The 81608-nt window shown below is 71.1% G+C and carries 59 protein-coding genes and 1 pseudogene (1 of these 60 running past the window's edge); 38 read left to right on the forward strand and 22 right to left on the reverse strand.

Going from position 1 to position 81608, the window contains the following annotated elements; genetic code table 11:
- On the reverse strand, positions 1–411 hold the start of the coding sequence (locus tag ACIBQ1_RS35095; protein ID WP_397283605.1) for a LysR family transcriptional regulator. It extends 528 nt beyond the left edge of the window; 411 of the gene's 939 nt are visible here — the first part of the coding sequence; the start codon lies at positions 409–411; its stop codon lies beyond the left edge, outside the window.
- Between the two features lie 96 nt (positions 412–507).
- On the opposite strand from ACIBQ1_RS35095, the gene ACIBQ1_RS35100 reads away from it, so the two are divergent.
- The 3 genes from ACIBQ1_RS35100 to ACIBQ1_RS35110 are packed head-to-tail and all read left to right on the forward strand — an operon-like array spanning position 508 to position 2823.
- On the forward strand, positions 508–1029 hold the full coding sequence (locus ACIBQ1_RS35100) for a hypothetical protein (RefSeq protein ID WP_397283606.1): 522 nt from the start codon (positions 508–510) through the stop codon (positions 1027–1029).
- The gene (locus ACIBQ1_RS35105; protein ID WP_397283607.1) at positions 1026–1607 is read left to right on the forward strand and encodes a thiamine pyrophosphate-dependent enzyme; all 582 of its coding nucleotides are present in this window, start codon (positions 1026–1028) and stop codon (positions 1605–1607) included. The genes ACIBQ1_RS35100 and ACIBQ1_RS35105 overlap by 4 nt, the downstream gene beginning before the upstream one ends.
- A gap of 31 nt (positions 1608–1638) precedes the next feature.
- Positions 1639–2823, forward strand: coding sequence for an acyl-CoA dehydrogenase family protein (locus ACIBQ1_RS35110; protein WP_397283608.1), 1185 nt, complete (start codon positions 1639–1641; stop codon positions 2821–2823).
- On the opposite strand, the gene ACIBQ1_RS35115 is transcribed toward ACIBQ1_RS35110, so the two are convergent.
- The gene (locus ACIBQ1_RS35115; protein WP_397283668.1) at positions 2801–3034 is read right to left on the reverse strand and encodes a DUF6010 family protein; all 234 of its coding nucleotides are present in this window, start codon (positions 3032–3034) and stop codon (positions 2801–2803) included. The two genes, ACIBQ1_RS35110 and ACIBQ1_RS35115, sit on opposite strands and share 23 nt — an antisense overlap.
- Positions 3035–3156: 122 nt before the next feature.
- Here ACIBQ1_RS35115 and ACIBQ1_RS35120 point away from each other — a divergent pair, with 122 nt between their 5' ends.
- Positions 3157–3375: a helix-turn-helix domain-containing protein gene (locus ACIBQ1_RS35120; protein WP_397283609.1), complete on the forward strand. Its 219-nt coding sequence runs from the start codon at positions 3157–3159 to the stop codon at positions 3373–3375.
- 77 nt (positions 3376–3452) lie between these two features.
- Here the strand turns inward: ACIBQ1_RS35120 and ACIBQ1_RS35125 are convergent, their stop codons facing one another.
- Entirely contained in the window at positions 3453–3938 is a 486-nt protein-coding gene (locus tag ACIBQ1_RS35125) for a MarR family winged helix-turn-helix transcriptional regulator (RefSeq protein ID WP_397283610.1), read from the reverse strand.
- Between the two features lie 192 nt (positions 3939–4130).
- Here ACIBQ1_RS35125 and ACIBQ1_RS35130 point away from each other — a divergent pair, with 192 nt between their 5' ends.
- Together ACIBQ1_RS35130 and rpsO are read left to right on the forward strand one after the other, a co-directional pair.
- Positions 4131–5198, forward strand: coding sequence for an alkene reductase (locus ACIBQ1_RS35130; protein WP_397283611.1), 1068 nt, complete (start codon positions 4131–4133; stop codon positions 5196–5198).
- A 373-nt stretch (positions 5199–5571) separates the two neighbouring features.
- Complete coding sequence (gene rpsO / locus ACIBQ1_RS35135) at positions 5572–5841, forward strand: 30S ribosomal protein S15 (protein ID WP_397283612.1); 270 nt, start codon at positions 5572–5574, stop codon at positions 5839–5841.
- A 44-nt stretch (positions 5842–5885) separates the two neighbouring features.
- On the opposite strand, the gene ACIBQ1_RS35140 is transcribed toward rpsO, so the two are convergent.
- Both ACIBQ1_RS35140 and ACIBQ1_RS35145 read right to left on the reverse strand, forming a co-directional pair.
- Entirely contained in the window at positions 5886–6500 is a 615-nt protein-coding gene (locus ACIBQ1_RS35140; protein WP_397283613.1) for a DUF6069 family protein, read from the reverse strand.
- A 186-nt stretch (positions 6501–6686) separates the two neighbouring features.
- Positions 6687–8195, reverse strand: a complete 1509-nt coding sequence (locus tag ACIBQ1_RS35145; RefSeq protein ID WP_397283614.1) for a helicase HerA-like domain-containing protein — start codon at positions 8193–8195, stop codon at positions 6687–6689.
- Between the two features lie 233 nt (positions 8196–8428).
- On the opposite strand from ACIBQ1_RS35145, the gene ACIBQ1_RS35150 reads away from it, so the two are divergent.
- Positions 8429–8605, forward strand: a complete 177-nt coding sequence (locus tag ACIBQ1_RS35150; RefSeq protein WP_397283615.1) for a hypothetical protein — start codon at positions 8429–8431, stop codon at positions 8603–8605.
- Entirely contained in the window at positions 8599–9540 is a 942-nt protein-coding gene (locus tag ACIBQ1_RS35155; protein ID WP_397283616.1) for a hypothetical protein, read from the forward strand. The genes ACIBQ1_RS35150 and ACIBQ1_RS35155 overlap by 7 nt, the downstream gene beginning before the upstream one ends.
- A 3-nt stretch (positions 9541–9543) precedes the next feature.
- Here ACIBQ1_RS35155 and ACIBQ1_RS35160 read toward each other — a convergent pair whose 3' ends face one another.
- From ACIBQ1_RS35160 to ACIBQ1_RS35170, 3 genes are read right to left on the reverse strand one after another with little or no spacing between them, the layout of a single operon-like run.
- Positions 9544–9792, reverse strand: coding sequence for a hypothetical protein (locus tag ACIBQ1_RS35160; protein WP_397283617.1), 249 nt, complete (start codon positions 9790–9792; stop codon positions 9544–9546).
- On the reverse strand, positions 9789–10496 hold the full coding sequence (locus tag ACIBQ1_RS35165) for an RDD family protein (protein ID WP_397283618.1): 708 nt from the start codon (positions 10494–10496) through the stop codon (positions 9789–9791). The genes ACIBQ1_RS35160 and ACIBQ1_RS35165 overlap by 4 nt, the downstream gene beginning before the upstream one ends.
- Positions 10493–10879, reverse strand: coding sequence for a PadR family transcriptional regulator (locus ACIBQ1_RS35170; protein WP_397283619.1), 387 nt, complete (start codon positions 10877–10879; stop codon positions 10493–10495). The genes ACIBQ1_RS35165 and ACIBQ1_RS35170 overlap by 4 nt, the downstream gene beginning before the upstream one ends.
- Positions 10880–11068: 189 nt before the next feature.
- Between ACIBQ1_RS35170 and hutH the strand changes: the two genes are divergently transcribed.
- Both hutH and ACIBQ1_RS35180 read left to right on the forward strand, forming a co-directional pair.
- On the forward strand, positions 11069–12775 hold the full coding sequence (gene hutH / locus ACIBQ1_RS35175; protein ID WP_397283620.1) for a histidine ammonia-lyase: 1707 nt from the start codon (positions 11069–11071) through the stop codon (positions 12773–12775).
- A 128-nt stretch (positions 12776–12903) separates the two neighbouring features.
- Positions 12904–13368: a hypothetical protein gene (locus tag ACIBQ1_RS35180; protein WP_397283621.1), complete on the forward strand. Its 465-nt coding sequence runs from the start codon at positions 12904–12906 to the stop codon at positions 13366–13368.
- A gap of 124 nt (positions 13369–13492) precedes the next feature.
- Here the strand turns inward: ACIBQ1_RS35180 and ACIBQ1_RS35185 are convergent, their stop codons facing one another.
- On the reverse strand, positions 13493–13807 hold the full coding sequence (locus ACIBQ1_RS35185) for a hypothetical protein (protein ID WP_397283622.1): 315 nt from the start codon (positions 13805–13807) through the stop codon (positions 13493–13495).
- Positions 13808–14159: 352 nt separating this feature from the next.
- On the opposite strand from ACIBQ1_RS35185, the gene ACIBQ1_RS35190 reads away from it, so the two are divergent.
- The 3 genes from ACIBQ1_RS35190 to ACIBQ1_RS35200 are packed head-to-tail and all read left to right on the forward strand — an operon-like array spanning position 14160 to position 17244.
- The gene (locus ACIBQ1_RS35190) at positions 14160–14789 is read left to right on the forward strand and encodes a TetR/AcrR family transcriptional regulator (protein ID WP_397283623.1); all 630 of its coding nucleotides are present in this window, start codon (positions 14160–14162) and stop codon (positions 14787–14789) included.
- Complete coding sequence (locus ACIBQ1_RS35195) at positions 14786–15676, forward strand: ATP-binding cassette domain-containing protein (protein WP_397283624.1); 891 nt, start codon at positions 14786–14788, stop codon at positions 15674–15676. Before ACIBQ1_RS35190 ends, ACIBQ1_RS35195 begins: the two co-directional genes overlap by 4 nt.
- Positions 15673–17244 (forward strand): ABC transporter permease, encoded by a 1572-nt coding sequence (locus ACIBQ1_RS35200; RefSeq protein WP_397283625.1) that lies wholly within the window; start codon positions 15673–15675, stop codon positions 17242–17244. The genes ACIBQ1_RS35195 and ACIBQ1_RS35200 overlap by 4 nt, the downstream gene beginning before the upstream one ends.
- 97 nt (positions 17245–17341) lie before the next feature.
- On the opposite strand, the gene ACIBQ1_RS35205 is transcribed toward ACIBQ1_RS35200, so the two are convergent.
- The gene (locus ACIBQ1_RS35205; RefSeq protein ID WP_397283626.1) at positions 17342–17731 is read right to left on the reverse strand and encodes a nuclear transport factor 2 family protein; all 390 of its coding nucleotides are present in this window, start codon (positions 17729–17731) and stop codon (positions 17342–17344) included.
- Positions 17732–17809: 78 nt separating this feature from the next.
- Between ACIBQ1_RS35205 and ACIBQ1_RS35210 the strand changes: the two genes are divergently transcribed.
- Positions 17810–18709, forward strand: a complete 900-nt coding sequence (locus ACIBQ1_RS35210) for a helix-turn-helix domain-containing protein (protein WP_397283627.1) — start codon at positions 17810–17812, stop codon at positions 18707–18709.
- Between the two features lie 261 nt (positions 18710–18970).
- Here the strand turns inward: ACIBQ1_RS35210 and ACIBQ1_RS35215 are convergent.
- Positions 18971–19990 (reverse strand): annotated as a pseudogene (locus ACIBQ1_RS35215) (aldehyde dehydrogenase family protein); the annotation flags it as partial.
- 146 nt (positions 19991–20136) lie between these two features.
- On the opposite strand from ACIBQ1_RS35215, the gene ACIBQ1_RS35220 reads away from it, so the two are divergent.
- Positions 20137–20958 (forward strand): lipase family protein, encoded by an 822-nt coding sequence (locus ACIBQ1_RS35220; protein ID WP_397283628.1) that lies wholly within the window; start codon positions 20137–20139, stop codon positions 20956–20958.
- Positions 20959–20997: 39 nt separating this feature from the next.
- Here ACIBQ1_RS35220 and ACIBQ1_RS35225 read toward each other — a convergent pair whose 3' ends face one another.
- Together ACIBQ1_RS35225 and ACIBQ1_RS35230 are read right to left on the reverse strand one after the other, a co-directional pair.
- Positions 20998–22371 carry an MFS transporter gene (locus tag ACIBQ1_RS35225; RefSeq protein WP_397283629.1) on the reverse strand — a complete coding sequence of 458 codons (1374 nt, stop codon included), beginning with the start codon at positions 22369–22371 and terminating at the stop codon, positions 20998–21000.
- A gap of 119 nt (positions 22372–22490) precedes the next feature.
- Positions 22491–23201 carry a GntR family transcriptional regulator gene (locus ACIBQ1_RS35230; protein ID WP_397283630.1) on the reverse strand — a complete coding sequence of 237 codons (711 nt, stop codon included), beginning with the start codon at positions 23199–23201 and terminating at the stop codon, positions 22491–22493.
- 239 nt (positions 23202–23440) lie between these two features.
- On the opposite strand from ACIBQ1_RS35230, the gene ACIBQ1_RS35235 reads away from it, so the two are divergent.
- The 10 genes from ACIBQ1_RS35235 to acnA are packed head-to-tail and all read left to right on the forward strand — an operon-like array spanning position 23441 to position 34752.
- Positions 23441–24598, forward strand: a complete 1158-nt coding sequence (locus ACIBQ1_RS35235; RefSeq protein ID WP_397283631.1) for an ABC transporter substrate-binding protein — start codon at positions 23441–23443, stop codon at positions 24596–24598.
- Positions 24599–24633: 35 nt separating this feature from the next.
- The gene (locus ACIBQ1_RS35240) at positions 24634–26382 is read left to right on the forward strand and encodes an ABC transporter permease (protein ID WP_397283632.1); all 1749 of its coding nucleotides are present in this window, start codon (positions 24634–24636) and stop codon (positions 26380–26382) included.
- On the forward strand, positions 26375–27472 hold the full coding sequence (locus tag ACIBQ1_RS35245) for an ABC transporter ATP-binding protein (RefSeq protein WP_397283633.1): 1098 nt from the start codon (positions 26375–26377) through the stop codon (positions 27470–27472). The genes ACIBQ1_RS35240 and ACIBQ1_RS35245 overlap by 8 nt, the downstream gene beginning before the upstream one ends.
- Positions 27473–27477: 5 nt before the next feature.
- Positions 27478–28548 carry an isocitrate/isopropylmalate dehydrogenase family protein gene (locus tag ACIBQ1_RS35250; protein WP_397283634.1) on the forward strand — a complete coding sequence of 357 codons (1071 nt, stop codon included), beginning with the start codon at positions 27478–27480 and terminating at the stop codon, positions 28546–28548.
- Entirely contained in the window at positions 28545–29192 is a 648-nt protein-coding gene (locus ACIBQ1_RS35255) for an aspartate/glutamate racemase family protein (protein ID WP_397283635.1), read from the forward strand. Before ACIBQ1_RS35250 ends, ACIBQ1_RS35255 begins: the two co-directional genes overlap by 4 nt.
- Entirely contained in the window at positions 29189–30412 is a 1224-nt protein-coding gene (gene otnK, locus ACIBQ1_RS35260) for a 3-oxo-tetronate kinase (protein ID WP_397283636.1), read from the forward strand. The genes ACIBQ1_RS35255 and otnK overlap by 4 nt, the downstream gene beginning before the upstream one ends.
- The gene (gene otnC, locus ACIBQ1_RS35265) at positions 30409–31020 is read left to right on the forward strand and encodes a 3-oxo-tetronate 4-phosphate decarboxylase (RefSeq protein WP_397283637.1); all 612 of its coding nucleotides are present in this window, start codon (positions 30409–30411) and stop codon (positions 31018–31020) included. The genes otnK and otnC overlap by 4 nt, the downstream gene beginning before the upstream one ends.
- The gene (locus ACIBQ1_RS35270; protein ID WP_397283638.1) at positions 31017–32072 is read left to right on the forward strand and encodes an Ldh family oxidoreductase; all 1056 of its coding nucleotides are present in this window, start codon (positions 31017–31019) and stop codon (positions 32070–32072) included. The genes otnC and ACIBQ1_RS35270 overlap by 4 nt, the downstream gene beginning before the upstream one ends.
- Positions 32060–32188 (forward strand): hypothetical protein, encoded by a 129-nt coding sequence (locus ACIBQ1_RS35275; protein WP_397283639.1) that lies wholly within the window; start codon positions 32060–32062, stop codon positions 32186–32188. Before ACIBQ1_RS35270 ends, ACIBQ1_RS35275 begins: the two co-directional genes overlap by 13 nt.
- The gene (acnA, locus tag ACIBQ1_RS35280; RefSeq protein WP_397283640.1) at positions 32185–34752 is read left to right on the forward strand and encodes an aconitate hydratase AcnA; all 2568 of its coding nucleotides are present in this window, start codon (positions 32185–32187) and stop codon (positions 34750–34752) included. Before ACIBQ1_RS35275 ends, acnA begins: the two co-directional genes overlap by 4 nt.
- Before the next feature lie 6 nt (positions 34753–34758).
- On the opposite strand, the gene ACIBQ1_RS35285 is transcribed toward acnA, so the two are convergent.
- Positions 34759–35367, reverse strand: a complete 609-nt coding sequence (locus tag ACIBQ1_RS35285) for a DinB family protein (protein WP_397283641.1) — start codon at positions 35365–35367, stop codon at positions 34759–34761.
- A gap of 53 nt (positions 35368–35420) precedes the next feature.
- Between ACIBQ1_RS35285 and ACIBQ1_RS35290 the strand changes: the two genes are divergently transcribed.
- On the forward strand, positions 35421–36419 hold the full coding sequence (locus ACIBQ1_RS35290) for a helix-turn-helix transcriptional regulator (RefSeq protein WP_397283642.1): 999 nt from the start codon (positions 35421–35423) through the stop codon (positions 36417–36419).
- On the opposite strand, the gene ACIBQ1_RS35295 is transcribed toward ACIBQ1_RS35290, so the two are convergent.
- The gene (locus ACIBQ1_RS35295) at positions 36420–37163 is read right to left on the reverse strand and encodes a TetR/AcrR family transcriptional regulator (RefSeq protein WP_397283643.1); all 744 of its coding nucleotides are present in this window, start codon (positions 37161–37163) and stop codon (positions 36420–36422) included.
- 88 nt (positions 37164–37251) lie between these two features.
- Between ACIBQ1_RS35295 and ACIBQ1_RS35300 the strand changes: the two genes are divergently transcribed.
- The gene (locus tag ACIBQ1_RS35300; RefSeq protein ID WP_397283644.1) at positions 37252–37839 is read left to right on the forward strand and encodes an NADPH-dependent FMN reductase; all 588 of its coding nucleotides are present in this window, start codon (positions 37252–37254) and stop codon (positions 37837–37839) included.
- 19 nt (positions 37840–37858) lie between these two features.
- The gene (locus ACIBQ1_RS35305) at positions 37859–38608 is read left to right on the forward strand and encodes an SDR family NAD(P)-dependent oxidoreductase (RefSeq protein ID WP_397283645.1); all 750 of its coding nucleotides are present in this window, start codon (positions 37859–37861) and stop codon (positions 38606–38608) included.
- Between the two features lie 64 nt (positions 38609–38672).
- Here the strand turns inward: ACIBQ1_RS35305 and ACIBQ1_RS35310 are convergent, their stop codons facing one another.
- From ACIBQ1_RS35310 to ACIBQ1_RS35330, 5 genes are read right to left on the reverse strand one after another with little or no spacing between them, the layout of a single operon-like run.
- A complete protein-coding gene (locus tag ACIBQ1_RS35310; RefSeq protein ID WP_397283646.1) occupies positions 38673–39329 on the reverse strand; it encodes a DUF6182 family protein in 657 nt (218 codons plus the stop codon).
- Positions 39330–39352: 23 nt separating this feature from the next.
- The gene (locus ACIBQ1_RS35315) at positions 39353–40174 is read right to left on the reverse strand and encodes a hypothetical protein (protein ID WP_397283647.1); all 822 of its coding nucleotides are present in this window, start codon (positions 40172–40174) and stop codon (positions 39353–39355) included.
- The gene (locus tag ACIBQ1_RS35320; protein ID WP_397283648.1) at positions 40164–42572 is read right to left on the reverse strand and encodes a phosphotransferase; all 2409 of its coding nucleotides are present in this window, start codon (positions 42570–42572) and stop codon (positions 40164–40166) included. Before ACIBQ1_RS35320 ends, ACIBQ1_RS35315 begins: the two co-directional genes overlap by 11 nt.
- Entirely contained in the window at positions 42565–44352 is a 1788-nt protein-coding gene (locus ACIBQ1_RS35325) for a GH3 auxin-responsive promoter family protein (RefSeq protein WP_397283649.1), read from the reverse strand. The genes ACIBQ1_RS35320 and ACIBQ1_RS35325 overlap by 8 nt, the downstream gene beginning before the upstream one ends.
- A 25-nt stretch (positions 44353–44377) precedes the next feature.
- Entirely contained in the window at positions 44378–45490 is a 1113-nt protein-coding gene (locus tag ACIBQ1_RS35330; RefSeq protein ID WP_397283650.1) for a hypothetical protein, read from the reverse strand.
- Positions 45491–45842: 352 nt separating this feature from the next.
- Between ACIBQ1_RS35330 and ACIBQ1_RS35335 the strand changes: the two genes are divergently transcribed.
- The 3 genes from ACIBQ1_RS35335 to ACIBQ1_RS35345 all read left to right on the forward strand — a co-directional run bounded on the left by ACIBQ1_RS35335 (position 45843) and on the right by ACIBQ1_RS35345 (position 50939).
- Entirely contained in the window at positions 45843–47426 is a 1584-nt protein-coding gene (locus tag ACIBQ1_RS35335) for an MBL fold metallo-hydrolase (protein ID WP_397283651.1), read from the forward strand.
- Positions 47427–47490: 64 nt separating this feature from the next.
- Positions 47491–48513: a 4-hydroxyphenylpyruvate dioxygenase gene (gene hppD, locus ACIBQ1_RS35340; protein WP_397283652.1), complete on the forward strand. Its 1023-nt coding sequence runs from the start codon at positions 47491–47493 to the stop codon at positions 48511–48513.
- Positions 48510–50939, forward strand: coding sequence for an aminotransferase class I/II-fold pyridoxal phosphate-dependent enzyme (locus ACIBQ1_RS35345; protein ID WP_397283653.1), 2430 nt, complete (start codon positions 48510–48512; stop codon positions 50937–50939). Before hppD ends, ACIBQ1_RS35345 begins: the two co-directional genes overlap by 4 nt.
- Here ACIBQ1_RS35345 and ACIBQ1_RS35350 read toward each other — a convergent pair whose 3' ends face one another.
- Positions 50940–51743, reverse strand: a complete 804-nt coding sequence (locus ACIBQ1_RS35350) for an alpha/beta fold hydrolase (RefSeq protein ID WP_397283654.1) — start codon at positions 51741–51743, stop codon at positions 50940–50942.
- Positions 51744–51912: 169 nt separating this feature from the next.
- On the opposite strand from ACIBQ1_RS35350, the gene ACIBQ1_RS35355 reads away from it, so the two are divergent.
- Positions 51913–52854, forward strand: a complete 942-nt coding sequence (locus ACIBQ1_RS35355) for a TauD/TfdA family dioxygenase (protein ID WP_397283655.1) — start codon at positions 51913–51915, stop codon at positions 52852–52854.
- On the opposite strand, the gene ACIBQ1_RS35360 is transcribed toward ACIBQ1_RS35355, so the two are convergent.
- Positions 52851–54053, reverse strand: a complete 1203-nt coding sequence (locus tag ACIBQ1_RS35360) for a cytochrome P450 (RefSeq protein WP_397283656.1) — start codon at positions 54051–54053, stop codon at positions 52851–52853. The genes ACIBQ1_RS35355 and ACIBQ1_RS35360 overlap by 4 nt on opposite strands.
- A gap of 388 nt (positions 54054–54441) precedes the next feature.
- On the opposite strand from ACIBQ1_RS35360, the gene ACIBQ1_RS35365 reads away from it, so the two are divergent.
- The 6 genes from ACIBQ1_RS35365 to ACIBQ1_RS35390 form a co-directional block, all read left to right on the forward strand.
- On the forward strand, positions 54442–57741 hold the full coding sequence (locus tag ACIBQ1_RS35365; protein ID WP_397283657.1) for an amino acid adenylation domain-containing protein: 3300 nt from the start codon (positions 54442–54444) through the stop codon (positions 57739–57741).
- 4 nt (positions 57742–57745) lie between these two features.
- Entirely contained in the window at positions 57746–57970 is a 225-nt protein-coding gene (locus ACIBQ1_RS35370) for a hypothetical protein (RefSeq protein WP_397283658.1), read from the forward strand.
- Position 57971: 1 nt separating this feature from the next.
- Positions 57972–59243: a Zn-dependent hydrolase gene (locus ACIBQ1_RS35375; protein WP_397283659.1), complete on the forward strand. Its 1272-nt coding sequence runs from the start codon at positions 57972–57974 to the stop codon at positions 59241–59243.
- Between the two features lie 156 nt (positions 59244–59399).
- Positions 59400–60050, forward strand: coding sequence for a TIGR00730 family Rossman fold protein (locus ACIBQ1_RS35380; RefSeq protein WP_397283660.1), 651 nt, complete (start codon positions 59400–59402; stop codon positions 60048–60050).
- Between the two features lie 561 nt (positions 60051–60611).
- Positions 60612–73400, forward strand: a complete 12789-nt coding sequence (locus ACIBQ1_RS35385) for an amino acid adenylation domain-containing protein (protein ID WP_397283661.1) — start codon at positions 60612–60614, stop codon at positions 73398–73400.
- Positions 73400–81608 (forward strand): amino acid adenylation domain-containing protein (locus tag ACIBQ1_RS35390; RefSeq protein ID WP_397283662.1); only part of this gene is annotated, 8209 nt, incomplete at its 3' end. The genes ACIBQ1_RS35385 and ACIBQ1_RS35390, both read left to right, overlap by 1 nt.

Consider the following 81608-nt stretch of genomic DNA (forward strand, 5'->3'; position numbering starts at 1 on the left):
GTCGATCCACTGCGCGAGGTGGCCCGCGTAGCCGACCGACAGCCGTAGCCGCACCGCCGGGTGCTCGCCGCCGATGCGGCGGACCAGGGCCTCGGACAGCGGGTCGGCGAGGCTGGGCAGCAGGCCGACGGCGACCAGGCCGTGCAGCTCGCCGGAGGCCGGCCGGATCTGTTCGCGGGCCCGTTCGAGCTCGCGCAGGGCGCGCCGGGCGTGCTCGACGAGGATCTCGCCGTCCGCGGTCGGACGCATGCCGCGGGTGCTGCGTTCGAACAGCGGCGTGCCCAGCTCGGCCTCCAGCAGCTGGATCTGGCGGGAGACCGCGGGCTGGACCAGGTGCAGCACGTCGGCGGCCCGGGTGACGCTGCCGCTGTCGGCGACGGTGACCAGCGCCGTGAGCTGTTTGAGGTCCATGCCGGTGCTCCTGTCGCGGGGGCATGACGTACGGACATGGGGCCATGCCGAATTTCTATTAACCATACTCATCCATCACGTTTCATCATGGATCCCATGATGGAGGTATGGCAGAAAGAGGTCTTCGATGTCCTCAAACAGGGAGGTGTACGGCAGATCGCCTACGTGCCCGACGCCGGTCACGCGTACGCGATCCGGCAGGCCGGCAGCGACCCCGACATCCAGGACGTCGTGCTCACGACCGAGGAGGAGGGTGTCGGCGTGGTGTGCGGGGCCTGGCTGGGCGGGCAGCGGGCGGTGCTGCTGATGCAGAGCAGCGGCGTGGGCAACTGCGTGAACATGTTCTCGCTGCTGGAGAGCTGCCGTTTCCCGTTCCTGGCGCTGGTCACGATGCGCGGCGAGTACGCGGAGTTCAACCCGTGGCAGAGCCCGATGGGCCGGCGTGCCCATGCCGCTCTGGAGCTGATGGGCATCCGCGTGCACCGGGCGGACCGGCCCGAGGAGGCCGGCGAGGTCGTCGGCGCGGCGTTCGACTCGGCGTTCCTCGCGGGGGAGCAGGTCGCCGTGCTGCTGGGACAGCGCCTGATCGGCCGCAAGAAGTGGGAGCGGGACCGATGAGCGGCGCGGTCGACCGCCGGGCCTTCGTGGCCGCGCTGGTGGCGGGCATCCCGGACGCGTTGATCGTGTCCGGGCTGGGATCGGCGTCCTATGACCTGTTCGCCGCCGGTGACCGCGACGCCAACTTCTACCTGTGGGGCGCGATGGGCGCGGCCGTCCCGGTCGGCCTGGGCCTCGCGCTCGCCCGGCCGGACCGGCCGGTGGTGGTGATCACCGGCGACGGCGAGCAGTTGATGGGCATCGGCGGCCTCGCCACCGTCGCGGCCCGCCGGCCGGCCAACCTCACGGTGGTGGTGCTGGACAACGGGCACTTCGGCGAGACCGGGATGCAGCCCAGCCACACCGGCCTGGGCACGGACCTCCTGGCGGTCGCGCGCGGCTGCGGGATCGCGAACGCCCTCCGCGTCACGGCGCACCCGCAGGTGGACGACCTGGTCCGCCTGGTACGGGTCCGGTCGGCGCCGGCCTTCGCCCAGGTCCTGATCACCACGGACGAGCCGCCGCGTGCACTTCCGCCCCGCGACGGCGTGTTCGTCAAGAACCGCTTCCGCGCGGCACTGGGCCTGCCGCCCTTCTAAGCTCCACAAGATCAGCACAGGAGGCAGGACCATGCACACCACTGGGCGCACCACTGGGCACACCACTGGGCTAACCACTGAGGAACAAGCCGTCGTCGACACGGTCCGCGAATTCGTCGAGCGTGAGGTCCGGCCCGTCGCCCGCGACCTGGAACACGCCGACACCTACCCCGCCGAGCTCATCGACCAGATGAAGGAGCTGGGCATCTTCGGCCTGGCCATCCCCGAGCCCTGGGGCGAGGCGCCGGTGTCCATGCCGTGCTACGCCCTGGTCACCGCCGAGCTCGCCCGCGGCTGGATGAGCCTGGCCGGCGCCATGGGCGGGCACACCGTGGTGGCCAAGCTCATCCTCGCCTTCGGCACGCGGGAGCAGAAGGACCACTATCTGCCCAGGATGGCGACCGGCGAGATCCGCGCGACCATGGCGCTCACCGAACCGGGCGGCGGCTCCGACCTGCAGGCCATGACCACCACTGCGCGCGGGGACGGCGACGGGTACGTGGTCGACGGCGCCAAGACCTGGATCACCAACGCCCGCCGCTCCCAGCTGATCGCCCTGATGTGCAAGACCGACCCCGCCGCGCGCCCCCGCCACAAAGGCATCTCCATCCTGCTCGTCGAGCACGGGCCGGGCCTGACGCTCTCGCGCGACCTGCCCAAGCTCGGCTACAAGGGCGTCGAGAGCTGCGAGTTGGTCTTCGACGGCTTCCGGGCACCGCGCACCGCCCTGCTCGGCGCCGAGGAAGGCCGCGGTTTCGCGCAGATGATGAAGGGCCTGGAGGTCGGCCGCATCCAGGTCGCCGCCCGCGCGCTGGGGGTGGGGCGGGCGGCGTTCGACGACTCCCTGCGCTACGCGCAGGAGCGGGAGAGCTTCGGCAGGCCCATCTGGAAGCACCAGGCCGTCGGCAACCACCTCGCCGACATGGCCACCGAGCTCACCGCCGCCCGCCAGCTCATCCTGCACGCCGCCGAACGGTACGAGAGCGGCGGGCGCTGCGACATGGAGGCCGGCATGGCCAAGCTGTTCGCCTCGGAGGCCGCCATGAAAGCCGCGCTCAACGCCGTACGCATCCACGGCGGCTACGGCTACTCCACCGAGTTCGACGTGGAACGCTACTTCCGCGACGCGCCGCTGATGATCGTCGGCGAGGGCACCAACGAGATCCAGCGCAACGTCATCGCCGCCCAGCTGGTCAAACGCGGCGGTCTGGACTGACCTCGGCTACGTCTGCGGCCGGTCCGCCGCGGGCTTCGCGGGCGCGTACCCACCTGAAGACCGACGGCCCGCCCGCGAAGCACCACAGCGCCACCACCGGGTCGCAGATGGCGCAGCCGAAGGAGGAGAGCGCGGCGAAGGGCAGGATCGGGTTCCCCTGGAGGTGGTGCAGGACGTCCCAGGCGGTGTGGAGCAGCCAGCCGGCGCCGATCCAGGTCCAGCGGCGCCTTCCTGACCTCGGCCGGGGCCGCCGTCGGCCTGGACCTGTGCCTGCACATCATCCGGCGGGACTTCGGCTCCGCGGTCGCCGCCGACTCGGCCCGGCTGTCGGTGATGCCCCTGGAACGGGAGGGCGGGCAGGCGCAGTTCATCCGCCACGCCCAGCCGCCGGTGCCCCAGGGGTCGCTGCTGGAGACCACCGACCATGGCGTCGAGCGCATCGCCGCGCAGGCCGGGTTCGGCTCGGCAACCGCGTTCCGGGAGCGGTTCAAACGCGTCGTTGGCGTCACTCCGCAGTCCTACCGCTCCTCCTTCCGGACGAGCGCCTCCTGATCTTCCCCGGAGACCGGCGGCGCCCGGCCATCGTGCGCGAGCGGCGAGCCAGACCCTGATGGTCCGGGCGCGGGGCCTTACGCGCCCTGCGTGGCGGCGCGGACGAGACCGGCCTCGATCTGCCCGAGCACTTCGAGGGCCTCGGCCTGCTGGTCGGGGGTCAGGTCGCCGGTGACGCTGCGTTCGAGCTCGGCCCAGATGCCTTCGACCTCGCGGCGCAGGGCCTGGCTGGCGGGGGTGGGCTCGATGATCGTGGCGCGTTTGTCGGTGGCGCTGGGGCGGCGGCGGACGAAGCCAGCGTGCTCCAGGCGCTGGACGGTGCGGGTCATGGTGGCGGCGTCGGAGCCGAGCATCCGCACCAGGTCGGTCTGACGCTGGGGGCCCAGGTCCCACAGCTGCATCATGACCAGCTCCTGGCTGGGGTGGAGGCCGACGCGGCGCAGCAGTTGCGCGGCGAGCATGCGGTGCAGGCGCGCGACCCGGAGGATCGCGTGGTTGAGCGGGCCTGCCTGGACGGAGGGCGGCAGCGGTGTACCGGCCGTCGTGGCGGGCTCTGTTCCCATCGGCCTCTCCTCGACCAAGTAGCTGCTCGGACAAACGGTCATCCTAGCGTGCCTGCTGGAACGGCTTCTAGCCGCAGGTAACGCAGCTCACAGAGTCGCCGGGAATGGATCCTCGAACTTATTTGCTCGAACAGGTAACTCTGGGTGGTGCCGAACCTGTGGCACCGCATTATCGGAACAAGGAACGTGATCATGCCAACGGCATTCGACTCTTTCGAGCTGGGCGGCAAGCGCCTGGCCAACCGCATCGTCATGGCCCCGATGACCCGAAGCCGCGCCTACGGTCCCGGCGCCGGCGCGACCGACCTGATGGCCACCTACTACGCGCAGCGGGCCGGCGCCGGCCTGATCGTCACCGAGGGCACCCAGCCGTCGGCGGTCGGCCAGGGCTACCCCGACACTCCCGGGCTGCACTCCGCCGAACAGGTCGCGGCCTGGCGGCAGGTGACCGACGCCGTCCACCGCGCGGGCGGTGTGATCTTCGCGCAGCTCATGCACACCGGCCGGATCGGCCACCCCAGCCTCCTGCCCGACGGCCTGCACCCGGTCGCCCCCTCCGCCGTGCCGGCCAAGGGACAGATCTACACCCACCAGGGCCCCAAGGACTTCGTCACCCCCAAAGAGCTGACCGAGGCCGAGATCGGCCGGACCGTCGACGACTTCGCCGCCGCGGCACGCAACGCCGTGGCCGCCGGGTTCGACGGAGTGGAACTCCACGGCGCCAACGGCTACCTGATCCAGCAGTTCCTCGCCCCCAACGCCAACCGCCGGACCGACGCCTGGGGTGGGACGGTCGAGGGCCGCATCCGCTTCGCCGTCGCGGTGGCCACTGCCGTGGCCGAGGCCGTCGGCGGGCAACGGGTGGGCCTTCGACTCTCCCCGGGCAACCCCTACAACGACATCGCCGAGGACGACCTGGAAGAGACCTACGGCGCCCTGGTGACCCGGCTGGCCCCGCTCGGCCTGGCCTACCTGCACCTGGTGGAGAGCCCGGACCGCGACCTGACCCGGCGCCTGCGCAAGAACTGGCCCGGCGCGCTCATCCTCAACCCGTACACCCACCCCGCGGCCACCGGACCCGACGCCCTGCAGCTGGTGGAGGACGGCACCGCCGACATGGTCGCCTTCGGCGCGCTGTTCCTGGCCAACCCCGACCTCCCCGCCCGCCTCGCCGCCGGTGGCCCGTACAACACCCCCGACCCCGCCGCCTTCTTCGGCGGCGACCACCGCGGCTACACCGACTACCCCGCCCTCGGCTGACCTCGACCTCAGGGGGTGATCAACCCGGCGCCCGGCCGGACATCCGGCCGGGCGCCGTCGTGCCTGCGGCAGGGCCACTCCCGGGCCGACGAGCCGGTCGCCCCGCCCGCCCTCGACCGTGAACGGATAAATCAGTTGCGTTTCGCGCATCGACCGGCCAAGGATCGGCACGGCGGGTGAAACCGCCGGTCGCCTTTCTGGATCGTGTCGCGGAACGGGAGGAGCCCAGCATGTCTACCGACTCTGATCAACGCAGCAGGAAAAACCCTGGTCAGCGCAAACATGCCCACCAGGCCCCGCGGCCCTGACCCTTCCGGCCCTCGCCGCGGCGGCCTGACTGCGCGCTGACCGACCTCCAGAGATCAGGGAGATCATGGCGCTCGAAGACGCGCAGAAGAAGGCGATCATCGCGCAGTACGCGACCTTCGAAGGTGACACCGGTTCACCCGAAGTGCAGATCGCGCTGTTGACCCATCGGATCGCCGACATCACCGCGCATCTGCGCACCCACCAGCTGGATCATCACAGCCGTCGCGGGTTGCAGCTGCTCAACGGCCGTCGGCGGCGACTGCTGAAGTATCTACGCAGGATCGACATCGAACGCTACCGACGCCTCATCCAGCGGCTCGGCCTGCGTCGATGACACCCGTGCCGGGGGAACGACCGCAACCCCGCTTCCCCCGGCTCCTAGTCGTACGGGTTGTGCTCCCGGCGCTCGTAGCCGCGCTGTTCATAGCCGCGCTGCTCGTGGTCACGTGATCGCTCGTACCGGGGCTGCTCGTACCTGGGCTGCTCGTAGCCCCGCGGCTGCTCGTACGGGTACGGCCCCGGATCCGGCGCCTCCTCGATGGCCGTACGCCCGATCGACGCCAGCAGCGAGAGGATCGCGACGCAGATGACCAGATTGATGACGGACGTGGCGATCTGCTCGATGAGGTCCGCGGAGTTCATGAACGGCAGGATCGTGAGGATGACGCTGCCGAGCCCGGCGATCCACCCGAAGAACCTGGTCGGCTCCGGGGTGGACAGCATGAGGATGTAGAGCAGCAGCGTGGCGATGAGCGCCACCGCGGCGGCCGAGATCGCGTACCCCGTGGTCGCCGCGCTGCCGTAGGCGGGCGCCCCGTCGGGGGTGAGCACGCGGATGCCGAGCAGGTTCTTGCTGATCATGACGCCGACCACCACGATCAGTGCGGCCACCACGGCGGCCGCCACGCCGCCTCCCCACACTCGCGCGGGATTCACTCTCGGCCGGGTCGAGGCCGGGCGGCGATCGTAGCCATCGTGGGAGGGGTATGACATGCGAATCACCCTTGTCGCGGATGCTGATCAGGCACTTCGAGCACCTTACACGCGCAGTCAAGAGGGCAGAGCGGCCTTCCGGGCCGGCAGGGCGTTCGCCGCCATACCCTCGCCCGCATGTCGCGCGGCTTCAGCTGCCGGTCCGCGTCCCCCGCCCGGTCCGGGAGCACGGGAGTCTTCGACGGTTCAGCGTCGTCCGCGGCGGGCGGTGCCGAAGATGGATCTGGTGATCTCCCGGCCGAGGGCGGAGGCCGCCGAGCGGGCCATGGAACGGAACTCCTTCGACTCCAGCACGCTCTCCAGCATGGACGGCCTCCGCTCCGGTTCCCTGGGCCTTTCCGGCTCGCGGGCGGCTTCGGGGGCCTCGGCCTGTTGCTGCTCGGCCAGCTTCGCGGACAGGATCTCGTAGGCCGACTGGCGGTCGACCGCCGCGCCGTACTTCTGCTGCAGCGGCGAGGCCGCGATGACGCCCTCGACCACGTCCGGGCTCGACGGCGCCATGAGCGTCTGCGGGGCGCGCAGCCGCGTCCAGGCCACGGGGGTCGGCGCGCCCGTCTCCGACAGGACCGTGACGACGGCCTCGCCGATGCCGAGCTCGGTGAGCAGCCGTTCCAGGTCGTACGAGGACGCGGGGAAGGTCGAGACGGTGGCCTTGAGTGCCTTGGCGTCCTGGGGGGTGAAGGCGCGCAGGGCGTGCTGCACGCGCGCGCCGAGCTGGGCCAGCACGTCGGACGGCACGTCGTTCGGCGTCTGGGTGACGAAGAACACGCCCACGCCCTTCGACCGGATCAGCCGCACGGTCTGGGTGATCGACTGCAGGAACGCCTTGGACGCGTCGTTGAACAGCAGGTGCGCCTCGTCGAAGAAGAACACGAGCTTCGGCTTGTCGACGTCGCCCACCTCGGGGAGCACCTGGAAGAGATCGGCGAGCAGCCACATCAGGAAGGTGGAGAAGAGCTGCGGCCGGTCCTGCACGGCGGGCAGTTCGAGAACGGAGACCATCCCCTTGCCGTCGCCCGTCACGCGCAGCAGGTCGCGCACGTCGAACTCCGGCTCGCCGAAGAACGCCTCCGCCCCCTGCGCCTCGAAGTTGGTCAGCGCCCGCAGGATGACCCCGGCCGTCGCCGCCGACAGCCCGCCGATCCCGCTCAGGGCCTCCGGGGTGTCGGTCAGGTATCGGATGACCGCGATCAGGTCCTTGAGGTCGAGCAGGGGCAGCCCGTGCTTGTCGGCGAAGTAGAAGATCAGTCCGAGCGAGGACTCCTGCGTCTCGTTGAGCCCGAGGACCTTGGCGAGCAGCGTCGGCCCGAAGGCGGTCATGGTGGCGCGGATCGGCACCCCGGTCCCCAGACCGCCCAGGGAGAAGAACTCCACCGGACAGGCCACGGACTGCCACGTCTGCCCCACCTCGGCGGCCCGCTGGGTGACACGGTCGGACGTCGTGCCCGGTGAGGCGAGCCCCGACAGGTCACCCTTGATGTCGGCGAGGAAGACCGGGACGCCTTGGGCCGCGAGCTGCTCGGCCATGAGCTGGAGGGTCTTGGTCTTGCCCGTTCCGGTGGCGCCGGCCACGAGCCCGTGCCGGTTCAGCATGCTCAGGGAGATCCGGATCTGCTCCGAGGGGTCGGCGGTGCCGTCCTCACGCACCAGGGCCCCGAGTTCCAGTGCTGGTCCCTCGACGTCGTACCCCTTCATCAGATCTCCCCGTTCGGCTGCTCACCTGCGAAATCGCCGGGCGTCCCCGAACTGGTGTTTACCCATCGTTACGTATATGTCACGAAAAAGAGTGTAAAAGGGCATCCCTGGGCGCCCAGGGTGGAACTCCTCAAGGTGCCCGGCGGCAGCGGCCACAGCCCCGTACGCGGGCACTCCGCCCGCAGCCGGATTGGCGACGCCACCGTCCCTCCATCCATGAGAAGATCAACACGATGATGATTGGTCTGACTGCCGGCTGCGGCGGCGATGTCTTCACGACGGCCGCGGCAGCGATCGCCATGGCCGCGTCGCCGACCCGCGGCCAGGCGGTTCTGCCGTGCGCCGCCGGCGTGCGCGTCGGCGGGGGAGACCCCCGCGCCGCCGAGCTCCCACCGGCGCGCGCGTGGTGAACATGTCGTACGCGCCCGCAGGAGGAGCGAACGCGCCGGCGGCCGGGACCCGGGCCGCGCGCCGGCGCCCCCAGTCCGGCGTCGGGCAGATCGCCGGACTGCGCCCCCGCGCCGATGTCGAGCTCATCGACTCCCTGGACCGGCACACGCGGCGGACGGTGGCCGCCTGGCTGAGTGACCGGCCCAGCGCGACCACGCGGCAGTCATGCCTGCAGACCCTGGCCGCGTTCCTGCGCTGGCTGCAGGCCGCCGAGCCGGGCCTGGGGCTGCTCGCCGCCACCGGAGCGCACCTGGACGCCTACTGCGAGCAGGCCCGGAGCGGCACCCTCACCGTCGGCGTACGCAACCCCGGCAAGGCCCTCTCCGGCGCGACCGTGACGAAGAAGCATCGCGCCTTGTCCTCCTTCTACTGGTTCGCCTGGTCGATCGGCGCGATCCGGCAGGGTGCCGCCGTCGCCCGGCCCGCGAGCGAGCCCCAGGGCGTCGACCACCCGCCGACGATCACCAGCCAGGAACGGCGGCTGCTGCGCCACGGCGCCTCCCGGCTGGCCGCGGACGGCCGCGTGGCGGAGGCGGTGGCCGTCGCCCTGATCGAGGCCACCGGCGCCGGAGCGGCCACGCTCGCCTGCCTGACCAGCGAGGACCTGCACGCCGTGGGTCACGGGTCGGGCAACGCGCTGGTGCTCGTCACCATGCGCGACGATCGAGGGGACATCGTCAGCTTCCCGGTCCCCGCCTGGGTGCATCCCTGGCTGAGGGTGCTGAGCTCCACCCGGTCCGCCGGCGATCCGCTCATCAAGCAGGACGACGGCCGGCCCGTGAGCACGGAGTGGCTCACCGCCGCCCTTCAGGAGGCGGGGTCCGCCGGCGGCATCCCGGAGCCGCGGACCAAGCTGCTGCACCCGTGGAAGCTGCGCGCCGTCAACCGCGCCTGAGGTTCAGGAGGCGGCGTCGGCCAGGATGAGCAGGTTGGTGACGGCGTGCGCGCCCACGCACAACGACAGGTTGCGGCGCACCCGGTAGAGGCCGACGAAGAGCACCGATCCGACGGCGACCATGGTCAGCGTGGTGGCCCAGCCCGAGCCGGGCACATGGGACGCGCGCTGCGCCCCGGTGGGGACGAACCACAGCGCCACCCCGACGGCCGGCGCCACGAGGGGCGGGACGCGCGGGCCGGCGGGGTTCACCGGGTCTCCCCGGCCACGACCTTGGTCCCGACCAGGCGATCGAGCACGCGTCGCCGGTCGCCCCACACCACGGGCACCCAGTCCAGCCAGGCGAACGGCCCCAGCAGCAGGCTGAGCCGGCGCACGATGCCGGTGACCGGGTGGATGCGCAGCCCGGCCTCGGTCACCACGCGGAGTCTCATGGCGCGCTTGCCCGGCGTCGTGCCGGTCCACGCCTCCAGCAGGCCCAGCCCGACGATCGACCAGGCCAGCGCGAGCGGGACGCCCAGGGTGTAGAGCGGCCCGGCGGAGTCGTAGGCGCCGGTGTCGCACCCCAGGGGTAAGAGGGACACGCAGACGTCGCCGACCCTGACGTACACAAAGGGCGGGAACGCCAGCGTGAACCCGCCCCCCTGCCCGACCGTCCGGGCCAGCCCCTGGACGAGCAGCGCGATCGTGACGCCGGCGAGCGGCAGGTTGTCGATCAGCACGGCGACGAACCTGGCCTCCACGCGGGCGAGTGGCGCGGCCGGGAGCTCGGCGAACGTGGCCGCCGCCTCTTCCGGGGCGCCGAGCCGGCTCAGGGCCTCGGTCAGCTCGCCGGCCTCCGCCGCGTCGGACAGGTGTTCGCCCAGCTCCGCCTTCGCCCTGTCCCGGGCCGGGCCGGTCAGGTGGCGTCCGGCCCTGTCCACGTAGTCGTCGATGATCCGCCGGTCGTCGCTCATTCCTGCACCTCGCCAAGGGTGTCGAGTAGTTGTCGCATCCCGTCCACCAGGCCGCTCCACTCGGCCCGCAGCAGGGCGAGGTAGGTGCGACCGTCCGGGGTGATGACGTAGTACTTGCGCGGCCTGGCCCGCCCTTCCGCCTCCCAGGTCGCCTGGATGTGGCCGGCGTCCTCCAGCCGGTGCAGCAGCGGGTAGAGCGTGCCCTCCTTGACCTCCAGAACCCCCTCGCCCGCCTGCCGCAGCAGTTTCAGCAGCTCGTAGCCGTACCGGCGGCGGACGTCGAGGACGGACAGCACGGCCAGCTCGGTCGTGCCCCGCGCGAGCTCGCGGCGGAGACGGGCGACGGTGGCCGATCCCGGCGGCGCCTCGGTGTCCTCGGGCATATGAGCAATGTACGACACCATACTTTGCGCGACAAGGTATGCGGGTGTCCTTGGCATGAAGGAGGTCATCGGTCCGGTCGAGGCTGGGTCAGCATTTGTCCCGCCATTGCCGAGCCGTCTTCTGTGTCCCCTCATTCCGTGCCTAAAAGGGAGCGTTGCTGATCTACGTCAGGAAGACCGGGGGACACGTTGACGACCAAGGTTGGACGAATTGCCGCCGGTGTGGCTCTGCTCGCCGTCGTGTGCGTACCGGGCCAGGCCACCGCCACCCCCGAACGACGCCCGTCCACGGTGACGGCGCCCGCGCAGCCGCCGCAGGCGCCGCAGGCGCTGAGCCTGGTGCTGGACGGCGGCTCCTTCTCCTTGCGGGACGCCTTCGCGATCCTCGCGGGCCGTCCCGTCACCGCACAGCTCGCGGCGACCGTGCCGGCGGCCATGAACCGTACGCGCCAGGGGGCGCTCGCCGCCCTGGCCACCCAGCGCGTGTACGGCTGGAACCAGGCGCTCGGGCCGCTCAAGGACCGCCCGCTCTCGCCCGAACAGGCCGAGCAGTTCCAGCGCAACGTCCTGCGCTCCCACGCCGCGGGCGTCGGCGAGCCGCTGCCCGACAACGTGGCCAGGCTGGCCCTGATCCTCAAAGCGAACCAGATGGCCAGGGGAACGTACGGGGTGCGGCCCGAGGTGCCCCAGCGCCTGCTGTCCATGGTCAACGCCGGAGTCATCCCGCGGATGCCGCAGATCGGGTCGCTGGGCACCGGAGACCTGCAACCGCAGGCCGCCGCGGGGCTGGCGGCGCTCGGCGAGGAAGCGCCCGTGCGCTACATGGGCAGGGAGGGGCCCGCCTCCGAGATCCTGCCGCAGGCCGGGCTGCCCAGGGAGTTCGTCTTCCAGGCAGGGGAGGCGCTGCCCATCGTCAGCGGCAGCACCGTCGTGGCCGCCATGCTGATGGACGCCGTGTACCGGGCCACCGCGCTCGCCGACCAGGCGGAGGGCGCCTTCGCCCTGTTCATGGAGGCGACGAGGGCCGAGCAGGGATCGCTCGACGCGCGTACCCACAAGGAACGCCACATTCCCGAGGAGGACGCGGTGGCCGCGCGGCTGCGTACGATGATCTCGGGCTCGGGCTGGATGACGGAGGAGGGCCGCAGGCGCCTTGACCCGGCGAACTACGAGCCGCGCATCCAGGACGCGGTGTCCGTGCGCGCGGCGCCGCACATCATGGCCGGGCTGCGGCACGTGCTGGCCGACCTGCGCCGCGCCCTGGTGCGGGAGGCCAACTCCTCGACCTCCAACCCGCTGGTCTTCCAGCGCGCGGACGGGCGCGGGTACGAGTTCGTGATGGGCGGCAACTGGGACGCCTCCGTCATGGGACACCTGGCCGACAGCCTGAACGCGGAGATCACCGACGTCGGGGTGCTGTCGCAGGAGCTGACCGGGCGGCTGCTGTCGCCCAGGTGGAGCTACGGCCTGCCCGCGAACCTCGCCGGCGGGACCGTCGGCCTCAACTCCGGCATGGTGCAGGTCCAGACGGTGGCCGCCGCGCTGATCCCGGAGATGCAGGCCAGAGCCACGCCGGCGGGAACGCTGTCCCGGCCGGTCAAGGACGGGCAGGAGGACCACAACACGATGGCGATGGCCTCGGTCAGGCACCTCCAGGACAACCTGGACCGCCTCGCGGTCATCCTGGCCGTCGAGTACCTGATGGCGGCGCAGGGCATCGACCTCATCGCGCAGAAGATGGCGGGCCTGCCGCTCGGCGCCGTCACGCGGGCCCTGCACGCGGAGTTCAGGCGGTACGTCACGCCCCTGGGCGACGACCGCTACATGACCCCTGACCTGGAGCGCGCCATCTGGCTCGTCCGAGACCGGCGCCTCATACCGTCCGCGGCCCGCTGACGCACGCCGGCGCCCCTGGAGCGCACGGTCAACGGGTGGCCTGCGCGGCGCCTGGGCGGCGTCCATCTTGATCGTGGCAAGTGCCGGGCTTGATCGGCTGTTGGCCCCGCGGCCCGTAAGGTCCGGACATGCTTGCAGACACCGCTGGGGCGGACGCGGCCGGACCGTGGGGCGCTGCGGGGATATCGTCGATCGGCATCGTGATGCTGCTGGGAGCCTGCGCGGCACTGATCCGGTGGAGGATCCGGCGCCGCGCCGCCCGCAGGGAACGGGCTCGCCGGGCCGTCCTGGCGCTGGCCACCGCGGTCGAGGACGTCCGTACGGGCATGCGCGACGCCACGACGCGGCAGGAGCGCGGCGTCGCCTTGGCGCGGTGGCGATCTCGATGGATGTACGCCGCCGCCATGATCGCCCTCGTCGATCCCGTCGTCGCGAAGGACGTACGAGCCCAAGGACGACGCCTGTACGCGGACCTCATGGCTGTGGAGGTGCTCGGCGCCGCATGGCCGGTCGGCGGTATGCGGCGCGAGTCGAGCCAGCTCCTTCACGCCAGTGCCCGCGACCTCTATGCCCGCTGCTGCAGCCGAAGCTGACGAACCTGGGCGTCCGCACACCGCGTCGCCCGGCACCGCTTCTCCGCGGCGATGGCCGGTCGCCGCGGCCCGAAGCAGCAGGTCGAGGGCCTGAACCGTGAGCAGCGGTCCAGGCCCGGGCGACTCAGCAGCCGTCGGTCACGTAGCAGCCCTTCACGTACCACTTGCCGCTGTAGTAGGCGCCGCTGGTGGCCTTGCTCGTGCTGCCCACGTAGACCAGGCTGCCCGGCAGGTAGGAGCAGGACGAGGTGGAGCAGAAGTAGCCGTAGACCCGGAAGTAGGTCTCGAGCCCGCTGGTGCACTTGACGCTCACGGAGTGGTCGGTGCTCGCAGTCTTGGAGCAGCTGCTCACGGCGGCCGCGGGGGCAGCGGTGCCGCCGATGAGGGTGGCGGCCCCGAGAGCGATGCCGGCGATGCTGGAAAGGATCTTTTTCGTCACGGGCGTTCATGATCGCCTGTCGATGCCGATCTTGGCAAGTGTGAGCGTGATCTCTTCGCGAACCTCACGTTTCGGGTGGAGTGGACGTGGCTGGTGTGAGTTCTGGTGTTCGAGGGAATCTAGACGGAGGCGCCGCCTCTGCTCACGCACTGAAAAGGGGCGGCGCCTGATCATCCCCCCGGCGACGTCGCGCTCGGCGATGGCCGAGGAGCCCGCGGGGGAGCGCACGGTCGCCGTGACGGCGAGCCGGTGGTTCGGGCCGGTCGATCCCCAGCATCTTCCTGAGGACCCCCGCATGCGAGTCCGTTGAACGCTTGCATGGCAACCAATACATCTGTATAGAATCTTGGACGTGCGACCAATATCTGAAGAGGACCTGACGACGCGGGCCCGCATCCGGGACGCCGCGATGGCGTTGTTCGCCGAGCAGGGGGTCAAGGCCACCACGATCCGCGGGATCGCCGAGGCGGCCAAGGTCTCGCCCGGCCTGGTGCAGCACCACTTCGGCACCAAGGAGGCGCTGAGGGAGGCTTGCGACGAGTACGTCCTCAGCTACATACGTGAGCAGGTCAACGCGGGCGTCAGCAACCACAACCTGGAGAAGCCCGAATTCATCGAGCACGTCCACCGCACCGCGCCGCCCCTGATGAAGTACCTCGGCCGCGCGCTCGTGGAGGGCTCCCCGGCGGCCGCGACCATGTTCGACGACCTCGTGAGCGTGACCGAGGAGCATCTCGCCGACGACGACCAGCACTCCGAGGCCGACCATCGCGCCCGCGCGACCGTCCTGACGGCGATGAAGCTCGGCATCACGGTGCTGCACGAGCACGTCTCCCGCGCGCTCGGCACGGACCTCTACGCCCCGCAGGGCGCGCTGCGCGTCGGCAAGGCCCAGCTTGACCTGATCAGACCGGAATTCCTCGGCCGCGAGCTGTTCGAACAGGCGCGGACGGGGCTGGAGAAGTTCGAGGGACAACAATGAACGCCGCGGTACACGTCGACGGCCTGGTCAAGACCTTCGGCCAGGCCAGAGCCCTGGACGGGCTCGACCTCACCGTCAGGACGGGGGAGGTGCACGGCTTCCTCGGCCCCAACGGCGCGGGCAAGACCACCACGATCCGCGTCCTGCTGGGCCAGATGCGCGCCGACGGCGGCCGGGTCGAACTGCTCGGCGGCGACCCCTGGCACGACGCCACCGAGCTGCACCGAAGGCTCGCCTACGTGCCCGGCGATGTCACCCTGTGGCCCTCGCTCACCGGCGGCGAGGTCATCGACCTCCTGGGCCGGGTACGCGGCGGCCTCGACCCCGCGCGGCGTGCCGAACTCCTCGATCGGTTCGAGCTCGACCCGCGCAAGAAATGCCGCACCTACTCCAAGGGCAACCGGCAGAAGGTGGCGCTGGTGGCCGCCTTCGCCTCCGACGTGGAGCTGCTGGTGCTGGACGAGCCGACCTCCGGCCTGGACCCGCTGATGGAGGCGGTCTTCAACGACTGCGTCCTGCACGAGAAGCGCAACGGCCGCACCGTGCTGCTGTCCAGCCACATCCTCTCCGAGGTCGAGACGCTGTGCGACCGGGTCAGCATCATCCGCGCCGGCCGTACCGTCGAGTCCGGCAGTCTGGCCGACCTGCGCCATCTCACCCGCACCTCGGTGACGGCCGAGCTGATCGGGGCCGCGCCCGGCCTGGCCGCGCTGCCCGGCGTACACGATCTGACCGTGGACGGCGCCCGGCTGCGCTGCCAGGTGGACGGCGAGGCGCTCACCGCGGTGCTCGCCGAGCTGGCCAGGGCGGGCGTGCGCACGTTGACCACGCAGCCGCCGACGCTGGAGGAGCTGTTCCTGCGCCACTACGAGGGAGCCGCCGCATGACCGGCACCTGGGTGCTGATCCGGCTCATCCTGCGCAGGGACCGCGTGCTGCTGCCGGTGTGGATCGCGATCACCGCGCTGCTGCCGGCGAGCATCGCCTCCGCCACCACCGACCTGTACGCCGACCAGGCCGCCCGCGACGCCTTCGCGGCGGCCTCGGTGAGCAACCCCGCGCAGCTGGCCTTACGCGGGCACATCTACGACGCGAGCGTCGGCGGGCTGACCGCCTGGACGCTCGGTTCGTCCCTCGCGCTGATCGGCGGGCTGATCAGCATCCTGCTGATGACCAGGCACACCCGGGTCGAGGAGGAGACCGGCCGGCGCGAGCTGCTGTCGTCGGGCGTCATCGGCCGCCACGCCCCGCTGGCCGCCGCGCTCGCGGTCGTGCTGGCCGCCAACCTGCTGCTGGGCCTGCTGTCGGTGCTCACCCTGGTCGGCAACGGCCTGCCCGCGGGTTCCTCGCTGCTGTTCGGGCTGTCCACCGCCGGGGGCGGCTGGGCGTTCGCGGCCGTGGCCGCCGTCACCGCGCAGCTCACCTCGTCATCCGGTGCGGCGCGCGGCATCGCGATCGCCGTCGGCGGAGTGCTGTTCGCGGTGCGTTCGCTGGCTGACAGCGGCGGCATCGGCTGGCTCGCGTGGCTGACGCCGTTCGGCTGGGTCCGGCTGACCAAGCCCTACGCCGGTGACCAGTGGTGGGTGCTGGGGCTGATCGCGTTGTTCGTCGCCGCCGTGGTGACGGCCGCCTTCGTGCTGTCCACCCGGCGTGACGTGGCCGGGGGCCTGGTGCCCACCCGCCAGGGGCCCGCCACCGGAGCGCTGCCGGGCGCGTTCGGCCTGGCCGGGCGGCTGCACCGGGGCACGCTCGCGGGCTTCGCGATCGGGTTCGGGCTGCTGGGCGCCATGCTCGGCGTGTCGGCGCGTGGGCTGGACAGCCAGCTGGACACGCCGCAGTTCCAGCAGCTGGCCGCGACCATCGGCGGCACCGGTGCCCGCATCTCGGACGTGTTCTTCACGTTCGTGATGTACGTGCTCAGCCAGCTCGTCACGGGAGCGGCCCTGGTGTCGGCGCTGCGCGCCCGTGGCGAGGAGGCGGCCGGCCGGGCCGAACTGCTGCTGTCCACCCCCGTCGGCCGGTTGCGCTGGGCGCTCAGCCACCTGGTGTTCGCCGTCGCGAGCCCGGCGCTGCTGCTGGCCGTGCTGGGCGCGGCGGCGGGGCTCACCTACGACGGCGACGTGGTCCGCGTGGCCGGGGCGACGCTGGCGTACCTGCCCGCGGTCTGGACCGTGGTCGGGATCGCGACGCTGGTGTTCGGCCTGCTGCCACGGCTGGCGGCGGCCATGAGCTGGACCGCGCTCGGCCTCTTCCTGGTCGTGGACCTGCTGGCGGAGTTCAAGCTGGCCACGGGGGTCGTCCTGAACCTTTCGCCGTTCGTGCACGTGCCGGCGATCCTGCTGGGCGACGCCTCGTCGTCGGTGGCGCCGCTGCTGGGGCTGACCGCGGTGGCCGCCGCGCTGGCCGCGGCGGGGCTGGCGTTCCTGCGCCGCCGCAACCTGGTGCCGTCCGCCTGAACGCATGCGCGGCACTGTGCCGCCGTCGCCCGCTCAGGCGCCCGCCGCGCCCTGGCCGCCCCGGGCAGGGGCGGCCAGGTGCGGCTCCTGGCCGGGGTCAGTGATCGGCGGGTGCCCACCACGTCAGGTTGGCGGCCGCCTGGGCCACCGGCTCGATGATCTCCCACGCCTCGGTGATCAGCCCGTCGTCGAGGCGCCAGATGTCGACGACCACGATCTCGGGTCCGGCCCCGGGAAGCCGGCGCCGGGAGTACATCACGACGTGATCGCCGTCGGCCAGCACGTGCTGGATCTCGACCTGCATGCCGGCGAGCGGGACGAGCGCGGCGCGCACGGCGGCGAGCCATTCGGCCTTGGTCGACGAGGTCGAGTCCGGCCTGTGATGGATGAAGTCAGCGCTCAGCAACGATCCCAGCGCGTCGACGTCGCCGGTCTCGACCAGTCCTGCCAGGGCCCGCTGGACGATGCTCTTGTTGTCAGTGGTCATGGCAGCAGTGTTCCGGCCGTCGCGACGGGTGTCGATGAAGTCCCATTTCATGGCGCATCGGGAGTAACATCGGCGGTCATGCACACGGTCGGAGAGCTGCTGCGGCAGTGGCGGCACCGCCGGCGTCTCAGCCAGCTCGATCTCGCCATCGCCGCCGACGTCTCAGCGCGTCACGTCAGCCTGGTGGAGACCGGCAAGTCCAACCCGAGCGCCGACATGGTCCTCCGGCTCGCGGATCAGCTCGATGTGCCGCTGCGTGAGCGCAACCGGCTGTTGCTCGCCGCCGGCTTCGCACCCCGGTACGCCGAGCGGCCGCCCGGCGGGGAGGCGCTGTCGACGGCCTGGGGCGCGGTCGAGAGGGTGCTCCGCGCGCACGAGCCGTACCCGGCGCTGGTCCACGATCGCCGGTGGAACATCGTGATGAGCAACCGCGCTCTCGACCCGTTCCTCGCGGACGTGGCCCCCGACCTGCTGCGACCGCCGATCAACCTGGTGCGGTTGGGGCTGGACCCGCGTGGGCTCGCTCCGCGGATCGTCAATCTCGCCGAGGTGCGTGCGGTGCTCCGCGTCCGGATCGGACGTCAGCTCGCCGCCGCTCCCGACCCCGAGCTCGCCGCGCTCTACGAGGAACTGCTGGCGCCCGGCCCCGGGGACGTGAGCCGGCCGGTCGAGTCCGAGGTCGTGATCTCGATGATCTTTCGCTTCGGCGCACGGGAACTGCGGCTGTTCTCGACCACCACCACGTTCGGCACCCCGATGGACATCACGCTGGACGAGATCGCGATCGAGTCGTACTACCCGGTGGACGCGGAGAGCGCCGCCTACTTCACGAAGGCCGGGGCCCAGGCCGGCCGGTCAGGGGTCGAGGCGGTCGCTCGGCACGACCACGTACTGCCGCACGTACAGGTCGCGGAAGCTCACCGGCCCCCGCGGGCCGGGCACCCGGTCGATGTTGATGCCGGTCTCCGGCAGCCGTAGCAGCTTGAACCCGTCCAGCAGCCGCGTGGTGGAGTTCCAGAAGACCCCGGAGCCGGTGTAGGCGTCGATGAACTGCGCGGCGGCGGCCGGGTCCTCGGACGCGACGGCGGCGGCCAGCCCGGAGGTCTCCTCGTTGGCGATCCGGGCCGCGTGGAGCGGGCCGTCGGCGACGTCGACGGTCACGGTGGCCGCGCGGTCCGGGTCGAGCGACCACTCGTATCCACGGGGGTGGGCGTGCGGGGGGAGGGACGCGGTGATGTCCAGCCGGTCCAGGAGTTCGAGGATACGGGGCAGCCGCTCGTCGTAGCCGGACCGGTCGATGAGCAGCAGGTTGAGCCGGTTGCACACGCCCAGCCGGTCGAGGCTGTCGGTGATGAGCCGCTCGACGGTGTCGTCGGCGGCGGTCGGGTGCACGTACAGGACGCCGCCGCCGTCGGCGTGGGCGAGGGTGCGCACGCCGTGCCGGGCGGCCTCGCGGCCGAGGTCGCGGGTGCTGTCGCCGCTGCCGCGCAGGATGACCAGCGGGATGAGCTCGGGCAGGGCCACCAGCGCGTACGCCGCCGCGCGGTCCTCGCTGGGGACCAGCTGGACGGCCTCCGGGTCGAGCCCGGCTTCGCCGAGGGCCGGCGCGACGACGTGGTCGACGATGGCCTGGGACGAGCGCAGCGCGGCGGAGCCCGTGCGCAGGACGCCCGCGTTGCGTGATTTGAGGAGCTGGGAGGCGATGTCGAGGGTGACGTTGGGGCGGGCTTCGAAGTTGGCGCCGATGACGCCGACGGGGCGGCGGCGCTCCAGCAGGGTGAGGTGGTCCGGGCGCCTTTCGAGGACCTTGTCGCGGGGTTCGTACGGCACGTCGGCCAGGGTGCGCAGTTCCGCGGCCATGGCGTCGAGCCGTGCGGGGGTCAGGCGCAGGCGGTCCTGGAGGGCCGGGGACATTCCGGCGGAGGTGGCCGCGGCAAGGTCCTGCTCGTTGGCGGGGAGGAGGGTGTGCCGGGCGGTCCGGAGCCGTTCGGCCATGCCGCGCAGCGCCGTGTCGATGCCGGCGTCCGTCGCGCGTTCGAGGGAGGGACAGCTCTGCTTGGCCTTGGTCGCGCAGGCGCGCACGGTGTCTTCGACGGAGCCGTAACTGGTCAAAGGTGTCCCTGTTCGCTGGTGGGCCGCGGAATGTGGTCGATCGTAGCATTGTTCAACAATCCTCCTGCTGAACGGGCCCAGTCGGTGCCCAGTTCGCTTTCGAGTTCCTTGATGAAACGGGATTTGCCGCGCCGGCTGAGCGCCCATGAGTGGCCGGGGCGAAGAAGTCGCCCCGGCCGGGGACAGGCGGCGTATCGGGCCAACGCGGGCGTGGCACCACAAGCCCGTCCGATCCCGCGTGATAGATGTGAGCCGTACGCCGGATCAGCAGCTCCCCCCACCGAGGGGGACACATGACCACGATCAGCTTCGATCACGCGGCCACCGGCTACAGCCTCGCGCACGCGCGCTGCCTGGCCTACGCCGCCGAGCTGGCCTACAAGGACGAGCAGCGGGTCAAGGCCGTGGCGAACAGCTGGGGTTTCGACCGCGTGACCTCCTTCCGCGTGCCGCACGTCCCGCCGTTCCCGCTGGTGGACACGCAGGCCTACATCGCGGCCAACGATCGCATGATCATCGTGGCGTTCCGCGGCACCCAGCCGGAGGAGCTGCGTGACTGGCTGTCGGACGCCAACACGCTGCTGGCGCCGTACGCCGCGGGGACCGGCATGATCCACTCCGGCTTCTACCGCGCCCTGGACGTGGTGCATCCGGCCATGCTGGACATGCTGGAGAACTGGCGCACCGGCGGGCAGTCACTGTGGTTCACCGGGCACAGCCTGGGCGGCGCCCTGGCCATGCTGGCGGCGACGCGTACGTACTTCGAGGACCCGAGCCTGCTGGCCGACGGGGTCTACACCTTCGGCCAGCCCCGCACCTGCTGCCCGGTGCTGGCCGCCGCCTACGACAAGGCGTTCCGGGGGCGGATGTTCCGCTTCGTCAACAACAACGACGTCGTCGCCCAGCTCCCGCCGCCGCCGCTGTTCCAGCATGTGGCCGAGGAACGTTACTTCGACGCCAAGGGCAAGCTGCGGGAGAAGAAGACGCCGCTCATGGCGGGCCTGGCCGACCGGCTCAACGGCCGCGCCGCCGACGTGCTGGCGCCCGGCGCCGACGGGGTGCGCGACCACTTCATCAACGCCTACCTGGCGAACTTCGACGCCAACCTCCGCTGAGCCGCCACGCCGGGCGCGCTCAACGGGGCGGCGCCGTGCCTAGGCGCGGCCGGTCACCACGTCGCCGGCGGTGCGGGGGAGAAGCAGCGCGGGGATCGCCAGGAGCGCCAGGAAGATCGAGAGCAGGACGAAAGCCACGCGGTACGGCCCGGCGGCGCCCGCCCCCACGGGGACCGACTCGCCCAGCCGGACGAGCAGCGCGCCGACGGCCACGCCGAGGCCCGCGCCCAGCTCCTGCAGCGTCGACAGCAGCGTGTTGGCGTGGTTCATCCGGTCCTGGTCGACGTCGGCGAAGGCCACGCTGTTGTACGCGGTGAACCCCGTCGATCGTACGATCCCGCTCACCAGCAGCAGCGCGAGGATCACCGGCAGCGGGGTCGTGGCCTGGAGGAACGCCATCCCGAACAGGCACGCGGCGCCGATCGCGATCGACCAGAGCAGGACGGCGCGGATCCCGAGCCGGCGCATCAGCGGCGTGGTGGCGGGCTTGATCCCGACGTTCCCCACGAACAGCGCGATCACCACCAGCCCTGCCTGCGCCGCCGACCAGCCGAACCCCACCTGGAAGAGCAGCGGCAGCACGAAGGGGATCGCTATGATCACGCCGCGGTAGACCGATCCGCTCGCGGCCGTGGCCCGGTACGTCGTCACCCGCAGGATCCGCAGGTCGACGAGCGGGCGCGGAGCCCGCAACAGGTGCCGCACCGCCAGTCCGAGGCCCGCGCAGGCGACCGCCAGCGCCACCGCCGTCGCCGGGCCGAACCCCGAGCCGAGCCCCTCCAGCGCCACGATCAGCCCGGCGACACCCACCGCGATGAGGACGAACCCGGGGCGGTCCAGCGGGTCCGGGGCATCGGGGCGCAGGTCGGGCACGATCCGCAGCGCCACGAACAGGGCCACGAGCCCGAGCGGCACGTTGATCACGAAGATCCATCGCCAGGACGCGTAGTCGGCCAGCAACCCGCCGACGACCGGGGCCAGCACCGGCGCGAACAGGCCCGGCCACGTCAGGTACGCGATCGCCCGGACCAGATCGGACTTCGCCGTCGTCCGCAGCACCACGAGTCGCCCGACCGGCACCATCATCGCCCCGCCCGCCCCCTGCACCACCCGCGCGATCGTGAGCACGGGCAGGTTCGGGGCCAGCGCGCAGGCGATCGAGGCCAGCACGAACAGCGCGATCGCCGCCGTGAACACCCGTCGCGGGCCGAACCGGTCGGCCAGCCAGCCGCTGATCGGTATCAGCACGCCGATGGTGAGCACGTACGCGGTGATCGCGACGTTGACGTCGATCGGCGCGATCCCGAGCTCCGCGGCGATGTGCGGCGCGGCGGGGGTGATCACCGTGCCGTCGAGTATCTCCATGAAGAACGCGCCGGCGACCAGTAAGGCCAGACCTCTCTGGAATTCCACGTCGGCAAGGGTATAGACAGTACAAAACCGGCAATTCGGCGACCTCCCCACCTCGTGAGGTCGCGCAACCCTCCGTGAGCGCGGTTGCTCGCCGGCAGTGAGATGGCGCCGGCGGCTGTTCAGGGCCGGTCGGGCGAAGCTTCCGCACCAGGGGTGGCGTCGTGCTTGCGCAGCCGCCAGGCGGCCTGGGCGCCGAGGCTGGTGTCGATGTGCTCGCGCATGACGGCCGCCGCCGACTCCGCGTCGCCGGCGATCACGTACTCCAGCAGCGCCTCGTGCTCGGCGGCCTTGCGGTCGCGGGCCGCCTGGCCGCGCTCGACCTCCAGGGCGAGGCGGCGGTAGCGGTCGGACTTGTCCCACAGCCCGTCGAGCGTCTGGATGAGCAGGTCGTTGTGCGAGGCGGTGTAGAGGGCGGCGTGGAACCTGCGGTGGGCGACCAACTGCTCGTAGGCGGGGTTGCCTGGCAGGGGCTTGAGGCCCTCGTGGGCGGCGCGTATCGCGGCGATGTCGGCCTTGGTGCGGCGTTCGGCCGCCAGCGCGATCGCCAGGGGGTCGAGGGAGCGGCGGAGTTCGAGCAGGTCGCGGGCCTCCTCGGCGGCCAGGGCCGCGACTCGGGCGTCGCGGTGGGCGTCGAGCTCGACCAGCCCCTCGCTCTTGAGCCGGCGCAGCGCCTCGCGCAGAGGCGTGGTGCTGATGCCGATGTCGCGGGCCAGCTGCGCCTGCGCGATGACGGAGCCCGGGAGCAGCTTCCCGGACAGGATCAGCTCCTTGACGCGCAGGTAGGCGTAGTCCGCCTTCGTCGTGTAGAGCTCGGCCGCTGATTCGCTCATCGCTGTCCTGTCTCGTCGGTGACCGTTATAACCTACACCGCCATCCGGCCCTGTCGGCAAGACGAGGGACTCTCTTCCGGCAAGCAGCTGCTCTGTAGCGTGGCCGATATAAGACGTCCAGAAGGCTTGTCGCGTTACATTCCGGAAACGAAGGCTTGACGTCATAGGTTATAACGAAGCAGAGTGTGCGGCATCGCAGGCGACGGCTGGTCGGTCTCGCCTGGTCAAGGAGGAAGCACATGACCACCTTCCACCCCACCTTCCGCGCCCTCGGCGGCGCCGTACTCGCGCTCGGCCTCCTCACGGCCTGCGGCGGCGGTGGCAGTGATGGCGACGCGGCGGCGAAGCAGCCGCCGCCGAACACGATCGCGACGGGACAGGCCCCGTCCTACTACCCGGGCGATTACGCCCAGCTCATCGAGGCGTCCAAGAAGGAGGGCGGCACCCTCACCATCTACTCCAACACCGACCAGGAGAACTGGGCGCCGATCTTCCGGGACTTCGAGAAGAAGTACCCCTGGGTCACGAAGATCGCGGCCAACAACCTGGACAGCGACGAGGTGTTCCAGCGGGTGCTCAGCGAGCAGGCCACCGGCAACTCGCCGGCCGACCTGGTCGTGTCGAACGCCGCCCAGGCGTGGGCCGACTTCGCCGCCCGGCCGGGGACCCTGATGGAGTACGCCTCACCGGAGAAGGGCAAGCTCCCGGACTTCGGCGAGCCGCTGCCCAACGTCTACGCCATGTCGACGGATCCGCTGTCGATCGCGTACAACACCTCGCTGCTGCCCGAGAAGCCGACCGGTCTGAAGAGCCTGGCGGCGATCCTGGCCAAGGACCCCGCCCAGTACAAGAGCAAGATCACCACGCGGGACGTGAGCGGCGCGTTCGGCTTCACCGTCTCGCACGCCTTCACCACGGCCCGCCCCGACTCCTGGACCTCGCTGCAGTCGGTGCTGCCGCTGGCCAGGCCGGAGACCTCGTCCGGCACCCAGCTGGAGAAGATCACCTCCGGCGAGTACGTGGCCGGCTTCTTCGTCAGCGCCGCCCCGGCGTACCCGGTGGTGGCCAAGAGCGGCGGCCTGCTGGCGATCTCCTTCCTGGACGACGGCACGGTCGTGCTGCCGCGCGGCATCGGCATCGCCGCCAAGGCGCCGCACCCGGCGACCTCGAAGCTGTTCGTGGACTTCGTCCTGTCCCAGGAGGGCCAGCGGGCGGTGGCCGAGGGCGGGCTCACCTCCTACCGCGACGACGTCGCGACCGGCGACGGCCTGCACACCTACCAGGAGCTGGTGCGGTCCGTGGGCCAGGCCAACGTGATCCTCGCCAAGTACGAGAAGGTTCCCGACGCCGAGGTCAAGTCCTTCACCGGCAAGTGGAACGGCCTGCTCGGCCGCTGAGGGGAACGCCGAGTGGAAACGCTGAGAGGAATACGATGACCACCCTGTCCCCGCCGCGTCCGCCGGTCCATCCGCCGCCGCGCTACCGCAGGCCGCTGGGGCTGGCCCGGGAGAGCTGGCTGCAGTACTCCGTGCTGGTGCTGCTGGCGGTCCTGGTGCTGGCGCCGGTCGTCCCGACGCTGTACCAGTCCTTCCTCGACCGCCCCCTGTACGAGGCGGGCGGCGTGCTGGGCGCCGGCAACTACGCGCGGCTGTTCACCGAGGCGGGATTCGGCCGCGTCGTGCTCAACACGGCGCTGTTCGCGGGGCTGACCACCCTGCTCAGCCTGATCATCGCGGTGCCGATGGCCGTGGTCGTGGTGCGGACGAAGCTGCCCGGCGGCCGCGTGTTCGCCGCCGCCATGCAGTGGCCGTTCTTCATCTCCTCGCTGATCCTCGGCTTCGGCTGGATCACCATGTACGGCCCGGCCGGGTTCGTCAGCGTGGAGGTGCGCCGCCTGCTGGGCTTCCTGCCGTGGAACCTGTACTCCATCCCCGGCATGGCGCTGACCGAGGCCGTGGCGCTGGCCCCGATCGTCTACACCTTCTGCGCAAGCGCGCTGCGGCAGAGCGACGCCTCGCTGGAGGCCGCCGCCCAGGTGTGCGGGGCCGGGCCGCTGCGCATCCTGCGCTCGGTGATCCTGCCGCTGCTGCGCCCGCCGGTCGTCTACAGCTCGATCCTGGTGGTCAGCATGTCGGTGGAGACGCTGAGCGTGCCGCTGCTGTTCGGCCAGCCGGTCGGCATCGACGTCTTTTCCACGTTCCTGTATCGCAACGGCCTGCAGTCCATCAACCCGGACTACGGGGTGCTGGGCGCGGCGTCGGCGATCATCCTGCTGGTCACCGTCAGCCTGGTCGCGCTGCAGGCCAAGCTGCTCAAGAACGCCCAGCGGTTCGTCTCGGTGCGGGGGAAGGCCACCCGGCCGCGGCCCCTGGACCTGGGGTGGCTGAAGTGGGTGAGCGTGGCCGCCATCGCCTTCTACGTGGTGATGGGCGCCCTGGTGCCGATCGGCGGGCTGGTCTTCCGCTCCTTCACGCAGGTGTTCACGCCGCTGCAGTCGCCGTTCAGGACTCTCACCGGGGACAACTACGAGCGGATCTTCACCTACCCGGTGTACGTGCAGTCCATCGTCAACAGCCTGCTGGTCGCCGCGATCGGCGCGGTCCTGGTCAGCGCGCTGTCCCTGCTGGCGGTCATGGTGGCCAGGCGCTCGACCTTCCGCTTCGCCCGCGCGGTGGAGTATCTGGCGCTCGCCCCGCAGGCGATGCCCGGCATCATCGTCGGCATCGGCCTGTTCTGGGCGCTGGCCTTCGCCCCGTTCGGGCTGGGCAGCCTGATCCAGGGCACGCTGTGGGCGCTGATCATCGGTTTCGGGCTGCGCGCGCTGCCCAGCGGGTTCGGCTCCATCTCGCCGTCGATCATGCAGATCGGCCGGGAGCTCGACAACGCCGCCCGGGTGTCCGGCGCCGACTGGGTGCGTACGTTCACCCGCATCCTGGCCGCGCTGCTGCGGCCGGCCTTCGCCGGGGCGCTGATCCTGACGTTCGTGACGCTGCTCAAGGAGTACTCACCCGCGGTGTTCCTGGGCTCGGCGGACTCCAACATCATCGGCACGACCATGCTCGAACTGTGGGTGCAGGGCAACACCGGCTCCGTGGCCGCGCTGGCCGGCCTGCAGATCGCCATCACGGCGACCTTCGTCGGGCTGGCCGGACTACTTCTCAAGGGGCGCAACGATGCCTGAGGTCAAGGTCGCCAACCTGTCCAAGCGGTTCGGCGACAACGCCGTCCTGAACGACATCACGTTCACCATCGCCGACGGCGAGTTCTTCACCCTGCTCGGCCCCAGCGGCTGCGGCAAGTCCACCACCCTGGCGTGCATCGCCGGTCTGGAACGGCCCACCGGCGGCAGCATCGCGGTCGGCCCGGCGACCTTCGTCGACGCCGGCACGTTCGTGCCGCCCGAGGGGCGCAACCTCGGGATGGTGTTCCAGTCGTACGCGCTGTGGCCGCACATGACCGTCGCCCAGAACCTGGCCATGCCGCTCAAGATCCGCAAGGTCGACTGGCGCGAGCAGGACAAGCTCATCACCGAGGCGCTCGGCAAGGTGGGCCTGGCCGAGCTGAGGGACCGCTACCCGCACCAGCTGTCCGGCGGCCAGCAGCAGCGCGTCGCCCTCGCCCGCGCCCTGGTCTACTCGCCCGGCGTGCTGCTGCTGGACGAGCCGCTGTCCAACCTCGACGCCAAGCTCCGCGACCAGGCCCGCGCCTGGCTCAAACGGCTGCAGACCGAGCTCGGCATCACCACCGTGTACGTCACCCACGATCAGGACGAGGCCCTGGCCCTGAGCGACCGCATCGCGGTGATGTCCAAGGGCGACATGCTCCAGATCGGCACCCCGACCGAGATCTACGAGACCCCGGCGACCGCCGAGGTGGCCGCCTTCGTCGGCCGCTGCAACTTTCTCACCGGCACGATGACCGGCCCGGCCGAGGTGCGGCTGGACTGCACCGGCCAGACCGTCGCCGTGCCCGCGCAAGCGGTCGAAGGACGGGTCACCGTGGCCGTCCGCCCCGAACGGTTGAAGATCCTCCCGCCCGGCGAGACCGGCGAGACCGGCGAGAACGTGCTCACCGCCCGGGTGCTCACCAGCTCCTACGTCGGCTCCCGCTACGAGTACGACCTGCGCCTGGGTGACCACGTCATCCAGGCCGAGACCAACCGTTCCGGGCTGAGCGGCGAGGTCACGCTCGTCGTCGAGCCCGCCGCCTGCCTGCTCTACCCGACCACCGGCGTGCCGTCCGAGGACGCCGAAGCACTCGTAAGGACGTAAATTTCGTGACTTCTTACCGTCTTGGCGTACTCGAAGGCGACGGCATCGGCCCCGAGATCGTCCCCGCGTCCGTCCTGGTCGTGGACGCCGCGCTGGCCGCCGCGGGCGCCGCCCCGGTCGAGTGGGCCGAGCTGCCGCTCGGCGCCGCCGCCATCGACACCCACGGCGACGCCACGCCGGAGACGACGCTGGCCGCGCTCGCCGAGCTGGACGCCTGGCTGCTCGGCCCGCACGACAGCGCCGCCTATCCCGAGCCGCACCGCTCCAAGCTCAACCCCAGCGGCACCATCCGCAAGCGCTTCGACCTGTTCGCCAACATCCGCCCGGCCAGGTCGTTCGACGGCGCCGACGCCGTCGTCCCCGGCACCGACCTGGTCATCGTCCGGGAGAACACCCAGGGCTTCTACGCCGACCGCAGCACCTACAAGGGAACCGGCGAGTTCATGCCCAGCCCGGACGTGGCCATCGCCATGGGCATCATCACCCGGCCCGCCGTCGAGCGGATCGCCGTCGAGGCGTTCGAGCTGGCCACCCGCAGGCGCGGCAAGCTCACCATCGTCCACAAGGCCAACGTCCTCAAGCTGACCACCGGCATGTTCCGCGACGTCTGCCGGGAGGTCGCCGCCCGCTACCCCGGCGTGGCCGTGGACGACTTCCACATCGACGCGATGACCGTGCACCTGGTGCGGCGGGCGGACGAGTTCGACGTGATCGTCACCGAGAACATGTTCGGCGACATCCTGTCCGACCTGACCGGCGAGATCGCCGGATCGCTCGGCATCGCCCCGTCCATCAACGCCTCCCACGAGCGCGCCATGGCCCAGGCCGCGCACGGCTCCGCCCCCGACATCGCCGGCCAGGACGTCGCCAACCCCATCGCGATGATCCTGTCCAGCGCCATGCTGCTCGACTGGCTCGGCGCCCGCCACCAGGACCCGGCCCTTGCCCGGGCCGCCGCCCTGATCGAGACGGCGGTCGCCGACACCGTCCGGGCCGGCACCCGTACCCGCGACATGGGCGGCACGGCGGGCACCCGGGCCTTCGCCGAGGCCGTCGCCGCCGCGGTGAAGCGATGAGCCCGACGGTCGCCGTCGTCAACGCCACCCCCGCCTCCGCCCAGCCCGCCGCCGACGGGCTCGCCGAAGGGTTTCCCGAGGCCGCGCCCTGGCACCTCATGGACGACCGGCTCGTCACCGAGGCCGACGCGGCCGGCGGCCTGACACCCGCGCTGGCACGCCGCATGCTCGCCCTCGTCGACTACGCGGTCCGCGGCGGCGCCGACGCGGTGCTGCTGTCCTGCTCGATGTACGGGCCGGCGGCGGCGCTCGCGCGGCGGCTGCACGAGGTGCCGGTGACAGGCTCGGACGAAGCCGTGTTCGCCGAGGTCGCCGGGCGGCGGCCCGGTGCCGTGCTCGTGCTCGGCTCGCTCGACTCCGCGGCGGCGGACTCGGCGCGGCGGCTCAAGGAGGTGGCGGACGGCGTCGAGGTGCGGGCGATCACGGCGCAGGGAGCCGCCGCGGCCGCCGCCGCCCGCGACTGGCCGGACCTGACGGACGTGCTCGCGCGGGCCGCCGCGCCCGCCCTCGACGGCGTCGAGCTGGTCCTGCTCGGGCAGTACTCGATCAGCCCGGTGCACGCCGAGCTGGCCGACCGGCTCGGCCTGCCCGTGCTGAGCCCGCCGCTCGCGGCGGCCCGGGCGCTGCGCGAGGCGCTGGCATGAGCCCGCTGCTGGGCTGCGTGGCCGACGACTACACCGGCGGCACCGACGTCGCCGCCGCCCTGCGGCGCTCGGGTCTGCGTACGGTGCTGATCTTCGGCACCCCCGGGCCCGCGACGGTGCTCCCGGACACCGACGCCGTCGTCGTCGCGCTCAAGACCCGCTCGATCCCGGCGGGGGACGCGGTCGCCGCCTCGCTCGCCGTTCAGCGGTGGCTGCACGGGCAAGGGGCCCGGCGCCTGTACTTCAAGTACTGCTCCACCTTCGACTCCACCGACGAGGGCAACATCGGCCCGGTCGCCGACGCGCTGACCCGGGCGAGCGGGGCCCTGCTGACCGTGGTGTGCCCGGCCGCCCCCGAGCACGGCCGCACCGTCTACCAGGGGCATCTGTTCGTCGGGGACCGGCTGCTGTCGGAGTCGCCGATGCGCCACCACCCGCTCACCCCGATGAGCGACCCCGACCTGGTCCGCGTCCTGGGCCGCCAGACCCCGCACCGCGTCGCGCTGGTCGCGCACGGGACGGTCCGGCGCGGCGCCCACGCGGTACGCGCGGCGCTCGACACGCTGCGCGCCCAGGACGTCCGGTACGCGGTCACCGACGCCCTCGACGACCGCGACCTCGACGTCATCGCCCGCGCCACCGCGGACCTGCCCGTCATCACCGGCGCGGCGGGGCTGGCCGGGGCGGCGGGCGCCCTGACGGCCGCCGGGCGGGAACCGGGCGGCCCGGCCGTGCCCGCCCTCCCCCAGGGGCCGGGGGTGGTGCTCGCGGGCAGCTGCTCGGCCGCCACGCTGGAGCAGGTGGCCCTGGCCCGCGGGCGCATGCCCTCCTACCGGCTGCGCCCCGAGCGGGACGGGCTGGTCGAGGAGGCCCTCGGCTGGCTGGAGGACCGCCTCGCGGCGGAGGAGCGCGTCATGGTCTACTCCTCCGCGCCTCCCGAGGAGCGCTCGCCCGGCTCGGCCGAGCTGCTGGAGCAGGCGTTGGCGGCCGTCGCCGCCCGCGCCGCCCAGCTCGGCGCCCGGCGCATCGTCGTCGCCGGCGGCGAGACCTCCGGCGCCGTGGTCAACGCCCTCGGGGTGACCGGGGCGGTCGTGGGCGCCGAAGCCGCCCGGGGAGTCCCCTGGCTGCTCACCACCGGCCACCCGAGCCTGGCCCTGCTGCTCAAATCCGGCAACTTCGGCCGGCCCGACCTGCTCGTCACAGCTCTGGAAGCATCATGACCGACATCTCCACGCGGATCGCCGAGCTGGGCGCGTCCCTGTTCCACCGGCGGCTGACGCACGGCCGCACCGGCAACATCAGCGCGCGCACCGGCGACGCCTTCCTCATCACCCCGACCGGCGGCTCGCTCGGCGACGTCTCACCCGATGACCTGTCGCTGGTCAGCCTGGCGGGCGAGCACCTGGACGGGCCGCGCCCGTCGAAGGAGGCGTTCCTGCACGCCGCGCTCTACCGTGCCCGCCCGGGCGACGGCGCGGTCGTCCACCTGCACAGCACGTACTCCGTCGCCGTGTCCTGCCACGACGGCCTCGACCCGGACGACGCGCTGCCGCCGCTGACCGCGTACTACGTGATGCGCGTCGGGCGGCTGCCGCTGCTGCCCTACCACGCGCCCGGCGACCCGGCGCTGGGGCCGATCGCCGAACGGGCCGCCCGCACCGCGCACGCCCTGCTGCTGGCCAACCACGGCCCCATCGCCGCCGGCGCCGACCTCGCCGCCGCCGCGGACGTCATCGAGGAACTGGAGGAGACGGCGCGGCTGTGGCTGCTGCTGCGCGACCGCCCCACCCGGCCTCTCACCCCCGACCAGGTCAGGAGCCTGTCGTGATCCCTGCCTCCGAGCTGATCTCCTTCGGGATCGAGGTCCTGACCTCGCTCGGCGTCCCCGAGCCGGACGCGCGGCTGGTGGCCGACAGCCTGGTCACGGCCGATGCGTGGGGGCATCCCTCGCACGGCATGCTGCGCCTGGAGTGGTACGCCGACCGCCTGCGCTCCGGAGTCATGCGCGCGGTCACCGACGTGGCCACCGTGCTCGACGGCGGCGCCGTCGCCGTCCTCGACGGCCGCGCCGGCATCGGCCAGGTGGTCACCGCGCACGCGGCCCGCGAGGCCGTACGCCGCGCCGGCGAGCACGGCGTCGGCCTGGTCGCGGTGCGCGACAGCAACCATTTCGGCACCGCCGCCTACTTCACCCGGATGATCGCGGCCGAGGGCTGCGTCGCCCTGCTGACCACCAACGGCAGCCCCGCCATGGCCCCTTGGGGCGGGCGGGACAAGAGCGTGGGCGCCAACCCGTGGTCCATCGCGGTGCCCGGCGGCCGGCGCGGCCCGGTCGTGCTCGACATCGCCAACACCACGGTCGCCCGCGGCAAGATCTACGCCGCCCTGGAGCGCGGACAGGCCATCCCCGAAGGCTGGGCGCAGACGGCCGGCGGCGTCCCCACCACCGACCCCGTCCAGGCCATCGACGGGCTCATCCTGCCCATGGCCGGGCACAAGGGGTTCGGCATCTCGTTCATGATGGACGTGCTGTCGGGCGTGCTGACCGGCAGCTCCTACGCCACCGACGTGGCCGGCCCCTACGTCCCCGACCACCGCAGCGGCTGCGGCCACCTGCTGCTCGCGCTGCGCGTCGACGCCGTGGCCGACCCCGCCGACTACGCCCGCCGCCTCGACGACCTCATCGACCGCACCAAGGCCGTGCCGCTCGCGCCCGGCTTCGACGAGATCTTCTACCCCGGCGAGATCGAGGACCGCAACGGCGCCGAGGCCGCCCTGACCGGCGTGCGCCTGCCCGACCGGACGCTGAGCGGCCTGCGCGGGCTCGCCAAGGCGTGCGCGATCCCGCAACCTGCCTGGACGAGCGCATGTTCGTCGTGATCGTCCGGGTGCGGCCCGGCCACCTGGACGCCTGGCGCCGGGTGGCCGAGGCGCGCGTGATCGAGCACCGCAACACCTTCTGCCATCCCGTCTCGCTCCAAGGGCAGGCCACGTGACCGACTACCTGGCGGTGGGCACTTGCCGCCACCGCATCCACCCCGTCGACGCGCCCGCGCGCCTGCCCTACAGCCTGCGCATCATGCTGGAGAACCTGCTCCGGCACGCCGCGCCCGACGAGCAGGTGCGGGCGCTGACCGGATGGCGGCCACGCGCCGACCGGACCGTCGCCGTGGACCTGCATCCCGCCCGGGTGTTCCTGCACGACACCAACGGCGTGCCCGTGCTGGCCGACCTGGCCTCCATGCGGGACGCCATGGCGGCACTCGGCGGCGACCCCGACCGGGTCAACCCGGCCATCCCCGCCGAGCTGGTCGTCGACCACTCCATCATCGCCGACGTCTTCGGCCGCCCCGACGCGCTGGCCCGCAACGCCGACCGGGAGTACGAGCGCAACGCCGAGCGCTACCGCTTCCTGCGCTGGGGCCAGGCGTCGCTGCGGGAGTTCACCGTGGTACCGCCGGGCAAGGGCATCATGCACCAGATCAACGTGGAATACCTGGCCCGGGTGGTCATGACCCGCGGCGATGAGGCGTACCCGGACCTGTGCCTGGGCACCGACTCCCACACCACCATGGTCAACGGGCTCGGCACGCTCGGCTGGGGCATCGGCGGCATCGAGGCCGAGGCGGCCATGCTGGGCCAGTCGGTGTCCATCCTCGTGCCCGACGTGGTGGGCGTGCGCCTGCACGGCGAGCTGCCGGTCGCCGCCACCGCGACCGACCTCGTGCTGACCCTCACCGAGCTGCTGCGCGGGCACGGCGTGGTCGGCAAGATCGTCGAGTTCCACGGGCCGGGCGTCACCGCGCTGCCGGTGACCGACCGGGTGACGATCTCCAACATGAGCCCCGAGTTCGGCTCCACCGCCGCGCTGTTCCCCATCGACGCCGAGACCGTCCGCTACCTGCGCTTCACCGGCCGCGACAGCGACCACGCCGACCTCGTCGAGGCGTACGCCAAGGCGCAGGGCCTGTGGCACGACCCCGGCGCGCCGCCCGCCTACACCGCCGACCTCGACCTCGACCTGGCCAGCGTCGTGCCGTCCGTCGCCGGCCCGCGCCGCCCCCAGGACCGCATTCCCCTGGAGGGGGTGAAGTCCGCCTTCCGCGCCCAGGAACGGCCGCCCGTCGCGGCGGACCGGGAGATCACGCACGGGACCGTCGCCATCGCCGCGATCACCTCCTGCACCAACACCTCCAACCCCTCGGTCATGGTGGCCGCCGGGCTGCTGGCCAAGAAGGCCGCCGAGCGCGGGCTGCGCGCCAAGCCGTGGGTGAAGACCACCCTGTCGCCCGGCTCGCGCGTCGTCATGGACTACTACGGCGAGGCGGGCCTGACCCCGTACCTGGAGCGGCTCGGCTTCACGCTGGCCGGGTTCGGCTGCATGACCTGCATCGGCGCCTCCGGCCCGCTCGTCGAGGAGGTGTCCGAGGCCGTGGCCGAGCACGACCTCGACGTCGCCGCGGTCCTGTCCGGCAACCGCAACTTCGAGGGCCGCATCCAGCCCGAGGTCCGCTCCAACTACCTCGCCTCGCCGCCGCTCGTCGTCGCCTACGCCATCGCCGGCACCATGGACCTCGACCTCACCACCGAGCCTCTCGGCACCGACCCCGACGGCCGTCCCGTCCACCTGCGTGACCTGTGGCCCGCCCCGGAGGAGGTGGGCGAGGTCATCGAGCGGGTGATCAGGCCGGAGATGTTCGCCCGCGCCTACGCCGACGTCCTCGACGGCGACCGGCGCTGGCAGGCCCTGGACGTCTCCCGCTCCGCCACCTACCCCTGGGACCCCGCCTCCACCTACGTGCGCCGCGCCCCCTACCTCGACGGCATGTCGCCCGAGCCGCCGCCCGTCGCCGACCTCACCGGCGCCCGCGTCCTGGCCAAGCTGGGCGACTTCATCACGACCGACCACATCTCGCCGGCCGGGGCCATCCTCCCGTCCAGCCCCGCCGGCCGCTATCTCGCCGGCCTCGGCGTGCCGCGCCACCAGCTCAACACCTACGCCTCCCGCCGCGGCAACCACGAGGTCATGATGCGCGGCGCCTTCGCCAACGTGCGCCTGCGCAACCAGCTCGCCCCGGGCACCGAGGGCGGCTTCACCCGCGACTTCCTGGACGGCGCCACGATCACCACCGTGTACGAGGCCGCCCGCGCCTACCAGGAGGCCGGGGTGCCGGCCGTGGTGCTGGCGGGGGAGGGGTACGGCGCCGGGTCCTCCCGCGACTGGGCCGCCAAAGGACCCGCGCTGCTGGGCGTGCGGGCCGTCATCGCCAGGTCGTTCGAACGCATCCACCGCTCGAACCTGGTCGGCATGGGCATCCTGCCGCTGCAGTTCCTCCCCGGCCAGGGCCCGGACGAGCTCGGACTCACCGGCCGGGAGGTCATCGGCGTCACCGGCCTCACCGCGCTCGACGGACCGGACCTCCCGCCGACCCTGACCGTCACCGCCGACGCCATCACCTTCCAGGTCCGGCTCCGCCTCGACACACCGCGCGAGGTCGACTACTACCGGCACGGCGGGATCATGCCCTATGTCCTGCGCGACCTGCTCGCGAGCCGGTAACGCCGCTCAGCTGGATCTCTGCCCGTCGAGCGTCTCGCGCAGGATGTCGGCGTGGCCGGCGTGCTGGGCGGTCTCGGCGATGACGTGCATCAGCACCGCGCGCACGCTGAGCACGCCTCCCGGCTCGTGCCAGGGCGCCGTCGGCAGCGGGTGCGTCGCCGACAGGTCGGGGACGGCGGCGACGATCTCCGCGCTGCGGGCGGCGACCTGCTCGTAACGCGCGAGGATCCCGGCCGACGTGTCGCCGGGCAGCATGCGGAACTCGTTCTCGTGGTCGATCATCCACTGCGGGAACTCGCGTGCGGTACCGGCCATGACGTCGGCCCAGGTGACACCGTCGGGCAGGTCGTGGCGCATCGCCGACGGGCCCTCCAGCGCGAAGCGCAGCCACCCTTCCTCCATGGACGCGACGTGCTTGATCAGCCCGCCCAGGCACAGCGCGCCGGCCGTCGGGCGCTCGCCGAGCTGCTCGTCGCTGAGCCCTTCGACGGTCCTGGTCAGGGCGGATCGCGCGGTCGCGATCGAGGCGAGCAGGTCGGCCCGCTCGGCGTCGAGGGTTGCGGGGGAGGCGGTCATGGCGTTCGGGCCCTTCTTGTCGTCGTCGTTGACTGGCATGTGGCAACGGTCGCAGGGGAAGCGGCCAGGGAATGGCCGCTTCTCAGGGCATCATGGGAATCGTGCCGAAGACCTCAGCGCGGCTGCTGGCGCTGCTCTCCATGCTCCAGGCGCGCCGCGACTGGCCGGGGGCGCTGCTGGCCGAACGGCTGGACGTCAGCCCGCGCACCGTACGCCGTGACGTCGACCGCCTGCGCGAGCTGGGCTATCCCATCGTGGCCTTCAAAGGGCCCGACGGCGGATACCGGCTCGAAGCCGGCACGGAGCTGCCCCCGCTGCTGTTCGACGACGAGCAGGCCGTCGCGCTGGCCATCGCGCTCCAGCTCGCCGAAACCGCCGGCGCCGGCATCGAGGAGGCGGCGGCCCGCGCGCTGAACACCGTCCGGCAGGTCATGCCCGCACGGCTGCGCCGCCGCATCGACACCCTCCAGGTCACCGCCGTCCGGCGGCCGGTGTCCCGGCCGGGCCCGCACGTCGACGCCGGCGTGCTCATGGCGCTCAGCGCCGCCGTCCACGCCCGCGAGGTGCTGCGCTTCGACTATCCGCCGGGTCCGGGTGACGACGGCGTGCCGGCCCCGCCACGCCGGGCGGAGCCTCATCACCTCGTCACCTGGGGCGGGCGCTGGTACCTCATCGCCTGGGACCTCGACCGCGAGGACTGGCGTATCTTCCGCGCCGACCGGATCACCCCGCGCACCCCCGCGGGGCCCCGCTTCACCCCGCGCGAGCTGCCCGGAGGTGACGTGGCCGCCTTCGTGATCAGCAAGTTCCGGGGCTCCGACGGGACCGGCGACTGGTCCTGCCGCGGCGAGGTGATCATCGACCTGCCCGCCGCCGCCGTGTCCCGCTACACCCGCGACGGAGTCGTCGAGGCACTCGACCCGAACCGCTGCCGGCTCATCCTGGGGTCGTGGTCATGGCCCGGCCTGGCCGCCGCCATCGGCGTGTTCGACGCCGACATCGAGGTCGTCGGCCCGGACGAGCTCAAGGAGGTCTTCGCGCGCCTGGCCCGGCGCTACGCCCGCGCCGCGACCGCCACCCCGCAGCTGTGATCATCGGGGGAGGTCTGACGTGATCTGCGCGCCGATTCCGTTGAGCACGCGGTCCAGCCCGTGCCCGAAGCGCTCGGCGGGGGCCAGGTGGGCGGTCCTGGATTCCCGTACGGACCGGCTGAACAGGGGATAGGCGCCCGACTCGACGATCTGCCGCACGTACGGCCCGGCGTAGTCGCGTTTCCAGCGCTCCGGGTCCATGCCGGTACGGCGGGCCTCCTCCAGCCAGGCGATCTCGCGGCGGATCGCGCTGTGGACGTAGTCGTTCACCATGCTGACGAAGCCGGTCATCTCGTCGATGTCGAGGCCGAGCCCGTCGAGCGCGCCCAGGGCGAACTCGTGCACGCGCAGCAGGTTCGGGCCCAGGGTCGGGCGGCTGTTGAGCAGCGGGGTCAGCCAGGGGTGGCGCAGCCCGGCCGCCCGGGTCCGGTGGGCGACCAGGGAGAGGTCGCCGCGCCAGTCGCCGGACGGTTTGCCGGGGAGATCGAGCTCGCCCATCGCCAGGTCGATCATGAGGTCGAACAGGTCATCGCGTTTCGGTACGTAGCGGTAGAGGGACATGGCGCCGGTGCCCAGTTCGCCCCCGATCCGGCGCATGGTCGCGGCCTCCACCCCTTCGGCGTCGGCGATCCGGACGGCCGCCCGGGTGATCTGCTCGCGGCTGTAGCCGGGCCGCCGTCCGGGTCCCGAGCGCTCCAGGCGCTCGGGTCGCATCCAGATGCTGACCAGTTCCTCGTCGGACATCCCGCTGCCCCTCCTTAACTTGCGTACACAGTACTCGAATGGCTAGGGTCCTATTTCGAGTACGAAGTACGCGAATGAGGAGAACACCATGTCCGAGAGCCCGCTGCGGCTGGCCGTCATCGTGGGCAGCGTCCGCGACGGCCGGTTCGGCCCGACCGCGGCCACCTGGTTCGCCGACGAGGCGGCCCGGCGCGACGACCTCGAAGTCGACCTGATCGATCTGGCGGACGTGCCGATCGGCGGCGCTGCCCCGTCCATGTCCCCGCCGCAAGGGGTGCTCACGGCTTTGAGCGATCTGACGCCGCGGCTGGAGGCGGCCGACGCCTTCGTGGTGGTGACCCCGGAGTACAACCACAGCTATCCGGCGTCGTTGAAGAACGCGATCGACTGGCACAACGCGCAGTTCCACGCCAAGCCGGTGGCGTTCGTGTCCTACGGAGGCCTGTCGGGCGGCCTGCGCGCGGTGGAACACCTGCGCGCCGTCTTCGCCGAGCTGCACGCCGTCACCACCCGGGACACGGTGAGCTTCCACGGCGCATGGGACTGCTTCGGCCCCGACGGCCGACCCAAGGACCCGCACGGGCCCGCCACGGCCGCCAAGACCCTGCTCGACCAGTTGACGTGGTGGGCGCGCGTGCTGCGCGACGCCAAGGTCACCACTCCCTACAACGCCTGACGGAAAGGCACGATCGACGATGACGACATTGACCGGCAAGACGGCACTCGTGACCGGGGCCAGCAGGGGGATCGGCCGCGCCGTCGCCGTCCGGCTCGCCGGCGAGGGCGCCCGGGTCGCCGTCCACTATGGCAGCAACGAGACGGCGGCCAAGGAGACGGTCTCGGCCATCGAAGCGGCCGGAGGACGGGCGTTCACCGTACGCGCGGAGCTGGGCGTGCCGGGAGACGCCGAAGCGCTGTGGGCCGCCTTCGACGAGCACGCCGACGGCCTGGACATCCTGGTCAACAACGCGGGCATCCTCGGCGACCAGGCCGAGATCGGCGGCGTGACCAGGGAGGGCTTCGAGCGGTTGTTCGCGGTCAACACGACCGCTCCGTTCTTCATCACCCGGCTCGCGCTGCCGCGGCTGCGGGACGGCGGCCGGATCATCACCGTCGGCACGATGCTGACCCGGGGCGCGGCCATGCCCCGGGCGATCGACTACGCCATGTCCAAGGCCGCGCTCGACGTGCTGACCCCCGCGCTGGCCAAGCAGCTCGGGCCGCGCGGGATCACGGTCAACACCGTGGCCCCCGGGGTCATCGACACCGACATGCACCAGGGACGCCTGGTCGGCGAGGCCCTGGCCTGGCTGTCGTCTCAGTCACCGCTGGGCCGCCTGGGCACGCCGCAGGACGTCGCCGACACGGTGGCCTTCCTGGCCGGCGACGACAGCCGCTACATGACCGGACACCGCCTGGACGTCTCCGGCGGAACGACCATGTGACCACGGTCGAGCTGTGCCACGGGCCGGCGCCGGGACCGCGATGGACAGGCTTCCGCGCCGATCCCTACAGGGACAGGTACGCATAGGCTCGCAGCCGGTCGGGGGAGAGCGGGTCGGGGGAGACCCGGATCCGGGCGTAGGAGGTGGCCGGGTCCGGGTGACGGGGCAGGTGACGGATGAGCAGGCGGCCCGCGCCGGTGAGCAGGCCGTCCAGGGTCGCCTCCGCGATCAGGTGGTTGACGTGGATCAGGTAGTCCTCGACCGTCAGCGAGGCCACCGGGACGTCGAGGCGCACGACCGTGCCGGCCCCGGCCAGGGGGACCTCCCGCAGGAGCGGGGAGGTCAGGCCGTCCGGTCCGCGAAAGGGCCGCAGCATGCGGCGCAGCCCTTCGCGGGCGGACAGCGGGGCGGGGGCGTACCAGGCGATGGAGGCGTCGGCGGACAGGTGGTCGCAGGGGTGGCGGTCGAGGAGGTTGCCGGGGTCGCCGGCCAGGAAGATCGTTCTGGTGAAGGCGGCGTACCAGAGCGCGCCCCGTGGCTCGATGAGGTCGCGGGCGAACGCGTACGCCGAGCCGGCGAAGGTCACCGGGTCGAATGCGCGCAGCACCGCGATCGCGCCCACGCCGTGGGCCGACTGCGGCGGCAGAACGCGGCGGACGCGGGCCATCCGCGCGTCGAAGTGCTCGCGCAGCAGTTCCTGGGTGGGGGTGGGGGGTGTCATGGGGGGCCGTTCGTGCAGTGGGTTCATAGGGCGGCCAGGCGGGCGATCTCGGCGGTCACGGCCGGTGCGGAGCGGCCGTCGACGCGGACGCGGTGCACCCGTACAGGGAGCGCCTTGAGCGCCTCTTCGTAGCCGTCCCTGATCCGGGCCAGCAGGTCGGGGCGCTCGTGCGGCTCTGGGCGGCGGTCGCGGGCCCGGACCCGGCGGGTGGCCTCGGTGACGTCGATGTCGAGCAGGATCGCGACGTCGGGCGGCGCGACCGCGAAGCGGTCCGACAGCTCGGCGATCAGCTCTCCGGGCGGCAGCCGCAGCAGTCCGACGAGCTCGGCGCCGAGCGTGTCGAGCCGCGGCGCGCGCCCGCCGGGCCGTCGGCCGAGCCTCTCGCACCAGGCGAGCGCGGCCTCGACGGCGCTCTCCGGCATGCGCGCGATCTGCTCGCGCAGCGCCGCCGGGCGGCCGGGGACGCTCGTCCGCTCGATGACGTCCCGGTAGAGCGGCAGGTACGTGAGCGCGTCGATGAGCGGGTGGCGTTCGGTGACGATCGCGCGGCCGGGACCGCGCAGGAAGTGGCGCTCCGCCACCGCGTATGTGCACATCTGCAGGTAGAGGACGGCCAGCTTGAGGTCGGGACTGCCGATGAGATCGGCCTGCGCCGACAGCGTGTCGAGGTGCCGGGACAGCTCGTGGAGCGGCCCGCCGGGGTTCTCGTGCGGGCGCAGGCACGACAGCACGATGTGGTCCCGCCCAGGGAGCCCGGCGAGCAGCCGGGCGCAGGTGCTCTTGCCGGACCCGTCGATGCCGACCAGCGCCACCCGCGCCAGCTCGACGCGGTGCTCAGCCCGCACTGTCGTCCCCGGCGGCGGCGTCCTCGATGGCGATCAGGCGCAGGGTCGTGGCCATGAGGCGGGGCAGGAACGGCAGCTCCCGTTGCCCGTGCACCATGACGTAGAGCTGGAGCCGCGTGACCGCGAAGTCCCACAGCGCCAGCCGGTAGCCCTCCCGCCACTCCCGCGGGTCGGCCGCGTGGCCTGTCGCCTCGCGGTGCAGGTCGAGGAACGGGACGACCTCCGATTCGCGTACGTCCGGCGGCAGCACAAAGGCCAGCAGCTCTGCCAGGTCCCGCTGCGGCACGTGCAGGGTCGCCAGCTCCCAGTCGTAGGCCACCAAGCTTGAGCCCGCGCAGCGCAGGGCGATGTTGCGCGGATTGAAGTCGTTGTGCGCCAGTGTGCGGGGCATCGACTCCAGCCGCCGCCACCACTCGGGGATCCCGGCCACGATCCGCCGCAGCCGGTGCGCCGCGGCGCCGTCCAGCAGCTCCGGGTGCTCGGCCGCGCCGTGCTCCAGCAGCGCCGTCCACAGCTCGCGCATGGCCGCCATGCGCTCGGCGGTCTGCACCGGCCCGACCAGGGCGCGCAGCTCGTCGTGGCGGCCCAGCCAGGCCGCGTGCACGCCCGCGATGCCGCGCACGGCCGCCGCCACGTCCTGCGTGCGCCAGCGTTCCGGCGTGTCCGAGGTGTCCTTGAGCCGCACGCCGGGCCCGAGCCGCTCCATCGCGATCACGTACGCCTCCCGCCCAGGGTCCTCGTGCACCCCGTACGTGAAGGGCAGCACCGAGCGCAGCGCGGGCTCCGTCGTCCGGTAGACGGCCAGCTCCCGGGTGTGCAGGCCCTTGAAGCCGGTCCACTCGCGCCAGCGCGGATAGACGTCGGCGAGCCGGCCCCCGCTCAGCGAGGCGATCTTGGCCGCTTCGATGATCACCTCCTGGTCGAGCGGCTTGACCTTGAGCACGAGGTCGGTCTGCCCGGCGTCGCCGCCCGCGTCCCGCTCCCAGGCCACGCGGACGGGCAGGACGCCGGTGGTCTTGCGGCGTTCGGCGCGGGAGGTGAGCTCGGTGATCAGGCTCGACCCCGGCGCGTCGTCGATCCAGTCGACCCCGGTCACCTCCAGGGCCGGCGCGTCCATGACCTGAGCCAGCATCGGCCGCAGCAGGGGCGCGCCGAGATCCGCGCGGGTGAGCCAGCTCACCCGGCGCCCGCGGCCGAGCCGTTCGTGCGCGTCGGCGAACTGGCCGCCCGCCACGGCCGCCATCGTGGACAGGTTGAGCGCCAGCGCGAAACCGCAGATGATCTCCGCGAAGCGGCCGGAGAGCCCGTCGCCGCGGCAGCCGAGCACCTCCAGGTAGTCGCGCTGCCGCGCCAGCCTCGTGCCGCCTCCGACGACACCCGTGACCAGGCTCGGCAGGACCAGCGTGGCCCGCAGGTCGCCCTCCGACACGTCCACCGAGAACAGGCCGGTGCCGGACTCGTACACGCTGGCGATGTCCTGCCCGGTGGCGACGAAGATGGCCGCGATGACGTTCGCCGCGTCGATGTCGTGGCCCGCCATGCCGGCCTGCTGCCCGGCGACCACGCTGTGCCGGTAGAGCCGGTCCATCGCCTCCGGGGTGCTCTTGAGCACGCGGCGGATCGTCGCGCGGTCCAGCACGCACTCCGCCACCACCCGGGTGCCCCGGCCGGCGATCATGTTGAGGTGCGTGAACTTCTTGTCGCCGCTCAGGTTCGCCTCGATGGCGAACCAGGTCGGCGCGAGCCCAGGCATGGCGGCGAGCCGCTCGTTGATCCACTGGCAGGCCCGCCAGGTGGCCGCGGTCGTCATGTTCTGCCCGCCGGCGTCGGCCGTCTCGTAGCCGAACCGCACGTGCACGGCCCTGCCGAGCTGGACCGGGTCGACCAGGGTCAGCCGCGAGTGCGCCGACACCTCGTTCACCCGCCGCTGCAGCTCATCCTCGTGCCGCACGATCCACCGGGCGAACTCGGCCGCCTCGCTCAGCCCGGCGAACTCGAACACCGGTGCCCGCGTCATCCGCTGCGCGATGACCTGGCTCGTCACCCCGCCCGCCAGCGTGATCGCCTTGGCGCCGCGCGACACCGACGCCACCAGGGCGCCCTCGGTGGTGGCCAGCGGCGCGGTGATCAGCCCCTGCGCGTCGCGGCCGGTGAACAGCAGCGGACCGGCCAGGCCGACCGGGACCTCGACCACGCCCACGAAGTTCTCCACGTTGCCAGGCAGCGAGCGCGGGTCGATCGTGGACTGCTCCAGGGAGCGCAGCGGGGCGCTCGTGGTGGCCCGCAGCCACTCCAGCAGGTCGCGTCTGGCCCGCTCGGTGTACTGGCCGCGGCCGGGCATGCTCGGGTACGCCGCCTGGCTCAGCGGGCCGGCCTGGGGTTCGAGGGTCTCAGCCAACGCCGGCCTCCTCGGCTCCGCCCAGCACGCGCGCCCACACCTGCGGGTCGGCGCGGAACACCCGGTCCTTGACGCGGGTGGGCCGCTCGCCCGCCTCCACGCGGCGCCGCCATTCCCGCCAGAACGCCTCCGGGGCCACCGGGTGCACCAGCGGCGTGGCCAGGGCGCCCGAGCGGCGCGCGCCGGCGTAACCGGGCGCCTCCCGGCACAGCTCCTCGTCGAGCGCGGCGCGGAACGCCCGCACCTCCGCCTCGGAAAGCGGCGCCTCGAACGCCACGGCCGCCTCATGCCCGCCCGCCGGCGCCCGGTCCGCGGGGGCGCCCGAGCTCGGCAGTGCGCGGTCCTGGGCGCCTGAGTCCCGCAGCGCGCCGTCCGCCGAGGCGCCCGCTGATGCGCCCGCGCCCGGCAGCGCGCGGTACATCACGTCGCGGGCGGCCAGGCCGGTGACCTCGGACGCCGCCGCGACCGCGCGCAGAACGTGCGCCTCGCGTACCCGCTCGCCTGCCACGGAGACCAGGCCGGCGCGGCAGGAGTACTCCACCAGCGGCGTCGCCCCGGCGAACCCGGCCACCTTGACGACGTCGCGCACCGCGCACCGGTACATGCCGCCGACGTGCGACACCACCACGTGGTACTCCTGGCCCTCCACGAGCTCGTGCGGCTCCAGGGTGTCGCTCCACGGGGTGATCGGCTCGTCGGCCGGAATGAACTCGTACAGGCAGCCGGTCACCATCAACGCCCCGCCGGTCTCCCGCTCGCCCACCGGCACGGCCAGCGGCCCCTCCGACGACCCGATCGGCGCGGGGCGGATCCGCAGGCCGGCGCCGTAGTCCTCGCGCAGCCGCGGCAGGTAGAGGCGGGAGACGTAGGTGTTCCAGGTCAACAGGAGCTCCAGCCGCGGCCACACGTCGGCGGGCCGCAGCCCGCCACGGCGCTCGGCAACGCGCTCCAGCTCGGCGGCCCGCCCGGGATCGGGGGGCCGCGTCGCCACGCCGCCGACCGTCCCGTCCCTGATCTCCTGGACGATGCGGGGCCACCAGTGCGCGAGCTGGTGCGGCAGGGCGGCGGCGATCGCCGGGTTGACCGCGATGACGCCGCGCACGTCGTGCTCGGCGGCCAGCCGCAGCCGCAGGTAGGAGCGTTCCCACGGCCCGGCTTCCGCGAGCTCGCCGGGCAGTCGGCTCCACGGGGCCCGGTTGCCGAGCCCGACGGCCAGCTCCTCGCCCGCCTTGGCGAAGTCGAGCTGGCTCGGCCCGATGTGCGGCCGACCCCCGGCGGTGCGGCCGGTCGGCGAGTGCGGGTCCTGCCACAGGTTCAGCACGGCGTCGTCGCGCGGCAGCAGGTCCGGATGGTGCCGTACGAGCTGCGCGAACCCCGCGAAGTAGAACGGCAGGAAGCAGCGGCGCAGGAAGGTCGCGGTCACCGGGATGCTCTTCTCCCCGCCGGTCGTGCCGCTGCTGGCGAAGAACGCCGTGGGCTCCTCGCTCGTCAGCACCTGCCGCTCGCCCGCGTGCACGCGCTCCAGCCACGGCCGGAACTCCTCGTGGCCGCGGATCGGCGTGGCCCGCCGGTAGCCGGCCAGATCCCGCACCTTGCCCAGGTCGTGCTCGCGGCCGAAGGCGGTGCCCGCGTTGGCCGCGAGGATCTCGGCCAGCACCGCGTCCTGCGCGGCGCGAGGGCTGTCCAGCGAGCCGAGCGCCTTGCCGCTTTCCTGCAGCACCCGCCGCCGGTACGCCGCGGCGCGCTCCGCGGGCGAGGCGAGCGAAAGGTCGGTGGTCATGGCTCTCCAGGTTCTCGTCGGCGCGTCACAGGTAGACCTGGTCGAGCAGGGACGCCGAGGCGCGCCGCGCGAACAGGCCGTCGGTGAGGCGGTAGGGGTCGATCCAGCCCGCGGGCGTGGCGCATCCGAGCAGCCGGTCGGCCGGCTCGGGCCGGCCGTCGGCCTCGCGCAGCATCCGGGTGGCCCGTGACAGGGCGCGGCGCAGCAGGTCGAGGCGGAACGGCTCCGCGGAGGTGCGTTTGAGCATGGCGATGAAGTAAAGCCGCATCCCGAGCCGGTAGGCGGCCTCGTCGAACTCCTCCAGGCACAGGCCGGCCAGGCGGCCGATGGTGTGGCCGTCCCAGCCGCCGTGCCTGCTGGAGCGGATGACGCCGCCGAGCGGGACGCGGCCCAGCGGCAGCCGCGACGGGCGCGCTCCCAGCGCGCCGAGCACCCGCGCCAGCAGCGCGTAGTCGTGGGACAGGTCGTCGTCGTAGACCAGCAGCACCCGGTCGCCGTCGGCCAGGCGGGGGAGCAGGTCCCGCAGGATGACCAGCAGGTAGTTGGCATGACCGTCGGTGCCGACCACCGTGCGCAGCGGCATTCCCCACCGGGTGCCGTCCAGGTAGGCGGGCCCGCCGTGGCCGCGGTGGTCCACGCACAGGTGGCGCCGCGTCAGCAGCTCGACGGTCTCGTCGATGGACAGCTGCGCGGGCCGGTCGGCGGTCAGGCCGGGGTCGTGCACGCCGAGCAGGTCGAGCTGCCGCTTCCACTCGCCGGTGGCCGCGCGGGTGGCCGGGTGCACCCAGCCCTCCCGCTCGACCCGTTCGGTGTAGTGCCGCAGCAGGTTCATCGGGCGGGCGTCACCGGAGGCGTGGAAGCTCACGTACAGGCGGCCGAGCTCGTCGGCGGACAGGGCGCCGTGGTCGAGGTGCGCGTGGCGGCGGTCGAGGTGGTCCCAGAACTGGATCGTCTGCCCGGTCAGGTTCGCGGCGCGCGGATTCCAGTAGTACTCCAGGTCGCGCACCAGCCGCGTCCCCCGAAAGAGCGTGTCCACCCACAGGAAGCCCTTGATGTGAGTGGGCAGCAGCGGCTTGGTGGCGGTGATGGTGACGGGTGCGAGCAGCAGCCGGGCGGCACCAGGCGAGTACGCCGTCACTCATCCTCCTCTCGGTCCGGCCCCGGCGGCTAACGCCGCCGCCATCCCCGGCTCCGCGGTGCGGCTCAGGGTGCATAACGGCAGCGCCCATCCCGTCCGGAGAATCGGGCGTCGAGCGCCCGGTCGGTTTCGGACCATAGACGTACGGCGGTGCCGTATTCCACCGCGCGGACCGCATATTGCGAAATCGGCGGGCGTGCCGTTCCTTTTTCCGCATTTCCGCGTTCAAGTGCCGCCGCGCGACAGTTGAACAGACGCCTTGCCCGCTCACGCATGCCCAGGTCATTCTTCGGTTCGCCGGGTGGTCGGTCCATTTTGCAGTTGTCGGGTTCTCCTGGAAGGAGGCGCGCAGATGGCTGATGAGCAGTTGTTTCTGCGGTCGAAAGTCATAGTCGAACCACTGGTGGACAGGTTCTTCGCCTGGCCCCACACGATCGCGCCCGTGCAGGCCGCGATGAATCTGGCGTTTCTCCAGGTGCCGATGCTGGAGTCGTACCTGCAGTCGCCGGCGGTGCACGTGGCGGCCAGCAACAACCCGGAGCTGCGCGGCGGCTACTTCGTCAACATCGAGGAGAGCCGCGCCGACGAGGTGCGCGACCTGCTCGCCACGATCCGGCGGGACCGGGCCGACATGCTGCGCTTCGCCGACGCCATCGTCTCCGGTCAGGAGATCCTGCGCGCGAGCGCGACCGGGTTCGATCTGACGCCGGTCTACCCGAAGCTGCCCGCCGAGCTCGGCGGCCTGGTCGAGCTCGCGTACGACACCGACAACCAGGCGCAGCTGCGCTTCATGGAGCCGCTCCTCTACCACAGCAACGTCTACGCCGAGGCCCGCCAGTCGGTGCAGCTGTCCTTCGAGACCGGGATCGAGCGCCCGTTCATCCTCAGCACGCCGCGCCTGCCCTCGCCGGACGTGCTCGAGCTGGACATCCCCTTCCGTCACCCCGGCCTGGAGGAGCTGTTCAAGGCCCGCGTGCGGTCCACCACGCTGAGCCATCTGCGCGAGGCGCTGGGACTCGACGACGCCCAGGCGGCACAGCTGTCGACCATGCTCAGCGACCGCCCCAGCCTGGCCCCCGACCGGCACATCGAGTCCGGCGGCCGGGTGCGGTACTTCGGGCACGCCTGCCTGGTGCTCCAGACGCCCGAGGCGGCCATCGTGACCGACCCGTTCATCAGTGCCGACAGCACGGCGGGTGACCGCTACACGCTGGATGACCTGCCCGACTACATCGACCTGGTGCTGATCACGCACGGGCACCAGGATCACATCGTGCTGGAGACGCTGCTCCAGCTCCGCGGCCGCGTCGGCGCCATCGTGGTGCCGCGGTCCTCGCGCGGCAACCTGTGCGACCCGTCGATGGCCTTGATGCTCCGGTACCAGGGCTTCCCCGTGGTCGAGGTGGACGACTTCGACGAGGTGCCGTTCCCGGGCGGCAAGGTGACCGCCACGCCGTTCCTCGGCGAGCACTGCGACCTGGACATCCGCGCCAAGTCGACCTACTGGGCGGAGGTGGCCGGCAAGAACGTCTTCATCGGCGCCGACTCCTCCGGCATCGACCCGACGCTCTACCGCTACATCAAGGAGCACCTGGGCACGGCGGACCTGGCCTTCCTCGGCATGGAGTGCGACGGCGCGCCGCTCACCTGGCTCTATCAGGCGCTGCTCACCATCCCGATCCCGAAGAAGATGAGCGACTCGCGCAAGCTGTCGGGCTCGAACGCCGAGCAGGCCGCCGCGATCATGACGGAGCTGGGCGCCAAGGAAGCCTACATCTACGCCATGGGCGAGGAGGACTGGCTCGGCCACGTCATGGCCACCACCTACAACGAGGACACGTACCAGATCAAGCAGATCGAGGAGTTCCTCACCTGGTGCGCCGATCGCGACATCAAGGCCGGTCACCTGTTCAAGAAGCAGGAATGGCGCTGGTAGCCGCCTGACTGCCTGCCCCCGGACATCCCCACGAAGTGGCCATCGGTTCTGCAGGAGGTATCCCATGGCTGTGCAAGACATCTCGTACGTCGAGCTGTACGTGCGCGACAAGATCTCGGCTGTCGACTACTTCGTCACGGCCATGGGTTTCACCCGCGTCGCCGACTCCGTGGAGGTGGACCGGAGCTCCGTGCTGCTGCGGCAGGGCCAGGTGCAACTGGTTGTCACCTCCGGCCACGGCGTCTGGAAGTTCCTCGACGACCACGGCGACGGCATCGCCAACATGGGCATGACCTGCGACGACGTGGCGCGTACCCGTGACGCGGTCGTCGCGGCGGGCGCCGGGCCGGTCGGCGAGGCGCGCGGCAACACGGTCGTGCCGGGGTTCGGCGGAGTCACCCACACCCTGCACCCGCCCATGGACGACCCTGCCGCGGTGGCGCCCCCCGGCCGCAACTGGGTCACCACCCCGGGCGCGTCCTCCACGTGTGAGGGCCGCGTCAGGCTCCTGGACCACGTGGCCGTCTGCGTCGAAGGCGGCCGGCTCGAGGAGTACGCCGACTACTACCACGACGCCTTCGGCTTCTCCCGCTACTCCTCCGAGTACGTGGCCGTGGGCGGGCAGGCGATGGACTCCATCGTCGTGCGCAGCGCGTCGGGACGCGTCACGTTCACCCTGGTCGCGCCGGACCCGGCGAAGGACGGCGGGCAGCTCGACGCGTTCCTGGAGCGCAACGGCGGGCCCGGCGTGCAGCACCTGGCCTTCCTCGTGGAGGACATCGTCGCGGCCGTGTACGAGTGCCGCGAGCGCGGCGTCGAGTTCCTGACCACCCCCGACTCCTACTACGACCTGCTCGCCGAGCGTTTCGACGGCGACCAGGCGCAGATCGCCGACCTGCGGAAGGCGCAGGTGCTGGCCGACCACGACGAGTGGGGGCAGCTGCTCCAGCTGTTCAGCCGCTCGCCGTACGAGCGCAACACGCTCTTCTACGAGCTCATCCAGCGGCTGGGCTCGCGCGGATTCGGCAGCGCCAACATCAAGGCTCTGTACGAGGCAGTCCAGCGCGACCGGCTGAGCGCCGGATGACGACCCCGCTGACCCTGGCGGACTACGCCGCCGCCGCGCGGGAGCGGCTCGACCTCGCCGTCTGGGATTTCGTGGAGGGCGGCGCGGGCGGCGAACGCACGCTCTCCGCCAACGTGGCGGCCTTCGACCGGGTACGGCTGCGGCCCCGCGTCCTGACCGGGCTCGGCCTGCCGCACACCAAGACCGAGGTCCTCGGGCGGGTGTGGGCGGCGCCGGTCGGCATCGCGCCCATGGCCTACCACACGCTCGCGCATCCTGAGGGCGAGGTCGCCACGGCGAGGGCCGGTGCGCCGTTCGTGGTGAGCACCTTCGCGGGCCGGACGTTCGAGGACATCGCCGCGGCCGCCTGCGGGCCGCTGTGGCTGCAGGTCTACTGCTTCCGCGACCGCGCCGGCACGCGGCGGCTCGTGGAGCGCGCGGAGCGGGCCGGGTTCGAGGCGCTGGTCCTCACCGCCGACGCACCCAGGCTCGGCCGCCGGGTTCGCGACCTGCGCAACGGCTTCCGGCTGCCGCCCGGCGTCGAGCCGGCCAACCTCGACGGCACCGGCTTCTCCTCACCCGGCGGGCACGCGCTCGCCGAGTTCGACGCCGCGCTCGACTGGTCCGCCGTCGCGTGGCTGCGCTCGATCAGTTCGCTTCCGGTGCTGGTCAAGGGCGTGCTGACCGGCTCCGACGCGGTACGGGCGATCGAGGCGGGCGCGTGCGGCGTGGTGGTCTCCAACCACGGCGGCAGGCAGCTCGACGGCGCCCCCGCCACGCTCGACGTGCTGCCGGAGATCGCGGCGGCGGTGTCCGGGCGCGGCGCCGTGCTCCTCGACGGCGGGGTACGCCGCGGGGGCGACGTCCTGGCGGCGCTGGCCCTGGGGGCCGACGCCGTGCTGCTCGGCCGGCCCGTGCTGCACGGCCTGGCGGCGGGCGGGGCGGATGGGGTGGGGGGTGTCCTCGCCATCGTCACCGAGGAGCTGACGGAGGCCATGCTGCTCACCGGCGTCCCCACGCCCCGCGACGCCGGGCCCGCCCTCATCGGCGCCCCCGCCCAGGTCGCCGTGCAAGCCCCCGCGCAGGCTCTCGCCCCGGCTCCCGAGCAGGCCCCCGAGCATGCCCCCGTACAGGCCCCCGCGCCGGTCGCGGTCGTCCAGGCGGACGGCTGCGTGCTGCGGCGGGAGGACCTGCACGGCAGCCTCTCCGACCCGCTGCTCGACACCATGACGTTCCTCAACGAGATCACGCACCGCTACCCGGACGCGATCTCCTTCGCCCCCGGCCGCCCGTACGACGGGTTCTTCGACACCGAGCACGTCTTCACGCACATCCGCCGCTACATCCGCCACCTGGAGGACGGCGGCGCCACGCCCGACCAGGTCCGCTCCGCGCTCTTCCAGTACGGCCCGACCAGCGGCCAGATCCGGGAGCTGATCGCCGCCTCGCTGCGCGCCGACGAGAACGTGGACGTGCCCGCCGAGGCCATCGTGGTGACCGTCGGCGCCCAGGAGGCGATGCTGCTCGCCGTGCGCGCCCTCATCTCGGGGCCCGAGGACGTGCTGCTCGTCTCGAGCCCTTGCTACGTCGGCATCACCGGCGCGGCCCGCCTGCTCGACGTCACCACGGCCGTGGTGGAGGAGGGCGCGGACGGGCTGCGCTGCGCCGACCTGGAAGCGGCGATCCGCGCCGAGCGGGCCCGCGGCCGCCGCCCCCGCGCCTTCTACGTGGTGCCCGACCACTCCAACCCGTCCGGCGCCACCATGCCCCTGCGCGCGCGGGAGGAACTGCTCGAACTGGCCGCGCGGCACGACATCCTGATCCTGGAGGACAGCCCGTACCGGCTGGTCAGCCCCGGCCGGCAGCTCCCGACGCTGAAGTCCCTCGACCGGGAGCGGCGCGTGGTGCAGCTCGGCTCGTTCGCCAAGACGCTCTTCCCCGGCGCCCGCGTCGGATACGCGGTCGCCGACCAGCCGGTCGCGGGCGGCGGGCTGCTGGCGGACGAGCTGTCCAAGATCAAGAGCATGGTGACGGTGAACACCTCGCCGGTGAGCCAGGCGGTCGTGGCGGGCATGCTGCTCGCCGCGGGTGGGCGTACCGCGGAGCTGAACGCCGAGACGGCCGCCTACTACGGCGACGCGATGCGGACCACGCTCCGAGAGCTCGGCGTGCGGTTCCCGCGGGAGGAGCGCGAGGCGCTCGGCGTGAGCTGGAACGAGCCCACCGGCGGCTTCTTCCTGACCGTCCGGGTGCGTTTCCGCGCGGACAATGCCGCGCTGGAGCGTTCAGCGGAGGAGTTCGGGGTGATCTGGACGCCGATGTCGTACTTCTACCCGCAGGGTGGCGGCGACCGCAGCATCCGGCTGTCCGTCAGCTACCTGCCGCACGGCCAGATCGCCGAGGGGTGCGAGCGGCTGGCCCGGTTCGTCAGGGCCCAGACCGGCTGATCAGTACTTGTCGAGAAACTCGATGATGGCGGCGTTCACCGCGTCGGGACGCTCCAGATTGCCCAGGTGACCGCAGCCGGGGATCTCCACCAGGTCGCAGTCGGGGATGGCGTCGGCCACCTCGGCGACCAGATGCGGCGGGCAGACCAGGTCGTCGGCGAAGGCGATCGCCCGGCACGGCACGGTCACCCGCCGCAGCGCCTCGCGCCGGTCGCCGACGGTGTCCACGCCGAGCTGTCCCTCCGCCCCGCGACCGGTGCCCCCCGTCAGCTCGAAGATCTCCAGCCAGCCGGTGGCGGCCTCGTCGTCGTTCAGCGTCGCGGGAGAGAGCATCTCCAGGACCGTGCGCATCGCCTGGTACGCCGCAGGCAGCTCGATGCCGCTCTCCCGCAGCGCCCGGTCCGCCTTGGACAGCGCCCGCCTGGCCACGTCCGACCGCGACCTGGTGGCGATCAGGACCGCCGAGCGCACCAGCTCGGGGCACTCCAGCGCCAGCTCCTGAGCGATCATGGCACCCATGGACGTGCCCACGACGCGGCACGGCCCGATTCCCAGGGCCTTGATCAGTCCTCTGGTGTCGGCCACCATGTCCGCGAGCGAGTAGTCGCCGGGAGGCGCGCTCGACGGCGCGATGCCCCGGTTGTCGAACACGATCGTCTCGTACCCGGCCGCGTTGAGCGCCGGCGTCTGATGCATGGTCCAGACATGACCCGCGGCCCCCGAACCCATGATCAGCAGCACGGGGTCGCCGGTGCCCGAGCGCTGGTAGGAGAGCCGGATCCCGTTGGTGCTCACGAACGGCATGGCGCGCTCCTGGTCGTCGAAGGGATTCGGCTCACCATGACACGCCGCTCGGCAGCCCGTCGAACCCCCGTCCAACTGGCGCGACGACGCACTTGAACGCCCCTCGCCGGGCCTGCCCGCGGACCCGCATACTCGCCCGAGGTGTGACCGATCACGAAGGGGCTACGTCATGAGCGCGCAGAGCGACTGGAGACCGCGGGAAGTCCGGCCCGGCGGCGACGGAACCGGCGCGGACGGGCTGCGGCACGCGCTGGCCGCGACGGGCGATTTCGGGGACGTGCTGACAGAGGCCAAGGTCGTGGTGTTCCGCGACTTCCAGGTCACCGAGCAGGAGCTGGACACCGTGATGGACCTGCTGCTGCCGAACCGGCTGGCGTACACGCACGGGACCTCACCGCGGACGAAGGTCGCCGCGGGCAACGTGTACACCTCCACCGAGTACCCCAGCGAACAGACCATCGCGATGCACAACGAACTGTCCTACAGCCACACATGGCCCGCACGGCTGCTGTTCTACTGCGCCACCACCCCCGGCTCGGGTGGCGCGACGCCCGTCGTGGACGGCGAGCTGTGGCTGGAGTCCCTGGACGAGGAGGTACGCGACGCCTTCGCCGGCGGGATCCGCTACTCCCAGAACCTGCACGACGGGTACGGCCTGGGCAGGAGCTGGAAGCAGACCTTCGAGACCGACGATCGCGCGGTGGTGGAGGCGTTCCTGGACGCGGGGAGCTTCGACTGGAAGTGGACCGCCGACGGCGGCCTGCGCATGGTCAGCCCCGTCCGACCCGCCTCGATCAAGCATCCGGCGACGGGGACCGAGGTCTGGTTCAACCAGGCCGACCACTTCCACCCGGCCGCGCTCGGCGACGCCGTCGCACGGGAGCTGGCGCAGATCCTGGCGCCCGAGGAGCTGCCGCAGTCCGTCACCTTCGCCGACGGCAGCCCGATCCCCGACGCGTACGTGCTGCACGTGTACGACCGGGGGCTGGAGCTGGCCGTGGACGTGGACTGGCGGCAGGGCGACCTGATGGTGATCGACAACGTCGCCGTGGGACACGGCCGCCGCCCCTACACGGGTGATCGCCGCGTCCTGGTCGCCATGTCGGACTAGCCGTTTTCTCGCGTCATGGTCACCGGGAGCCGTTCGGGGCCGTTGACCACGATCGAGTCCAGCAGCTTCGGCTCGCCGGCCGGCTCGACGCGTACGGACCTGGCGAGCAGCTCCCCGTACAACAGCCGCAGCTCGACCCGGGCGAGCACGCTGCCCAGGCAGAAGTGCTCGCCGAAGCCCAGTGACAGATGCCGGTTGGGCTGGCGCCGCACGTCGAACTCGTCCGGGTCGTCGAAGACGCTCTCGTCCCGGTTGGCCGACGGCAGCCAGAACACCACCTTGTCGCCTGCCGCGATCCGCCGGCCGCGGATCTCGGTGGGGCGTGCCGCGGTGCGCATGATGTGCGTGGCGGTGGACGTCCACCGCAGCACCTCCTCGACCGCCGACGGAAGCAGGTCCGGGCTCTCCTCCAGCGCCCGCCACTGGCCGGGGCGCTCCATGAACGACAGCATGCCGCCCGCGGCCGCGATCCGCGTGTTCTCGGTGCCGCCGACCAGCAGGTTGTCGCAGTTGAGGATCACGTCGTCCGGGCTGAGCCGCTCGCCGTCCACCTCGGCCGTGGCCAGCACGCTGACCAGGTCGTCTCCGGGCCGGGCCGCCTTGGCCGCCTGCAGCGTCTCGAAGTAGCCGAGGATCTCCAGGTGGGCGAACCTGCGCGTGAGCGGGTCGCCGGCGCCGAACGCCTGGCTGGTCAGCTGGTACAGATGCTCCCAGTCGGACTCGGGTACGCCCATCATCTGGCAGATCACGTACAGCGGGACGCGGGCCGCGACGTCCGCGACGAAGTCGACGCCGCCCCGGTCGAGCGCCCGGTCCACCACGCCGCGGGTGATGTCGCGCATCTCCGGCTCCAGCGCGCGGATCGAGCGGACCGCGAACCACTCGTCGACCAGCGCCCGCAGCTTGCGGTGCCGCGGCGGGTCCGTCAGCGCCAGCGTGCGCCCGCCCCCCGGGTCCGCCCCGTGGTCCGCCGGGCGCAGCAGGATCCCGTGCGCCGAGCTGAAGGTCTCCGCGTCCCGGTATGCGGTGCGCACGTCGTCGTACCGTGTCAGCGACCAGAACCCCGGCAGGTCGGAGGGCGGCTGCCAGTGCACCGGCGCGTTCGCGCGCAGCCATCGCCATTGCGTGAACGGGTCACCGTGTGAGTAGAGTTCGGGATCCACCAGGTTGATATGCGGCGGCGCTGACATCTCCGGCATGCCGGTGCCTCACATTCTTTTCCTTTTCCGCGGCCGGTGGACCGCGGGACGCCTTACCGTGTCAGGGCCTTTCTCAGCCCGTCAAGCGCGCCTTTTGCGCTGCTCGGGGGCGTACAACTGCGGCGGTGGAGCAGTTGAACGGCGATGTTGATCCCGCGCTCGGCCCTGAGCCATAGTGGGCGGCGCGCAATCCCGAATTGAATTGGCTTGGGATTTGGCCTGCGCGCACGCGGACGGATTTCCGCCCGGAGCAGGCGCCGCCTCGTCCAGCCGACGGGTCGAACGAATTGGGGTGCTCGGGAATGGCTGCAGCTCACGGCCCAGGGCGGTTCGAAGGCCGGCCCGCCGGCCGTCGTCTCCGCAGGACCTGTGAAAGGCGAGGATGAGAATGGCGGACACTTCCGCGGTGATCAGGCCGGCAGGCAGCCAGGCAGGAGCCGGCACAGCCGCACTCGAACCGTTCTCGCTGGTAAAACGCAAGGATCGGGCCAAACTGCCGCCTGCGGTGTCGGATGCCTATCCCATGTCCACCCTGCAGCTGGGCATCGTCTACCACACGCTGTCAGGAGGAGCTGACCTACCTTATCTGAACGCCTGCAGTTTGCGCGTCCGCGGGGTCGGGCTCGATCTGGAATCGTTCGATCAGGCTGTCCAGGACGTGGTGAACAGGCATGCCGTCTTACGCACCTCCTTCGACCTGACCACCTGCGGCGAGGCGATGCAACTCGTTCACGCGGTGGCGACGGTGCGGCGCGAGGTTCACGATCTACGTGGCGTACCCGAGCAGCAGCGGGAGCGGCATCTCCGCGCCGCGCTTCGCACGGAAGGGCGTCGGCCGTTCGATCTCGCCGAGGCGCCCCTTCTGCGCTGCCTGCTGCACCGCTGGGCGGAGGATGAGTTCCAGTGGACCGTCATGTACCACCAGGCGATTCTCGACAGGGACAGCCTGCATCGAGTGCTCGACGAGATGCTGTGCCGCTACGTGGACCTCCTTGCCGATCCGGGCGCCGCGACCTCCGCTCCACCTGCCGAGGTTTTCCCGGAGTTCATTTCATCGGAGCGGGCGGCCATCGACTGCGCGGAGCACGGCGGGCGCTGGCGGGATCACCTCTCCGGCTACACCCCGAAGCCCCTGCCGGCAGCGGCTGCCCAGGCCTTCGCGGCGATGAGCGCCGGCGATGCCACCGCGTACAGGTCAATCGAGTCGCCCGTCCCGGAAGAGATCGGCGACGCACTGCGGGAACTCAGCGGTGAAGCAGGCGTGCCGGTCAAAGACGTCCTGCTGGCGGCGCACCTGAAAGTGATGAGCCTGCTGACCGGCGACAACGACGTCGCCACGGGAGTGGCCATGCGTCCGCTCCATGAGAGCCCTTCCTCCCACGTGGCCGGAGGTGTCTTCCTGAACGTCCTGCCGCTCCGGGTGGACATGTCAGGAGGGCGATGGCTGGATCTGGTGCGGCGGGTGTCCGGCCGCGGAGAGGCCATGCTCCCGTACTGTCGATACCCGCTTTCCCGCATTACGTCGGACCTGGGCGGCGCCGAGCTGATCGACTCCATGTTTGAATACAGCGACACGCGTCTTCCTCATGCCGCGTCAGGCCCTGACGACGCCGTCGCCGGAGACGGCGCCATCGACGTCTCGATCACACATCGGATCGAGCCGAACAACTTCACCCTCTCGACGCGGTTCATCCGGAACTCCCGGTCCGGGCGGTTGCTCTTGGCGCTGGACTATCAGTCCGCCAAGCTGGACGACGCACAGGCGATGCTGATCCGCGACTATTACTTCGCGACGTTGACCGCGATGGCCGAACCGGACGGTCCGCATGACGCCTTTTCGCCGCTGAGCACCGCGGAGAGAAAACGCATGCTGGTGGACTGGAACGGGCCGACACGCGACTATTCGCGGGGATGTGTGCACGAGCTCATCGAGCAGCAGGTCATCAAGACTCCGGACGCGCTCGCGGTGCTGAGCGACGAGGCGGAGCTCAGTTATGCCGAGCTCAATGCCAGGGCGAATCGGCTGGCCAGGGAGCTGCGCGACCTCGGGGCCGGACCGGAGTCCGTGGTCGGCGTATATGCCGAGCGGGACGCGGACATGATCGTCACCTTGCTCGGCGTGCTCAAGTCCGGTGCCGCCTACTTGCCACTGGACCCGAGCTACCCGGAAGAACGGCTCCGATTTCTGCTCGACGACGCCCAGGCCCGCCTCGTCGTCACCAAGGAGCGCTTCGCGGCACGGCTTCCGAAGGGAGGCCGGCAGGTTCTGTGCACCGACGCGCGGGCCGCGGATATTCTTCGTCATCCCGCTCATGACCTCGGCCCGCTGAGCACACCCGACAACCTGGCATACGTCATGTACACGTCTGGATCGACCGGCCGGCCAAAGGGCGTCCAGGTTCCGCATTCCGGCGTGGTCAACTATCTGAACTGGTGTGTCGAGGAGTACGCGAGCCGGGGAAGCGGCGGAGCGCCGGTGTTCTCCTCTTTCTCCTTCGACATGATCGTGCCCAACATGTACACCCCGCTGATCATGGGTGAGCGCGTCTGCATGCTGCCGGAGACGCTGCCGGTTCACGAACTCGGATCCCGCCTGGAGCGGCTGGCGCCGTTCAATTTCATCAAGATGACCCCGGGTCACCTGGACCTGCTTTCTGAATCGCTCGGACGAGCAGCGGCCCGGAACCTCGCCGGCACCCTCGTCGTCGGTGCGGACGCCTTCCCCAGCCGCAATCTTGGCCACTGGCGGCGACTGGACCCCGACACGGTCGTCCTCAATGAGTACGGCCCGACGGAGGCCTCGGTGGGCAACTGCGTCTTCCATACCCAGGGTCGCGTCGAGCGCGATCTGCTGCCCATCGGGCGTGCCATTCCGAACACCACCATGTACGTGCTGGACTCGGCGATGAATCCCGTGCCGGTGGGCGTCACGGGAGAGCTCTTCATCGGCGGAGACTGCGTGGTGCGCGGCTACGCCGGCCGACCGGCGCTGACAGCGAGTTGCTTCCTGCCGGATCCTTTCATCAGCGACCGCCCCGGTGCCCGGATGTATCGCACCGGCGATCTGGGCAGATGGCTGCCGGATGGAAACCTTGAGTTCCTGGGCAGGGTCGACGACCAGGTGAAACTGAACGGCTACCGGGTCGAGCCGGGCGAGGTCGAGTCCGTGCTGGCCGAGCACCCGTCCGTCGCGCAGTCCGTGGCCGCGATCCTCGGCAAGGACTCCCAGCGCCGGCTGGTCGGCTACTACGTGCCCCGCGCAGAGGTGAGCGCCGAGGAACTCATGGCATATCTCGCCGACCGGGTGCCCAGCTATCTGATGCCGTCGGCGCTGCACGCCATAGACGCCGTACCGCTCAACGCGAACGGAAAGGTCGATCGCAAGCTTCTGCCCGACCCCCGGGAGCGGCGAGGACAGGCGGCGACCACGTTCATCTCCCCCCGTACCCCCATGGAGCTGGCGCTCGCCGGCATCTGGGAAGATCTGCTCGGGGTGGAGCCGGTAGGCGTGGAGGACAACTTCACGGCCCTGGGCGGTGACTCGATCCTGGCCACCAGGATGGCCTTCAGGATTAACAAAGACCTCTGTCTTGACATCGCGATAGCAGATATACCGAACAGTCGCGACCTGGCGGAACTGGCGGATCGTCTGACCTCCTCGGCGGCGAACCGGCCCGCGGCTCGGTGAGGGCGTGGAAGCGGGCATCGCGAAATTGCGCACCAGCCGGGAACGCGAGGGTTCGGGCCTCATGGCGGAAGGGCTCTTCGACGCGGAGCTCGGCGCGCGGTTATTCGGCGGCGAGCCGGCCATCAATTATCGTCTTTCGCGACTCCGCCGCGAGCTCAATCTCCGTGACCGACTGAAAGTGGCCGCCTTCGCCCACCGAAACAGGTTAGCGGGTAATTATGAGAGATAGAGTGACGACGCGTTCTGGCCGGGCCATGCGGGTCGCCGGCGATCGATTACTGGCCAACATACGAAGCCTCGCCAAGATAGGCGCCACGGCCGACGGCGGCGTCAGCAGACTCGCCTTCACCGCGGAGGACGCCAGCGGGCGAGAGCTGGTTCGCGACCTCATGATCGAAGCAGGGCTTGAGACCCGCATCGACAGCGCGGCGAACATCATCGGACACAGGCCAGGGGAACGCCAGGACCTACCTGCTCTCATGCTCGGGTCTCATATCGACACGGTGCCCAACGGGGGCACCCTGGACGGTGCGTACGGAGTCCTGGCGGCCATAGAAGTCGCCCGCGCGCTCAACGATCACCACACCCCGATGTCCCACCCCCTGGCCATCGTGGCTTTCAACAACGAGGAAGGCGCGTTCGGCACCCGTGGCATGTGGGGGGCGCACGCGTTGGTCGGGGCCCTCGACGAAGCTGATCTGGCCGCGGTGGACGATCGCGGCAGACCCGTGGCAGATCTGCTCTTCGAGATGGGCGGTGATGCCAGTCACATTGACCGGGCCGTGTGGAGCGCGGACAGGGTGGCGGCCTATCTCGAGCTGCACATCGAACAAGGGCCGGTGCTCGAGAGCCGGAACGTTGAGATAGGGGTGGTGGAGGCCATCACGGGCCGGTCAACCCTCGACATCTCCGTACGTGGCAAGGCCTCGCACGCCGGGACCACGCCGATGGAGCTACGCCAGGACGCGCTTGTGGCAGCGGCGCAGGTGATACTCGCGGTACGCGAGCTCGCCCACCCGAACGGGCCAGTGCGGGTCGCCACCGTCGGCTCGCTCTCGCTGGCCCCCAACGCCTGGAATGTCGTACCCGGGGTCGTCACGATGCAGGCGGACTTTCGAGACGTATCCGACGTGGCCATCTGGCAAGCGATCTCACGCCTCCGGGGCGAAGTCCTGGAAATCGCCATGAGAACCGGTACGGCGATCGAAGTGGAGGGTCAGCACAGCGTGGCCGCGGTGTCCTGCGACCCGGGTCTGCAAGACGTCATCGCGGAGGCGAGCGAGAGCCTGGACCTGAGCCACTTCTCCCTTCCCAGCGGCGCCGGCCACGATGCGCAGGTCATCGGGTGCATCGCACCGATAGGCATGATCTTCGTGCCCAGTAAGGGCGGCATCAGTCATACACCGGAGGAGTACAGCGCCGAGGACGATCTGATAGCGGGTGCGAACGTGCTGTTGCAGTCCGTGCTCACCTACGACGAAAGATATGGCGGGACATTCTGACCTGGCAGGCCTGTCGACAGTACCGAGCCGCTACACCGGGCGTACCGACATCGCCATCGGAACACACGTCGCCGACCGCAACATCCCGTGGGCGGAAGCGGCAGCGCGCCGATGACGGGACTACAGGGACTCATCTGACTCGTTTTGGAGAAGAGCATGTCGAGCAGGCCATCTCAGGGAAAAGCCATCGCCGTCTTCTGCGGTGCTCGCGCGGGCGTCCAAGCGCAATACCTTGACGTAGCCGAGAAGTTCGGCGAGGCATTGGTGCGACGAGGCGCGGGGCTGGTCTACGGTGCCTCCGGCATTGGAATCATGGGGGCGGTCGCCGGCGCCGTCTCCACGGCGGGCGGATCCGTGACAGGTGTGATTCCGCACCACCTGTATGAGCGGGAGAAGCCGGAGCTCGCGTGCGGCAACATCTACGTTGTCCGGTCCATGCATGAGAGGAAAGCGCTCATGTATGAGCTGTCCATGGGGTTCGCGGTTCTTCCCGGCGGGCTCGGCACATTGGACGAGTTGATGGAAGTCGCCACCTGGAACCAGCTTCGCATCCATGAGAAACCTGTCGTCCTCATCAATCAAGGAGGCTTTTTCGACCCGCTGAACGCCATGCTCGATCACGTGGTCGCCGAAGGATTTCTCACGCAGGAGGAACGTTCCGCCATCCGCGTCACGGCCGACATCGAAAACGCCCTGGACTGGCTCGGTCTGTCCACCGCACCGGTACCGATGGCTCCGCCGGCCGATGCGGAGGCCCCACTGCAACAAAGCCTGGCAGAGCTGGAGTCGGCGCAGCCGGTTGTCTGACGGCCCCTCTGGGACCCGGCGTTGTGCCTGGTGCCAGCGGACACGCCGACGGACACCTGATCCCCCCACGGGTTCGTCCTGGCCTGCTCGGCAGAGCGGGCGCTCGTGAAGAGCGATGAGGAGATCATGGAGATTCGTGCGGCGTGTCACCTCACGGGCAGTTACCCCTCGGCGGCGCCATTGCGTGAACGGGTCACCGTGTGAGTAGAGTTCGGGATCCACCAGGTTGATATGCGGCGGCGCGGACACCCCGCCGCACATTCTTTTCCCTTTTCCGCGGCCGGTGGACCGCGGGACGCCTTACTGTGTCAGGGCCTTTCTCAGCCCGTCAAACGCGCCTTTTGCGCTGCTCAGGGGCGTACAACTGCGGCAGTGGAGCAGTTGAACGGCAATGTTGATCCCGCGCTCGGCCCTGAGCCATAGTGGGCGGCGCGCAATCCCGAATTGAATTGGCTTGAGATTTGGCTTTGCGCGCGCACGTGAACGGATTTCCGCCCGGAGAAGGCCTGGCGCGGGGCCGCCCGTCCAGCTGGCGTGTCGAACGAATTGGGGTGCTCGGGAATGGCTGCAGCTCACGGCGAACTCCGCGAACTGATGTCCGGCCAGCTCGCCATGTGGTACGCCCAGCGATTCGCGCCCGACAACTGGAGCTTCCGCATCGCGGAGTACATGGAGATCCGCGGCGAGGTGGACCTCGCGCTGCTGGAGCGCGCCGCGCGCCGGCGGCTGGAAGAGGTCGAGACGTTCCGGCTGCGCTTCCGGATGATCGACGGCGTCCCGATGCAGTACCTGCGCGACGCGAGCGACTATCCCGTGCCCGTCATCGACGTCAGCGCCGAACCCGACCCGCGCGCCGCCGCCCAGGAGTGGATGCAAGCCGACCTGCGGCGGGCCGTGGACCTCGACGGCGGCGAGCTGTCCGGGACCGCCCTCATCAAGCTCGCCGACGATCTCGTCCACTGGTACTCGTGGGCCCACCACTGCGTCATGGACGGACAGGGCGGCCTGCTGATCGCCGGCCGGGGCGCGGAGCTCTACACCGCGCTCTTGGAGGGCCGTCCGGTCGAGGACGGGGCGGTGGAGCCGGTGTCCCTGCTGTTCGACGCGGACCGGGCCTACCGGGAGTCCGCAGGCTTCGAGGAGGATCGCCAGTACTGGCTCGGCCGACTCGCCGACCTCCCGATCGTGACGGCCGGCGGCTCGAACCGGACCCGCCGCGCCCAGGACGCCCCCCTCCGGTATGCCGACGCCGTCGGCCCGTCGGAGGCCGCCGGGCTCAGGACCGCCGCGCGCCGCCTGAAGACCAGCCTCGCGGGCCTGTCCATCGCCGCGGCTGCCCTCTACCAGCACCGGATGACCGGGGAACGGGACGTCGTGGTCGGCATTCCCGTACGCGCACGCACCGGCAAGCGGGAGATGGCGATCCCCGGCATGACCTCCAACATCCTGCCGCTGCGCCTCACCATCGGCCCGGACACGAGCGTCGCCGACCTGCTGCGGCAGACCTCCCAGGCGATCAGGGAGGGGCTGCGGCGGCAGCGCTACCGGTACGAGGACATGCACACCGACCTGCGGATCGCCGAGGGCGAATTGTGCGGGCTGCTCATCAACGTCATGTCCTTCGACTACGACCTGCGCTTCGGCGACTGCGCCATCACCGCGCACAACCTGTCCACCGGACCCGTCAACGGGGTGCGGATCGATCTCTATGAGCGGTCGGGGCTGCAGGTCAATGTCGATGTGAATCCGGATCTGCACGATCTGGGGGCGGCTTCGGATGTGTCGCGGCGGTATCTGAGCGTGTTGCGGTGGCTGGGGGCGGCCGCCGGTAAGGAGCGCGTCGGCGGGGTGGACGTGCTGGACGCCGAGGAGCGGCGTCTGGTGGTGGAGGAGTGGAACGACACGGGTGTCGTGGTGCCGTCGGGGACGTTGGTGGAGTTGTTCGAGGCGCGGGTGGCGGCGGTTCCGGATGCGGTGGCGGTGGTCGGTGACGGGGTGGAGTTGTCGTTTGCGGAGGTGGATGGGCGGGCGAATCGGTTGGCGCGGTTGTTGGTGGGGCGGGGTGTCGGGGTGGAGTCGGTGGTGGGGGTGTGTTTGGAGCGTGGGGTGGATCTGGTGGTGGCGTTGCTGGCCGTGTTGAAGGCCGGGGCCGCTTATCTGCCGGTGGATCCGGAGTACCCGGTCGAGCGGATGGCGTATCTGGTCGAGCAGGCCGGGGCGGTTTGTGTGATCACCTCGTCTGCTGTGAGGTCGCCCAGCGGGGTCGAGCGGGTTGTGCTGGATGATCTGGCGGTGGTGGCGGAGTTGGCGGGTCTGCCGGATCGGGGGCTTTCCGCTGGTGAGCGTGGTGGGGTGCTGACCGGCGCGAATGCGGCGTATGTGATGTTCACGTCGGGGTCGACGGGTCGGCCGAAGGGGGTGGTGGTGCCGCATGCGGGTGTGGTGAACCGGCTGGTTTGGATGCAGGAGCGGCTGCAGCTTGTGCCGGGTGAGCGGGTGGTGCAGAAGACGTCGTTCGGGTTCGACGTGTCGGTGTGGGAGTTCTTCTGGCCGTTGTTGTGGGGTGGGGTGTTGGTGCTGGCGCGGCCGGGTGGGCAGCGCGACGCCGTCTATCTGGCGGAGTTGATCCGTCGGGAGAACGTGCGGGTGGCGCATTTTGTGCCGTCGATGTTGGAGGCGTTTCTGGCTGAGCCGGCTGCGGCGGGTTGTGGTGGGTTGCGGTGGGTGGTGTGTTCGGGTGAGGCGTTGCCGGTGCATGTGGTGCGGCGGTTCTTTGAGGTGCTGGACGGGGTGGGGCTGGAGAACTATTACGGGCCCACCGAGGCGTCGATTGATGTGACCGCCTGGCGGTGTGTGCCTGGTGAGTCGGTGCCGATCGGGCGGCCGGTGGCCAACACGCGGGCGTTCGTGCTGGATGAGGGGTTGCGCCCGGTGCCGGTCGGAGTGGTGGGTGAGTTGTACGTGGCCGGGGTGCAGCTGGCGCGCGGCTATGCCGGTCGTGCGGGATTGAGTGCGGAGCGGTTTGTGGCGTGTCCGTTCGGGGCGGGCGAACGCATGTATCGGACTGGGGATCGGGCGAGTTGGTCGGCCGATGGTGAGCTCGTGTTCGCCGGTCGGGCGGATGACCAGGTGAAGATCCGTGGGTTCCGGGTGGAGCCGGGTGAGGTCAGTACGGTGCTGGCCGCTTGCCCCGGTGTCGGCCAGGTCGTGGTGGTGGCGCGGGAGGACGTGCCGGGGGATGTGCGGTTGGTGGCGTATGTGGTACCCGCTGATGAGGCGGTTGATGTGGAAGTGGTGCGGGAGTTCGCGGAGGGGCGGTTGCCGGGGTACATGGTGCCGTCTGCCGTGGTGGTGCTGGATGCGTTGCCGGTGTCGGTCAATGGCAAGCTTGACCGCCGGGCTCTGCCGGCTCCTCAGTACACCGCCGGGGCGGGTCGTGCCCCGGCCAACCCCCGCGAAGAGATCGTCTGCGCGGCCTTCGCCGAAGTGCTCGGCCTGGAGAGCGTGAGCGCAGACGACGACTTCTACCGGCTGGGCGGGCATTCGCTGCTGGTGATCCGGCTCGTGGAGGTCCTGCGCTCCCGAGGCGTCTCGGTCTCCGCACGGGCCCTCTTCGACACACCCACGCCGGCCGGCCTGGCCGCATCCGTGAGCGCCGGGCAGAGAGAGGTGCCCGCCAATCTGATTCCGGTCGACGCGACCAGCATCACGCCGGAGATGTTACCCCTGGTGGACCTGACCGTCGAAGAGATCGAGCGGGTCGTGGCCGGTGTCGAGGGTGGTGCGGCGAATGTGGCCGACATCTATCCGCTGGCGCCGTTGCAGGAGGGGCTGCTGTTCCATCACCTGCTGGCTGACGGTGGCGAGGACGTGTACGTGACGCCGGCGGTGCTGGAGTTCGACTCGCGGGGTCGGGTGGGGCAGTTCGTTGAGGCGTTGCAGCGGGTGGTGGATCGGCACGATATCTATCGCACGTCGCTGGCGTGGGAGGGGTTGCGGGAGCCGGTGCAGGTGGTGCGGCGTCGGGCTGTGTTGCCGGTCGAGGAAGTGGTGCTGGAGCCGGATTGTGTCGATCCGGCTGGTGCGTTGGTGGAGTTGGCCGGTTCGGTGATGGATCTTCATCGGGCGCCGTTGATGGGGGTGCATGTCGCGGCGGTGCCGGGTGGTGAGCGGTGGCTGGTGCTGATCCGGATGCATCACGTGGTCAGGGATCACACCGCGCTGGAGGTGCTGTTCACCGAGGTGCGGGCGTTCCTGGCCGGGCGGGGGGCGGAGCTGGCCGAGCCGCTGCCGTTCCGGAACTTTGTGGCGCAGGCGCGTCACGGGACCACGGACGTCGAGCACAGCCACTATTTCGCTGAGTTGCTGGGTGATGTCGAGGAGCCGACGGCGCCGTTCGGGCTGGTGGATGTGCGGGGCGATGGCGTCGATTCCGTGCATGAGGTGGTGCCGTTCGAGGCTGGGTTGCATGGGCGGTTGCGGGAGGTGGCCCGGCGGTTGGGGGTGAGTCCGGCGACGGTGTTGCATGTGGCGTGGGCGCGGGTTCTGGCTACGGCGTCCGGTCGGCATGACGTGGTGTTCGGCACGGTGTTGTTCGGCCGGATGAATGCCGGTGCCGGTGCGGATCGGGTGCCGGGTCCGTTCATGAACACGTTGCCGGTGCGGTTGCGTACGGGTGAGCTCGGTGTGCGGGCGGCGGTGTCGGTCATGCGGGGTCAGCTTGCCGAGTTGCTGGAGCACGAGCATGCGCCGCTGACTGTGGCGCAGCAGGCCAGTGGGGTGGCGGGTGATACGCCGCTGTTCACTTCCTTCCTGAATTACCGGCACAACACCGGTGCCGGTGTGGATGGGGAGATGGAGGGGGTGCGGCTGTTGTCGGTGCGTGAGCGCACCAACTATCCCCTCGTCATCCTGATCGATGACAACGGCGACAGCATGTCAGTGGGTGTCGATGCGGTCGCTCCGATCGACGCCCGGAGTGTGGGGGTGTTGGTTCGCACCGCTACCGACAATCTGGTGGCCGCGCTGGAACTGGTTCTGGACGGCGGGCCGGATCTGCCGCTGAGCGGCGTGGACGTGCTGGACGCCGAGGAGCGGCGTCTGGTGGTGGAGCAGTGGAATGACACCTCTGCCGAGGTGCTGTCGGGGACGTTGGTGGAGTTGTTCGAGGCGCGGGTGGCGGCGGTTCCGGATGCGGTGGCGGTGGTCGGTGACGGGATGGGGTTGTCCTTCGCCGAGGTGGATGGGCGGGCGAATCGGTTGGCGCGGTTGTTGGTGGCTCGTGGTGTCGGGGTGGAGTCGGTGGTGGGGGTGTGTTTGGAGCGTGGGGTGGATCTGGTGGTGGCGTTGTTGGCCGTGTTGAAGGCTGGGGCCGCGTATCTGCCGGTGGATCCGGAGTACCCGGTTGAGCGGATGGCGTATCTGGTCGAGCAGGCCGGGGCGGTTTGTGTGATCACCTCGTCTGCTGTGAGGTCGCCCAGCGGGGTCGAGCGGGTTGTGCTGGATGATCCGGGGGTGGTGGCGGAGTTGGCGGGTCTGCCGGATCGGGGGCTTTCCGCTGGTGAGCGTGGTGGGGTGCTGACCGGCGCGAATGCGGCGTATGTGATGTTCACCTCGGGGTCGACCGGCCGGCCGAAGGGCGTGGTGGTGCCGCATGCGGGCGTGGTGAACCGGCTGGCCTGGATGCAGCAGCGGTTGCGGTTGCCACAGGGGACACGGGTGCTGCAGAAGACGTCGTTCGGGTTCGACGTGTCGGTGTGGGAGTTCTTCTGGCCGTTGTTGTGGGGTGGGGTGTTGGTGCTGGCGCGGCCGGGTGGGCAGCGGGATGCGGCTTATCTGGCGGAGTTGATTCGTCGCGAGAACGTGCGGGTGGCGCATTTTGTGCCGTCGATGTTGGAGGTGTTCCTGGCCGAGCCGTCCGCTTCGGGGTGCACTGGCTTGCGGTGGGTGGTGTGTTCGGGTGAGGCGTTGCCCGCTCATGTGGTGCGGCGGTTCTCCGAGGTGCTGGGTGGGGTGGGGCTGGAGAACTACTACGGCCCGACCGAGGCGTCCATCGACGTCACGGCCTGGTCGTGCCCACCGTCGTGGAGTGGAATGTCGGTGCCGATCGGGCGGCCGGTGGCCAACACGCGGGCGTTTGTGCTGGATGAGGGGTTGCGCCCGGTGCCGCCGGGGGTGGTGGGAGAACTGTATCTGGCCGGGGTACAGCTGGCGCGCGGCTATGCCGGTCGTGCGGGGTTGAGTGCCGAGCGGTTTGTGGCGTGTCCGTTCGGGGCCGGTGAGCGGATGTATCGGACCGGGGATCGGGTGAGCTGGTCGGCCGGGGGCGAGCTGATGTTCGCGGGCCGGGCGGATGATCAGGTGAAGATCCGTGGGGTCCGGGTGGAGCCGGGTGAGGTCAGTACGGTGCTGGCCGCTTGCCCCGGTGTCGGCCAGGTCGTGGTGGTCGCGCGGGAGGACGTGCCGGGGGACGTGCGGCTGGTGGCCTACGTGGTCCCTGCCATGGCCGATGCCGAGACGGTGCGGCGGTTCGCGGCAGAGCGGTTACCGGAGTACATGGTGCCGTCCGCCGTGGTCGTACTGGACGCGCTGCCGGTGTCGGTCAACGGCAAGCTCGATCGCAAGGCTCTGCCGGCTCCTCAGTACACCGCCGGGGTGGGTCGTGCCCCGGCCAACCTCCGTGAGGAGGTGTTGTGCGCGGCCTTCGCTGAGGTGCTGGGGCTGGACAGCGTGGGGGTGGACGACGACTTCTTCCGGCTGGGCGGGCATTCGCTGCTGGTGATCCGGCTCGTGGAGATGTTGCGGTCGCGTGGTGTGTCGGTGTCGGTGCGGGCGTTGTTCGAGACGCCGACGGTGAGCGGGTTGGCTGCGGCGGCCGGGCCTCGGCAGGTGGAGGTTCCGGAGAACCGAATCCCGGCCGACGCGACCAGCATCACGCCGGAGATGTTGCCCTTGGTGGATCTGACCGTCGAGGAGATCGAGCGGGTCGTGGCCGGTGTCGAGGGTGGTGCGGCGAATGTGGCCGACATCTATCCGCTGGCGCCGTTGCAGGAAGGGCTGCTGTTCCATCACCTGCTGGCCGACGGCGGCGAGGACGCGTATGTGCTGCGGGCGGTGCTGGAGTTCGACTCGCGGGGTCGGGTGGGGCAGTTCGTTGAGGCGTTGCAGCGGGTGGTGGATCGGCATGACATCTATCGCACGTCGCTGGCGTGGGAGGGGTTGCGGGAGCCGGTGCAGGTGGTGCGGCGTCGGGCTGTGTTGCCGGTCGAGGAAGTGGTGCTGGAGCCGGATTGTGTTGATCCGGCTGGTGTGTTGGTGGAGTTGGCCGGTTCGGTGATGGATCTTCATCGGGCGCCGTTGATGGGGGTGCATGTCGCGGCGGTGCCGGGTGGTGAGCGGTGGCTGGTGCTGGTCCGGATGCATCATGTGGTCAGGGATCACACCGCGCTGGAGGTGTTGCTCGCCGAGGTGCGGGCGTTCCTGGCCGGGCGGGGGGCGGAGCTGGCCGAGCCGCTGCCGTTCCGGAATTTCGTGGCGCAGGCGCGCGGTGGCGTCGAGGACGCCGAGCATTCGCGGTACTTCGAGCAGTTGCTGGGTGATGTCGAGGAGCCGACGGCGCCGTTCGGGCTGGTGGACGTGCGGGGTGACGGTGTCGACTCTGTGCATGAGGTGGTGCCGTTCGAGGCTGGGTTGCATGGGCGGTTGCGGGAGGTGGCCCGGCGGTTGGGGGTGAGTCCGGCGACGGTGTTGCATGTGGCGTGGGCGCGGGTTTTGGCTACGGCGTCCGGTCGGCATGACGTGGTGTTCGGGACGGTGTTGTTCGGCCGGATGAATGCCGGTGCCGGTGCGGATCGGGTGCCGGGTCCGTTCATGAACACGTTGCCGGTGCGGTTGCGTACGGGTGAGCTCGGTGTGCGGGCGGCGGTGTCGGTCATGCGGGGTCAGCTTGCCGAGTTGCTGGAGCACGAGCATGCGCCGCTGACTGTGGCGCAGCAGGCCAGTGGGGTGGCGGGTGATACGCCGCTGTTCACTTCCTTCCTGAATTACCGGCACAACACCGGTGCCGGTGTGGATGGGGAGATGGAGGGGGTGCGGCTGTTGTCGGTGCGTGAGCGCACCAACTATCCCCTCGTCATCCTGATCGATGACAACGGCGACAGCACGTCGGTGGCCGTCGATGCGGTCGCTCCGATCGACGCCCGGAGTGTGGGGGTGCTGGTTCGCACTGCTACCGACAATCTGGTGGCCGCGCTGGAACTGGTTCTGGACGGCGGAGCGGATCTGCCGCTGAGCGGCGTGGACGTGCTGGACGCCGAGGAGCGGCGTCTGGTGGTGGAGGACTGGAACAGCACGGCGGTCGAGGGTCTCGGCATTCCGGTGGTGGAGTCGTTCGAGGCGCAGGAGCCTGGCGCGGTCGCGGTGGTCGCTGACGGGGTCGAGGTCTCGTACGCGGAGTTGGACGAGCGGGCGAACCGTCTGGCGCATGTCCTGATCGGAGAGGGGGTCCGGGCCGAGTCGGTGGTGGGGGTGTGCCTGGAGCGGGGCGTCGATCTGATCGCGGCGTTGCTGGCAGTGTGGAAGGCCGGGGCGGCGTACGTGCCGATCGATCCGCGGCAGCCGGTGGAGCGGATCGCGTTCATGCTGGCCGACAGCCGCGCCGTGCTCACGGTGACGAGTGAGGAGATCGCCGAGGAGTTGCCCGCGGGCCGGAGCCGCACGCTCACCCTCGACGACACGTTCACGAAGATGCGCCTGGCCGCCGCGCCGGCCACCAAGCCCGAGCGGGCGATGCTCGGCGAGCAGGCCGCGTATGTCATCTACACCTCAGGCTCGACAGGCAGGCCGAAGGGCGTCGTGGTCACCCAGGCCGGCCTCGCGAACTACGTCGCCTCGGTGCCTGGACGTCTGGGGATGGCCGGTGGCCGGTACGCGCTGGTGCAGGGGCAGGCGACCGACCTGGGCAACACGGTTGTCTTCGCCGGCCTGACCACGGGTGGGCGATTGCACATCGTGCCGGAGGACGCCGCCACCGATCCGGTCGCGCTGAGCGGGTTGCAGGTGGACTACCTGAAGATGGTGCCTTCCCATCTGGCGGCGTTGGGCGAGCTGGAGCCGCTGCTGCCCGATCGGTCGTTGGTGCTGGGTGGGGAGGCGGCGGCGCCGGGCTGGGTGGAGCAACTGCTCACGGCGGCCGAGCGGCGTGGCTGTGCGGTGTTCAACCACTATGGCCCCACCGAGACCACCATCGGCGTCGCGACGACCCGCCTGCGGGCCGGGGGAGTGGTCCCGATCGGGACACCGGTCGCGAACACACGCCTGTACGTGCTGGACGAGAACCTGGCACCGGTGCCTCCGGGCGTGGTCGGGGAGCTGTACATCGCCGGGGCACAGCTTGCCCGCGGCTACCTCGGACGCTTCAGCCTGACGGCCGAACGGTTCGTGGCCTGTCCCTTCGACGGTGGGCGCATGTATCGCACCGGCGACCGGGCCCGCTGGACCCACGACGGTGAGCTGGTCTTCGCCGGACGGGTGGACGATCAGGTCAAGATTCGTGGCTTCCGGGTGGAGCCGGGTGAGGTCCGCGCTGTGCTGGCCAAGTGCCAGGGTGTCGATCAAGTCGCGGTGGTGGCCCGCGAGGAGGCGCCGGGTGACATGCGCTTGGTCGGTTACCTGGTGGCGCATGACGCGGAGAGCGCGAGTGAGCTGCCGTCGGTGGTGCGCGGGTTCGCGGCTGAGCGGCTGCCGGACCACATGGTGCCGTCGGCCTGGGTGGTGCTGGACGCATTGCCCCTGACGGCCAACGGCAAGCTGGACCGCCACGCTCTGCCCGCACCCGACCGCGCCGCGACCACCGGAGCCGGTCGCGGGCCGTCCAGCTCGCGCGAGGAGGCGCTGTGTGCCGCGTTCGCCGAGGTGCTCGGGGTGCCCGCGGTCGGGGTCGATGACGACTTCTTCGAGTTGGGCGGCCATTCACTGCTCGCCGTCCGCCTGGTCGAGCTGCTGCGGACACGAGGTGTTTCCGTGTCGGTGCGGACGTTGTTCGACACGCCGACGGTGGCGGCGCTCGCCGGTTCGGCGGGCATCGAACGGGTGGTGCCGCCGGCCAACCTGATCCCCGCGGACGCCACGGCCATCACGCCGGACCTGCTGCCGATGGTGGACCTGGACGCCGACGAGGTGGCGCGGATCGTGGCCACCGTCGAGGGCGGCGCGGCGAACGTGGCCGACATCTACCCGCTCGCGCCCCTTCAGGAAGGATTGCTGTTCCACCACCTGCTGGCGGACGGCGGTGACGACGCATACGTGATGCCGGCCGTGCTGCGGTTCGATTCAAGAGATGGGCTCGACGCCTTCCTCGATGCGTTGCACCAGGTGGTGGCTCGGCACGACATCTACCGCACCTCCTACGTATGGGAAGGGCTGCGCGAGCCGGTCCAGGTGGTGTGGCGCCGTGCTGAACTGCCGGTCGAGGAAGTGGCCCTGGACCCACAGGCCGCCGATCCGGTGGCCGAGCTGGTGGCGGCCGGTGGGCAGACCATGGACCTGGGGCGGCCGCCACTGCTCGACACCCACATCGCGGCCGAGCCGCAGAGCGACCGGTGGCTGGTGCTGGTGCGCGCTCATCACATGGTGCGCGACGGCACCGCACTGGAAGTACTGCTCGCGGAGATCCTCGCCATCATGACCGGACGGGGTGACGAACTGCCGCAGCCGCTGCCGTTCCGCGACTTCGTTGCGCAGGCCCGCGGCGGGGTGCAGCGGTCCGAGCACGAGCGGTACTTCAGGGACCTGCTGGGCGACGTCGAGGAGCCGACCGCCCCGTACGGCGTGGCGGATGTGCGGGGCGACGGCGCCGGCGTCGTGCGCGCGCAGATCGCGGCATCGCCGGAGCTGATCGACCGCCTGCGCGAGGTGTCGCGGCGCCTGGGGGTCAGCCCGGCGACGGTGCTGCACGTGGTATGGGCCCGGGTGGTGGCCGTGGTCTCCGGCCGGGACGACGTGGTGTTCGGGACCGTGCTGTTCGGGCGGATGAACTCAGGCATGGGCGCGGATCGCGTGCCCGGGCCGTTCATCAACACGCTTCCGGTACGCGTACGCACGGGCATGCTCGGCGCGCGGGACGCCGTGTTCGCGATGCGGTCCCAGCTCGGGGAACTGCTGGAGCACGAGCACGCGCCGCTGGCCCTGGCGCAGCAGGCGAGCGGGGTGGCGGGGGACACGCCGTTGTTCACCACCATCCTCAACTACCGGCGGAACACCGGACAGGACCTGGGCCGGCGCTGGGACGAGTCGATGGAGGGCGCCCGCCTCGTGTACGCGCGGGAGCGCACGAACTATCCGCTCGCGCTGCTGGCGGACGACGACGGCGACGCCATCAGGCTGGCGGTGGACGCCGTCGCACCGATCGACGCTCATGCCGTGGGCGCGCTCGTGCGGACGGGGGCGGAGAACCTGGTGTCCGCGCTGGAGGAAGGGTCTGATCCGCCGCTGCACGCCGTGTCCGTACTGGACGAGGCCGAGTGCCGTCGGGTGCTGGCGGAGTGGAACGGCGCGGCGGTGGAGGTGGAGCCGGCGACGCTGGTCGAGTTGTTCGAGGCGCAGGTGAGGCGGACGCCTGAGGCGGTCGCGGTGGCTTCCGGAGAGGTGGAGCTGTCGTACGCGGCGCTGGACGAGCGGGCGAATCGGCTGGCCCGGTTGCTGGTCGGCCGAGGTGTGACGGTGGAGTCGACGGTCGGCTTGGTGCTGGGGCGGGGGGTGGAGTGGGTCGTCGCGGTGTTGGGGGTGTTGAAGGCGGGGGCCGCGTTCCTGCCGCTCGATCCGGTGTATCCGGCGGATCGGATCGCGTTCTCCTTGGCCGACGCGGGGGTGGCGACGGTGGTGACCTCCTCGGCGTTGGCCGGGCGGTCGCCTGAGGGCGTGCAGCGGGTGGTGATCGACGATCCGGTGGTTGTGACAGAGCTGGCCGGGCTGGCCGGTGAGGGGCTGACCGCCGAGGAGCGCATCGGGCGTCTGGTGCCGGGGTGCATGGCGTATGTGATCTACACGTCGGGGTCGACCGGGCGGCCCAAGGGGGTGATGGTCACCCATGACGGTGCGGTCAATCTGCTCACGGCCGGGGGATGGCAGGTGGAAGCCGGGGACCGGGTGCTGCAGCTCGCCTCGCCGGGTTTTGACGCCGCCTGCTGGGAGGTGCTGGTGGCGTTGTGGTCGGGCGGCTGTCTGGTGGTGGCCGACGCGCAGGACCTGCTGCCGGGCGCCGGACTGGCCGAGGTGGTGGCCCGGCTCGAGGTGAGTCATGCGTTGGTGCCACCCTCGTCGCTGAGCGTGCTGGCGCCCTCGGATCTGGCCGGCGTACGGACGCTGGTGGCCGGCGGAGAGGCGCTGGGGCCGGAGTTGGTGGCGCGATGGGGTACGGGGCGTCGGCTGGTGAACGCCTATGGCCCGACCGAGGTGACGGTCTGTTCGGCGATGACGGACGAGCCGATGTCGGGGGACGAGGTGTCGATCGGCCGGCCCAATGTGAACACGCGGGCGTACGTGCTGGACGGGTTCCTCCGGCCGGTGCCGCCGGGGGTGGCCGGGGATCTGTACCTTGCCGGCGCGCAGGTGGCCCGCGGCTACGCCGGTCGCCCGGGATTGAGCGCCGAGCGGTTCCTGGCCGATCCGTTCGGCCCGGTGGGTGAGCGGATGTATCGGACCGGGGACCGGGTGCGGTGGACCGAGGCCGGAAGGCTGGTGTTCGCCGGACGCAGTGATGACCAAGTGAAGATCCGGGGGTTCCGGATCGAGCCGGGCGAGGTGCAAGCAGCCGTGGCCGCTCACCCCCGCGTGGTCCAGGCGGCCGTGATCGTCCGGGAGGATGTGCCGGGCGAGAAGTCCCTGGTCGCTTACGTCGTCCCGGAGGAGGACGACGCGCGGCTGGCGGAGTCGGTGCGGGCGTTCGCGGCCGAGCGGCTGCCGGCGCACATGGTGCCCTCCGCCATCGTGACGCTGGACGCCCTGCCCGTGACCACCAGCGGCAAACTCGATCGCAAGGCCCTGCCCGCGCCCGCGTACAAGGTGGGAGCCGGCCGAGGGCCGGCGAACGCGCGGGAGGAGATCCTGTGCGACCTGTTCGCCCAGGTGCTCGGGCTGCCCGAGGTCGGGGTGGATGACGACTTCTTCGCGCTGGGCGGGCATTCGCTGCTGGCGGTGCGGTTCGTCAGCCGGGTGCGTACGGCGCTCGGCGTCGAGGTGTCGTTGCGGACGCTCTTCAAGGCGCGGACAGTGGCTGAGCTCGCACGCCAGTTCGGAGACAAGAAGCCGGCCAGGCCGGCACTACGGCCGATGCGTACCCGGGAGGGTTCCTGATGATTCCGTTGTCATTCGCGCAGCGACGGCTCTGGTTCATCGGGCAGTTGGAAGGCCCGAGTGCGAACTACAACATCCGGATCGCGCAGCGGCTGTCCGGCGAGGTGGACCGGGTGGCGCTCGACGCGGCGCTGCGGGACGTGATCGGGCGGCACGAGGTGCTGCGCACGATCTTCCCCGCCGTGGACGACGAGCCCTATCAGCACATCCTGCCGCCGGACGAGCTGGCCTGGGAGCTGGCGGTGGCCGAGGTGGCGCCTGAGGAGCTGGAGGAGGCGATCGACGCGGCCGCAGGGCATGTGTTCGATCTGTCGGCCGAGGTGCCGGTGCGGGCGTGGCTGTTCTCGGTGTCGAGGGATGAGCATGTGCTGGTGGTGGTCGTTCACCACATCGCGGGCGATGCGTGGTCGTTGGGCCCGTTGGGGCGGGATGTGTCGGTGGCCTATGCGGCTCGGTGTGAGGGTTCGGTTCCGGGGTGGGAGCCGCTTTCTGTGCAGTATGCGGATTATGCGTTGTGGCAGCGGGAGCTGCTGGGGGATCAGCGGGATCCGGAGAGTGTGATCTCGGAGCAGCTTGCCTTCTGGCGGGGAGCGCTGGCGGGGGCGCCGGAGGAACTGGCGCTGCCTTTCGACCGGCCGCGTCCGACGATGGCGTCCTACCGGGGGCACTCGGTGCCGGTGGAGGTCTCGGCCGAGGTGCACGCGCGGGTGGTGGAGGTGGCGCGGGCCGAGGGCGTGACCACGTTCATGGTGGTGCAGGCCGCGCTGGCGGTGTTGTTGTCGCGGCTGGGGGCGGGGGTCGATATTCCGATCGGGTCGGCCAACGCCGGGCGTACGGATGAGGCGTTGGAGGATCTGATCGGGTTCTTCGTCAACACGCTGGTGCTGCGGGCCGACCTGTCGGGGGATCCGACGTTCCGCGAGCTGCTGGACCGGATGCGGGAGTCCAGCCTGGCGGCGTTCGATCACCAGGATGTGCCGTTCGAGCGGTTGGTGGAGGAGCTGGCGCCGTCGCGGTCGATGGCTCGGCATCCGCTGTTCCAGGTGATGCTGAACCTGCAGAACACCGGCGAGGCGGCGCTGGAGCTGCCGGGTGTGAGTGCCACGGGGATGCCGGCAGGTGAGTCGGCGGCGAAGTTCGACCTTGAGGTGCTGGTCGGCGAGGTGTTCGACGCGAGCGGGGCACCGGCTGGACTGCGGGGGTCGATGGTGGCTGCCGCGGATTTGTTCGATCGGGGGTCGGTTGAGGTCCTGGCGGCTCGCTTGGCGCGGGTGCTGGAGCTGGTGACTGCCGAGCCGCTGGTGCGGTTGAGCGGGGTGGAGCTGCTCGATGGTGAGGAGCGGCGGCGGGTGCTGGAGGAGTGGAACGACACCGCCGGCGACACCGGCGCTCCGGTGGTGGAGTTGTTCGAGGCGCAGGCGGCTCGGACGCCCGAGGCGGTCGCGGTGGCTTCCGGAGAGGTGGAGCTGTCGTACGCGGCGCTGGACGAGCGGGCGAATCGGCTGGCGCAGGTGCTGGTGAGTGAGGGGGTGGGGGTCGAGTCGGTGGTGGGGGTGTGCCTGGAACGCGGGGTCGATCTGGTCGTCGCGTTGCTGGCGGTGTGGAAGGCGGGGGCGGCTTATGTGCCGATCGAGCCTGGGCTGCCGGCGGAACGGATCGCGTTCATGCTGGCCGACAGCCGGGCCGTGCTGACCGTCACCAGCGGGGAGATCGCGGAGGAGCTGCCGGAGGGACAGGCGCGGCTGCTCGTGCTCGACGACGCGGTGACGACGCGGCGGCTGGCGGCGGCCCCTGCCGTGCGGTCCGAGCGGGTGATGACCGGCGGGCAGGCGGCGTACGTCATCTACACCTCGGGTTCGACGGGCCGGCCGAAGGGTGTGGTGGTGCCCCAGGCCGCGCTGGCGAATTACGTGGGGTGGGCGTCCGGGGCTTATGGGGTGGGTAGTGGGGCGCCGTTGCATTCGTCGGTGGCCTTCGACCTGACGGTGACGAGTTTGTGGGTGCCGTTGGTGTCGGGGGCGGCGGTGGTGGTGAGTGCTGAAGGTCTGGCGGGGGTTTTGTCGGGTGGGTTGGGGTTGGTGAAGGTTGTTCCGGCGCATTTGGCGTTGTTGGCCGAGTCGGTGCGGGGGGATGTCGGTCGGACGTGGGTGGTGGGTGGTGAGGCGTTGCCGGGGGGGTTGGTGCGGTCGTGGTTGGCGGGGTCTCCGGGGTCGGTGGTGGTGAATGAGTATGGGCCGACGGAGACGACGGTCGGGTGTTGTGTGTTTGAGGTGCGGGCGGGTGATGAGGTCGGGGAGTCGGTGCCGATCGGGCGTCCGATCGCCAATTGCCGTCTGTATGTGTTGGATGAGTGGTTGCGGCCGGTTCCGCTCGGGGTGGCGGGTGAGTTGTACATCGCCGGTGCGCAGGTGGCCCGGGGGTACGCGGGCCGGGCCGATCTGACGGCCGAGCGGTTCGTGGCCTGCCCGTTCGTCCCCGGCGCCCGGATGTACCGCAGCGGCGACATCGCCCGCCGGCGCAACGACGGGAACCTGGAGTACCTCGGGCGGGCCGACGAGCAGGTCAAGATCCGGGAGTTCCGGATCGAGCCGGGCGAGGTGCAGGCCGTGGTGGCGGCGCATCCGCTGGTGTCCCAGGCGGCGGTGATCGCCCGTGAGTACGCCCCCGGCGACGTCCGTCTGGTGGCCTACGTCGTGGGCACGGACGTGCAGCCCCGCCTGGTGCACCGCTACGCCGCCGACCGGCTGCCCAAGTACATGCTGCCGTCCGCGGTGGTCGTGCTCGACGCGCTGCCGCTGACCGCGAACGGCAAGGTGGACCGCGAGGCCCTGCCGGCGCTGGAACAGAAGGCGGAGGCGGGGCGGGCTCCGGCCACGGTGCTGGAGGAGCGTCTGCGCCGGGCCTTCGCCGAGGTGCTGGGGGTCTCCGAGGTGGCCGTGGAGGACGACTTCTTCCGGCTGGGCGGGCATTCGTTGCTGGCGGTGCGGTTGGTCAGCCGGGTGCGGGCGGTGCTGGGGATGGAGGTGCCGCTGCGCCTGTTGTTCGAGGCGCCGACGGTGGCGGGGCTGGCGGGTCGGCTTGAGGGCGCCGCGGTGGCACGGCAGGCGTTGCGGGCGGTGGAGCGGCGGCCGGAGCAGGTGCCGTTGTCGTTCGCGCAGCAGCGGTTGTGGTTCATCAGCCGGCTCGAAGGGCCGAGCGCGACCTACAACGTACCGGTCGTGCTCCGGCTGTCCGGCGGTGTTGATCGGGCGGCGTTGAACGCGGCGCTACGGGATGTGATCGGGCGGCACGAGGTGCTGCGGACGGTCTTCCCCGCGGTGGACGGTGAGCCCCATCAGCGGATCCTGCCGCTGGACGAGCTTGAGTGGGAGCTGTCCGCGGTCGAGGTGGCGTCGGAGGACCTTGGGGGGGTGACCGGCGCGGCGGTGGGCCAGGTGTTCGATCTGGCGTGTGAGGTGCCGATCCGGGCGTGGTTGCTGTCGGAGTCGGCGGACGAGCATGTGCTGGTGGTGGTCGTTCATCACATCGCCGGTGATGCGTGGTCGTTGGGGTTGCTGGCGCGGGATGTGTCGGTGGCGTACGCGGCTCGGTGCGGTGGTGCGGCTCCGCGGTGGGAGCCGTTGCCGGTGCAGTACGCGGACTACGCGTTGTGGCAGCGGGAACTGCTGGGCGAGGACCAGGACGACGACAGTGTGATCGCGCGGCAGCTCGGATACTGGCGGAACGCGCTGACCGGCCTGCCGGAGGAGCTCGCGCTCCCGGTTGACCGGCCGCGTCCGGCGGTGGCCTCTTATCGGGGGCACTCGGTGCCGGTCGAGGTTCCGGTCGAGGTGCATGCGCGGCTGGTGGAACTGGCGCGGGCCGAGGGCGTCACGACGTTCATGGTGGTGCAGGCCGCGCTCGCCGTGCTGCTGTCGCGGCTCGGAGCCGGGAACGACATCCCGATCGGGTCGCCGAACGCGGGACGCATGGACGAGGCACTGGATGACCTCGTCGGCTTCTTCGTCAACACGCTCGTCCTGCGCACCGACCTGTCCGGGAATCCGACGTTCCGTGAGCTGCTGGGGCGGGTGCGGGAGTCGAGCCTGGCCGCCTTCGATCACCAGGACGTGCCGTTCGAGCGGCTGGTCGAGGAGCTGGCGCCTGCGCGGTCGATGGCCCGGCATCCGCTGTTCCAGGTGCTGCTCACGCTGCAGAACACCGGTGAGGCGGAGCTGGAACTGCCCGGCGTGCGGGTCACCGGGATGCCGTTGGAGGAGGCGCCGGCCAAGTTCGACCTGGAGTTGAGCCTGACCGAGATGTCCGGCTCCTTGGGAGACCCGTCGGGGCTGCGCGGCGCGCTGCGGGCAGCAGCGGACCTGTTCGACCGGGAGTCGGCCGAAACGCTGGTGGCGCGGTGGATGCGGGTGCTGGACGTGCTGACCGCTGAGCCGGCGACCCGGCTGAGCGGCGTGGACGTGCTGGACGCCGAGGAGCGGCGTCTGGTGGTGGAGGAGTGGAATGACACCTCTGCCGAGGTGCTGTCGGGGACGTTGGCGGAGTTGTTCGAGGCGCGGGTGGCGGCGGTTCCGGATGCGGTGGCGGTGGTTGGTGACGGGGTGGAGTTGTCGTTTGCGGAGGTGGATGGGCGGGCGAATCGGTTGGCGCGGTTGTTGGTGGGGCGGGGTGTCGGGGTGGAGTCGGTGGTGGGGGTGTGTTTGGAGCGTGGGGTGGATCTGGTGGTGGCGTTGCTGGCTGTGTTGAAGGCTGGGGCTGCTTATCTGCCGGTGGATCCGGAGTATCCGGTCGAGCGGATGGCGTATCTGGTCGAGCAGGCCGGGGCGGTTTGTGTGATCACCTCGTCTGCTGTGAGGTCGCCCAGCGGGGTCGAGCGGGTTGTGCTGGATGATCCGGCGGTGGTGGCGGAGTTGGCGGGTCTGCCGGATCGGGGGCTCTCCGCCGTTGAGCGTGGTGGGGTGCTGACCGGCGCGAATGCGGCGTATGTGATGTTCACCTCCGGCTCGACCGGCCGGCCCAAGGGCGTGGTGGTGCCGCATGCGGGCGTGGTGAACCGGCTGGCCTGGATGCAGCAGCGGTTGCGGTTGCCACAGGGGACACGGGTGCTGCAGAAGACGTCGTTCGGGTTCGACGTGTCGGTGTGGGAGTTCTTCTGGCCGCTGCTGTGGGGCGGGGTGTTGGTGCTGGCGCGGCCTGGCGGGCAGCGCGACGCCGCCTATCTGGCGGAGTTGATTCGTCGGGAGAACGTGCGGGTGGCGCATTTTGTGCCGTCGATGTTGGAGGTGTTCCTGGCCGAGCCCGCCGCCTCGGGGTGCACCGGCCTGCAATGGGTGGCCTGTTCGGGCGAGGCGCTGCCGCTCCACGCGACGCGGCGGTTCTTCGAGGTGCTGGACGGTGTGCGGCTGGAGAACTATTACGGGCCCACCGAGGCGTCGATCGAGGTCACCGCCTGGGAGTGCCCGCCTAACTGGGCGGGAAGCTCCGTGCCGATCGGGCGGCCGGTGGCCAACACCCGGGCGTACGTGCTGGATGAGTTCCTCCGGCCGGTGCCGCCGGGCGTGGTCGGTGAGCTGCACATCGCCGGGGTGCAGGTGACCCGCGGCTACACCGGCCGTCCCGGGCTGACGGCCGAGCGGTTCGTGGCGTGCCCGTTCGGCCCGGGCGGGGAACGGATGTACCGGACCGGGGACCGGGTGAGCTGGTCGGCCGACGGTGAGTTGCTGTTCGCCGGGCGTGCCGATGACCAGGTGAAGATCCGCGGGTTCCGGGTCGAGCCCAGCGAGATCAGCCTGGTCCTGGCCGCCTGTCCCGAGGTGGGGCAGGTGGCGGTGGTGGCGCGGGAGGACGTGCCGGGGGATGTGCGGCTGGTGGCCTACGTGGTCCCCTCTGACGGTGGGACGGCCCCTGGTGAGGCGCACCTGGCGGAGGTCGTGCGGCGGTTCGCCGGGGAACGGCTGCCGGAGTACATGGTGCCGTCCGCCGTGGTCATGCTGGACGCGCTGCCGGTGTCGGTCAACGGCAAGCTCGATCGCAAGGCTCTGCCGGCTCCCGCGTACACCGTGAGTTCCGGACGGCGGCCGGGCACCCGTGAGGAGGAGGTTCTGTGCGAGGCGTTCGCGGAGGTGCTCCGCCTGGAGAGCGTCGGGGTCGATGACGACTTCTTCCAGCTCGGCGGACATTCGCTCCTGGCGGTGCGGATGGTCAGCCGGATCCGGGCGGTGCTCGGTGTGGAAGTGCCGTTGAAGGACCTGTTCGAGGCGCCCACGGTCGCGCGGCTCGCCTCCCGGCTGGCCGGTGCCGAGGTCGCCCGCAAGGGGCTCGCGCGGATGGAGCGGCCGGAGCGGGTGCCCCTGTCGTACGCGCAGCAACGGCTCTGGTTCATCGGCCAGCTCGAAGGGCCGAGCGCGACGTACAACATCCCGGTGTCGGTGTCCCTGTCAGGGGACGTGGACGTGGCGGCGCTCGGCGCGGCGTTCCGGGACGTGATCGGGCGGCACGAGGTGCTGCGCACGATCTTCCCCGTGGTCGACGGCGAGCCCTGCCAGCTGATCCTTCCGGTCGCGGAGCTCGACTGGGAGCTCCCGGTGATCGACGTCACCGCCGCGGAGCTGCCCGGCGTGGTCGCCGAGGCGGCCGGGCACGCCTTCGACCTGTCGTCGGAGGTGCCGATCCGGGCGTGGTTGTACTCGGTGACAGCGGGCGAGCACGCGCTGGTGGTCGTGGTCCATCACATCGCCGGGGACGGGGCCTCGATGGGGCCGCTGGCCGCGGACCTCTCTGCGGCCTACCGCGCCAGATGCGCGGGTACGGCTCCAGAGTGGCAGCCGCTGCCCGTGCAGTACGCCGACTACGCGTTGTGGCAGCGGGAGTCGCTCGGCGATGAGCAGGATCCGGAAAGCGTGATCTCCGAGCAGGTCGCGTACTGGCGTGAAGCGCTGGCCGGGGCGCCGGAGGCGCTGGAGCTGCCCTTCGACCGGCCGCGGCCGGAGGTGGCCTCGCATCGCGGGCACATGGTGCCGATCGAGGTGCCGGCCGAGGTGCACGCGCGGCTGGCGGAACTGGCGCGGGGCGAAGGCGTCACCACCTACATGGTGGTGCAGGCCGCGCTCGCCATGCTGCTGTCACGGCTCGGGGCCGGGACCGACATCCCGATGGGAGCGGCGAACGCCGGGCGGAACGACGAGGCGCTGAACGATCTCGTCGGCTTCTTCATCAACACGCTCGTCGTGCGTACGGACCTGTCCGGGGACCCGACGTTCCGTGAGCTGCTGGGGCGGGTCCGGGAGCGGAGCCTGTCGGCGTTCGATCACCAGGACGTGCCGTTCGAGCGGTTGGTGGAGGAGCTGGCGCCGGCGCGATCGATGGCGCGGCATCCGCTGTTCCAGGTGATGTTCAAGGTGCAGAACAACGCCGAGGCGGTGCTGGACCTGCAAGGAGTACGGGCTGAGGGGATCTCACCGGGGGCGTCGGCAGCCAAGTTCGATCTGGACTTCACGGTGGTGGAGGTGCCGGGGTCGGGTGGGTTGCGGGGGTCGTTGGTGGCGGCGGCCGACCTGTTCGATCGGCAGTCGGCGGAGCTGCTGGTGGCGCGGTTGGTGGGGGTGCTGGGTGCGGTGACCGCTGAGCCGTCGACCCGGTTGAGCGGGGTGGAGGTGTTGGACGAGGTCGAGCGTCATCGGGTGTTGGTGGAGTGGAACGACACGGCGGCTGGGGTGGGTGCTGGGTCGTTGGTGGAGTTGTTTGAGGCGCAGGTGGCGCGGTCGCCGGGGGCGGTGGCGTTGGTGGCTGGTGGGGTGGGGTTGTCGTATGTGGAGGTGGATGAGCGGGCGAATCGGCTGGCGCGGTTGTTGGTGGCGCGCGGGGTCGGGGCGGAGTCGGTCGTCGGCGTTTGCCTGGAGCGCGGTGCTGATCTGATCGTGGCGCTGCTGGCGGTGCTCAAGGCGGGTGGCGCTTATGTGGCGCTGGATCCGGCGTATCCGGTGGAGCGGTTGCGGTGGATGGTGGCCGATGCCGCGCCGGTGGTGGTGCTGGCCTCGACTCGGACGGCGGGTGTGGTGGCGGGTGAGGTGGTGGTGCTGGATGATCCGGTTGTGGTCGCCGAGTTGGCGGGTCATGCCGGGGGTGCGTTGGGTGTTGGGGTGGTTGGTGGGAATGCGGCGTATGTGGTGTATACGTCGGGGTCGACGGGGCGGCCGAAGGGGGTGGTGGTGC

This window comes from Nonomuraea sp. NPDC050153 (genome assembly GCF_044460125.1).
GTDB lineage: Bacteria > Actinomycetota > Actinomycetes > Streptosporangiales > Streptosporangiaceae > Nonomuraea.

Bases quoted from the DNA above. Each gene is read 5' to 3' on its own strand.
- ACIBQ1_RS35295 (WP_397283643.1), bottom strand. From the start codon at position 37,163: ATGTCCGACGAGGAACTGGTCAGCATCTGGATGCGACCCGAGCGCCTG.
- otnC (WP_397283637.1), top strand. From the start codon at position 30,409: ATGACCGACATCTCCACGCGGATCGCCGAGCTGGGCGCGTCCCTGTTC.
- ACIBQ1_RS35275 (WP_397283639.1), top strand. From the start codon at position 32,060: ATGTTCGTCGTGATCGTCCGGGTGCGGCCCGGCCACCTGGACGCCTGG.
- ACIBQ1_RS35110 (WP_397283608.1), top strand. From the start codon at position 1,639: ATGCACACCACTGGGCGCACCACTGGGCACACCACTGGGCTAACCACT.
- ACIBQ1_RS35235 (WP_397283631.1), top strand. From the start codon at position 23,441: ATGACCACCTTCCACCCCACCTTCCGCGCCCTCGGCGGCGCCGTACTC.
- ACIBQ1_RS35310 (WP_397283646.1), bottom strand. From the start codon at position 39,329: ATGACACCCCCCACCCCCACCCAGGAACTGCTGCGCGAGCACTTCGAC.
- ACIBQ1_RS35130 (WP_397283611.1), top strand. From the start codon at position 4,131: ATGCCAACGGCATTCGACTCTTTCGAGCTGGGCGGCAAGCGCCTGGCC.
- ACIBQ1_RS35255 (WP_397283635.1), top strand. From the start codon at position 28,545: ATGAGCCCGACGGTCGCCGTCGTCAACGCCACCCCCGCCTCCGCCCAG.
- rpsO (WP_397283612.1), top strand. From the start codon at position 5,572: ATGGCGCTCGAAGACGCGCAGAAGAAGGCGATCATCGCGCAGTACGCG.
- ACIBQ1_RS35165 (WP_397283618.1), bottom strand. From the start codon at position 10,496: ATGAGCGACGACCGGCGGATCATCGACGACTACGTGGACAGGGCCGGA.
- ACIBQ1_RS35180 (WP_397283621.1), top strand. From the start codon at position 12,904: ATGCTTGCAGACACCGCTGGGGCGGACGCGGCCGGACCGTGGGGCGCT.
- ACIBQ1_RS35140 (WP_397283613.1), bottom strand. From the start codon at position 6,500: ATGTCATACCCCTCCCACGATGGCTACGATCGCCGCCCGGCCTCGACC.
- ACIBQ1_RS35355 (WP_397283655.1), top strand. From the start codon at position 51,913: ATGAGCGCGCAGAGCGACTGGAGACCGCGGGAAGTCCGGCCCGGCGGC.
- ACIBQ1_RS35200 (WP_397283625.1), top strand. From the start codon at position 15,673: ATGACCGGCACCTGGGTGCTGATCCGGCTCATCCTGCGCAGGGACCGC.
- ACIBQ1_RS35360 (WP_397283656.1), bottom strand. From the start codon at position 54,053: ATGCCGGAGATGTCAGCGCCGCCGCATATCAACCTGGTGGATCCCGAA.
- ACIBQ1_RS35195 (WP_397283624.1), top strand. From the start codon at position 14,786: ATGAACGCCGCGGTACACGTCGACGGCCTGGTCAAGACCTTCGGCCAG.
- ACIBQ1_RS35210 (WP_397283627.1), top strand. From the start codon at position 17,810: ATGCACACGGTCGGAGAGCTGCTGCGGCAGTGGCGGCACCGCCGGCGT.
- ACIBQ1_RS35245 (WP_397283633.1), top strand. From the start codon at position 26,375: ATGCCTGAGGTCAAGGTCGCCAACCTGTCCAAGCGGTTCGGCGACAAC.
- ACIBQ1_RS35170 (WP_397283619.1), bottom strand. From the start codon at position 10,879: ATGCCCGAGGACACCGAGGCGCCGCCGGGATCGGCCACCGTCGCCCGT.
- ACIBQ1_RS35230 (WP_397283630.1), bottom strand. From the start codon at position 23,201: ATGAGCGAATCAGCGGCCGAGCTCTACACGACGAAGGCGGACTACGCC.
- ACIBQ1_RS35345 (WP_397283653.1), top strand. From the start codon at position 48,510: ATGACGACCCCGCTGACCCTGGCGGACTACGCCGCCGCCGCGCGGGAG.
- otnK (WP_397283636.1), top strand. From the start codon at position 29,189: ATGAGCCCGCTGCTGGGCTGCGTGGCCGACGACTACACCGGCGGCACC.
- ACIBQ1_RS35325 (WP_397283649.1), bottom strand. From the start codon at position 44,352: ATGACCACCGACCTTTCGCTCGCCTCGCCCGCGGAGCGCGCCGCGGCG.
- ACIBQ1_RS35365 (WP_397283657.1), top strand. From the start codon at position 54,442: ATGGCGGACACTTCCGCGGTGATCAGGCCGGCAGGCAGCCAGGCAGGA.
- ACIBQ1_RS35150 (WP_397283615.1), top strand. From the start codon at position 8,429: ATGATGATTGGTCTGACTGCCGGCTGCGGCGGCGATGTCTTCACGACG.
- hppD (WP_397283652.1), top strand. From the start codon at position 47,491: ATGGCTGTGCAAGACATCTCGTACGTCGAGCTGTACGTGCGCGACAAG.
- ACIBQ1_RS35380 (WP_397283660.1), top strand. From the start codon at position 59,400: ATGTCGAGCAGGCCATCTCAGGGAAAAGCCATCGCCGTCTTCTGCGGT.
- ACIBQ1_RS35105 (WP_397283607.1), top strand. From the start codon at position 1,026: ATGAGCGGCGCGGTCGACCGCCGGGCCTTCGTGGCCGCGCTGGTGGCG.
- ACIBQ1_RS35220 (WP_397283628.1), top strand. From the start codon at position 20,137: ATGACCACGATCAGCTTCGATCACGCGGCCACCGGCTACAGCCTCGCG.
- ACIBQ1_RS35205 (WP_397283626.1), bottom strand. From the start codon at position 17,731: ATGACCACTGACAACAAGAGCATCGTCCAGCGGGCCCTGGCAGGACTG.
- ACIBQ1_RS35305 (WP_397283645.1), top strand. From the start codon at position 37,859: ATGACGACATTGACCGGCAAGACGGCACTCGTGACCGGGGCCAGCAGG.
- ACIBQ1_RS35125 (WP_397283610.1), bottom strand. From the start codon at position 3,938: ATGGGAACAGAGCCCGCCACGACGGCCGGTACACCGCTGCCGCCCTCC.
- ACIBQ1_RS35100 (WP_397283606.1), top strand. From the start codon at position 508: ATGATGGAGGTATGGCAGAAAGAGGTCTTCGATGTCCTCAAACAGGGA.
- ACIBQ1_RS35300 (WP_397283644.1), top strand. From the start codon at position 37,252: ATGTCCGAGAGCCCGCTGCGGCTGGCCGTCATCGTGGGCAGCGTCCGC.
- ACIBQ1_RS35285 (WP_397283641.1), bottom strand. From the start codon at position 35,367: ATGCCAGTCAACGACGACGACAAGAAGGGCCCGAACGCCATGACCGCC.
- ACIBQ1_RS35120 (WP_397283609.1), top strand. From the start codon at position 3,157: ATGCCCCTGGAACGGGAGGGCGGGCAGGCGCAGTTCATCCGCCACGCC.
- ACIBQ1_RS35335 (WP_397283651.1), top strand. From the start codon at position 45,843: ATGGCTGATGAGCAGTTGTTTCTGCGGTCGAAAGTCATAGTCGAACCA.
- ACIBQ1_RS35290 (WP_397283642.1), top strand. From the start codon at position 35,421: ATGGGAATCGTGCCGAAGACCTCAGCGCGGCTGCTGGCGCTGCTCTCC.
- ACIBQ1_RS35240 (WP_397283632.1), top strand. From the start codon at position 24,634: ATGACCACCCTGTCCCCGCCGCGTCCGCCGGTCCATCCGCCGCCGCGC.
- ACIBQ1_RS35145 (WP_397283614.1), bottom strand. From the start codon at position 8,195: ATGAAGGGGTACGACGTCGAGGGACCAGCACTGGAACTCGGGGCCCTG.
- ACIBQ1_RS35350 (WP_397283654.1), bottom strand. From the start codon at position 51,743: ATGCCGTTCGTGAGCACCAACGGGATCCGGCTCTCCTACCAGCGCTCG.
- ACIBQ1_RS35385 (WP_397283661.1), top strand. From the start codon at position 60,612: ATGGCTGCAGCTCACGGCGAACTCCGCGAACTGATGTCCGGCCAGCTC.